Source organism: Fictibacillus iocasae (assembly GCF_042665465.1).
GTDB classification, from domain to species: Bacteria; Bacillota; Bacilli; order Bacillales; family Fictibacillaceae; genus Fictibacillus; species Fictibacillus iocasae.
Map to the genome: position 1 here is coordinate 1 of NZ_JBHTCP010000003.1, position 114,033 is coordinate 114,033.

At 45.2% G+C, this 114,033-nt stretch carries 117 protein-coding genes, 9 tRNA genes, 3 pseudogenes and 1 riboswitch (1 of these 130 only partly in view); of the genes and pseudogenes, 109 read left to right on the top strand and 20 right to left on the bottom strand.

The genetic code is table 11. The annotated features are described in order from the left end of the window. Positions 1–190 precede the first annotated feature (190 nt). The 7 genes from ACFQPF_RS01510 (at position 191) to ACFQPF_RS01540 (ending at position 4,679) form a co-directional block, all read left to right on the top strand. Positions 191–856, top strand: a complete 666-nt coding sequence (locus tag ACFQPF_RS01510) for an HAD family hydrolase (RefSeq protein WP_379745508.1) — start codon at positions 191–193, stop codon at positions 854–856. Continuing rightward, positions 853–1,716 carry a YitT family protein gene (locus ACFQPF_RS01515; RefSeq protein ID WP_379745511.1) on the top strand — a complete coding sequence of 288 codons (864 nt, stop codon included), beginning with the start codon at positions 853–855 and terminating at the stop codon, positions 1,714–1,716. The genes ACFQPF_RS01510 and ACFQPF_RS01515 overlap by 4 nt, the downstream gene beginning before the upstream one ends. A gap of 120 nt (positions 1,717–1,836) precedes the next feature. After that, positions 1,837–2,601, top strand: coding sequence for a metal ABC transporter ATP-binding protein (locus ACFQPF_RS01520; RefSeq protein WP_379745514.1), 765 nt, complete (start codon positions 1,837–1,839; stop codon positions 2,599–2,601). Between the two features lie 18 nt (positions 2,602–2,619). Beyond that, on the top strand, positions 2,620–3,477 hold the full coding sequence (locus tag ACFQPF_RS01525) for a metal ABC transporter permease (protein WP_379745518.1): 858 nt from the start codon (positions 2,620–2,622) through the stop codon (positions 3,475–3,477). Then, positions 3,458–3,892, top strand: coding sequence for a Fur family transcriptional regulator (locus ACFQPF_RS01530; RefSeq protein WP_379745521.1), 435 nt, complete (start codon positions 3,458–3,460; stop codon positions 3,890–3,892). Before ACFQPF_RS01525 ends, ACFQPF_RS01530 begins: the two co-directional genes overlap by 20 nt. A 60-nt stretch (positions 3,893–3,952) precedes the next feature. After that, the gene (locus ACFQPF_RS01535; RefSeq protein WP_379745524.1) at positions 3,953–4,165 is read left to right on the top strand and encodes a DUF1540 domain-containing protein; all 213 of its coding nucleotides are present in this window, start codon (positions 3,953–3,955) and stop codon (positions 4,163–4,165) included. 148 nt (positions 4,166–4,313) lie between these two features. Continuing rightward, a complete protein-coding gene (locus ACFQPF_RS01540) occupies positions 4,314–4,679 on the top strand; it encodes a hypothetical protein (RefSeq protein ID WP_379745527.1) in 366 nt (121 codons plus the stop codon). 140 nt (positions 4,680–4,819) lie between these two features. Here ACFQPF_RS01540 and ispG read toward each other — a convergent pair whose 3' ends face one another. Next, positions 4,820–5,932, bottom strand: a complete 1,113-nt coding sequence (gene ispG / locus ACFQPF_RS01545; protein WP_379745530.1) for a flavodoxin-dependent (E)-4-hydroxy-3-methylbut-2-enyl-diphosphate synthase — start codon at positions 5,930–5,932, stop codon at positions 4,820–4,822. Positions 5,933–6,019: 87 nt separating this feature from the next. Then, a complete protein-coding gene (locus ACFQPF_RS01550) occupies positions 6,020–6,331 on the bottom strand; it encodes a hypothetical protein (RefSeq protein ID WP_379745533.1) in 312 nt (103 codons plus the stop codon). A gap of 159 nt (positions 6,332–6,490) precedes the next feature. Between ACFQPF_RS01550 and ACFQPF_RS01555 the strand changes: the two genes are divergently transcribed. Continuing rightward, the gene (locus ACFQPF_RS01555) at positions 6,491–7,366 is read left to right on the top strand and encodes a DUF1002 domain-containing protein (protein ID WP_379745536.1); all 876 of its coding nucleotides are present in this window, start codon (positions 6,491–6,493) and stop codon (positions 7,364–7,366) included. 29 nt (positions 7,367–7,395) lie between these two features. Here ACFQPF_RS01555 and ACFQPF_RS01560 read toward each other — a convergent pair whose 3' ends face one another. Continuing rightward, positions 7,396–8,154, bottom strand: a complete 759-nt coding sequence (locus ACFQPF_RS01560; RefSeq protein ID WP_379745837.1) for a DUF1189 domain-containing protein — start codon at positions 8,152–8,154, stop codon at positions 7,396–7,398. A 117-nt stretch (positions 8,155–8,271) separates the two neighbouring features. Here ACFQPF_RS01560 and ACFQPF_RS01565 point away from each other — a divergent pair, with 117 nt between their 5' ends. The 11 genes from ACFQPF_RS01565 (at position 8,272) to ACFQPF_RS01615 (ending at position 12,976) form a co-directional block, all read left to right on the top strand. Then, positions 8,272–9,936: a Na/Pi cotransporter family protein gene (locus tag ACFQPF_RS01565; RefSeq protein WP_379745539.1), complete on the top strand. Its 1,665-nt coding sequence runs from the start codon at positions 8,272–8,274 to the stop codon at positions 9,934–9,936. Between the two features lie 135 nt (positions 9,937–10,071). After that, on the top strand, positions 10,072–10,554 hold the full coding sequence (locus ACFQPF_RS01570) for a DUF456 domain-containing protein (protein WP_379745542.1): 483 nt from the start codon (positions 10,072–10,074) through the stop codon (positions 10,552–10,554). Between the two features lie 140 nt (positions 10,555–10,694). Beyond that, positions 10,695–10,769, top strand: a tRNA-Asn gene (locus ACFQPF_RS01575). Positions 10,770–10,773: 4 nt separating this feature from the next. Next, positions 10,774–10,850: transfer RNA gene (locus tag ACFQPF_RS01580), tRNA-Met, on the top strand. 28 nt (positions 10,851–10,878) lie between these two features. Beyond that, positions 10,879–10,954: transfer RNA gene (locus tag ACFQPF_RS01585), tRNA-His, on the top strand. Between the two features lie 36 nt (positions 10,955–10,990). After that, positions 10,991–11,067, top strand: a tRNA-Ile gene (locus ACFQPF_RS01590). Positions 11,068–11,076: 9 nt separating this feature from the next. Next, positions 11,077–11,169: transfer RNA gene (locus ACFQPF_RS01595), tRNA-Ser, on the top strand. A gap of 189 nt (positions 11,170–11,358) precedes the next feature. Then, positions 11,359–11,435: transfer RNA gene (locus tag ACFQPF_RS01600), tRNA-Met, on the top strand. Between the two features lie 76 nt (positions 11,436–11,511). Further along, a tRNA-Phe gene (locus tag ACFQPF_RS01605) sits at positions 11,512–11,587 on the top strand. 544 nt (positions 11,588–12,131) lie between these two features. Beyond that, positions 12,132–12,196 (top strand) — tRNA-Phe (locus tag ACFQPF_RS01610). Between the two features lie 168 nt (positions 12,197–12,364). Beyond that, the gene (locus ACFQPF_RS01615; RefSeq protein WP_379745545.1) at positions 12,365–12,976 is read left to right on the top strand and encodes a superoxide dismutase; all 612 of its coding nucleotides are present in this window, start codon (positions 12,365–12,367) and stop codon (positions 12,974–12,976) included. 138 nt (positions 12,977–13,114) lie between these two features. Here ACFQPF_RS01615 and ACFQPF_RS01620 read toward each other — a convergent pair whose 3' ends face one another. After that, on the bottom strand, positions 13,115–13,375 hold the full coding sequence (locus tag ACFQPF_RS01620) for a hypothetical protein (protein WP_379745548.1): 261 nt from the start codon (positions 13,373–13,375) through the stop codon (positions 13,115–13,117). A gap of 102 nt (positions 13,376–13,477) precedes the next feature. Here ACFQPF_RS01620 and ACFQPF_RS01625 point away from each other — a divergent pair, with 102 nt between their 5' ends. The 7 genes from ACFQPF_RS01625 to phoU all read left to right on the top strand — a co-directional run bounded on the left by ACFQPF_RS01625 (position 13,478) and on the right by phoU (position 21,602). Next, a complete protein-coding gene (locus ACFQPF_RS01625) occupies positions 13,478–14,752 on the top strand; it encodes an MFS transporter (RefSeq protein WP_379745551.1) in 1,275 nt (424 codons plus the stop codon). A 94-nt stretch (positions 14,753–14,846) separates the two neighbouring features. Then, positions 14,847–16,889 (top strand): peptidoglycan D,D-transpeptidase FtsI family protein, encoded by a 2,043-nt coding sequence (locus ACFQPF_RS01630; RefSeq protein ID WP_379745554.1) that lies wholly within the window; start codon positions 14,847–14,849, stop codon positions 16,887–16,889. Between the two features lie 303 nt (positions 16,890–17,192). Beyond that, positions 17,193–18,152, top strand: a complete 960-nt coding sequence (locus ACFQPF_RS01635) for a PstS family phosphate ABC transporter substrate-binding protein (protein WP_379745557.1) — start codon at positions 17,193–17,195, stop codon at positions 18,150–18,152. Positions 18,153–18,254: 102 nt separating this feature from the next. Continuing rightward, entirely contained in the window at positions 18,255–19,205 is a 951-nt protein-coding gene (gene pstC / locus ACFQPF_RS01640; protein WP_379745560.1) for a phosphate ABC transporter permease subunit PstC, read from the top strand. Next, on the top strand, positions 19,205–20,083 hold the full coding sequence (pstA, locus tag ACFQPF_RS01645) for a phosphate ABC transporter permease PstA (RefSeq protein ID WP_379745563.1): 879 nt from the start codon (positions 19,205–19,207) through the stop codon (positions 20,081–20,083). The genes pstC and pstA overlap by 1 nt, the downstream gene beginning before the upstream one ends. Positions 20,084–20,110: 27 nt before the next feature. Then, positions 20,111–20,920 (top strand): phosphate ABC transporter ATP-binding protein PstB, encoded by an 810-nt coding sequence (gene pstB / locus ACFQPF_RS01650; RefSeq protein ID WP_379745566.1) that lies wholly within the window; start codon positions 20,111–20,113, stop codon positions 20,918–20,920. A gap of 22 nt (positions 20,921–20,942) precedes the next feature. After that, positions 20,943–21,602, top strand: coding sequence for a phosphate signaling complex protein PhoU (gene phoU / locus ACFQPF_RS01655; protein ID WP_379745569.1), 660 nt, complete (start codon positions 20,943–20,945; stop codon positions 21,600–21,602). Between the two features lie 225 nt (positions 21,603–21,827). Here the strand turns inward: phoU and ACFQPF_RS01660 are convergent, their stop codons facing one another. Next, a complete protein-coding gene (locus tag ACFQPF_RS01660) occupies positions 21,828–22,295 on the bottom strand; it encodes a hypothetical protein (RefSeq protein ID WP_379745572.1) in 468 nt (155 codons plus the stop codon). Between the two features lie 25 nt (positions 22,296–22,320). Next, positions 22,321–22,512: a hypothetical protein gene (locus ACFQPF_RS01665; protein ID WP_379745575.1), complete on the bottom strand. Its 192-nt coding sequence runs from the start codon at positions 22,510–22,512 to the stop codon at positions 22,321–22,323. 366 nt (positions 22,513–22,878) lie between these two features. Here ACFQPF_RS01665 and ACFQPF_RS01670 point away from each other — a divergent pair, with 366 nt between their 5' ends. The 11 genes from ACFQPF_RS01670 to ACFQPF_RS01720 all read left to right on the top strand — a co-directional run bounded on the left by ACFQPF_RS01670 (position 22,879) and on the right by ACFQPF_RS01720 (position 37,252). Beyond that, the gene (locus ACFQPF_RS01670; RefSeq protein WP_379745578.1) at positions 22,879–23,523 is read left to right on the top strand and encodes a DUF4912 domain-containing protein; all 645 of its coding nucleotides are present in this window, start codon (positions 22,879–22,881) and stop codon (positions 23,521–23,523) included. Between the two features lie 11 nt (positions 23,524–23,534). Further along, entirely contained in the window at positions 23,535–26,327 is a 2,793-nt protein-coding gene (locus ACFQPF_RS01675; RefSeq protein ID WP_379745581.1) for a 1,4-alpha-glucan branching protein domain-containing protein, read from the top strand. After that, positions 26,324–28,735, top strand: coding sequence for a sugar phosphate nucleotidyltransferase (locus ACFQPF_RS01680; RefSeq protein ID WP_379745584.1), 2,412 nt, complete (start codon positions 26,324–26,326; stop codon positions 28,733–28,735). The genes ACFQPF_RS01675 and ACFQPF_RS01680 overlap by 4 nt, the downstream gene beginning before the upstream one ends. Before the next feature lies 1 nt (position 28,736). Continuing rightward, positions 28,737–30,701 carry a glycoside hydrolase family 15 protein gene (locus ACFQPF_RS01685; protein ID WP_379745587.1) on the top strand — a complete coding sequence of 655 codons (1,965 nt, stop codon included), beginning with the start codon at positions 28,737–28,739 and terminating at the stop codon, positions 30,699–30,701. 106 nt (positions 30,702–30,807) lie between these two features. Then, on the top strand, positions 30,808–30,957 hold the full coding sequence (rpmG, locus tag ACFQPF_RS01690; RefSeq protein ID WP_094251936.1) for a 50S ribosomal protein L33: 150 nt from the start codon (positions 30,808–30,810) through the stop codon (positions 30,955–30,957). Between the two features lie 176 nt (positions 30,958–31,133). Continuing rightward, positions 31,134–31,379 (top strand): hypothetical protein, encoded by a 246-nt coding sequence (locus ACFQPF_RS01695; protein ID WP_379745590.1) that lies wholly within the window; start codon positions 31,134–31,136, stop codon positions 31,377–31,379. A gap of 271 nt (positions 31,380–31,650) precedes the next feature. Further along, positions 31,651–32,661 (top strand): LacI family DNA-binding transcriptional regulator, encoded by a 1,011-nt coding sequence (locus tag ACFQPF_RS01700; protein WP_379745593.1) that lies wholly within the window; start codon positions 31,651–31,653, stop codon positions 32,659–32,661. An 86-nt stretch (positions 32,662–32,747) separates the two neighbouring features. After that, positions 32,748–34,091 carry an L-fucose:H+ symporter permease gene (fucP, locus tag ACFQPF_RS01705; protein WP_379745596.1) on the top strand — a complete coding sequence of 448 codons (1,344 nt, stop codon included), beginning with the start codon at positions 32,748–32,750 and terminating at the stop codon, positions 34,089–34,091. Positions 34,092–34,166: 75 nt separating this feature from the next. Beyond that, positions 34,167–35,180, top strand: a complete 1,014-nt coding sequence (locus ACFQPF_RS01710) for an aldose 1-epimerase family protein (protein WP_379745598.1) — start codon at positions 34,167–34,169, stop codon at positions 35,178–35,180. A gap of 9 nt (positions 35,181–35,189) precedes the next feature. Then, entirely contained in the window at positions 35,190–36,113 is a 924-nt protein-coding gene (rbsK, locus tag ACFQPF_RS01715) for a ribokinase (RefSeq protein WP_379745601.1), read from the top strand. Between the two features lie 119 nt (positions 36,114–36,232). After that, positions 36,233–37,252, top strand: a complete 1,020-nt coding sequence (locus ACFQPF_RS01720; protein ID WP_379745604.1) for an ion channel — start codon at positions 36,233–36,235, stop codon at positions 37,250–37,252. Between the two features lie 50 nt (positions 37,253–37,302). Here the strand turns inward: ACFQPF_RS01720 and deoD are convergent, their stop codons facing one another. The 4 genes from deoD to ACFQPF_RS01740 form a co-directional block, all read right to left on the bottom strand. Further along, the gene (deoD, locus tag ACFQPF_RS01725; protein WP_379745606.1) at positions 37,303–38,010 is read right to left on the bottom strand and encodes a purine-nucleoside phosphorylase; all 708 of its coding nucleotides are present in this window, start codon (positions 38,008–38,010) and stop codon (positions 37,303–37,305) included. A 276-nt stretch (positions 38,011–38,286) separates the two neighbouring features. After that, on the bottom strand, positions 38,287–38,451 hold the full coding sequence (locus tag ACFQPF_RS01730; protein WP_379745609.1) for a type II toxin-antitoxin system antitoxin: 165 nt from the start codon (positions 38,449–38,451) through the stop codon (positions 38,287–38,289). Positions 38,452–38,463: 12 nt separating this feature from the next. After that, positions 38,464–39,327: an SPFH domain-containing protein gene (locus ACFQPF_RS01735; RefSeq protein WP_379745840.1), complete on the bottom strand. Its 864-nt coding sequence runs from the start codon at positions 39,325–39,327 to the stop codon at positions 38,464–38,466. 111 nt (positions 39,328–39,438) lie between these two features. Continuing rightward, entirely contained in the window at positions 39,439–40,095 is a 657-nt protein-coding gene (locus ACFQPF_RS01740; protein ID WP_379745612.1) for an alpha/beta hydrolase, read from the bottom strand. A 154-nt stretch (positions 40,096–40,249) separates the two neighbouring features. Between ACFQPF_RS01740 and ACFQPF_RS01745 the strand changes: the two genes are divergently transcribed. From ACFQPF_RS01745 to ACFQPF_RS01795, 11 genes are all read left to right on the top strand, one after another. After that, positions 40,250–41,074 carry an MBL fold metallo-hydrolase gene (locus ACFQPF_RS01745; RefSeq protein WP_379745615.1) on the top strand — a complete coding sequence of 275 codons (825 nt, stop codon included), beginning with the start codon at positions 40,250–40,252 and terminating at the stop codon, positions 41,072–41,074. Between the two features lie 59 nt (positions 41,075–41,133). Beyond that, positions 41,134–41,694 carry a 5-formyltetrahydrofolate cyclo-ligase gene (locus tag ACFQPF_RS01750; protein ID WP_379745618.1) on the top strand — a complete coding sequence of 187 codons (561 nt, stop codon included), beginning with the start codon at positions 41,134–41,136 and terminating at the stop codon, positions 41,692–41,694. Between the two features lie 5 nt (positions 41,695–41,699). Further along, entirely contained in the window at positions 41,700–42,482 is a 783-nt protein-coding gene (locus tag ACFQPF_RS01755; protein ID WP_379745843.1) for a DUF92 domain-containing protein, read from the top strand. Positions 42,483–42,540: 58 nt separating this feature from the next. Next, positions 42,541–42,717, top strand: coding sequence for a hypothetical protein (locus tag ACFQPF_RS01760; protein WP_379745621.1), 177 nt, complete (start codon positions 42,541–42,543; stop codon positions 42,715–42,717). Further along, positions 42,710–43,393, top strand: a complete 684-nt coding sequence (locus ACFQPF_RS01765) for an HAD family hydrolase (protein ID WP_379745624.1) — start codon at positions 42,710–42,712, stop codon at positions 43,391–43,393. Before ACFQPF_RS01760 ends, ACFQPF_RS01765 begins: the two co-directional genes overlap by 8 nt. A 40-nt stretch (positions 43,394–43,433) precedes the next feature. Further along, the gene (locus ACFQPF_RS01770) at positions 43,434–44,486 is read left to right on the top strand and encodes a M42 family metallopeptidase (RefSeq protein ID WP_379745846.1); all 1,053 of its coding nucleotides are present in this window, start codon (positions 43,434–43,436) and stop codon (positions 44,484–44,486) included. Between the two features lie 186 nt (positions 44,487–44,672). Continuing rightward, positions 44,673–46,160, top strand: a complete 1,488-nt coding sequence (locus ACFQPF_RS01775; protein WP_379745849.1) for a spore germination protein — start codon at positions 44,673–44,675, stop codon at positions 46,158–46,160. Between the two features lie 130 nt (positions 46,161–46,290). Then, complete coding sequence (locus ACFQPF_RS01780) at positions 46,291–46,482, top strand: YqgQ family protein (RefSeq protein WP_379745627.1); 192 nt, start codon at positions 46,291–46,293, stop codon at positions 46,480–46,482. Positions 46,483–46,495: 13 nt separating this feature from the next. Continuing rightward, positions 46,496–47,461, top strand: a complete 966-nt coding sequence (locus ACFQPF_RS01785) for an ROK family glucokinase (protein WP_379745629.1) — start codon at positions 46,496–46,498, stop codon at positions 47,459–47,461. Positions 47,462–47,788: 327 nt separating this feature from the next. Then, on the top strand, positions 47,789–49,660 hold the full coding sequence (locus ACFQPF_RS01790) for an LTA synthase family protein (RefSeq protein ID WP_379745632.1): 1,872 nt from the start codon (positions 47,789–47,791) through the stop codon (positions 49,658–49,660). 116 nt (positions 49,661–49,776) lie between these two features. Then, on the top strand, positions 49,777–50,946 hold the full coding sequence (locus ACFQPF_RS01795) for a M14 family metallopeptidase (RefSeq protein ID WP_379745635.1): 1,170 nt from the start codon (positions 49,777–49,779) through the stop codon (positions 50,944–50,946). A gap of 63 nt (positions 50,947–51,009) precedes the next feature. Here the strand turns inward: ACFQPF_RS01795 and ACFQPF_RS01800 are convergent, their stop codons facing one another. Both ACFQPF_RS01800 and ACFQPF_RS01805 read right to left on the bottom strand, forming a co-directional pair. Beyond that, the gene (locus ACFQPF_RS01800; protein WP_379745638.1) at positions 51,010–51,195 is read right to left on the bottom strand and encodes a DUF2759 domain-containing protein; all 186 of its coding nucleotides are present in this window, start codon (positions 51,193–51,195) and stop codon (positions 51,010–51,012) included. A gap of 96 nt (positions 51,196–51,291) precedes the next feature. After that, entirely contained in the window at positions 51,292–51,747 is a 456-nt protein-coding gene (locus tag ACFQPF_RS01805) for a hypothetical protein (RefSeq protein WP_379745641.1), read from the bottom strand. Between the two features lie 65 nt (positions 51,748–51,812). Between ACFQPF_RS01805 and ACFQPF_RS01810 the strand changes: the two genes are divergently transcribed. Together ACFQPF_RS01810 and ACFQPF_RS01815 are read left to right on the top strand one after the other, a co-directional pair. Then, positions 51,813–52,442, top strand: a complete 630-nt coding sequence (locus ACFQPF_RS01810; protein ID WP_379745644.1) for an MBL fold metallo-hydrolase — start codon at positions 51,813–51,815, stop codon at positions 52,440–52,442. Between the two features lie 23 nt (positions 52,443–52,465). After that, a complete protein-coding gene (locus ACFQPF_RS01815; protein WP_379745648.1) occupies positions 52,466–53,524 on the top strand; it encodes a class I SAM-dependent methyltransferase in 1,059 nt (352 codons plus the stop codon). Between the two features lie 163 nt (positions 53,525–53,687). Here ACFQPF_RS01815 and ACFQPF_RS01820 read toward each other — a convergent pair whose 3' ends face one another. Continuing rightward, a complete protein-coding gene (locus ACFQPF_RS01820) occupies positions 53,688–53,933 on the bottom strand; it encodes a DUF2626 domain-containing protein (protein WP_094251862.1) in 246 nt (81 codons plus the stop codon). Between the two features lie 228 nt (positions 53,934–54,161). On the opposite strand from ACFQPF_RS01820, the gene ACFQPF_RS01825 reads away from it, so the two are divergent. Beyond that, complete coding sequence (locus ACFQPF_RS01825; RefSeq protein ID WP_379745651.1) at positions 54,162–54,554, top strand: Spx/MgsR family RNA polymerase-binding regulatory protein; 393 nt, start codon at positions 54,162–54,164, stop codon at positions 54,552–54,554. Between the two features lie 119 nt (positions 54,555–54,673). Here ACFQPF_RS01825 and ACFQPF_RS01830 read toward each other — a convergent pair. Then, a tRNA-Gln gene (locus ACFQPF_RS01830) sits at positions 54,674–54,748 on the bottom strand. 117 nt (positions 54,749–54,865) lie between these two features. Between ACFQPF_RS01830 and comGA the strand changes: the two genes are divergently transcribed. From comGA to ACFQPF_RS01875, 9 genes are read left to right on the top strand one after another with little or no spacing between them, the layout of a single operon-like run. After that, positions 54,866–55,933 carry a competence type IV pilus ATPase ComGA gene (comGA, locus tag ACFQPF_RS01835; protein ID WP_379745654.1) on the top strand — a complete coding sequence of 356 codons (1,068 nt, stop codon included), beginning with the start codon at positions 54,866–54,868 and terminating at the stop codon, positions 55,931–55,933. Next, positions 55,930–56,964, top strand: coding sequence for a competence type IV pilus assembly protein ComGB (comGB, locus tag ACFQPF_RS01840; RefSeq protein WP_379745657.1), 1,035 nt, complete (start codon positions 55,930–55,932; stop codon positions 56,962–56,964). The genes comGA and comGB overlap by 4 nt, the downstream gene beginning before the upstream one ends. A 10-nt stretch (positions 56,965–56,974) precedes the next feature. Next, a complete protein-coding gene (gene comGC / locus ACFQPF_RS01845) occupies positions 56,975–57,271 on the top strand; it encodes a competence type IV pilus major pilin ComGC (protein WP_379745660.1) in 297 nt (98 codons plus the stop codon). Further along, positions 57,268–57,708: a competence type IV pilus minor pilin ComGD gene (comGD, locus tag ACFQPF_RS01850; protein WP_379745663.1), complete on the top strand. Its 441-nt coding sequence runs from the start codon at positions 57,268–57,270 to the stop codon at positions 57,706–57,708. Before comGC ends, comGD begins: the two co-directional genes overlap by 4 nt. After that, on the top strand, positions 57,698–58,030 hold the full coding sequence (locus ACFQPF_RS01855; RefSeq protein WP_379745666.1) for a hypothetical protein: 333 nt from the start codon (positions 57,698–57,700) through the stop codon (positions 58,028–58,030). Before comGD ends, ACFQPF_RS01855 begins: the two co-directional genes overlap by 11 nt. Beyond that, entirely contained in the window at positions 57,994–58,440 is a 447-nt protein-coding gene (comGF, locus tag ACFQPF_RS01860; protein WP_379745669.1) for a competence type IV pilus minor pilin ComGF, read from the top strand. Before ACFQPF_RS01855 ends, comGF begins: the two co-directional genes overlap by 37 nt. Then, positions 58,437–58,829 (top strand): competence type IV pilus minor pilin ComGG, encoded by a 393-nt coding sequence (comGG, locus tag ACFQPF_RS01865; RefSeq protein WP_379745672.1) that lies wholly within the window; start codon positions 58,437–58,439, stop codon positions 58,827–58,829. The genes comGF and comGG overlap by 4 nt, the downstream gene beginning before the upstream one ends. After that, positions 58,826–59,335: a shikimate kinase gene (locus tag ACFQPF_RS01870; RefSeq protein ID WP_379745675.1), complete on the top strand. Its 510-nt coding sequence runs from the start codon at positions 58,826–58,828 to the stop codon at positions 59,333–59,335. The genes comGG and ACFQPF_RS01870 overlap by 4 nt, the downstream gene beginning before the upstream one ends. A gap of 42 nt (positions 59,336–59,377) precedes the next feature. Further along, positions 59,378–59,557, top strand: coding sequence for a YqzE family protein (locus ACFQPF_RS01875; RefSeq protein WP_379745678.1), 180 nt, complete (start codon positions 59,378–59,380; stop codon positions 59,555–59,557). A 256-nt stretch (positions 59,558–59,813) separates the two neighbouring features. On the opposite strand, the gene ACFQPF_RS01880 is transcribed toward ACFQPF_RS01875, so the two are convergent. Both ACFQPF_RS01880 and ACFQPF_RS01885 read right to left on the bottom strand, forming a co-directional pair. Continuing rightward, positions 59,814–60,593 (bottom strand): YqhG family protein, encoded by a 780-nt coding sequence (locus tag ACFQPF_RS01880; protein WP_379745681.1) that lies wholly within the window; start codon positions 60,591–60,593, stop codon positions 59,814–59,816. Further along, a complete protein-coding gene (locus ACFQPF_RS01885) occupies positions 60,562–62,259 on the bottom strand; it encodes a DEAD/DEAH box helicase (RefSeq protein WP_379745684.1) in 1,698 nt (565 codons plus the stop codon). Before ACFQPF_RS01885 ends, ACFQPF_RS01880 begins: the two co-directional genes overlap by 32 nt. Before the next feature lie 165 nt (positions 62,260–62,424). After that, positions 62,425–62,513: riboswitch (glycine riboswitch) on the top strand. Positions 62,514–62,684: 171 nt separating this feature from the next. Between ACFQPF_RS01885 and gcvT the strand changes: the two genes are divergently transcribed. The 4 genes from gcvT to ACFQPF_RS01905 all read left to right on the top strand — a co-directional run bounded on the left by gcvT (position 62,685) and on the right by ACFQPF_RS01905 (position 66,944). Beyond that, positions 62,685–63,782 (top strand): glycine cleavage system aminomethyltransferase GcvT, encoded by a 1,098-nt coding sequence (gene gcvT, locus ACFQPF_RS01890; RefSeq protein ID WP_379745687.1) that lies wholly within the window; start codon positions 62,685–62,687, stop codon positions 63,780–63,782. Between the two features lie 16 nt (positions 63,783–63,798). Continuing rightward, a complete protein-coding gene (gcvPA, locus tag ACFQPF_RS01895) occupies positions 63,799–65,163 on the top strand; it encodes an aminomethyl-transferring glycine dehydrogenase subunit GcvPA (protein ID WP_379745690.1) in 1,365 nt (454 codons plus the stop codon). Continuing rightward, complete coding sequence (gcvPB, locus tag ACFQPF_RS01900) at positions 65,139–66,599, top strand: aminomethyl-transferring glycine dehydrogenase subunit GcvPB (RefSeq protein ID WP_379745693.1); 1,461 nt, start codon at positions 65,139–65,141, stop codon at positions 66,597–66,599. Before gcvPA ends, gcvPB begins: the two co-directional genes overlap by 25 nt. A 96-nt stretch (positions 66,600–66,695) precedes the next feature. After that, positions 66,696–66,944, top strand: a complete 249-nt coding sequence (locus tag ACFQPF_RS01905; protein WP_379745696.1) for a hypothetical protein — start codon at positions 66,696–66,698, stop codon at positions 66,942–66,944. Positions 66,945–66,958: 14 nt separating this feature from the next. Here the strand turns inward: ACFQPF_RS01905 and ACFQPF_RS01910 are convergent, their stop codons facing one another. After that, entirely contained in the window at positions 66,959–67,339 is a 381-nt protein-coding gene (locus ACFQPF_RS01910; protein ID WP_379745699.1) for a rhodanese-like domain-containing protein, read from the bottom strand. Positions 67,340–67,488: 149 nt separating this feature from the next. Here ACFQPF_RS01910 and ACFQPF_RS01915 point away from each other — a divergent pair, with 149 nt between their 5' ends. The 7 genes and pseudogenes from ACFQPF_RS01915 to ACFQPF_RS01945 all read left to right on the top strand — a co-directional run bounded on the left by ACFQPF_RS01915 (position 67,489) and on the right by ACFQPF_RS01945 (position 74,972). Further along, on the top strand, positions 67,489–68,325 hold the full coding sequence (locus ACFQPF_RS01915) for a lipoate--protein ligase family protein (protein WP_379745702.1): 837 nt from the start codon (positions 67,489–67,491) through the stop codon (positions 68,323–68,325). A gap of 323 nt (positions 68,326–68,648) precedes the next feature. After that, positions 68,649–70,088, top strand: a pseudogene (locus ACFQPF_RS01920) (vitamin B12-dependent ribonucleotide reductase); the annotation flags it as partial. A 285-nt stretch (positions 70,089–70,373) separates the two neighbouring features. Next, positions 70,374–70,889, top strand: a pseudogene (locus tag ACFQPF_RS01925) (vitamin B12-dependent ribonucleotide reductase); the annotation flags it as partial. 292 nt (positions 70,890–71,181) lie between these two features. After that, a pseudogene (locus tag ACFQPF_RS01930) lies at positions 71,182–71,787 on the top strand (vitamin B12-dependent ribonucleotide reductase); the annotation flags it as partial. A gap of 590 nt (positions 71,788–72,377) precedes the next feature. After that, complete coding sequence (splB, locus tag ACFQPF_RS01935) at positions 72,378–73,391, top strand: spore photoproduct lyase (protein WP_379745852.1); 1,014 nt, start codon at positions 72,378–72,380, stop codon at positions 73,389–73,391. 102 nt (positions 73,392–73,493) lie between these two features. Further along, entirely contained in the window at positions 73,494–73,907 is a 414-nt protein-coding gene (gene mntR / locus ACFQPF_RS01940) for a transcriptional regulator MntR (protein ID WP_379745855.1), read from the top strand. Positions 73,908–74,036: 129 nt separating this feature from the next. Further along, the gene (locus tag ACFQPF_RS01945; RefSeq protein ID WP_379745705.1) at positions 74,037–74,972 is read left to right on the top strand and encodes a patatin-like phospholipase family protein; all 936 of its coding nucleotides are present in this window, start codon (positions 74,037–74,039) and stop codon (positions 74,970–74,972) included. Here ACFQPF_RS01945 and ACFQPF_RS01950 read toward each other — a convergent pair. Further along, complete coding sequence (locus ACFQPF_RS01950; RefSeq protein ID WP_379745708.1) at positions 74,969–75,343, bottom strand: SA1362 family protein; 375 nt, start codon at positions 75,341–75,343, stop codon at positions 74,969–74,971. The two genes, ACFQPF_RS01945 and ACFQPF_RS01950, sit on opposite strands and share 4 nt — an antisense overlap. An 18-nt stretch (positions 75,344–75,361) precedes the next feature. Continuing rightward, positions 75,362–76,297, bottom strand: coding sequence for a DUF1385 domain-containing protein (locus ACFQPF_RS01955; protein ID WP_379745711.1), 936 nt, complete (start codon positions 76,295–76,297; stop codon positions 75,362–75,364). Between the two features lie 225 nt (positions 76,298–76,522). On the opposite strand from ACFQPF_RS01955, the gene ACFQPF_RS01960 reads away from it, so the two are divergent. The 26 genes from ACFQPF_RS01960 to spo0A all read left to right on the top strand — a co-directional run bounded on the left by ACFQPF_RS01960 (position 76,523) and on the right by spo0A (position 99,476). Continuing rightward, a complete protein-coding gene (locus ACFQPF_RS01960) occupies positions 76,523–77,044 on the top strand; it encodes a YqhR family membrane protein (RefSeq protein ID WP_379745714.1) in 522 nt (173 codons plus the stop codon). A 148-nt stretch (positions 77,045–77,192) separates the two neighbouring features. Next, positions 77,193–77,657, top strand: a complete 465-nt coding sequence (gene aroQ, locus ACFQPF_RS01965; protein ID WP_379745717.1) for a type II 3-dehydroquinate dehydratase — start codon at positions 77,193–77,195, stop codon at positions 77,655–77,657. Continuing rightward, positions 77,644–78,720 (top strand): M24 family metallopeptidase, encoded by a 1,077-nt coding sequence (locus tag ACFQPF_RS01970; RefSeq protein WP_379745720.1) that lies wholly within the window; start codon positions 77,644–77,646, stop codon positions 78,718–78,720. Before aroQ ends, ACFQPF_RS01970 begins: the two co-directional genes overlap by 14 nt. A 22-nt stretch (positions 78,721–78,742) precedes the next feature. Further along, on the top strand, positions 78,743–79,300 hold the full coding sequence (efp, locus tag ACFQPF_RS01975; protein ID WP_379745723.1) for an elongation factor P: 558 nt from the start codon (positions 78,743–78,745) through the stop codon (positions 79,298–79,300). A gap of 218 nt (positions 79,301–79,518) precedes the next feature. Continuing rightward, positions 79,519–80,445, top strand: coding sequence for a stage III sporulation protein AA (gene spoIIIAA / locus ACFQPF_RS01980; RefSeq protein WP_379745727.1), 927 nt, complete (start codon positions 79,519–79,521; stop codon positions 80,443–80,445). After that, positions 80,442–80,954, top strand: a complete 513-nt coding sequence (spoIIIAB, locus tag ACFQPF_RS01985) for a stage III sporulation protein SpoIIIAB (RefSeq protein ID WP_379745730.1) — start codon at positions 80,442–80,444, stop codon at positions 80,952–80,954. The genes spoIIIAA and spoIIIAB overlap by 4 nt, the downstream gene beginning before the upstream one ends. Before the next feature lie 93 nt (positions 80,955–81,047). Continuing rightward, on the top strand, positions 81,048–81,254 hold the full coding sequence (gene spoIIIAC, locus ACFQPF_RS01990) for a stage III sporulation protein AC (protein WP_379745734.1): 207 nt from the start codon (positions 81,048–81,050) through the stop codon (positions 81,252–81,254). A gap of 12 nt (positions 81,255–81,266) precedes the next feature. Then, a complete protein-coding gene (gene spoIIIAD, locus ACFQPF_RS01995) occupies positions 81,267–81,653 on the top strand; it encodes a stage III sporulation protein AD (protein ID WP_379745737.1) in 387 nt (128 codons plus the stop codon). 84 nt (positions 81,654–81,737) lie between these two features. After that, the gene (gene spoIIIAE / locus ACFQPF_RS02000) at positions 81,738–82,892 is read left to right on the top strand and encodes a stage III sporulation protein AE (protein ID WP_379745858.1); all 1,155 of its coding nucleotides are present in this window, start codon (positions 81,738–81,740) and stop codon (positions 82,890–82,892) included. Positions 82,893–82,901: 9 nt separating this feature from the next. Next, complete coding sequence (spoIIIAF, locus tag ACFQPF_RS02005) at positions 82,902–83,525, top strand: stage III sporulation protein AF (protein WP_379745740.1); 624 nt, start codon at positions 82,902–82,904, stop codon at positions 83,523–83,525. 74 nt (positions 83,526–83,599) lie between these two features. After that, positions 83,600–84,163 carry a stage III sporulation protein AG gene (spoIIIAG, locus tag ACFQPF_RS02010; protein WP_379745743.1) on the top strand — a complete coding sequence of 188 codons (564 nt, stop codon included), beginning with the start codon at positions 83,600–83,602 and terminating at the stop codon, positions 84,161–84,163. Positions 84,164–84,166: 3 nt separating this feature from the next. Next, the gene (locus tag ACFQPF_RS02015; RefSeq protein WP_379745746.1) at positions 84,167–84,694 is read left to right on the top strand and encodes a SpoIIIAH-like family protein; all 528 of its coding nucleotides are present in this window, start codon (positions 84,167–84,169) and stop codon (positions 84,692–84,694) included. Between the two features lie 558 nt (positions 84,695–85,252). Next, positions 85,253–85,753: an acetyl-CoA carboxylase biotin carboxyl carrier protein gene (gene accB, locus ACFQPF_RS02020; protein ID WP_379745749.1), complete on the top strand. Its 501-nt coding sequence runs from the start codon at positions 85,253–85,255 to the stop codon at positions 85,751–85,753. Positions 85,754–85,764: 11 nt separating this feature from the next. After that, entirely contained in the window at positions 85,765–87,129 is a 1,365-nt protein-coding gene (gene accC, locus ACFQPF_RS02025) for an acetyl-CoA carboxylase biotin carboxylase subunit (protein WP_379745752.1), read from the top strand. Positions 87,130–87,145: 16 nt separating this feature from the next. After that, positions 87,146–87,550 carry an Asp23/Gls24 family envelope stress response protein gene (locus tag ACFQPF_RS02030; RefSeq protein ID WP_379745755.1) on the top strand — a complete coding sequence of 135 codons (405 nt, stop codon included), beginning with the start codon at positions 87,146–87,148 and terminating at the stop codon, positions 87,548–87,550. A gap of 285 nt (positions 87,551–87,835) precedes the next feature. Continuing rightward, entirely contained in the window at positions 87,836–88,216 is a 381-nt protein-coding gene (nusB, locus tag ACFQPF_RS02035; protein WP_379745758.1) for a transcription antitermination factor NusB, read from the top strand. A gap of 39 nt (positions 88,217–88,255) precedes the next feature. Then, on the top strand, positions 88,256–89,113 hold the full coding sequence (gene folD, locus ACFQPF_RS02040) for a bifunctional methylenetetrahydrofolate dehydrogenase/methenyltetrahydrofolate cyclohydrolase FolD (RefSeq protein WP_379745761.1): 858 nt from the start codon (positions 88,256–88,258) through the stop codon (positions 89,111–89,113). Then, positions 89,114–90,466, top strand: a complete 1,353-nt coding sequence (gene xseA, locus ACFQPF_RS02045; protein WP_379745764.1) for an exodeoxyribonuclease VII large subunit — start codon at positions 89,114–89,116, stop codon at positions 90,464–90,466. Continuing rightward, complete coding sequence (locus tag ACFQPF_RS02050; protein WP_379745767.1) at positions 90,456–90,698, top strand: exodeoxyribonuclease VII small subunit; 243 nt, start codon at positions 90,456–90,458, stop codon at positions 90,696–90,698. The genes xseA and ACFQPF_RS02050 overlap by 11 nt, the downstream gene beginning before the upstream one ends. Then, on the top strand, positions 90,698–91,576 hold the full coding sequence (locus ACFQPF_RS02055; protein WP_379745861.1) for a polyprenyl synthetase family protein: 879 nt from the start codon (positions 90,698–90,700) through the stop codon (positions 91,574–91,576). Before ACFQPF_RS02050 ends, ACFQPF_RS02055 begins: the two co-directional genes overlap by 1 nt. A 346-nt stretch (positions 91,577–91,922) precedes the next feature. Continuing rightward, on the top strand, positions 91,923–93,827 hold the full coding sequence (gene dxs, locus ACFQPF_RS02060) for a 1-deoxy-D-xylulose-5-phosphate synthase (RefSeq protein ID WP_379745771.1): 1,905 nt from the start codon (positions 91,923–91,925) through the stop codon (positions 93,825–93,827). Next, entirely contained in the window at positions 93,824–94,642 is an 819-nt protein-coding gene (locus tag ACFQPF_RS02065; RefSeq protein ID WP_379745774.1) for a TlyA family RNA methyltransferase, read from the top strand. Before dxs ends, ACFQPF_RS02065 begins: the two co-directional genes overlap by 4 nt. A gap of 130 nt (positions 94,643–94,772) precedes the next feature. Further along, the gene (gene ahrC, locus ACFQPF_RS02070) at positions 94,773–95,222 is read left to right on the top strand and encodes a transcriptional regulator AhrC/ArgR (protein ID WP_094250297.1); all 450 of its coding nucleotides are present in this window, start codon (positions 94,773–94,775) and stop codon (positions 95,220–95,222) included. A 28-nt stretch (positions 95,223–95,250) separates the two neighbouring features. Next, the gene (recN, locus tag ACFQPF_RS02075) at positions 95,251–96,951 is read left to right on the top strand and encodes a DNA repair protein RecN (RefSeq protein ID WP_379745777.1); all 1,701 of its coding nucleotides are present in this window, start codon (positions 95,251–95,253) and stop codon (positions 96,949–96,951) included. A 134-nt stretch (positions 96,952–97,085) separates the two neighbouring features. After that, entirely contained in the window at positions 97,086–98,375 is a 1,290-nt protein-coding gene (gene spoIVB, locus ACFQPF_RS02080) for a SpoIVB peptidase (protein WP_379745779.1), read from the top strand. 309 nt (positions 98,376–98,684) lie between these two features. Beyond that, a complete protein-coding gene (spo0A, locus tag ACFQPF_RS02085; RefSeq protein ID WP_379745782.1) occupies positions 98,685–99,476 on the top strand; it encodes a sporulation transcription factor Spo0A in 792 nt (263 codons plus the stop codon). A 58-nt stretch (positions 99,477–99,534) separates the two neighbouring features. On the opposite strand, the gene ACFQPF_RS02090 is transcribed toward spo0A, so the two are convergent. Next, positions 99,535–99,783, bottom strand: coding sequence for a DUF2627 domain-containing protein (locus tag ACFQPF_RS02090; protein WP_379745785.1), 249 nt, complete (start codon positions 99,781–99,783; stop codon positions 99,535–99,537). 107 nt (positions 99,784–99,890) lie between these two features. Here ACFQPF_RS02090 and ACFQPF_RS02095 point away from each other — a divergent pair, with 107 nt between their 5' ends. The 12 genes from ACFQPF_RS02095 to ACFQPF_RS02150 all read left to right on the top strand — a co-directional run. Further along, entirely contained in the window at positions 99,891–101,945 is a 2,055-nt protein-coding gene (locus ACFQPF_RS02095; protein WP_379745788.1) for a sigma-54 interaction domain-containing protein, read from the top strand. 149 nt (positions 101,946–102,094) lie between these two features. Then, entirely contained in the window at positions 102,095–103,000 is a 906-nt protein-coding gene (gene yqiS, locus ACFQPF_RS02100) for a phosphate butyryltransferase (protein WP_379745791.1), read from the top strand. Positions 103,001–103,031: 31 nt separating this feature from the next. Next, positions 103,032–104,132 (top strand): branched-chain amino acid dehydrogenase, encoded by a 1,101-nt coding sequence (gene bcd / locus ACFQPF_RS02105; protein WP_379745794.1) that lies wholly within the window; start codon positions 103,032–103,034, stop codon positions 104,130–104,132. A gap of 24 nt (positions 104,133–104,156) precedes the next feature. Further along, positions 104,157–105,266, top strand: a complete 1,110-nt coding sequence (gene buk, locus ACFQPF_RS02110) for a butyrate kinase (protein ID WP_379745797.1) — start codon at positions 104,157–104,159, stop codon at positions 105,264–105,266. Between the two features lie 19 nt (positions 105,267–105,285). Then, the gene (gene lpdA / locus ACFQPF_RS02115; RefSeq protein ID WP_379745800.1) at positions 105,286–106,707 is read left to right on the top strand and encodes a dihydrolipoyl dehydrogenase; all 1,422 of its coding nucleotides are present in this window, start codon (positions 105,286–105,288) and stop codon (positions 106,705–106,707) included. Positions 106,708–106,725: 18 nt separating this feature from the next. Beyond that, on the top strand, positions 106,726–107,718 hold the full coding sequence (locus tag ACFQPF_RS02120; protein WP_379745802.1) for a thiamine pyrophosphate-dependent dehydrogenase E1 component subunit alpha: 993 nt from the start codon (positions 106,726–106,728) through the stop codon (positions 107,716–107,718). Between the two features lie 12 nt (positions 107,719–107,730). After that, positions 107,731–108,714 carry an alpha-ketoacid dehydrogenase subunit beta gene (locus tag ACFQPF_RS02125; RefSeq protein WP_379745805.1) on the top strand — a complete coding sequence of 328 codons (984 nt, stop codon included), beginning with the start codon at positions 107,731–107,733 and terminating at the stop codon, positions 108,712–108,714. 23 nt (positions 108,715–108,737) lie between these two features. Beyond that, entirely contained in the window at positions 108,738–110,042 is a 1,305-nt protein-coding gene (locus tag ACFQPF_RS02130; protein WP_379745808.1) for a dihydrolipoamide acetyltransferase family protein, read from the top strand. Positions 110,043–110,200: 158 nt separating this feature from the next. Beyond that, a complete protein-coding gene (locus tag ACFQPF_RS02135) occupies positions 110,201–110,638 on the top strand; it encodes a BrxA/BrxB family bacilliredoxin (RefSeq protein WP_379745811.1) in 438 nt (145 codons plus the stop codon). A 342-nt stretch (positions 110,639–110,980) separates the two neighbouring features. Beyond that, positions 110,981–112,447 (top strand): ABC transporter substrate-binding protein/permease, encoded by a 1,467-nt coding sequence (locus ACFQPF_RS02140; RefSeq protein ID WP_379745814.1) that lies wholly within the window; start codon positions 110,981–110,983, stop codon positions 112,445–112,447. Next, on the top strand, positions 112,440–113,162 hold the full coding sequence (locus ACFQPF_RS02145; RefSeq protein ID WP_379745817.1) for an amino acid ABC transporter ATP-binding protein: 723 nt from the start codon (positions 112,440–112,442) through the stop codon (positions 113,160–113,162). The genes ACFQPF_RS02140 and ACFQPF_RS02145 overlap by 8 nt, the downstream gene beginning before the upstream one ends. Positions 113,163–113,250: 88 nt before the next feature. Continuing rightward, positions 113,251–114,033, top strand: partial view of an aromatic acid exporter family protein gene (locus tag ACFQPF_RS02150; protein ID WP_379745820.1) — the 5' portion only. It continues 177 nt past the right edge of the window; 783 of the gene's 960 nt are visible here — the first part of the coding sequence; its start codon is at positions 113,251–113,253; the stop codon falls past the right edge of the window.

Below are 114,033 nucleotides of genomic sequence, written 5' to 3' on the forward strand. Positions count from 1 at the left end.
GTCAACTGAGTTGCCAACATCATGTTATTTAGCCAACAAATCGGAATAGCCACAGTATAAAGGAACCGCACCCTCAACATAAGGTGCGGTTCTTTTGACGCTTACAAATCACTTCGCTCAAATGATCGACCAAAATTCATCTTTCGGGAATTTGGAGCTTCCTTGCTATATAATGAGAAAGGATGGAGTGATGTATAAAATGCGTTTGAAAGCCGTATGTTTTGATATGGATGGTGTGATCGTTGACACGATGCCGCATCATGTGAAAGCTTGGCACCATGCTTTCCTAAGAGAAGGACATGAGATCGAGGAACGTGTTTTCTTTGAAAGAGAAGGCATGCCAGGCATGAAGACCATTAAAGACGTGAACATTTTGCGTGAGCTGAATCTTACACAAAATCAAATGGATCAAATTTATGATGAAAAACGGGCCTTTTTTAAGCAGAATGCGCAATATGACTTTCTAGAAGAGACCGTTAAGACAGCACAATTCTTAAAGAAATCTGGTGTCACGATCGCCCTTGCTACGGGAAGCCGAAGAGAATTTGTAACAGAGATACTGTCGCAGCTTTCTTTTACATTTGATGCCGTGATCACTGGTGACGATGTGAATGTTGGAAAACCGTCACCGGAACCCTATTTAGGCATTGCTGAAAAGTTTCCTTTTCATAAGAAAGAATGGCTTGTTATTGAAAATGCTCCACTTGGCATCACATCGGCAAAAAGAGCAGAAATGGAAGTGTGGGCGCTTGAAACGACACTTTCTGCAGATTTTTTAAAGGAAGCTGACAAAATCTTAAAAAAAGAAGAACTGCACCAGGCAGTCCGTGACAAGCTGGAGGAGGACATTCGTTGAAAAAACAGCATAAAAAAGAAAGTACATCTCATTTTATATACCGTATCGTCTTCATACTGCTGGGAGCAGGGCTTGCAGCAGCAGCAATTGAGCTGTTCTTAATTCCTAATCGAATCATTGATGGCGGCATCATTGGAGTCTCCTTGATTCTAGATTATCTGACTCCTGCAAATTTTGCTGTTCTTGTATTTGTTTTAAACCTTCCGTTTATGTATTCGGGTTATAAACAGATTGGCAAAACGTTCGTGATATCCTCATTGATCGGAATCGCTGGACTCGGCGTGATTGAAACGCTTCTTCACGGTGTTGAACCGTTTACCGACCAGCCAATCCTGGCTACTGTGTTTGGCGGAGCTATCCTTGGTGTCGGAGTGGGTCTTGTCATCAGACATGGCGGCTCTCTTGACGGCACAGAAATACTCGGAATATTGCTCACGAAGAAGCTTCCTTTCTCAATCGGAGAAATCGTCATGTTTCTGAATGTTTTTGTGTTCGCCTGGGCAGGTTTCGTATTTGGATGGGAGCAGGCGATGTACTCCGCCATGACCTACTATATTGCGTTTAAAACGATTGATACAGTTATTCAGGGTCTCGAAGAAACAAAAGCCGTGATTATTGTATCCGATCTTTATGAAGACGTATCAGACGCCATCCTTGACAGGCTTGGTCGCGGAACGACGAAGCTTAAAGGAAAGGGCGGGTATACAGATGAAGAAAAAGATGTGATCTATGCGGTCATTACCCGTCTTGAAGTGACAAAGCTTAAGAATATTGTTTATGAAGTAGACTCGAACGCATTTATTACCATCATGAACACACAAGAAACGAGAGGCGGGAAATTCAAATCGCCAATACATTAAAAGACGGCCAAGAGCTGTCTTTTTTCTTTTGAAACTTAATGGTTTAAATTCCTTTCAGTGGCGTGTATACTAAGTTACAGCGTAAATCGTACTCATTACTATAAATAGGAGGCTCAAGTTATGGAGCAGTCTCGCGAGCCTGTCATCTCAATAAAAAATTTATTTTATCACTATGGCCAGGCAAATGTTCTTGAAAACATCAATTTAAGTGTCAACAAAGGTGATTTCCTTGGTCTAGTCGGACCAAATGGTTCAGGCAAATCAAGCCTTGTAAAATGCATCCTCGGTCTACAGCAGCCTCAAAAAGGGGAAGTCTCCTTATTTGGTGAGCAGGCTTCAAAGTTTCGGCACTGGGAAAAGATCGGCTATGTGTCGCAAAAGGCTAACAGCTTTAACACGTCGTTTCCGGCTACAGTTTTTGAAGTCGTATCCATGGGGCTTTTCGGCAAAGTTGGTCTCTTCCGGTTTCTAAAAAGAGAGCATCGCCAGAAAGTGCAACAAGCTCTTGAAGCAGTAGGAATGGATGCCTATGGCAGCCGCAACATCGGAGAGCTTTCAGGCGGCCAGCAGCAGAGGGTATTTATAGCAAGAGCGCTCGTTAGTGATCCTGAGCTGCTCATTTTAGATGAGCCGACCGTTGGAGTAGACGCACTATCAACAGACGCCTTTTACGAGCTGCTGAAAGAATTGCATCGGGACAGAAACATGACATTGCTTCTTGTGACACATGACGTTGGTGTGATGTCTGATTATGTAACGCGCGTGGCTTGTTTAAACAAACAGCTTCATTTTCATGGTAAGCCTAGTGAATTCAAAAAGGCGTCCAGTGAAAATTTATCTGAGCTGTATGGACATACGGTGCACATTCTTGACCACTCGCATTAAGGGGAAGGAACGGTAAACATGGCTTTTTTTCAATTTGAATTTCTGCAAAATGCATTACTGACGGGCTTAATGATCGGCCTGCTCGCTCCTGTTCTAGGAGTATTCATTGTAGTAAGAAAGCAGGCGCTGATCGCGGATTCGCTTTCACATATCACCTTGGCCGGTATAGCAGCGAACCTGCTTTTAGGAAAAGGGTCCTCTCTGTTTGCGGGATTAAATCCTGTATATATGGGAATGGCCTTTTCCGTAGCCGGCGCTATTCTAATCGAACAGCTTCGAAAGGTGTACAAGCATTATGAGGAGCTTGCGATTCCAATCATCATGTCTGCAGGCATCGGATTGAGCGTCATTTTTATTTCGCTTGCGGACGGATTCAACACTGATTTATTCAATTATTTATTCGGGAGCATTATTTCTGTTTCCCGCAGTGATGTTTGGACGATATTTGCCGTACTTGTTGTGGTTCTTGTGGTATTAGGGGCTCTCTATAAAGAGCTCTTCGTATTATCGTTTGACGAAGAGCAGGCTCGTTTAAGCGGCATAAAGGGTGGATGGATTTTGCTCGTGTTCATGGCACTGACGGCACTTGTCATCGCAGCATCCATGAAGATTGTCGGCATTCTTCTAGTGTCCAGCTTAATGACGCTGCCCGTAGCGGCGAGCATCCGGCTTGCCAGAGGGTTTAAGCAAGCGTTTGTTCTCTCTGTGGTTTTTGGTGAAACAGCCGTCATATCCGGCCTTTTTTTGTCCTATTACCTGGACTTGGCTTCTGGAGGGACCATTGTTATATGTTCTGTCATTATATTGCTGCTCACGATGCTGTATAAAAAATGGAGCGTATCAAAAGGAGGGAAGTATGTTGAGTCAAACTCCTAAATCTGTATCCCAGATGATCGCCATGCTCAAAGAAAAAGGATATAAGCAAACGGACAAAAGGAGAGATCTGCTTGAAGTTTTTGCGGATGAAAAACGCTATCTGTCCGCCAAAGAGGTTCAAGAGAGCCTGAAGGATAAGTACCCTGGACTCTCGTTTGATACCATCTACCGGAACCTTTCTGTATTTGCCGAGCATGGCCTGCTCGAAGAGACCGAGTGGGAAGGGGAAAAGAAGTTTCGTTTTGCCTGTTCAACGGACCATCACCATCACCATATCATTTGTTTAAAGTGCGGTGCGACAAAATCGGTTGATGCTTGTCCGATGGATTCCGTGACAACAAACATGGACGGATTTGACATTACGGGACATAAGTTTGAAATTTACGGATATTGCCAGATGTGCAAAAAGGGCTGAAAAGTTAGTATGAAACTCCTTTAAGTCAGAAAAGATAAGCTTAAAGGAGGTTATATTCTTATGCCAGAAGTAAAATGTAATGTAGCAAACTGTACGTATTGGGCCGAAGGAAACAACTGCGCAGCGGATGCGATTCTTGTGGAAATTGACAAACACGCAGGCCAATCCTTCGACATGAGCGCTGAAGGTGAATTGACAAACAGTTCAGCTCATAAAGATTCTGCTCACAATGCAGAAGAAACCTGCTGTCATACGTTCCGCCCGAAGCATTAATCTTTGCAAGTGCAAGAACCGTGCAGACTTTCTTTAATAGCTGCACGGTTTTTTATTGCTTCCGGACCAATTGTTTACATCGATAATGCCCATCCACCCGCACATACTAATATGGCTCCAACTTCTTTTAAAAAGCGAGGGATGCCATATGAGTGAAAGAAATCACCGTAATGATGTGTCGCTGTATAATGAAGAAATGGCAGCAGAAGCAGTACCACTAAACCGTGATCTGACGCTTCCGGAAAATGAAAGACCATCTAACCACGCTGATGATCGTAATCATGCAAGTAAGCACGGAGAAAGAAATGTAGAAGGAGCAGGAAAAGGTGCTGGCATTACCGCATTAATCCTGGCCGTGCTATCCTTGTTTATCCTGCCTGTCTTTTTTGGAGGAGCCGGTGTCATCCTTGGGTTTGTGGCACGCCGGATGGGAGCAAGATCACTCGGTAATTGGGCAATCGGCCTTGGCGCGGTGTCCATCATTATTTCATTGCTGTTTGCCCCATATTTTTAGATTGCCAAAGAACAGAATGGGGTCCGGTACACCATAACCGTTCCGCCATACTTTAGCGGGTTTCTAGCTCGAAGTACCGGACCCCGCGTTCTTAAAAAGAGAACTCCTGCTTATGTAAGCAGGAGTTCTCTTTTGTTTGTTTAGGCCTTTTGAGCGGCAGCTTCTTCGGCCACTTTTTTATAGTGTGCCTCGGCAAGGATGTCGATTTCTTTCTTAAGTTCATCAAGAAGCTGATCCTCAGGTATCTTCCGGACAATCTCTCCGTGACGGAACAATAAGCCTTCGCCTCGTGCGCCTGCGATGCCGATATCGGCTTCACGTGCTTCGCCAGGACCGTTTACAGCACATCCAAGTACGGCAACTTTAATCGGAGCTTTTACTTTTGAAATATATTCTTCCACTTCATTTGCAATCGAGATCAAATCGATTTCAATGCGGCCGCATGTCGGGCAAGAAATAAGGGTTGCCGCATCAGACAGAAGGCCGAATGATTTTAGGAGTTCTCGGGCCACTTTCACTTCTTCTACCGGATCAGCGCTAAGTGAGACACGAAGCGTGTTGCCGATTCCTTTGCTTAAAATGACCCCAAGACCAGCAGCGCTTTTAACAGTGCCGGCAAACAAAGTTCCTGACTCGGTAATTCCGAGGTGAAGCGGATAGTTAAAGGCCTTTGCCGCTTTTTCATATGCTTCAATGGCCAAATTAATATCGGATGCTTTCATTGATACGATGATATCGTGGAAATCCAGGTCTTCCAATATTTTAATATGGTCAAGCGCACTTTCCACCATGCCGTCAGCTGTCGGGTAGCCGTACTTTTCAAGGTATTTCTTCTCCAATGAACCTGCGTTGACGCCGATGCGGATCGGAATTCCTTTTTCTTTTGCTGCCTTAACGACAGCTTCCACCTTTTCACGGCGTCCGATGTTCCCAGGATTAATTCGGATCTTGTCCGCTCCACCCTCGATGGCCTTGAGTGCGAGCTTATAGTCAAAATGGATGTCTACAACAAGCGGAATGTTGATTTGTTTTTTTATATCAGCGATCGCTTCCGCAGCCCTCATGTCTGGGCAGGCAACTCGGACGACTTGGCACCCTGCTTCTTCAAGGCGTTTAATCTCTGCTACCGTTGCTTCAACGTCATGTGTTTTCGTTGTCGTCATGCTTTGAACAATGACCTGGTCGTTGCCGCCTATCGTGAGGGGGCCGACTTTGACAGGTCTTGTTTTCGAACGATGATTGATTTCACTCATTGGTGAATCGCTCCTTTATGATAAGTTGGCAGAGGTTCATGCCATCTGTTCATTTTAGCAAGTAATAATTTATTTTGGCAAGAAATCTTACTGTTTATCTTTTTCGTAAAGAGGGAACTTATACGTTTTTCCCTGCAGGATCCTATCGGGATCTGCAGCTGGGTTCAATTGCTCGAATTGTTTTAAGACGGCTGCCACATCTAGTTTACGGCCGTTTGAACGTTTTTCTAGAATGGAGAGAACGGTTTCTCCTGGCTTGATGGTAATGAGCGCGTATTCCTGTTTTCGCTCTGTTAAGGAATGCTTGGACGCAGCTGCAGGCAATGTTCCGACCTTTAAATCGTAAACGATGACATAAAAAACGAACACCACAAAAATGATGGAAACAAAGCGTTTCATGCAACCGCCTCCTTTTACTTTAGGCTATGCTTGTCCTGTTTGTTTATGACTAATTTTTGGCTAAACAAGTTCTATGGTGTAAAATGGCATTATACGACGTGCAGGAAATGCAAAAAAGCCGCGTATATTTTAACTTAATCTTTAACTGAGGTGATTCAGATGAAAGCTTTAAAATCATTCAGCCTGCTGCTGTTGCTTGCTGGCGTATTTATGGCATCTCCTTTTAAAGCATCGGCAGACGCAGCCCCTGGAGATGTGATTGTCACGTTAGGGGAGAACCTTACGGAAGAACAGAAAACAACCATTTTAAAAGAAATGGAAGTCGATCCTTCTGTTCAGACAGTGTCTGTGTCAAACGAAGAAGAGCATCAATATTTAGGCGACTATATGTCTAAGGCCCAGATAGGCACTCGGGCCATATCTTCAGCTAAAATTACGATTGCGGAAGAAGGTGCCGGATTAAGTGTGAAAACGAACAACATCAACCATGTGACAGAGGAAATGTACATGAACGCTCTGACGACGGCTGGTGTAAAGGACGCAGACATCTTAGTCACGGCACCATTTGATGTTTCAGGAACGGCTGCGCTGACGGGAATATTAAAAGCGTATGAAACAACGGCACAAATCGAGATCCCAGAAAAACAAAAACAAGTTGCCAATGAAGAAATGGTAAAGACTGCTGAGCTTGGAGATAGAATTGGCGCTGAGAAGGCATCTGAACTGATGACAAAAGTGAAAGAAGAAATCTCTCAAGATCCATCTATTTCAGAAGCGGAACTGAAAACGCTCATCCAAAATACAGCCAAAGATCTTGGCATCGAGCTGACAGAAGAAGAATTGAACGGGTTGACATCCCTTTTTAACCGAATGAAGGATCTGAACATAGATTGGGACCAAGTACAGACCCAATTAAAGGATATTAAAGATAATTTAGGTGAGATATTAAACAGCGAAGAAACCAAATCGTTTCTGCAGAAAGTTCTCGATTTCTTCATCGCAATCATAGAAGCGATCAAAAATCTCTTTAAATAAGCAAAAAGGGTCCCGCTCAGGGACCCTTTTTATTTTTGGGCTGGCACTTCATTTATAGATAAATACAATATGATCAGCGACACGCCTGTGAAAATTAAGAAGGAATAAGGCACACTTGTCTTTAAAAGCGACATGATGGTAAAAAATGCAACCGGAAGCGTGATGGAATAAACGGACATGACCCACAGCTGTTTATACTGCAGCTTACGATTCAGCATGTTCTTAAAGGTAAGTCCGATTAATGCCAGCAAGGAGATGCCTGTAAATGCTGTTCCGGCGATCAGGATGTATGAGATAACATACAATACTGGAATCAAAATGGGCAGAATGCTGTCAAACGACTGAAGAGCAGAGAGCAAATCTTGCTTTGTCATATTATCGGCGCCAAGAGAAGAATAGGTTACACTGTCCTCATTCGCTCCTGACCGGACGATAGCCGATTTGCTGCCAAATGCCATGACTTCATCGTATTCACGAATTTCATTGGTGCTAATGGTATCCTGAGGATCAAAAATAATATAGAATCCGTCATACTCCGTGACGGTTGCCTTCTTCACAGGAGAGGTAAGAATACCGTCCTCTAAAGTGAATTCAGGAAGCTTATCTTCCATTGATTGTTCCAGACTGCTTATCGCGCTGGTAAATGATTGCCCAAGCATGACAGCAGGAGGCAGAGTGGATAGCAGCATTAAAATAAATACAGAAAGAATGGCGCTGCCGATGCCCGTGAACCTCAGCTTCGCGATGGTCTGGGGTGAATAGAGGCTGTAGAATAATCGTTTAAACACATTCAATTTGCAATTCCCCTTTTTAAATGTAGGCTGTGTTTATTGTATCTTAATTAAGAGATAACCGACAATGAGTGTTTTGACGATACCTTTACAAAAATTAAACAAATAGAGATAATGTTGACATCAAACAAGAATTTATGGGGCCGGGGAGCTGTTTTTTTGGGTATACAAGAAATGATATTTCAATTTGCCGGGGGGCTCGGCATTTTTTTGTTCGGAATAAAATACATGGGAGAAGGTCTTCAAAATACAGCTGGAGACCGGCTGAGGGATATACTTGACAGGTTCACAGCAAATCCGTTCATGGGCTTGCTCGCAGGGATTTTTGTTACGATCCTTATCCAATCCAGTTCGGGGACAACTGTCCTTACAGTTGGACTTGTGAATGCTGGTTTCATGACATTACGACAGTCCATTGGCGTGATTATGGGTGCAAATATCGGAACGACAATCACTTCCTTTATCATAGGGGTGGACGTCGGTGAGTATGCACTTCCGATCATGGCTATTGGCTCCGTACTTATTTTTTTCTTTAAGAAAGCGGTTTGGACTCATATCGGTCAAGTGATGTTTGGATTCGGCTGTCTTTTTTTGGGGCTTGAGCTGATGGGAAAAGGCGTTGAGCCTCTCCAGTATTCTCAGGCGTTCAAGGATATGACACTCTCAATGGGGACGAGCCCATTGCTTGGCATTTTTGCCGGTACGATCATTACAATTGTTGTTCAATCCTCTTCGGCCACGATTGGCATTTTACAGGAGCTCTATGCTCAAGATCTGATAAATTTAAATGCAGCGGTCCCTATTTTATTTGGAGACAACATCGGCACAACCGCCACTGCTGTTCTTGCATCAATTGGTGCAAGTGTAGCGGCAAGACGTGCTGCAATGGTGCATGTTCTGTTTAACGTAGCAGGAACGATTATTTTTATGCTTTTATTAAGTCCCTATATCGCTTTTGTAACGTATTTATCTGAGTTATGGGGGCTGATGCCGGCAATGCAGATTGCTGTTGCTCATGGTACGTTTAATGTAACGAACGTTCTGATTCAATTCCCGCTCATAGGTCTTCTTGCTTATACAGTGTCTAAATTGATTCGGGGAGAAGATCATACCATTGAGTTTAAAGCTAAGCATCTTGATATGATGGTGCTTGAAACGGCGCCAGTGCTGGCGCTTCGTCAGGCAAAGCAAGAACTGCTACGAATGGCCGAGTTTTCAAAAGAGGGTTTGAAAGAAACAGCAGAATATGTATTTGGTAAAAAGGTGAAAAATGCAGACAGGGCATTGAAATATGAAGAGGCGATCAACCATTTGGACAAACAGGTGACAGCTTACTTGGTCAAGCTTTCGACACATCCTCTCACTCAATTGGAATCTGGTGAGCACACAATGCTCTTGGAAACAACGCGAGATATTGAACGAATCGGTGATCACATGGAAAACATCGTAGAGCTTGTCGACTACCAGATCCGCAACAACATCTCTTTAACGGATGATGCCATGGGAAATTTAGACGAGATGATTAGTCTGACTTTAGAAACGTTAGATCAAGCTATTCTTTCCATCAAATACAGTGATAAAACGTTAGCAGAAAAAGTTCTTTCATTGGAAGAAAAAATAGACAAGATGGAACGAGATCTTAGGAAAAAGCACATAATTCGTGTAAATGAAGGAAGATGCGAAGTTTCAGCAGGAATCGTATTTGTAGATATTATTAGCAATCTGGAAAGAATTGGCGACCATTCGGTCAGTCTGGCAGAAGCCGTTCTGTCTCAATAATGCAAAAAAGCATCCTGTTCTAAGCAGTGATGCTTTTTTCTTATCAAAATGATAATGGGGGATTTAGAAGTATCGCGGAACTTTCTCTTAGCATGACCGTAATACAAAATAAATACTTGATAGGAGCTGTTGAACTTGGATCTCATGTATTGGAGCCTAATCGGACTATTATTTGTTTTAGCCTTTGCGGCTTTAGTGTTCCCCATTCTTCCGGGTGTGCTGTTTTTAGCAGCCGGTTTTGCTGTTTATGGTTTTGCCTTTTCTTTTGCCCCATTTAATACAGCTTTTTGGGTCATACAGGGAATTTTGTTTGTGTCCCTATTTGCTGCAGATTATGCCGGTAATGCATTGGGTGTCAAAAGGCTTGGCGGGTCCCGGGCGGCTCTTTGGGGAAGTACGATCGGTCTTTTAGCAGGTCCGTTTGTCATTCCATTCGCAGGAATTTTAATCGGTCCTTTTCTCGGAGCGGCACTTGCCGAACTTATCGTCCATAAAAAAGGCATAAAGGAGTCTGCGGCCGTCGGAATTGGTTCATTGCTAGGATTTCTTGGCAGCACACTCATTAAAGGAATCGTCCAGGTTATCATGATCGGATACTTTTTATGGCATGTCCTTTAAAGCAGATTGATATTTAGCAGACTGCATGCTATAGTTATCTTGTTTCCCTCAAGAGTGAAGACATTGGCAGAAAAAAGTGTTTGACACTTAGTGGACAAGCATGTTATAGTAATTCTTGTCCTTAACAGGAAACAAGTTATTCCACAGTAGCTCAGTGGTAGAGCTATCGGCTGTTAACCGATCGGTCGCAGGTTCGAGTCCTGCCTGTGGAGCCATTATGGCGGTGTAGCTCAGCTGGCTAGAGCGTACGGTTCATACCCGTGAGGTCGTGGGTTCGACTCCCTCCGCCGCTACCATAATGTTTAATTTAAAAAAGTTGATATGGCGGTCGTGGCGAAGTGGTTAACGCATCGGATTGTGGTTCCGACATTCGGGGGTTCGATTCCCCTCGATCGCCCCATAACACATACATATTAGCAAATTCATTCTTTTCAATGGACCCTTAGCTCAGTTGGTCAGAGCGGTCGGCTCATAACCGATTGGTCGTAGGTTCGAGTCCTACAGGGTCCACCATTGAATGTTGGAGGTATACCCAAGTCCGGCTGAAGGGATCGGTCTTGAAAACCGACAGGGGCTTAACGGCTCGCGGGGGTTCGAATCCCTCTACCTCCTCCATTTCTATTGTTAGAAAAAAGCTTCGGAGTACTAACTTCGACCGTAAGCATTCATATTATCGCGGGGTGGAGCATGGAGCGTACGCTTCAGTGAAACCACATCGACATGTCTCGACGCACCTACTACTTGGTTATGCTTGTAGAGGAAGAGACAACAAACTCGGACGCATCGTCTGATTCATACTATTATCGCGGGGTGGAGCAGTCTGGTAGCTCGTCGGGCTCATAACCCGAAGGTCGCAGGTTCAAATCCTGTCCCCGCAACCAATTTCATTTCATGAACTGCGTTGAATAATCTTCCTGTCCATGAAATTTCAGAAGTGCCTGTAGGTGCAAACAAAATGGCTCGGTAGCTCAGTCGGTAGAGCAGAGGACTGAAAATCCTCGTGTCGGCGGTTCGATTCCGTCCCGAGCCACCATAGTGTTTTAAGTAAGCCTCTCAGAAAAATGAGAAGGTTTTTTTATTGTTAAAAAAAATCAACCATGCAAGATGAGCATAGAGCATGAAGCGTAAACATCTGTGAAATTACGGCGACATGTTTCGACGCATCCGCATCATGATCAACGTGTAGAGGAAGAAACAGAGGACTGAAAATCCTCGTGTNATGTTTTTAGTAAGCCTCTCAGAAAAATGAGAAGTTTTTTTTATTGTTAAAAAACATCAACCATGTAAGATGAGCATAGAGCATGAAGCGTAAACATCTGTGAAATTACGGCGACATGTTTCGACGCATCCGCATCATGATCAACGTGTAGAGGAAGAAACAGAGGACTGAAAATCCTCGTGTCGGCGGTTCGATTTCGTCCCGAGCCACCATAATGTTTTAAGTAAGCCTCTCAGAAAAATGAGAAGGTATTTTTATTGTTAAAAAAAATCAACCATGCAAGATGAGCATAGAGCATGAAGCGTAAACATCTGTGAAATTACGGCGACATGTTTCGACGCATTCGCATCTTGATCAACGTGTAGAGGAAGAAACAGTGGACTGAAAATCCTCGTGTCGGCGGTTCGATACCGTCCCGAGCCACTATGGTTGGTTTTTATGATGCATTAATGCTACTGCTGCAAGGTTTATTCATTGATAATCTGGGTAATATTTGATACGGTATGATTGTACGTTCTACAACTGTTTTCAGTTTTTGGGAAACCGAAAATGAAAAATAAAAAACCTACATATTAAAAGGAGGAAATGAACATGGCAACATTTGAACTGCCTGCATTACCTTACGCTGCGGACGCGCTTGAGCCGCACATTGACAAAGCGACAATGGAGATCCACCACGGGCGTCACCACAAGACATACGTTGATAACTTGAACGCTGCTCTTGAAGGACAAGCTGAGTTTTCGAACAAAAGTCTTGAAGATCTACTCACGAACCTTGATTCTCTTCCTGAAAGCATCCGCACAGCAGTGCGCAACAATGGCGGAGGGCATGCAAACCACAGCTTATTCTGGGAAATCCTCACACCAGGCGGAGCGAATGCGCCAACAGGTGAGCTTGCTGAAAAAATTAACAGTAAATTCGGTAGCCTGGATGCGTTTAAAGAAGAATTTGCGAACGCAGCAAAAGGCCGTTTCGGATCGGGTTGGGCTTGGCTCGTTGTCAACAATGGCGAGCTTGAAGTGACAAGCACACCTAACCAAGATACTCCTGTGATGGAAGGCAAGACACCTGTACTTGGCCTTGATGTATGGGAGCACGCTTATTACTTGAACTACCAGAACAAGCGTCCAGATTATATCAGCGCATTCTGGAACGTAGTAAACTGGGATGAAGTAGGAAAGCGTTATAACGAAGCAAAATAATATCGAAAGGGTCTGTGTTCAAGGAACACAGACTCTTTTTATTTCACTATAGAAAAGCATAACTTTTTTGCAGGATGATTACTCGACGTGGCACAAAGTTAACATACAACTGACTTAAAGTCTTGTTGTCACGCCAGTTTACCATTTCTCTAAAATCACAAATTCCCTCTGCAAATCCTCCAATAGGCGATCCAATTCTGTGTTTCCGTCTAGATAGGAATCCAGTGTAAACACGATAGTAAGTTCAGCGTTTTCCATAACACTTACGATGGTTCCAGAAAACTGATATAAATTTTGTACGAATGAACCAAATTGGTCCTGTGACTGTAAATGGATGTGATGGGAGTTTGAATCGTTGCACACGTGTTTGTCAGCTTTATAGCACCAATATTCAGGCATACATCATGCTCCTTTACAAAAAAAACCAATTACCAAGTTCTTGAATATCCCTTAATCAGATGAATTAAACTACCTTTGTCAGATTTAAAGGGGCGTTCATAAATGAGGTACAAACAGCTTAAAAAAGAAGGCCATATTACAAGACCATTGATTCTTCTCCTTGTTATCGGCGGTTTGTTTGCGATGAGTACGGCTCTCTCCAATACATTTGTTAACATTTATTTGTGGCGGCAGTCTGGCGAAATCATCGACATCGCTCTCTACAACCTATCCATAGTTGCCGCTCAGCCCATCGCATTTGCTCTTTCAGGGAGGCTGGCGAAGATAGTAGACAGAGTGGTGGTTATCCGTACAGGAATTCTAATTCTTTCATTGTTCTATATAAGTGTTCTTGTACTTGGTGGACAGTCAGCTGAATATCTGCTTCTGCTCGGGTCCTTGCTCGGGACGGGACTTGGTTTTTACTGGCTCGCTTTTAATGTATTGACATTTGAAGTGACAGAGCCAGAGAACAGAGACTTTTTTAATGGATTTCTTGGAATATTAACAAGCTTAAGCGGCATGATTGGTCCATTTTTTGCAGGCTATATTATTACAAGAATGGACAAAAGTTCAGGTTATCAAACCATTTTTACAATTTCTCTCGTATTATTTCTAACAGGTGTTGCCGCAAGCTTTTTTCTTACAAAAAGGAGATCGGAAGGACGCTATGACTTGGCGTCTGTATTTCACAATAGAAAAGATGACGAGTCATGGAAGAAGCTGCTGTTTGCCCACTTTTTTCAGGGGATTCGGGAAGGAACATTTGTTTTTATCATCGTGATTTGGGTATACCTCTCAGGAGATGGGGAGCTAGGTCTAGGATTCTTCGGATTCATTCAATCGGCTGTATCCTTTGCCATGTACTATGCGGTTTCACGATTTATTCGAAGAGAATGGCGCATGAAAGGAATCTTCCTTGGTGGTTTAATACTATTCATTTCGCCATTCATGCTTCTGATGCCGCTGTCTTTTTCTGTCCTGCTAAGTTATGGAGCGTTGGTTTCTGTGGCCTATCCGCTGCTTCTTGTTCCGTATATTTCCGTGACCTACGACATCATTGGACGATGCCGGGATGCATCTGAAAAAAGAGTCGAATATATTGTCGTCCGAGAATTTTTTTTAAATGGAGGAAGAATAACATCCATCCTTATTTTCCTTCTATTTATCATGGCTATGCCGCAGGGAAAGCTTCCATACTTGCTGCCCATTTTAGGTTCTGGGCACTTTTTAATTTATTTTTGTCTGAGAAAGCTATCCTTGAATCCTAATTCTGTATGTGCAGATAAGAATGGACCGTCCTTGGAAATGGATGAAAATAAGGATAATAACAAGTGAGCCTTTTTGACACGTGCAAAGAGAAACGGTAAAATTACTATATGCAAATAATAAATGGAATGCTGTTTCTACGATGAAAAGGTGATTTGACTACATGAAAAATAATGGAAAAAAGAAAAAGAACCATGTTCCATTGCGCCTGAACGCGCTTTTTTTATCTGTTTTCGTTTTGTTTTCAGTTCTAATATTAAGACTCGGATATGTGCAAATCGTTAAAGGAGAAGAATATAAGCGCACTGCATACATGACAGAAAACGTTACAACGAAGCTCGATTCTCCACGCGGGAAAATGTATGACAGCAAATTTCGCGTCGCTGTGGATAACGAGCCTGTTTTCTCCATTACTTATACAAGAACAAGGGGAAGCAGGGCGGAAGATCGACTGCTGGCTGCGAGAAGGCTGGCGATGTATATAGAGAAAGACACAAAAGACATCACGGTCCGCGACCGCAAAGACTTCTACATACTTATGTATCCTAAAGAAGCGTCTGCTAAAGTAACAAAAAAAGAAAAACAAAAGCTAAGCGATGAAGAATACTATAAGCTTCTTCTCAGCCGAATAACAAAAGAAGAGATTTCACAGTTCTCTGATCAAGACTTAGAGGCACTCGCAATTAAGCGGGAGATGGACAGGGGCTATGCCCTTACACCGCAGCGCATCAAAATCGGCGCTACGGCACAAGAGGTTGCGAAAATCAGTGAGCATCTTCCTGAACTGCAAGGTGTGGATATTAAATCAGATGCACAACGATCGTATCCTTTTGGAGAATCCTTTCGTGATATTTTTGGCCAGGTCAAGCAGATTCCAAAATCAAGGATGGATTATTATACAGCAAGAGGCAATGAGCGGAACGACTTAGTGGGGACCAGTTTTCTTGAAGAGCAATATGAATCCTTGCTTCGCGGAGAAAAGACGAAAATCAAGTATGTGACAGACAAATCAGGGAACCCGGTAGGTGAGCCTGTAGAGAAAGACGGAGCGAGAGGAAACGACCTTGTCCTTACGGTTGACATGGAGCTCCAGAAACGCGTTGAGAAGGTTATTGAGGATGAACTGAAAGAATCCATCACAGGTAAAGACGCGTATGATAACAGGCAGCTTAATTCTGCTTATGTTGTGATGATGAATCCAAAAACGGGTGAAATCTTATCTCTTGCAGGTAAAGAATACGATAGGGATAGCCGCAAATTTAAAAATACGCCTTTCGGCAACATTTACAATTCATACGTTATGGGTTCCACTGTTAAAGGAGCGACTGTTCTGACAGGGATGCAGCAGGGCGTGGTGGATCCGAATACCATCATCTTTGATGCCCCACTCACATTTGGAGACGGACGGCAGATGAAGTCACATGAGTATATGGGTGCGATCGGTCCAGTCAAGGCACTCGAACGCTCTTCAAACGTCTATATGTGGCATATTGCCATGAGACTTTCGGGTTACGATTATTCACAAAAACGGTTTACTGATCATAAAGTGAACGAAGCATTTCAGACGTTAAGGAACGCTTACAGCCAGTTCGGCCTCGGAGTACAGACCGGTATCGATCTTCCGTCTGAAGCAACAGGCTATCATACGGGGATGAGTGATGAACTGTCCCAGGCGATGTTCTTCGCGATCGGACAATTTGACACCTATACACCTCTTCAAATGGCACAATACGTTTCTACGATTGCCAATGATGGCTATCGCATGAAACCTCATTTGCTTAAAGAAGTCCGCCAGCCTGCTGAGAATCCTGCTGAGCTTGGCAAGCTTCTGTTCCGAAACGAACCAGAAGTGATGAACCGTCTTGAGATGAAGCAAGAATATTTAGATGTCGTCAAGCAGGGATTCAGGCAAGTGATGGCTGGCAGCAACGGGACAGCAGCCTGGATATTTAAAAACAAAGAGTATAAGCCTGCAGGCAAAACGGGTACTGCGGAGATAGATAAAAAAACAGGGCTATATAACAAAACGCTGGTCGGGTATGCGCCTTATGATAACCCGGAGGTTGCATTTGCTGTTGTGGTGCCGAATATTAGAGAAGATTTTACGAATAACGAGATCGGTGAAGGAATATTAGATGCCTATTTCGAGCTAAAAAAAGAATCTTTGTCTAACAAACCAGAGCCTGTTAAAAACAACATACAGTAAATGGTCGCTGGCACAACTCGTGCCAGTTTTTTTATATGCTTGGCGTCAGCCAAGTTTTCTTTATTTTGGGCGGATATCCCCTGTATTTTTCCTGTTATTTGGCAAAAGATAGGGATAAGGAAGTATTCAGCTTCTGAAGGTTCTTAACAATTTCTTTACATTCCATTAAAACCATATTAATAATCGGGTTTTATGATAAGACATGTAAGATACTTAAGAACGTTAAGGGGTGCCCTTGCAGATTTGCTATAACAAGCAGATGCATAGGCGATACTTAAACAAAAATTAGGGGGACCTAGACAAATGAAGAACATGAAGTCGGTTTATCTTTTGGCAGTAATGGCAATGTTGCTTGTGTTCAGCGCAGCATGCGGAAACAAAAGCGAAAACGGTGCTGAAGGCGGCAAGGAAGTCAGCGGAAGCATCAAGATTGACGGCTCATCCACAGTATTCCCAATCATGGAAGCTGTTTCTGAAGAGTTCCAAGCTCAAAACCCTGATGTTAAAGCTCCTGTAGGTGTTTCTGGTACAGGCGGCGGATTTGAAAAGTTTGTTCGCGGAGAACTGGATCTTGCTAACGCTTCTCGTCCGATTAAAGACGAAGAGAAAGCAGAAGCAGAAAAAGGGAAAATTGATTATACAGAATTCCAGCTTGCTTATGACGGACTTTCTGTTGTAGTAAGCAAAGAAAACGACTTTATCGACCATTTGACAGTTGATGAACTTAAAAAGATCTTCCTTGAAGAAGGAGCTGCAAAGACTTGGGCTGATGTTCGCGAAGGCTGGCCGAAAGAAAAAATTGATGTGTTCGCACCAGGTACTGACTCTGGAACATACGACTACTTTGATGAAGTCATCCTTGAAGAAAAACCTATGCGCCGTGACGCACAGCTCTCTGAAGACGACAACGTTCTAGTTCAGGGTGTTACAGGTTCTGACAAAGCTATCGGCTTCTTCGGCTTTGCATACTACCAAGCAAACAAAGACAAGTTAAAAGCAGTTCCGATCGATGGCGGTAAAGGCCCAGTTGAACCTACCGCTGATACAATTGAATCAGGTGAATACGCTCCTCTGTCACGTCCACTATTCACCTATGCAAGCAACAAAGCGCTTAAAGACAATGAAGCTGTATACGAGTACATGAAGTTCACTCTTGAAAATGCAGGAGAGCTAGCATCATCTGATACGATTGGGTATGTTGCCCTTCCTGAAGAAGAGTACAAAAAACAGCTTGAAAAGCTTGACGAAATTGCTGGCAAGTAAACTGCCAGAAGAGTTATACTATTCTTAAAATAACAGGAGGTGAGGGGCCATCCCCCTCACCTTTAACCTGTTGTTGTGTCGAAATTAGGGAGGTACTGTCAAATGGGTGCGAACAACAGCAACTCAAGTTCAATACGCCAGATGATTAAGGATAATAAATCAAAGAGAAGCCGCAATGCAATCGCGGAAAAAGCAATGCCCAAGTTATTTGTTGCGTGTGCAATCATATCGATTTTAACAACGATCGGCATTGTTTTCACGCTGCTTGCAGAAACGTTCACCTTTTTCGATCGAATTTCGATTGTAGAGTTTGTCACAAATAAAAACTGGTTTCCTTTTACGGGAGAGGCTCATGCCGATTATGGAATTCGTGCACTTATTGCAGGAACGCTTACAGTAACGGCAATTGCTATGCTAGTTGCCATACCAGTCGGCCTTTCTGCGGCCATTTATCTTAGCGAGTATGCTTCTGCCAAAACAAGGAAGATAATCAAGCCCATTCTTGAAGTGCTTGCCGGCGTGCCAACGATCGTTTACGGGTTTTTTGCGTTAACGTTTGTAACACCACTATTAAAAGAGTTCATTCCGACCTTAAAGATATTCAATGCCCTAAGCCCAGGAATTGTTGTGGGCATCATGATCATTCCGATGATCGCCTCTTTATCTGAAGATGCGATGAATGCTGTTCCAAACTCCATGAGAGAAGGTGCACTGGCACTTGGCGCTACGAAGTTTGAAGTGGCGATGAAAGTAGTTTTGCCTGCGGCGCTGTCAGGTGTTATTGCCTCTTTCGTTCTGGGGATTTCACGTGCAATCGGGGAAACGATGATCGTAACCATTGCAGGGGGATCTCGACCGACATCAGATGTCGACCTCACCGAATCCATTCAGACGATGACTGCATATATCGTGCAGGTCAGCCAAGGTGATGCAGGGTTCGGGACGACAATCTATTACAGCATTTATGCGGTAGGAATGACTCTGTTCCTATTCACTTTGATCATGAACCTTCTTGCACAGTTCATTTCTCGTAAGTTTAGGGAGGAATATTAATGGCTTTTATAAAGAAAGAAAGTGTACGAAAAAGGATGGGGCGCCGGATTGCGGTCAACAATGTTGCGAAAGGCCTATTTATTGCAGCAACATTGTTTGCTTTGATTGTCCTTGCCGTTTTGCTTTACCGCATCGGTTCAGAAGGCATGGAATATTTAAGTCTGGAATTTATCACGAATTTCGCATCGCGCATGCCTGAACGAGCAGGAATCTGGGCTGCTCTCATTGGAACACTCTGGGTGATGGCAGTAACGGCTCCTGTGTCATTTATTCTTGGCGTAGGGACTGCGATCTACCTTGAAGAATATGCGAAGAAAAATGCGTTTACACGCTTTGTCCAAATCAATATCTCCAACCTGGCTGGTGTACCATCCATTGTATTCGGCTTGTTGGGACTTACCATTTTTGTCCGCCTACTTGAACTGGAGAGAAGTGTACTTGCTGGCGGATTGACGATGGCGTTGTTGATATTGCCCGTTATCGTTGTCGCATCACAAGAAGCGCTGCGCACCGTTCCTAGAGAACTGCGAGAGGCCTCATACGGAATGGGTGCAACGAAATGGCAGACCATCAGAAGAATCGTGTTTCCGGCTGCGTTACCTGGAATATTGACAGGAACGATACTTGCACTATCCCGTGCAATTGGCGAAACGGCTCCTCTATTAGTAGTCGGAGCGCTGGCTTACGTGGCTTTCGTGCCAGAAAATTTGTTCTCGCAATTTACCGTGCTCCCGATTCAGCTTTACAACTGGACGAGCAGGCCACAGGAAGATTTCCACATGCTCGCAGCATCGGGAATTATCGTCTTGCTTATCATCTTGTTAATCATGAATTCCATTGCTGTATATATTCGAAACAAGTTTCATAAACGTTTCTAATCTGGTGTACTGAAGGAGGAGCTTATTATGGAAATTACAATCAACCATAAGAATGTAAATAAAGAACAAGTTCAGCAGGATGCGGTTCCTGTGTTTAAAGTCAACAACCTGAATCTCTGGTATGGACAAGACCATGCCTTGAAAGACATCAAATTCGATATTCCAGAAAAACAAGTGACAGCTATTATCGGACCATCGGGCTGCGGTAAGTCAACATTTATTAAAACATTGAACCGAATGGTTGAAATGGTTCCGATCGTCCGTATGTCCGGGGAAATCAACTATCGAGGACGCAACATTTTCGACTCGAAATATGGAGTGGAAGAACTTCGCACACAAGTTGGCATGGTGTTCCAAAAGCCAAACCCATTCCCAAAATCCATTTACGAAAACATCGCCTATGGACCTAAAATCCACGGCATAAAAAATAAAAAGGTTTTAGACGAAGTCGTGGAGAAGAGTTTAAGAGGGGCAGCTATTTGGGATGAAGTGAAAGACCGCCTTCATGAAAATGCATTTGGTCTTTCCGGCGGTCAGCAGCAGCGTCTTTGCATCGCTCGCTGCTTGGCGATCGAGCCGGATGTTATCTTGATGGATGAGCCAACATCAGCACTTGATCCGATTTCTACCTTGAAAGTGGAAGAGCTCGTTCAAGAATTAAAGAAAGAATACAGCATCGTGATCGTCACGCATAACATGCAGCAGGCTGCCCGTATTTCGGACCGCACGGCGTTCTTCTTAAACGGTGAAGTGATCGAGTTCACGGATACAAGCACGCTATTCTCTAACCCTTCCGACAAGCGTACGGAAGACTATATTACAGGGCGTTTCGGATAAAAAAAAGAACGGAGTGGGGCTAATGGTTGTTCGCGAAAACTTTCAGCATCAATTAGATGAATTAAAAGATTCAATCGTAAAGCTTGGAAAGATGGCAGAGCAAGCGCTTATGGAGTCTGTTATCGCACTAAAAGACCAAAATCTTGAAAAAGCGCTGGAGATTATTGAGAACGATCAGCGTATAAATGTTCTTGAAGACGAAATCAATGACGCAGCGATTTTGTTAATCGCTAAACAAGCGCCTGTAGCGACAGATCTGCGCAGAATCATCGCTGCCATTAAAATTTCATCAGATGTGGAGCGAATGGCTGATTTTGCCGTCAATATTGCAAAATCAACAATCCGAATCGGTTCTACGCCCTTGATTAAACCGCTTGAAGAGATACCGAAAATGGCTGGTATCGCCATTGAGATGCTTACAAAGTCTATTCAAGCTTATGTAGAGGAAGATGTTGTGCTTGCGAAAGAATTAGCTGACATTGACGATCAAGTGGACGAGCTGTATGGCAAGATCATTCAAGAGCTATTGGGCATGATGTCTCAAAACCCTGACTATCTCGCTCAAATCACTCAGCTGTCATTCGTGTGCCGTTATATTGAGCGTACGGCTGACCATGCTACAAACATTGCAGAGAGTATTATTTTCCTTGTGAAAGGAAAGCGATACGGACTGAACGAATAGTATCAAACAAAAAAAGTGCCATTGGCGCTTTTTTTGTACTTTAAGATAGCTTAACTTTCAATAAATTTTCTATGAATGACTGGATAGCCGGGCGTCAGTCCGGCTTCTTTACCGCGGCTAAATCTTAATAAGAATGTGTGATCATGCAAAAAGCAGCGTTCCCATAAGTGGAAACGCTGCTTTTTTATACTTTGTGACATAAGCTTGGCGTCAGCCAAGCTTTCTTCATGGAGAGGTGATGATTTTTGCTACTTCTTCTGCCGTCATCTTGCTGTTAACTTTATAAGCGCCAAAGCGGACAGCACCTTCGCGGTTAGTTGACCGCAAATACTTTAAAAATTCTTTGCTGCTTTTTATTATTTTTCCTCGTTGAAGTTCGTCACAGACTTCACCGGTGCTCATCCCCTGAGAGACGACCAGCGTCATGTGCTGGACCTCTTGTGCCGGCTCCTTTTTACGAGGTGCCGGCGCTGTTGGTTTAGAAGCAGCAGGCTTTACACTGACAGCTTTAAGGGTTGCATATTCATCGTTAGAAATCGCTGTCTGTTCTTTTTCAGCCAGATAGGAATCAACTTGATCTTGAGTGATTGCATGTTCTGATGAATGGGGTGCTATGTAATAGTAGGAAACGGCAAAAATGCCGGTTGAAAGAATCAACCCCGCTGAAAAGGCACGGAGGGCTTTATTAGACATAATAACTGTACCTCACAAACTTATTTTAATGTTTATCGTTAATCATGATTTCTTCTTCTAAGACTTTCAGCTTCTTCTTGATCTGATAAATTTCCTTCATAAGTTGAATGGAAAAGTTTTCGAGCTGTGTCTCTACATTGGCACCGCGATCCTTTTTAAATGAAATAAGCAAGAGCACCAACCCTGCTGCAAGCATGCCGAAAATGATAAATTCCATAATAACCTCCTGTTTAAATACAGATACACATTACTTTTATAACATAGTATTAAACAATCTCATAGCTTTTTTAGCGCGAATCGCCATGATTCATTATCGTTCGCATACGATCAGCGAGCGGACAGGAAGTAAAAGGTGAAAGATGTCGAAATATATCATAATTTTCATAATAGTTTGTAAAGCAAACGTTTTCAGAAAATTTACAATTGAATCTTTCTCAATGGCGGCGCGGAAACGCAAATTCAGTCAATTTTCGCCGGTTGTTAGAGGTTTATTCCAATGTTACGATTACCTAAATTCTACTTTTTCGGGAGATTTATGGGTGAAACTTTCACAATCAAATAATCCAATTAAAGAGGTGAAATTATGATTGAAGAAATTGTTAAATGGAAAAATGAAGGTCTCACTCTTTATGAGATCGCTGAGAAAATGAACACGTCTGTCGGTAAAGTGCAATATAGATGGAGGCAGTATAGAAAACAGTCAACGGTGCCGGACAATCATCAGAGTATGCAAGAATTTGACGGTAAAGAGGTGGAGTGGGTAATGCCTGCAGAGTATAAAGAGGATGTGCTGTATATGATGCCTCAGGGACCGGCAACCATCTTTGTTTATTGGAGCCTTTCTGAATCGACTGTAAAGGTGGCTGAGCACCATTTTCGTACATCTTGGAGCGATTTGCCAAAGGTCATCAAATTATATGATGTGACAGATGTTCAATTTCATGGACACAACGCACACAAAGCATTCGAGATCGAAGTCCCTGAGATGACGAACAATTGGTTTTTGCATAATCTTGAGCCAGGAGGCACTTACATTGCGGATGTTGGGACAAGAACGTTTGATGGAAGCTTCTTTACACTTCTCCGAAGCAACGCAGTCGAAACCAGCCGTTTAGAAGAAGAAGGAAGCACAGCAGACAAAGTGCGGCGCTGGCAGTCAGAAAGCCAAGCTGAACCAGAATGGCTGGAAAACTATTCGGTCTACTCTTACTACCATAAAATACGATAGGGGACACAAGTATGGCACATGGATATCTATCATTTGTTCTGCACGCCCACCTTCCTTATGTCAGGCATAGAGAAGCGAACAGGCTGGAGGAGAGGTGGCTTTTTGAAGCCTTAACTGAAACGTACATTCCGCTGATCTGGTTATTAGAAGAAAGACCAGCAGGGAAATTAAGCATATCGTTCTCTCCGCCACTCATGGAAATGCTTGCTGATCCCGTTCTGCAGCGCCGATATGCTGAGCACCTTGATTCGTTAAAGAAATTAGTGAAAAAAGAGCAAAACAGGACAACACCAGAAGAAGAATCATTAATCTCTCATTACGACGAACGATTGGAACGGGTGTACGAAACGTATTCCCGTTATGACTCGAATATATTAAAAGCGTTCAGCACATTCCATAATGAAGGGATCATCGAATGCTTCACCTCTGCTGCCACACATGCATTCTTGCCTTACCTGCAAACTGAGCAAGCGCTCAGATGCCAAATTTCTACCGGAATCTTAGCATTTGAAAAGCATTTCGGCAAAAAGCCTGCTGGATTTTGGCTTCCTGAATGTGCGTTTACGCCTGGTGTGGACAAAATTCTTGCAGAGCAAGGAATCCGTTATACGTTTGTTGATGAACATGCCATTAGAATGGCAAGTCCCAGCCCGCGCAATCAAATAGGAGCTCCTTGTTATTCACCGCATGGAGTGGCTCTTTTCCCAAGAAATCAAGAAATATCTTCGCAAATTTGGAGTTCATCCACAGGTTATCCTGGAGACTATGAATATCGTGAGTTCTACCGCGATATTGCTTATGAACGGGAATGGGAGTACATTAAGCCTCACATGCATCCGGAGGGATTTAGAATCGATTCTGGATTCAAGCATAAAAAAATTACAGGACCGACTGAAGAGAAAGAAGCATACGAACCGGCACGTGCTGTGGAAAAAGCAGCGCAGCATGCCGAGCATTTCGCTGCTATGGCAGACGAAATAAGCAGACGGAACAGTTCTCAAAGCTATCCGCCGCATCTTATCACCGCTCCATTTGATGCTGAGCTGTTTGGCCATTGGTGGTATGAGGGCCCTGATTTCCTTAAGAAGCTGTTGAAGCAAAATTTGAAAGAAACAATATGGACAACTCCTCAAGAATATCTTCATAACCATTATAGAGACTTAGAAACTGTACACGCATCATTCTCCACTTGGGGAAGAGATGGGTATGGCGATGTGTGGCTTAATCCTGGCAACGCCTGGATGTATCGCCATCTTCATAAATGTGAACGAGAATTGATCAGATGCGCCTCTCTTCTTCTAGAATCGCAGCACCGCGATGAGTGGAAAGAGCGCTGTTATAACCAGATGGTCAGAGAATGGATGCTTGCCGTGTCATCTGACTGGGCGTTCATCATCGATGGAGGAACGGCCGATCAGTACGCAGCCGAACGGTTTAACCAGCATGTTACTCGTTTTAATGAACTCTTGATCCACTTCAACTCAGAAAACGTATCCAGCCCTATTATTCAAGCCTATGAAAATGACTTTCCATTTCTTTCGTACATGACGTTTAACCATTTTAATAATGAACATGACCAATACGTTTCTAAGCGTTATAGCAGCAGTCAAACAACAGGCAAAACCATCCTTATGCTTTCCTGGGAGTTCCCGCCTATGGTCGTTGGAGGATTGTCACGCCATGTTTATGACCTTTCTAGGAAACTAGTGGAGCAAGGGCATTCTGTCTATGTCATCACATCGGCGGTGGAAGGGTATCCCGATCATGAATTAAATGAAGGGGTCAATGTCTACCGTGTCAAAGGAGATCAGCCGCTGTTCAATGATTTTTATCATTGGACGGGTAGTTTGAACGCAAGCATGGCTAGACAAGGGGCCGAGCTCGGCAAAAAAGTGAAGTTCGACTGCATCCATGCTCATGACTGGCTTGTTAGTGTGGCGGCGGCGCGCTTGAAAGAAGGATTGGCCATCCCCCTTATCGCGACGATACATGCAACAGAAAGCGGCCGAAACAATGGCATCCACTCCCCGGTGCAATACGAGATTCACCAAAAGGAAGGTGATCTTGTCTATCATGCAGACAGAGTGATCGTATGCAGTGATTATATGCACAAAGAAGTGCAACAGCTATTCCAAGTACATGTTGAAAAGCTGGCGATCCTTCCGAACGGGATTGATCCAAAATTAGTCAGCAAACCTCATACGCTATCCATGCCAGTTGAAAGCAGCCATGAAGCGACGATCTTCTCGGTTGGAAGAGTAGTGAGGGAGAAAGGCTTTCAAACCATTATTGAAGCCTCTGCCATATTAAGGTCTCAAGGTAAAAGAATACGTTTTGTTATTGCAGGTAAAGGGCCGATGCTCGATGAACTAAGGCGGACGGCAACTGAATATGGTGTTGCAGAGGATGTTTGGTTTACAGGGTTCATTTCAGATGAGGAGAGGAACCAGTGGCTGTTTACAAGCGATGCCGCATTGTTCCCGAGCCACTATGAACCATTTGGAATCGTAGCACTCGAAGGAATGGCTGCTGGCAAGCTGACCATCGTATCAGACACTGGCGGTCTAAGTGAAATTGTCGACCATGGGAAGACTGGCCTTAAAATTATTCCGCAGGATGCAGCATCGATTGTCTGGGCAGTCGACTATATGCTCAGAGATCGAGATCGGGCAAAGCGCATTGCAGAAGCGGGTTACGAGGCAGCGCTTACGGTATTTAATTGGGAGAAAATCGCAGCAGGCACAGTGGACGTTTATGAAGACAGTATACCTAAATTGAAGTTAACAGGAGGTTTTGCGAAATGAAAGGCGTCATCATGGCTGGAGGAAAAGGAACAAGATTAAGGCCTTTAACATGTAATTTGCCAAAACCGATGGTACCGATGCTTCACAAGCCAGTAATGGAATACGGGATTGAATTGCTGAAGAAACACGGCATAACGGATATTGCCGTAACAGTTCATTATCTTCCTGATGCGATCCGCAACTATTTTGGAGATGGCAGTGCGTTTGGTGTCAACCTTCAATATTTTGAGGAAACGGTGCCACTCGGTACAGCTGGAGCCATAAAAGCGGCTGAAGACTTTCTTAACGAACCGTTTGTTGTCGTCAGCGGAGATGCTCTTACAGATTTTGATTTGGAAAAGGGCATTGCGTTTCATGAAGAGAAAGGAGCATCGGTCACCATCTTTATGAAGCAGGTCGAATCCCCGCTTGAATACGGAGTTATTATGACAAATGAAGATGGGAAGATTATCCGTTTTCTGGAGAAGCCAAGCTGGAACGAGGTATTCAGTGATACGGTGAACACGGGAATCTACGTTGTTGATCCTATTATTTTTTCATACATGGAGAAAGACGTACCGTTTGATTTCAGTAAGGACCTTTTTCCGCTATTGATGAAAGAAGAGCGCCACTTGTACGGGTACAGTGCAGAAGGATATTGGTCAGATATCGGCAATCTTCAGCAATACAGGCAGTCACATTATGATATGCTGAGCGGTCTAGTGGATCTGCCTATTTATGGGACAGAGATTCAGCCTGGCGTCTGGGTAGGGGAGAATTGCTATATTGAAGACGGAGCGTTCGTAGAAGGCCCTGCGAGCATCGGTGAAGGTACAGTCATTCGAAAAGGTGCCAAGGTGGAACGCCTCAGTGTCATCGGAAAGAACAGCGTGCTGTCAGCAAAGAGTTCGGTAAAGAAGAGTGTGCTTTGGAATGATGTGTACATCGGGACAGAGTCTGAGCTGAGAGGGGCGACTGTCGCCAACGGAACAAAGGTGGAAAACGGGGCATCCATATATGAGCATGCGGTTGTTGGAAACCATTGTGTCATCGGAAGAAAAGCAACATTAAAGCCGGAGGTGAAGATCTGGCCAGAAAAAGAGATTTACGAAGAAGCACTCGTTCATACCTCACTTATCTGGGGAAGGAAAGCGAGCAAATCGCTTTTCGGCTCAAGAGGAATCAGCGGGATCGCAAACGTTGAAATAACACCGGATTATGTGGCGCGTCTTGCTGCAGCGTACGGCGCTGTGCTGCCGCATGGTTCTAAAATCGGTGTCGCTTCGGATTCTGATCAATTTTCAATCATGATCAAGCAAGCATTCATGCAGGGTCTTCACTCTTCGGGCGTGAACACGTATGACATCAGCCCGACTGTATCACCCGTCGTGCGCTTTACGATCAAGAATGAAAAGCTTCAGGGCGGCATCTACTTCCGCTTTTCGAACCGCAACGATGAAAAGCAGCTGACGATCGAGTTCTATGATGAAAAAGGTCTGCCGATTCATCCAGATGCTGAGCGCAAGATTGAGAACGCCTACTGGCAGGAAGATTATCGCAGAGCCGCATTTGACCGGATTGGCCGAGGAACAGCAAATGCCGTAAAGAGTGAGGATTATATCGAAGCTCTGCTGAAGACTGTAGATGAGCGTGCCATTCAAACGGTGAAGTTCAGAGTGGTCGTCAACTATCGCCACCAGCCGTACTTAAGCTTTATTCCCGCTCTTTATAACCGCCTGAACTGTGAAATATTAACGGTCCCTTATCAGACGAGTGCAGAGGAACTCACCTCTTTCGTGCGTGCGACAAATGCTCATGTTGGAATACTTGTCGGAGAAGAAGGCGAAACGATGCGTCTTGTCACCGAGACAGGCCAAGTTCTAGATGATGAGACGATGTTAGCACTGTATGTGTTTACAGCATTTTATGATAAAAAAATGAAAGAGATGGCCATTCCCGTCTACGGATCTACTGGACTTGAAGCCATTGCTGCAGCTTTAGACGGAAAACTGATTCGAACAAAAGCCAACCCTCGCTCCTTGCTCGAAGTAGGAGAAGGAGGCATGAACTTTTTGTTTGATGCACAGTATGCGTTCATTCAAATACTGGAGCTTGTAGCCAAGAAGAACACGACGATAAGCGGACTGCTGGAAATGCTTCCTGATGTTCAGCTTCTTCGCGAACTCGTTCCTTGTCCGAAAGATAAAAAAGGCCAGGTTATGAGAAAGCTTATGGAAGATATTAAAGGAAACAATGTCGAGCTTCTAGACGGAATCAAAGTGTTTCATCCGGATGGCGGCTGGACGCTAATCCTGCCTGATTCAGAACATCCTGTTTTCACCGTATATTCGCAGGGACTTGACGAAAAGAAGGCGAAGGAATTCGCTGCGGATTATATTGATAAAATCCGTCAATATCAGCAGGTATAAGATGCCAAGACATTTGGCAGTCGGGAACGGGAATCTGCTCGTAAACATTGATAAACACATGCAGATTCGGGATATCTACTATCCATATGTTGGGCAGCAAAACCATGTGCAGGGCCACGCAAACAAAGTAGGCGTATGGATAAATGGCTCTTTTTCATGGCTATCATCACATGATTGGGAGATCATGCCGGCTTACCATAAGGATTCACTTGTCACGAGAAGTGAAGTGAAAAAAAAGGACGGCACGATCAGTCTTATCTTTGAAGATGGCGTGCATCAGCGGGAAAACATGTTTGTAAGACGTATCACCATAAAGAACCACAATGAAGAACAAGCGGAAGTCCGCTTGTTCTTTCATCAGGATTTAAACATTTATGAAACGGAAGTCGGTGATACCGCCTATTATGAACCAGATTCTAAAACTGTCATCCATTACAAGAAAAACCGATATTTCCTGTTTAACGGGCTGATGGACGGCAGCGGCATCCATCAATTCACGACTGGCATCAAGCGTTTCCAAAGTGCAGAGGGTACGTGGAGGGACGCGGAAGATGGTATCCTTAACATCAATCCGATTGCCCAAGGTTCGGTCGACAGTACCTTTTCATTAAAGGGGCTGGTTCCTGCTAATGGAGAAGTGCAGGCATTTTATTGGATGACAGCTGGACGGAACCGGAATGATGTGCTCGGCTTGAATGATTACATGATAGAAATCGGCCCCTCATTAACGGTGGATAAAATTGATGTCTATTGGCGTCGTTGGGTCAATAAGGCACCAATCGGACATGGCGGACTTGAACAGGAACTCATAGATCTTTATAAACGGAGCCTGTTGATCATTCGCACTCAAACAAATGAAAACGGCTATATCATGGCGGCAAACGATTCAGATATCCAGCAATATAACCGTGATCATTACAGCTACATGTGGCCTCGTGACGGTGCCCTTGTGGCAGCAGCTGTGACCAAAGCTGGGTTTCATGGAATGGTCAAAAATTTTTACCGCCGGTGTTCGGACCTCCTCACAAAGGAAGGATTTTTGCATCACAAATATAATCCAGACGGATCAATCGGTTCAAGCTGGCATCCGTTTGTTGATAGCCAAGGAGTTCGGCAGCTGGCGATCCAGGAAGATGAAACGGCATTGGTGCTCTGGGCGTTTTGGCAGCATTATGAGGAGACTGGAGACATTGAATTCGCCCAATCGCTATATCGGTCACTCGTGCGGCCAAGTGCCCGCTTTTTGCTGTCATTCATGAATGATCATCTGGATCTGCCACAGCCTTCCTATGATCTTTGGGAAGAGCGCAGGGGTATTTTCTCGTTTACGTCAGCCGCTGTATACGGCGGATTGATGGCAGCTTGCTCATTCGCCTCTCTCTTTGGAGAGGATGATCGCGCACTCCGCTATAAGAGGGGTGCTGAACGCGTGAAAAAAGGCATCGAACAGCATTTATTTGATCCCGCTCAGAACCGTTTTATCAGAGGCATCTATCCTAATTCGGATGGTTCGTACATCAAAGACATCACGATGGAATCAAGCATGTACGCACTGTTTGCGTTTGGAGTGTTCGACCCAAGTGATGAGCGCGTCCGAAGCACGATGGAAGCGATCGAGAGCGAACTGACCGTCAAAACCGAAGTTGGCGGGCTGGCTCGTTATTTTAACGATTATTATTTTCAGCAGACACACGATCTAAGGCGTGTGCCGGGAAATCCATGGATTATCTGCACCCTTTGGCTTGCCAAGTGGAAGATTGCCGCCGCGAAAACACCAGAAGACTTGCATGAAGCGAAGAAATGGCTGAACTGGACGCATTCCCATAGCTTCTCCACAGGTGTCCTGCCAGAGCAGATGAACCCTTTGAACGGTTCTCCGCTAAGTGTCGCACCTCTTACATGGTCGCATGCAACATTTGTTGATGTTGTGCAGGATTACCTTGTGAAGGAACGCAAACTTTTTTAAAACCGCTTGATAGAACTTTTTTGTTCTGTTATTATGTTAAAGTATGGTTTTATAACTATCCGAAACGTTAGTTAACGATTTTTGTATGGTTTGGAGGGAAACAACAATGCGTGTAAACATTACTCTAGCTTGCACTGAAACTGGTGACCGTAACTACATCACAACTAAGAACAAGCGTACGAACCCTGAGCGTCTTGAGCTTAAAAAGTACAGCCCGCGTCTTAAGAAATACACAGTTCACCGTGAAACAAAGTAATTCAAACGAACCGCCTGTGCTCCTGCAATGGAGTACAGGCGGTTTTTTGTTTTAGGCTACTATCAACAGAATTCCCACATGGCTGTATGGTCAAGGTCATTCGGAATAACAGGAAAGAACGTCTATTTTCGTTACCTTTTCATATATTTTTTATAAGTAAGAGGAGGCGATGTAGAATGGTGTCCTTTGCAGCTTATGCTGTGCTATCTGCTCTTATTGCGGCGATCAGAGAAACGGAGAGGATTCCGAATAAGTACATTCCGTTAACGGCCATTTTATTGGGTGTCCTTTATGCATGGTTTGATGAGAAGTTGCTGACAAGTGAGACGCTACTTCATGGGGTGCAGTATGCTTTATATGCAACGGGATCTGTTGCAGGCTATAAATATTTTACACAAAAACCAATGCCCCCTGTTAAATAAGTCGTTGACCCGCATGTCGGGTGATGCCTTTTTTCTCATCTAGAGAAAGAATACCTTTTTAACAGAGGGGAAATTGGACGCAGTCTAAAAGTTTAGGATGAAGTAGAAGGGCAACTCAGGCTGACTTTAAGGCTCCGCGTCAGCCGACTTTTCTTTAGCGAATGTCACAAAGTTATGAAAGCGCATTCAAAACTTCTTGCCAACCAGAGAAAGTAGTGTTAAGTTAAATGCATGAAATAAAATCTAAACGTTTACATTTAGGGGTTAAAGGATGGAGCACAAACCGAATATTCATGATGTCGCTAAGCTTGCGAACGTTTCAATCGCAACGGTTTCTCGAGTGATTAACGGGCAAGGCGGTGTACGCCCCAAAACGGAGGAAAGAATTCTGCTGGCTATTAATGAACTCGGATATATCCGAAGTGCAGCTGCAAGAACGATGAAAAAAAAGGAAACGAAAACCGTCGGGGTGATCGTCCCAGATATAAAAAATCCTTTTTTCCCTATCGTGATGGCTGGCATTGAGCAGAAAGCACGTGAGAAAGGCTACTTTACGATCTTGAGCAGTACGGATGAATCAATGGCTGTCGAAGAAAACATCATGAGAAATTTTATTGAACGCGGTGTGGATGGCGTGATCGTGACTACGGCGAATGAGAACAGTGACCATCTCAAGCTGCTAGAAACCCAGGGAATACCGATTGTAGCGGTTGACAGGGTCCTTAACAAGCTAAGCGTGGACACCGTGCTCGTTGATAATGAACAGGGTGCTTTCGATGCTGTCTCACACCTAATCAAGTTAGGGCACGAGCGAATCGCGATTATTTGCGGCCCGCTTGACACTACACCGGCTAGCAGAAGACTTATGGGATTTAAGAGAGCCATGAATGAAAATGGCTTGGCTGTCAATAGCCGCTTCATTGTACAAGGCAATTTTCAGGAAGATGGCGGTTATCAAGCTGCAAGAAAGCTGTTTTCACAAAAAGAAAGACCGACTGCGATTTTTTCATCCAACAACTTGATGAGCTTAGGATGCTTGAAGGCAATGCAGGATTTAAACTGGAAGCTAGGGCAAGAAGTGGCGTTTGTCGGATTTGATGATATAGACATTGCGACATTGATCGAGCCTAGGCTGACGGTTGTATCCAGACCAATGGATCATCTAGGTGAGCTGGCATTTCAAATGCTGCATGAACGTATGCTGGCTAAAGAGCACCTGCCGAAGAGAGAGTTTATTTTATCTCCTGAATTGATCATCAGGGATTCTTGTTCAAGAATGTAGTGCTTCAGCACTGCATTCAAAAATCTAAACGTTTACATTTTTTAATCCACAATTGAAAGCGCTTTAATTAAAAGGAGATGATCAGCATGAAAAATATCATTCAGCTGCCCGATGGGTATTTAAACAAGACACCAATCTTTCAATTTATTCTTTTATCTTTGCTGTTTCCACTTTGGGCTGCAGCAGCGAGCTTAAATGATATTTTGATCACACAGTTTAAGCATGTGTTCGAACTAAGTGATTTTGCGAGTGCACTCGTTCAAAGCGCGTTTTATGGAGGCTATTTTTTAATCGCCATCCCAGCTTCCATCGTGATCAGGAAAACAACATATAAGTTTGGCATCATTCTCGGTTTGCTCTTTTATATCGCAGGATGTTCCTTGTTCTTCCCAGCCTCCCAAATCGCTACATACACAATGTTTTTGTTTGCGCTTTTTTCTATCGCAATCGGGCTTGGCTTTTTGGAGACAGCAGCCAATACGTATAGTTCTATGATCGGTCCGCGTAAATATTCAATCCTTAGGCTGAATATCAGTCAGACGTTCCATCCGATCGGTGCTATTTCTGGTATATTGCTTGGAAAGTATCTGGTGTTTCAAGAAGGGATCAATATTGAAGAAAAGATGAAGGGGATGAGCCATTCAGAGGCGGCAGCATTCGGCCGTGAGATGCTGCAGCATACTCTCCAGCCCTATAAATATATGATATTCGTTCTTGTTGCGATTCTTATCTTATTCATCATCACGAAGTTTCCATCTTGTAAACCACTTGAAAGCAATGGCGAACAAGGGAAAGTTCCAAGTGTAAAAGAAACATTAAGTCATTTGGCTGCTAACAAACGTTATCGTAAAGGAATTGCTGCCCAGTTTTTATATGTGGGCATGCAGGTAGCCATTTGGTCATTCACGATTCGTCTGGCACTTAACCTGGACAGTTCATTAGATGAAAGAACAGCCTCTAACTTTATGGTGTACAGCTTTATCGCCTATTTTATAGGAAAGTTCATTGCTAATTTCTTGATGACACGCTATTCAGCATCAAAAGTACTCTTTTATTATTCCCTTATAGGCACGGCAGTCCTGCTTTATGTGGCCTTTGTACCAAACATTACAGCCGTTTATGGGGCAATCTTAATCAGTGTATTGCTCGGACCTTGCTGGCCGACGATCTATGCAGAGACGCTTGAAACGGTAAAAGAGAAGAAATATACAGAGATGGCCGGAGCTATTCTCGTTATGTCCATCATTGGCGGTGCTGTGGTCCCTGCAGTGCATGGTGTGATATCTGATAGCGTTGGGTCGCTTCAGACTGCCTTCATTGTGCCAGCTGCCTGTTTCTTGTATATTGCCTACTATTTTTATAATGAGATGAAAATACAAGATCAACAGATGATGAATGAAACCGAGTGGCAAGAACAAAAAGCACTTTAAATTTCAAACATCTTTCATTGGTACAGGCTGCTTTTTGCAGCCTGTCAATCTAGCAGCATAGAAAAGGAGAAAAATATGAACGGAACCATTCAACTAGAACGCCGTTTTTTTCAAGAGAAGGCCTTTATTTTTTTCAAAAATGATGAATTCACGGTTACTCTATTCTCGTATTCTTCTGGAATCGAAGCCGTTGAAATAAAAAACTCAAGAGGCAGAATGGTCGTCCTGCCTTATTTCGGCCAGATGATCTGGGATCTGGAGTTTGACGGCATTGATTTAAAAATGAAAAATATGTTCAGTGAACCGAAGAAATCGCAGGATATTATCGGGACCTACGGATGCTTTGCCTTTCATTCAGGGCTTGTCCGCAATGGCTGCCCAGCACCAGAAGATGACCACCCTCTTCATGGCGAGATGCCATGTGCGGCCATGGATCATGCATGGCTCGAATTAACAGAAAACAGCGTGAAGGTTTGCGGCTCATATGAGTATGTTATGGGATTTGGCCATCATTATTGCGCCAGCCCTTCTGTTGAACTGCATGCATCCAAAACGTACGTTACAATAAACATGAACGTAGAAAACCTATCACGCAGCAGGATGCCGCTGCAATATATGTGTCATACAAATTTTGCGTATTTAGAGCAGGCATCATTTAAGCAAAGCATCCCAAGCAGCCTTTTTTCGCTTAGGGAATCGATTCCAGCACATGTTAAAACCACTGAAAATTGGCTGGAATACAATGCTGCAATCCGTTCTGGAGAGCAAGTTCTTGAAACGTTGAGCACCCCGGAACTATATGATCCTGAGATCGTGTTTTTTGCAGACCGGTTAGATGAATACGAAAAGGATGCTGAATTTCAAATGATTTCCCCAGAAGGAACCACTTTCTTCACAAAGTTCTCTACTAAAGAATTGAACTATGCAACTCGATGGATACTGAACAATCCAGATCAGAAAGTAGCAGCATTCGTGCTTCCTGCCACATGCCGGCCAGAAGGCTACCTAGCTGCAGAAAAAGCCGGTACGCTTATTTCTCTTGCGGGCGGAGAAAAAAAGTCGTTCACTGTCATTACCGGAAAAAAATAAGGAGGAAGAATGATGGATATCGCCGTTATTGGTTCAAACATGGTTGATCTGGTGTCATATATCGAAAGGATGCCTAAAGAAGGGGAAACCCTTGAGGCGCCAGATTTTGAAATAGGCTGCGGAGGAAAAGGTGCAAATCAGGCGGTTGCCGCAGCGAAAATGGGTTCTGATGTCATGATGGTCACGAAAGTGGGGGATGACCTTTTCGCTGATAACACCATTGCCAACTTTAAGAAACATGGCATTGATACAGAATATGTGGTTAAAGTTCCTGGAACATCCAGCGGAGTGGCTCCCATATTTGTCGATAAAGAATCAAAGAATAGTATTTTGATCATTAAAGGGGCGAATAAGCAGTTAGCTCCTGAAGACGTGGACGCTGCTGCTGAAAAAATAAAAAAATGCTCCGTGATCGTGCTTCAGCTTGAGGTTCCTTTAGAGACGGTATACAGGGCGATTGATTTTGGAAATGAGTGGAACATACCCGTCATTTTAAATCCCGCCCCCGCTTCAAAAGAACTGGACTTTCAATATGTTTGCAAAAGTGACTACTTTATACCTAACGAGAGTGAACTTGAGATTTTAACAGATATGCCTGTCACGACTGAATCTGAAATCGCTGCCGCGGCTTCCTCGCTCGTTCAAAAAGGACTGAAGAATGTCATCGTTACAATGGGTAGCCGAGGTGCGATGTGGGTTACGAATGAAGCCGTTCATGTGGTTCCTTCATACCCGGTAAAGGCAATAGACACCACTGGAGCGGGCGATGCGTTTATTGGGTGCTTCTCACACGGCCTCGTTAAGCACGGTGATGTGCTAGAAGCCATGAGGAAGGCATCAGCTTTTGCTGCTTTGAGTGTCACGAAACGAGGTAGTCAAGCTTCCTATCCGAATGAAGATGAACTGCAGCCGTTTTTATTGTCTAACGTATAACCGCAAAAAGGATTTCCTTTGATAAAAAGGATCTCCTTTTTTTGTTTTACTAAAAATTTCCCATTTGCTGTATTTTCTCTGCTAATATGAAGAAAAGACGTAGGAGGGAATTGAGAGGTATGTGGTTTATATTCAGGTTCTGGGCAAAGGTTTCGCGCTTGAACTTTGGGGCGATCATCTTTTCTGCTGTTTCTGTCATCGTGTTCAGTTCTATTTCTATTTATTGGATTGAACCCGGCACGTTTGAAAAGCCGTCAGATGCTTTGTGGCTTGTGATGACGACGGTCTATACTGTCGGCTACGGAGATCTTTCGCCTAAAACAACAGAAGGGCGTCTCTTTTTTATGCTTTTCGTCTACCCGATTGGGTACGGAACCGTCGCGCTTTTTGTCGCTAAGCTTTTTGATGTGATCACGTCATTCAGACGATTAAGGGAGGAAGGCAAATTGAGTTTTAAAGGCACAGCTCATTACATTTTGATCGGCTGGTCCAAAAAGACCGAAACAGCGGTATATGAGATTTTCGATGCAGAACCGGACGCACACATCGTGCTGATTGATGAAAAAGAGACAACACCGATGTTTCACCATAATCTGCATTACATAAGAGGAGACGCTTCTGAGGAGGAGACGCTGCTCAAAGCGAACGTTCTTCAGTCCAAATCAGTCTCTATTTTTTCTGATGATACAATGGATGCTCTTTCTGCAGACGGCAAATCGCTGCTAGTGGCTTCTGCCGTGGAAAGCTTATCGGCTATGTACAGTACATCCATTTATACGGTTGTTGAGATTATGAAAGAAACACACCTTGCTAAGTTCAAACATGCAAAAGTGAACGAGCCGGTGCTCTCAACGGACAGTGTTTCGCGGCTGATGGCCCAAGCGATGCTGCATAATGGTTCGAGCGAATTTTTTTATGAGCTTTTGAGTAAGAAGGAAGGTGAGAACCTTTACGAGATCACGAGCAGGGCGGAGTGGGGGACATACCGCGAAGCATTTCTCGCTTTGATGGAGCAGGGGGCCATCCTCGTTTGGGACACGCAAAAAAAGGCGGTCAACAATAAAATGAACGAAACCATACCCGAAGGATCCAGGCTCTTCGTCATCTGTGATGAACATGCTTACAAAAGGATATCTTAACCATAAATAAGAAACCGCCCTCATTCAAAATGAGGGCGGTTTCTCTGTGATTACGATTGGATAGCTGCTTCTAATGCCATCACGATCATGTCGTTAAACGTCGTCTGGCGCTCTTCTGAGGTCGTTTCTTCACCTGTAAAGATATGGTCGCTGACTGTCAGGATAGACAGAGCGTTTCTGCCATATTTGGCAGCAAGAGTGTAAAGAGCTGTCGTTTCCATCTCTACAGCAAGAACGCCGTAATCGCCAAGCTTTTTCACCATGTCCATGCTCTCACGGTAGAACGTGTCAGCAGTAAGCACGTTCCCGACACGGACGCTCAATCCCTTTTCGAGACCCGCATCGTATGCTTTTTTCAGCAGATCAAAATCGGCGCAAGGAGCAAAGTCGAAACCAGGGAAGATGAGGTGGTTCATTCTTGAATCTGTACACGTTGTCATTGCAATGATCACGTCGCGCACTTTCACATCTTTCTGAATCGCACCGCATGTACCGACACGGATCAAGTTCTTCACGCCATACTCATTCATCAGCTCATTCACGTAAATGGAAATCGATGGCACGCCCATTCCTGTTCCTTGAACAGAAACACGCTTTCCTTTGTACGTTCCTGTAAAACCGAGCATTCCTCGTACTTCGTTGTAGCATGTTACATCTTCAAGAAATGTTTCTGCAATGTATTTAGCGCGCAGCGGGTCGCCGGGTAATAGAATGCTTTCTGCTATATCGCCTTGTTTCGCATTAATATGTATGCTCATGTTCGTGCCTCTGCTGTTACTTCTTCAGCAGCAGGCTTTCACCTCCAATAAAGTAATGGGTTATACTGCCCCTTTATACAATACAACTTATCCATCAGTATGTAAAAGACTGTCCAATAAAATTCATAAAGAAAACTAGGCTGATTCTAAGCCTTATATTCAGCCTTAGTAGCCCTCACACTATGTACGTTAACTTTTTTGCCACATCGAGTAATCATCTTGCGAAAAAGTTATACTTTTGTAAAAAAGACAAGCACCTCTATGAGGCGCCTGTTTTTACTCTTTTTTCTCTTCCTTTAGCCGTCCAGTTCTCTTGGCGGCTTCCTTCAATATGACTTCTATTTGAGCGTTCACACTCCGCAGTTCATCGTCCGCCCATTTTTCAAGAACGTCATAAAGCTTTGGATTGATACGGAGGGGAAACGCTTTGCGCTTTACCATGGCTGCACATCCTTAATGAATCGTACCGGCGTTGATGATCGGCTGGCTGCCTTTTTCTGAAACGAGTGCGACGAGCAGATTGTTCACCATCTGCGCCTTTTTCTCTTCATCCAGATCCACGACACCTTCTTCAGAAAGCTGTTCGATCGCTGACTTAACGAGGCCTACTGCTCCGTCCACGATTACTTTTCTTGCGGAGAGGACGGCTTGTGCCTGCTGGCGCTGCAGCATCGCAGAGGCAATCTCTGATGAATAGGCGAGATGCATGATTCGCGCTTCGAGCACTTGTACTCCTGCTAGATCAAGGCGCTTTTGCAGGTCGATCGCCAGCTGTTCGGCGATCTCGTCACTATGCTGCCGGAGACTCATCGTGTTTTCTTCGCCGTGAACATCGTACGGGTATTGGCTGGCGATGTGCCGGATGCCGGTCTCGCTTTGAATATGAACGAAGCGTCCGTAGTCTTCCACATCAAACACGGCCTTCGCTGAATCTGATACTTTATATACCACAACAGCCGCGATTTGAATCGGATTACCTTGCAGATCATTCACTTTAAGCTTCTCACTCGTAAAGTTGGATACTCTAAGGGAAACGTTTCGCTTTAATGTAAGAGGTACGGTCAGCCAGAAGCCTTGCTCGCGGATCACGCCGACGTACGTGCCAAAAAAAGTGAGGACTTTTGCTGAATTCGGCGCGACCACGGTTAAACTGGATAGAACAACCAGTGCAGCCAGACCGCAAAGTGCAGCTGCGAATAGATATAGCGGTCCGGATTCAGGAACGTTCAACACAAAAAAAACGGCTGCAGCGCCGAACAGCAGAGAAGCTAACGTCCCTAAAAAACCATTCATCTTCCAAACATTTTTCTCCATAATTTTGTCCCCCTTATTGAATATCAAAGTGATATCACATCTATATCATATCATGGAATAATTGGTAAATATATACTTTTTTGTGTGCGTGCTCAAATAAAAAAAGCGGTATGGTCACCGCTTAAACATTCCTTCTATTTTGGATATGGTTTGCTTTAATAAATCAATAGTCCGCATCGTGTCGCCGCTGTATTCGTAGCTGTGATTGGCCCCTTCCGCTATCGTGCATTCCAAGCGGCCTCTATTCATAATTTTTTCCACAGCGTCAGCTGAGTAATGGCGGTCATCGCTTCCAATAAAGACAAGTCCATCTTGAATGGTGCTGAGCATGGATTCTAAAACCATGTTCTCATGCAGCAGCGGTGTCAGCCAGACTGTTTCAGCAGACGAAAAGGGTTCATTTTTCAGCAATGCGGCCATCGCAATAGTGCCGATAGATTTTCCGATCAAAAAATAGCTGTTATACTTTCGGCTGCATAGAACGTCTGCCAGAACATCAAGCGAATCCTGCTGCAGTGCCTCATCGATCTCCTGAATGCTGAAACAACGGTAATCATCGCTTGAATAACGATAGTTCACATGAAGCACATCGCAATTGTGATGAAGGGCAACCCCTGTGGCATAGTGCAGCAAAGGCCCTTCCGCACTGTAGCCAAGCCCCGGCAGTATGACGGCCAGTGAAGACGCGTCTTCTGATACTGAAAGCAGCGTGTACGGTACATCCAGCCCTTTATATCCCGTTATGCTTCCTCTCGATCCATTCAGGTTCATTGATTTCCTCCAATAATCTTTTCTGTTTTTCAAGTTCTCCTAAACTGCTGCAATCTCCTTCTAAAGTCGTACCTTTTGTTCCATGCTTTGCCCGAGGTGAGTTTCAGCAGAAATAAATACAATGAATATATGATAAAGGAAAGGTTTTGAAAGAATGAACCATTATATTTGTAAAACATGCGGCGTAGAGTATGCAAAAACCGCTGAGCCGCCGATGAACTGTATCATATGTGATGATGAAAGACAGTACATCCCGCAAAATGGACAAAGATGGACGAGTATGCAGGAGATGATCAGAAGCCGCATTTACAGCAATGAAATCATTCAGCAAGAAGACAACCTTTGGAGCATCACGACAAAGCCTGAATTTGCTATCGGCCAGTCCGCCTATCTTTTGAAAACAGAATCACTAAACGTGCTGTGGGACTGTGTCACGTATCTGGATGATGATACTGAGCGGCGAATTCGCAACCTTGGCGGCTTGGACGCCATCGCCCTTTCGCATCCCCATTATTATTCTGCTCAAGCGGAGTGGGCAGAGCGGTTCAATGTTCCGCTGTATATACATGAAGACGACAGATCATGGGTCATGAGAAACACCCCTCATATTGTGTTTTGGAGCGGAGAAGTGCTTCCGCTGACCAGCGAGATCACGCTGATCCGACTCGGCGGCCATTTTAAAGGCGGAGCGGTGCTTCATTATCGCGGCGGCGAGCGGGAGGGGGGCTTGCTTTTGAGCGGGGACATACTCACTGTAACAGCCGACCGGAGGCATGTAAGTTTTATGTACAGCTATCCTAACTACATTCCTCTCCCAGCTTCTACGGTCAAACGCATGGCAGATGTATTAAAGAGATATTCATTTAGTGCGCTTTATCAAGCGTTTTTAAGAAAGGTTGAGAGTGAGGCAGATTTTAGGGTGCAAAAATCGGCAGAGCGTTATATCGCTGCGCTCGAAGGCACTTATTTCAGCACATGATGTACCGGTTTCCTTTTTTCGTTATACTGTCACTATAGTGATTTGAGGAGGTCATCATCTTGGATAAAAAAGAATGGCGCCGATTGATGAAACAAAAGCTGCACCAGCTGCAGGATGAAGAACGACGAAAAATATACGAGGAAATTCATAAGAAACTGTTCTCCTCAACGTTATGGCGTGACGCCGAAACAATAGGCATTACCGTTTCTCGTGATTTTGAGCTTCCTACAAAACCGGTTATCGAAAAAGCGTGGCAGGAAGGAAAAACGGTTGCAGTGCCAAGATGCCAGAAGGATTCAAAGACCATGGAGTTCAGGGTGATCACGTCTTTCAGCGATCTGGAAAATGAGTATATGGATCTTTTTGAACCGATCGTGAAAAAAACAGACGTGCTGATCGGAGACCAAATTCATTTGATGTTCGTTCCTGGGCTCGTTTTCAGTCTGAAAGGCTTTCGAATCGGTTACGGAGGAGGGTATTATGATCGTTACCTGGCGAATTATCAAAACCCAACACTCTCTCTTGCTTTCTCGTTCCAGATAACAGCTGACGTCCCTAGTGAGCCGTTTGATATCCCCGTCGACTTTTTGCTCAGCGAAGACGGTCTGGTGAAAGTGTGAACAGCATGTATGCGGCGATAATCGGCATCAGTCTTTTTTGTGTGATCATACTATGGCAGCGTCTTCTCACAAAGGGAGGCGCTCTGGCTGCCTTTTTTCTAGGAGTTACGTCTTTCGCGGCGTTTGGCGGCCGCAGCCTCATGATAATAGGTGCGTTTTTTGTGAGTTCAATGTTGTGGACGAAAGTGGGAAAAAGCAAAAAGGATGAGTCGCAAATATTGCGTCATGAATCAGGCGGAAGATCAGCGGGGCAAGTGCTCGCCAACGGCGGTGCTGGACTATTGGCAGCACTGCTGTCACTATTGTTTCCTTCACCTATATGGATCGCAGCCTTCGCTGCTTCGTTTGCAGAAGCGGCGGCGGACACATGGGCTTCTGAGCTTGGTTTTCTTTCAAAATCCAAGCCGTATCACATTAAGCTTCGCAAACGGGTGGAAGCGGGGCTTTCAGGAGCCGTTTCCACTTTCGGTACAGCCGCTGCGATAGCAGGAGGAGCCTTTATTTCGGTGATTTCCTTAGTGCTGTATGATGAAATAACGCCTGCCACTCTTGTTTTTATTCTCATAGGTGCAATTGCCGGCTGTTTCGCAGACACCTTATTTGGGGCATATGTGGAACCGTCCTATACATGCCGTGTTTGTGGTATCCAGACTGAGGCGGACGAACATTGTGGATGGAAGCCTGTGAAAATCTGGGGCAGCAGACTGATGACAAACAACGCTGTCAACTTCCTTTCTTCTTTGACTGCTGGCGGCCTGGCGCTTGCCGCTTCTGCTTTACTAGCGTGAGTGAATAATTTAAGACGCATTAGTGGAAAGTAAGGGAAGAAAGGGGCGAAACCAAGATATGCGATTTCTGTTAAAAACCATTCTGCTTATAGGCGCTGGTATGATGGGGTACAAATACCGTTATCGACTTTTAAACATGGCACTCGGAGTACCTGCGATCAGACGCTTTGCAGTAGGCAGCGCCATGTCATTTCCAGGCGTGCGTTCTAAAGTAATGGATGACATTTTTGAATAACCAGACTGCTATTTTCTTTGACCTCGATGACACTCTTATCGATTACGAAGCCGCTTTTGAGCAGGCTTCTTTATTTTCGATCAAAGCTTTGCACCCACATCGTGATGAGAGAGAGTTTTTTCAGTTCTTTAAATATTATTGTGACGCATATTGGAGCAGCTATGAAAAGGGCTCTTTGTTAAAACAGGAATATCAAGCGTTGCGTTACAACAAAGCAGTGGAAGCCATGGGCTATCACGCTGAAGAAAGGGAGGCTTGTTCATTTCAAGAGCAGTTAATACAAAAAATTCCGGAAGTCTGTTCTCCCTTTCCATGGAGTGTCCATGTTCTTACCTGCCTGAAGTCTCAGGGGATTCCCTGGGGAATCATCAGCAATGGATATTCCAGCCTGCAAAGGGCAAAAATGGGGTGCCTGCCAACTTTGCCAGAGGAAAGACATATTTTTATTTCTGAAGAGAATGGCTTTGAAAAGCCCAACCCCGATTATTTCCGGTTTGTTCAGAAAAAAACAGGATGGATGCGGCCAGTTTATGTAGGAAATTCATATGAACTGGATATAGTGCCAGCAAAAGAAGCCGGCTGGAGAACCCTTTGGTTAAGCCCTGAAAATGGAAAAACTCCGATCATTACGCCTAGCCTGCTTGCCTCCTTCCTTACTTCGCAATATTTAGTATAATAAGGACAGACATATCGAACAGGGGGAAGCTAGTATGAAAATGACTGACAGCCAAAATATCGTGAACCTTCTAAAAGAACTCGTACATATCCCTAGTCCGTCAGGCTTTGCACATAAAGCGGTAGCGCACGTAGGACAATTTCTTGAAAAGAATGGCGTCGATTATACCATAACGAACAAAGGAGCGATCATTGGCACGATTAAAGGGATCGATGATTCCAAGCATAGGATGCTGACAGCTCACGTAGATACGCTAGGCGCGATGGTGAAAGAAGTGAAAAGCAGCGGGCGGCTGAGCCTTTCCATGATCGGCGGGTACTATTGGAACACGGTCGAAGGCGAATATTGCACCATCCATACTTCATCAGGAAAAGAAATCACCGGCACGGTGCTTATGCATGAAACAGCTGGCCACGTCTATAAAGGTATGAATGAGCTTAAACGAGATGAAAAGCATATGGAAGTAAGGGTGGATGGGGTATTCACGAGCAAGGAAGATGCGCTCAAAGCAGGGATTTCTGTTGGGGATTTTGTTTCGTTTTCTCCGCGATTTGAGGAAACCGAGTCAGGGTTCATCAAATCAAGACACCTTGATGATAAAGCTAGTGTTGCCATCTTGATGCAAATCATAGAAACGATCAAGCAGCAGAAAATCAATCTGCCGTACACGACGCATTTCCTGATCAGCAACAATGAAGAAATCGGCTATGGCGGGAACTCCAGTATTCCGGCAGAGACGGTAGAGTATTTGGCGGTCGATATGGGAGCGATCGGAGACGGCCAGGCGACAGATGAATTTACGGTTTCCATCTGCGCTAAAGATTCTAGCGGCCCTTATCATCTTGGTTTACGAAACCAGCTTGTGCGATTGGCTGAAGAAAACGGCATCGAATATAAAGTGGATATCTATCCGTATTATTCTTCTGACGCTTCAGCAGCGATTAAGGCAGGATACGATATCGTCCACGGTTTAATCGGTCCAGGAATCGATGCCTCTCATGCTTTTGAACGGACACACATTCAATCACTTCTTCACACCGCTAATTTAATATTGGCGTATCTACAGTCGTCTATGAACAGAGAACATGCATAGATGGTGATGTGAGACGGCTGTATTCTGCTAAGTAAGAGACCGTACCCTTTCAACAGGAAGGTGTACGGTCTTTTGTATGAAGACACATAACGTTGCATCACGATTTCACCAAAAATAAATAACATAATGTTATTATGGTTAACAGCTTGGTGCAGCCATGTATTAATTTTGATTTTCACGTTAAGGATGGTAACAGGAGGGATTAGTACCTTGAGTTATTATCCAAAAAAACATCCTATCACCACTTCGTTTGATGAAAACGTTGCTTATTTGAAAAAGCAGCTGGGCATTGATATCAGCTTTGACTGCTTATACTTGGATTTGGAATATGCGGGGAGGAGAATGGCTTTCTTTATGATCGACGGTTTTATCAAGGATGATATCCTGCATTATTTGATGAAGCTGCTATCTCAGCTGGAGCCTGGAGATCTCGATCCTAACCCGCTTATGAAGCTGTTGAAAACGCACATTCCTTACATTGAAGTTGGCAAGACAGATGATTTAAATCAAGGGGTAGACTGGGTGCTCAGCGGACCGGCCATTTTACTGTGTGAAGGTGTGGATGCAGTCATCTCCATCGATGCCAGAACGTATCCTGTCAGAGGTCCAGAAGAGCCAGATGTGGAAAAAGTGGTGCGCGGAGCACGCGACGGTTTTGTTGAGACGATTATTTTTAACACGGCGCTGACGAGAAGAAGGGTACGCGACCGTTCGCTCCGTATGGAGTATTTAAGCATCGGCAGGCGCTCTAAAACGGATGTGTGTGTCTCGTATATCGAGGATATCGCTGATCCTCACATCGTAAAAGAAATTAAAGAATCGCTTAAGAAAATTGACACAGACGGTTTGCCGATGGGTGAAAAAACGGTGGAAGAGTTCGTTTGCGGGAGGCATTGGAACCCGTATCCGCTAGTGCGCTATACTGAGCGGCCAGACACAGCAGCGGTGCATCTGCTTGAAGGCCATGTTTTGGTTTACGTGGACGGCTCTCCAGCGGTCTTGATTACTCCGACAACATTCTGGCACCATCTGCAGCATGCCGAAGAATATCGGCAGAAGCCTGTAGTGGGGGCTTATTTGCGGCTCGTTCGATTTCTTGCGGTATGGGTCTCCATTTTTCTTCTTCCGCTCTGGTATTTGCTGGCGGTCGAACAAGGGCTGCTCCCGGCAGAGCTTACGTTTATCGGGCCTGAAAAAGATGCAGCGATTCCGCTACTTATCCAATTTATATTAATCGAGCTGGGAATGGACATGCTTCGAATGGCAACCATCCATACACCTTCTGCCGTTTCCACCTCACTCGGTCTCGTCGCAGCGATTTTAATCGGTTCTGTGGCTGTAGAAGTAGGCATGTTCATCAACGAGGTCATTTTATATCTCGCGATTGCAGCGATCGGCACATTTGCGACACCTACCTACGAGCTAAGCTTGGCGAACCGGATCGTCCGGCTGCTATTGCTGCTTGTCACCGCGTTATTTGGAGTTCCTGGTTATGTGGGGGGATCTGCACTGCTCATACTCTTTTTTACAACGTTCAAGTCCTTTCATATCCCTTATTTATGGCCATTCATCCCATTTAACTATCGAGCACTTCGCGATGTGGTCTTCCGTTCCCCTATCCCGCTAAAAAACAGAAGACCGGCTGTTCTTCATCCAAAGGATCCGGATAGATAACGTGTGAAGCCAGGAGATAATCTCTTCTGGCTTTTTTTATATGGAAGAGAAAGAGATCAGCGAATAAAAACGGTTTATAAATTTGTGCAAAGGCTTGCATTGATTTGATATAATATGATCGGTGATGAAAATGAAAACGTTTTATGATGTTCAGCAGCTGCTGAAAAGATTTGGGTCGTTTATTTATACGGGACACCGGCTAGGTGACATTGAGCTCATGATGGATGAGGTGCGTCAGCTTTATACAGACAACCTGATACAAGCAGATGAGTTTCAAAAAGCCGTGCTCATTCTCCGAGCCGAACAAAATAAATTTCAATAAAGGGGACATTAAGATGGCAGAACAATGGCTTGCAGGAATAGATGTTGGCGGTACAACGATAAAGATGGCCTTCGTTTCGATGGAGGGGGAGATCATTCAAAAGTGGGAGATTCCGACAGATGTATCCGAAGGCGGAAAACATATCACAACACATATTAGCAGCTCTTTAAAACATACATTAAAGACACTCGGTAAAGAGGAAGGCGTCTTAAAAGGAATCGGATTAGGTGCACCTGGATTTATCGAGATGAAAACAGGGTTTATTCATCAGGCAGTCAACATCGGGTGGAAGGATTACCCGCTGAAAGACGAACTTGAAAAAGAGACAGGCCTTACTGTGACAGTGGAGAACGATGCAAACATGGCAGCGATTGGAGAAATGTGGAAAGGTGCAGGTAATGGAGAAAGCGACCTATTGTGCGTAACACTCGGAACAGGGGTGGGTGGAGGAATCATTTCCAACGGTCAAATCGTGCATGGGGTGAACGGAATGGCAGGAGAAATCGGCCATATCACGAGCATTACAGAAGGCGGAGCGGCATGTAACTGCGGAAAAACTGGCTGCATTGAAACCATCGCATCGGCTACGGGTATTGCGAGAATTGCAGCGGTTGGTATGGAGAATCATCGAGATTCTTCGCTGTATGACATTTGGAAAGAATCGAAGACGTTAACAGCAAAGGACGTAGCGGTAGAGGCTGAAAAAGGAGATGCGTATGCCGCTCAAGTACTTGATGAAATCACGTTCCACCTCGGTCTAGTTGTCGCGAACTTGTCAAATGCCATCAATCCAGGAATGATCGTCATCGGTGGCGGGGTCTCCAGCGCAGGTGAGACGCTGTTAAGGCCGCTTCGCACACATTTTGAGAAGTTCGCTCTTCCACGCGTAGCACAAGGCGCTCAATTCGCCATTGCCACACTAGGCAATGACGCCGGTGTAATCGGTGGAGCATGGCTCGCAAAACAAAGCATCAAATAAAAATAACAGCAGCCTCCTGAACATTCAGGAGGCTTATTTTTGATAGGAAAAGGGAATCGAGCTTATTGAACGCTCTGCTTTTGAAACTTTTTTTATGGTGTTCCGTCTAATGATTTGGCTGTATAAAAAGCACCTTGTCGTATAATCTCTTTATTTGTCAGAATCTTGAATTAGTCCTTTAGGGTATTGTAATCCCCATTGAAACACTATATTATAACCTTTATGTAAAGGGATATTAAAAAATTATTAAGTGTTCGTAAAGGATGGTAGCCGGCTGAAAGCAGGACCCTTTAGGTTATCAGGGAAGCTAGGAGGTAGACGGAACTCATGAAGCAAAAGATGAAGCAGACTTTTTCCGATTATCAGTTCTTTTTTATTGCGATAATGTTTTTATGGATTAAAACATATGTCATTTACAAAACAGCTTTTGACATTCCCATGGAGAACACCATGCAGCAGGTGATATTATTTATCAACCCACTCAGCTCCACCGTGCTGTTTTTCTTGTTCAGTTTATATTTTCAAGGGAAAGCTCATAGGCACATGATCGTTTTGATCAGTGCAGCAGCTTCTTTCGTCATGTATGCTAATATGGTGTTTTATCGATTTTTTAATGATTTTATTACCATACCGGTACTTTTTCAGACGAGCAACATGGGGGACCTGGGTAACAGTGTTTTCACACTGATAGAGCCTTTGGATATGCTCGTGTTTGCTGACATTATTCTGCTCGCTGTCTGGATGAACCGCAAAGGCTATGCACCAAAACGTGCAACAAGAAAACAAATCGGACTTACCTTTACTGCGGCTGTCGTGTTGTTCATCGTGAATGTGGGCATCGCAGAAACGGAAAGGCCACAGCTTTTGACACGTTCGTTTGACAGGGAGATGCTGATCAAGAACATCGGTACTTATAACTACCATGTATACGATGCCATTATTCAATCCAAAGCAAAAGCGCAGCGTGCGTTCGCAGATGGAAGTGAAATTACCGACGTCGAAAACTATGTCAGCGCCAACTATAAAAATCCAGATCCCAAAATGTTTGGCAAGGCAAAAGGGAAAAATGTCTTTCTGATTTCGGTGGAATCTACACAAAATTTTGTAATAAATGAAACGGTAAACGGCAAAGAAATCACACCATTTTTAAATGATCTGATCCAGGAAAGCTACTATTTTCCTAACTTTTATCACCAAACAGGGCAAGGGAAAACCTCAGATTCGGAATTTTTGCTCGATAATTCACTCTACCCGCTGCCAAGCGGTGCTGTATTCTTCACTCATGCGCAAAATCAATACAACGCAACACCGGAGCTGATCAAAAAGCACGGTTATGAGTCTGCTGTATTGCATGCCAATAATAAAAGCTTTTGGAATCGTGATATTATGTACGATTCGCTTGGCTATGACAAGTTTTTCTCGTTAAAAGAATATGATGTGACGCCAGAGAATTCAATCGGCTGGGGACTGAAGGACCGCGAGTTTCTTCAGCAGTCACTGCCACATATTCAGTCGATGAAAAAGCCATTTTATGCGAAGTTCATCACACTAACCAATCATTTTCCGTTCACATTAGATGAAGAAGATGAGTACATTCCTGAATGGACTTCAGCGGATGGAACGGTAAACCGATACTTCACGACGGTCCGTTATACGGATGAAGCGTTAAAAGAATTCTTCGCGTCAGTAAAGAAGGCCGGGCTTTATGAGGATTCGATCTTCATTCTTTACGGAGACCACTACGGGATCTCTGAAAACCATAATCCTGCAATGGCCCAGTTCCTAGGCAAAGAGATCACGCCATTTGAGTCGGTGCAGCTGCAAAAGGTTCCGCTGATAATCCACATGCCTGGTGAAAAAGGAAAAGTTTTGCCAACAGTCGGAGGTCAAATTGACCTGAAACCGACCATCATGCATCTATTAGGAATAGAAACCAAGAACGATATTCAGTTTGGAACGGATTTGTTTGCGAAAGACCGCCAGGATTTCGCGGTATTGCGAGATAACTCGTATATCACAAAAGATGCGCTATTTACTGGAAACATCTGCTACGATAAGCGTACTGGAGAAAAAACGGACAGCAAGCTTTGTGAGCCTCTTGGTGCACGAGCAAAAACGGAGCTGCAATATTCCGATAAGATTATCTACGGTGACCTTCTTCGTTTTCTTAACAAAAACAGCAGCCAAGTGACCAAGTGAAAAGGACGAAAGATAAGAAAAGCGGGAACCCAGAAATAGCGGGTTTCCGCTTTCTTTTTGGCATAAACAGCAAAGTGTTTCATACACTTTTACGAGCAGAAAGGGAGGTGTTTTCTGTGAAAGTGAAAGTAAGGAACGGTGATACGATCACCTATTATAGCCGCTTGTTCTCTCTTCCGCCTTCGCTGATTTTATCAGAGGACGGAAAAGAAACGATGATACAGGGTGACACCATCATCATACCCGGGTATAAAATAAGTCCCTACCAAGTCAAGCAGGGAGATACACTCATTGGTTTAAGTGAAGCGTTATCAGTGCCAGTTGATATGCTGCATTTACTTAATCAAGAAAAACTGAGCGAGAATGGGGCTTATTGGAACATACCGCAAAGGATGGAGGATGCTTTATATTCCGGGAAAAAGGAGTATACATCTGAAACGCTTCAAAAAGACGCCGAATCACTCACTAACGCCTATCCGTTCATCCGAAAAGAAGTGATTGGACATTCTGTGCTAGAGAAGCCTATTATTATGCTGATCATAGGGAACGGCCCCAAAAAGGTTCATATAAACGCTTCATTTCATGCGAACGAATGGATCACCACAGGGGTATTAATGGAATTCTTGCAGCGCCTGGCACAATCAGCTGTATCTAATGGAAATTTGGCAGAGATCAAAGCAAGAAAGCTGATAGAAGACATCACAATTTTTGCTGTGCCTATGGTGGACCCTGATGGAGTGGACCTTGTTCTGAAAGGCCCGCCTGCTCATCCTGAGTTTGGCCCTCTTGCAATGAGTCTCAATAAGAACAGCAGTGATTTCACAGGATGGAAAGCGAATATAAGAGGAGTGGACTTAAACAATCAGTTTCCTGCTCTTTGGGAGATAGAAAAAGAAAGAAAACCACAGCAGCCATCGCCACGTGACTATCCTGGAGATGAACCGCTCAGTGAACCTGAAGCAAAGGCTATGGCGCTCATTGCTGAAACATATCGATTTGATGCGGTAATTGCCCTGCACACACAAGGACAGGAGATCTATTGGGGATTTGAAGGCAGAGAGCCGACGGTATCAGAAGAGGTTGTGAAAAAGATGGAGCAGCGAACCGGTTACCGAGCCCTTCAATATCTAGACAGCTACGCAGGATATAAAGATTGGTTTATCTATCATTTTCAAAAACCAGGATTCACTATTGAGCTTGGCCTTGGTGTGAATCCCATTGATTTGGAACAGTTTGAAGAAATCTACCAGCAGGCGGTTCAGATCTTTCTGGCTGCCATGGAATGATGCAGACAAAAACCGTCAGTTCCAGGTAAAGGAACTGACGGTTTTTGGCGAGAACATGTTCAATTAGTGTCCTGATGTGCCTCCGCTGCCGAAGAAAGTGTCAAGAACCGTCATGACAGTAAACCAGCCGAACACGGCAAACGTTAAAAAAGCGAAGCCGGCGGCAAACAAGTTTTTAATTTTGAGTGTGCGCAACAAACCAAAAGCAGCCAGGATGGCCACTAAGCCTGTAATGATCGCTAATCCCATTTTAAAGCCCCCTTGCTGTGTAATAATCCGTTACTATGTAGATAAAATGACTAACACTGTATTATTTTACTTGTTTTAAAAGTATTTGTACAGTAGTCAATTGTAAGAAATGAATGCGATTACAAGACGGTAGGCCTCTGCCGTGCGGCGTATCAGCTCTTCATCATTACGGCTGCAGACATATTGGACAGGCGGCAGATTTACGGCTGCCACCTTGTGCTCGTCAAACTGCTGCAAGAACATCTCCACATCATCAGTATGGCCAGATTTCATGTGGAAAATAGAGACTTCTTCCGTGTACAAGGCATAATTTCCGCACTTTGTCATAAATCCATAGTCTGTAAAGTGTTCACCTAAAGAAAGGCTTTGAAATAGAAGCACTAGATGGATGAGACTCTCATCACGCTTCATGCTGTTTTGCTGTAAAAAATGAGAGAGTCTTGATTCACTAGAGAAGAGGAACAAGTGTCCTGCAGAGGTATAGCATTCAGATGAATTTAACTTTTCAGGCTCGTCTATTTCGTAAAGGTCCAAACAAATACAAGACAGCATACGTGTGCCTCCGTTTTTATTTAGTGTAAAATAAGAGAAGAAGAAACACAATGAGGAGGAAAATCATGAAATACAGCATGATGACAGTCGGACCTGTTCAAGAAAATACATATATCCTAGTGAATGAAAAAAAGGAAGCGTTAATCATCGACCCTGGTGCGGAAGGGAAAAGAATCAACAAAAAAATAGAGTCACTCGAGATCAAACCTCTTGCCATACTTTTAACTCACGCTCATTTCGACCACATCGGAGCAGTGGATGACGTGAAAGCGAGATGGGGGATACCGGTCTATATCCATGAGCGTGAAGCGGAATGGCTATCGGATGTGAAAAAGAATGGTTCTGCTTTTTTTGGGCAGCATGTTACGGCACAGCAAGCTGACCATTTGATCAAAGAAGAAGGAAAACTCACATTGGGTTCGTTCGAAATGGATGTGTTGGAAACACCTGGACATTCTCCTGGCAGTGTCTCGTATTATTTTGCAAATGCAAAAGCAGTCTTTAGCGGAGATGCCCTTTTTGCTGGGAGCATTGGGCGCACAGATTTACAGGGCGGCAGCCAGCGGGTGCTGCTCGAGAGCATCCATAGCCGCCTTCTCGTGCTTCCTGAAGAAACGGTTGTCGCGCCTGGTCATGGACCAACCACGACAATTGGCAATGAAATGGATTCTAACCCGTTTCTAAGCGGGTTCTAAACCTCACTATGAAGGCTGTCCTAATGGAGATCCACAAGTCAACAGGCCTGTGCATCCCGTTTGACCAGTATATGGCTCTTTCCCTTTATCATCCGGAAGAGGGCTATTATACGAGTGAAAGGGAGAAGATCGGCAAAAATGGAGACTTTTATACGAGCAGCTCTGTTTCTTCCGTGTTTGGCTGGATTTGGTCAGATGTGTTCCGCCGTTTGATGCATGACAAAAATTTGCCTCCCGCAATTCTTGAATTTGGAGCAGGTAACGGAAGCTTTGCGAAGCATGTACTCGACCGCTGGAAACAGGAGGATCGATCGAGTTATAAGAAGCTTATTTATCATATCGTGGAACATAGCCCTTCACATCGTACGAGAATTGCTGAAACGCTGGAATCTCATTCAAATGTGCACCTATATGAATCGTTCTCTGCAATAAAACAGCAGGTGGAACGCTTTCATGGAATCGTGTACGCCAACGAACTACTTGATGCCATGCCGGTTAAAGTAGTCCGAAAGAGGAATGGGCACTTAGAGGAAATGCATGTCAGCGTCACACCCAATCAAACGCTGTACGAGCTATGGAAGCCAGCTGCACTGCAAACCACAGCTGCCAAACGGCTGTCTAAAAGCCGAAATGGAACAAGAGGCGAAGTCCCTGTCTTCATGACGAAGTGGCTTCATAACCTGTATGACTGGCTGGATAGGAAATCCGTTGTTTATTTCGTAGACTACGGATACAAAGAAGAGGAATGGAAGCTGCCGCATTTAAGAAGCGGGAGTATTAGGGGTTACCGAAAGCACCAGCTAATCTCTGACATTCTCACCTTTACAGGAGAGATGGATCTGACGTCTCATGTGGACTGGGAGACCGTTAGAGCAGAAGGCAGATTGGGAGGTATGGTGAACAGCGAGTTGATGAGCCAAGCCAATTTTTTGCTAGAAAACGGGATATTGAATTACTTGAAAAATCATGACGGTTCCGATCCGTTTTCGGAAGAAGCAAAAACAAGCCGGGCGATTCGTTCGTTTCTCTTAAACAGCGAACTAGGAGAGGGATTTCAGGTCTTAAGGCAAGTCAAAGCATAGAGCAGGAAAAAAGACCTCTTTCGCCGAAAATGAGCTGTGCCCAATCAGCCAACCGCGAGTAAATTCTTTAGGTCGGGGCCAACGAACCCTGAAAACAGGCAAAGAAAAAGAGCCGCCATGACTGGCGGCTCTAAATTCTATGTATAGATCAGGTGAGCGGGGATCAGTGTCCGCCTGCTCCAGGCGTCATCATAAACGTCGTCCAGTATGTAAAGCCGACGAAAAACACCGTTAAGTATGCTCCGAAAATATAAATATACATACGTTCAGATAAATTAAGATAGCTCAGTGAAACGAACATGATGGTCTGGCCGAGGAAAAGAAGCGCCATCTCTTCCATATGTCCGAGATAAGCCATTACGGCGATAATCCCTGTCCAGAATCCAAGCACTTTGTACATTCTTGGCATATGTATCCCTCCTTTGCGTCCAAAAAAGCTGTTTCCTTTTGTATTATATAGTAGTCTTCACAAATTTGTAAATGCCATTGTTAGAAGAGCACTTGGAAAAAATGTGTCAAATGAAAGGGTTTTCCTTCATTCTCCTGCATTATTTACATTGTACTAGGTAAAAATGTTTAGATTTCCTGTTTTTCGGAAATTAAACAAGTAGCAGTAGCATGAAAGGAGAGGCCGGAAGTGGACGATTTAAAACTGACTTTTTTCACTTATCCAAGCTGTACATCATGCCGGAAAGCCAAGTCATGGCTGAAAAAAAATGATGTGCCTTTTGAGGAAAGACATCTGTTCAGGGATACTCCAAGTATCGATGAGCTTCGGGACATGATGAAGATGACCAAGAACGGAACGGAAGAGATTCTCGCGAAACGAAGCCGCAGTTATCAAGCACTAAACGTGGATATAAATGACATGACCGTTAACGAATTACTCGAACTGCTCCATGAGAACCCAAGGCTCTTAAAGCGTCCGCTCCTGACTGACGGTAGAAGGCTCGTAGCAGGCTACAGCCCTGGTGAATTATCCAAGCTTGCAAAAGGAATTGAAAAAGAACACATTTTCCATGTGTCCTGACGGCGATAGCACTCTTACCCAAGAGTGTTATTTTTTTTCTCGTTTGAAAGCATAACTTTTTATCAATGGTGATCATCGACGATGCAGCGAACCGTTTAAAAATAGAACATGGACCAAATTGGCTGGGCTAGCTGGATTCGAACCAACGCATGACGGAGTCAAAGTCCGTTGCCTTACCGCTTGGCTATAGCCCATCAATAATAACTAGTATGGATAATCACAAAAAATATATACGCAAATTTAGACAATTTCTTGCAGGAACGGGCAATATCCGCGTCTAATGTACTTTCAAAAGAAAGGAGGAATACTCATTGTCTATTGAAACGATATGCCGGGAGCTCGTCGACTCTGCCATGGCGGTGAAAGCATCGGATATTCACTTTATTCCTAAGAAATTGGAGGGAATCGTACAATTTCGAGTGGATGACCGGCTCATCGAAATGAAAAAGTACCCTTATCCCATATTTCGGCGGATGCTTTCCCATTATAAGTTCATGGCGCGCATGGATGTCGGAGAGCTGAGGCGTCCCCAAAGCGGTGCCATGGATATTACGAGCCGATCGCAAACCACACATCTTCGCCTTTCTTCCATCCCCTCTGCGTATCACGAATCACTTGTTATTAGAATTTTGCCGCATGGCCAATTTCTCTCCATGGATGAACTCTCTCTGTTTACCAGCCAGATGCACACTCTAAGCAGGCTTATCAAGCGGGCAAGCGGCCTGATATTGTTTACGGGACCGACTGGCTCAGGCAAGACCACCCTGCTGTACTCTATGCTGCACCATTTGCAGCATGTGATGAACCGGCAGATTGTCACGCTTGAAGACCCTGTTGAAAGGAAAGTGGATACCTTCCTTCAAATGGAAATCAACGAAAAAGCGGGTGTAACATATGGAGAAGGGTTTAAGTCCATCCTCCGGCACGACCCAGACGTTATTATGATCGGCGAGATACGTGACAGCCACACTGCTGAGCTCGTTGTCAACGCAAGTTTGTCCGGTCATCTTGTGTTATCAACGCTGCATGCCTCTGATTGCTGCGGAGCGCTTCTAAGGCTGAAGGAATTCGGTATCGGAAAGTCAGAGCTTCGGCAGACACTGCTTGGTATTGCATCACAAAGGCTTGTTTCACTCGTTTGCCCGTTTTGCGAGGGAAATTGTTCAGGATTCTGCTTTACAAGAAGAAAACACCGGCGATCAGGTGTCTACGAGATTTTGTCAGGATTTGAGCTCGATCAATGCTGGCGGGCGATCTTGAATAACGAAAAAATGACCGCAACCAGCTATCGGAGACTCTCCTATTACATGAAGCACGGACATGCGATGGGCTTTATTCAAGATGACAGCTATATCCGCTGGGGCGGTTTGTCAACATGATTCGAAAGAAAAAATGGTCCACTCAAGAACAAGGCGAGTTTCTGCAGAAGCTCGGGCAGCTGACATCAAAAGGCTATCCTCTAGTAAGAGCGATTGAATTGATGCTGCATCGGTATAAACATGACCGCAAAGCCACCATCCAGAAGATGATGGATCAGCTGAAAGACGGATACGAAGTGCACACCGTCCTATCCAACAGCCGCTTTCCAAAGGATGTCCTCGCCATCATTGAATTTTCCCGATCCTACGGCAGTCTTTCCTCCGCATTTTTGAACAGCGGAAGACTTCTCTTGAAGAAGTCACATTTTCAGAAACGTTTTGCAGCAGTCATGCGTTATCCTTTGCTTCTGCTTTTTCTCACTTTTTGGATAGGCTTTGTTTTTGTCCGCTTCATCTTCCCTCAATTTCAGACACTGTACAGTTCCTTGCAGCTTCAAATGCCTCTCATGACAAGAATTACTTTAACCCTGCTTCTTCATCTTCCCTATTTTTTATTCGCTTTACTCGTATTAGCCGCATCATTGGCTGGTTATGCCGCTTATTGGAGAAAAAAGGGGACAGCAACAGAAATGCTTTCGTTATGGCTGAAGTTTCCTGTGTTCAAAAACCTCATTCCGCTCTATGTTACTCACTATTTTTGCCTTCAGACAGGTGAACTGCTGAAGAACGGATTTTCTTTAACAGATGCCCTGAGTAAGCTAGAAGAGAATGGCTATACAGCGTTCTTTTCAGAGGAAGCCGGCCGGCTCCGCTATACGCTAACAGAGGGTGTGGCGTTCTACAATGCCGTTGAAGATCTACCGTATTATACAGAAGAACTTTCGACCCTCATCAAGCATTCCCAGGATTGCGGAACGCTTGGTGAGGACATGTCAGCCTATGGTGAATGGCTTTTTGAAGTACTCGAAGAGAAAAGCACCGCCATCATTCAGAAAATACAGCCCGCCTTGTTCACAATCATCGGCATCACGGTGTTATTTCTTTTCACCGCTATGTTTTATCCTGTGCTGAAAATTATGGAAGCCATATAAGGAGGCTAATATGAAAAATGAAAAAGGATTTACGTTGATCGAGATGATGATCGTCCTGCTCATTATTTCAGTCCTCATGCTGATCGCCATTCCGAGCATCACAAAAAATAACGAAGTATCACGGAAGCTCGGATGTGAAGCGACGATCAATCTCGTGCAAGGACAGGTCGGTGCCTATGAAGCAGAGCTGAACAAGACGCCAACAATAGAAGATTTATTTAAAGACAAGTATGTAGACACGGTTACTTGCCCAGATGGATCGGCTCTCGTGATCACAAACGGTGTCGTGAGCAAGCAATCTCAATGAATGGCTGGAAAGATAACCGGAACGGCTATACATTTATCGAGATGATGATTGTTCTTCTTGTGGTTTCCATTTTTCTTGGAGCGGGAGTCTTTTCATTACGGACATTTTATGAAACGGTTCAGACGCGTTCTTTTTTAAAATCACTGAAAAAAGATTTGTACTTCACCCAACAAACCGCAGTTTCCACAGAATCCTTCGTTTCACTTGTTTTTCACCAAGGCCACACGTACATCATTAGAGATGGTGTGAAATCGCTCAAAAAAGTAACCTATCCCGACCATGTCTCAGTTGAACCATACTCCATGCCCCTGACTATTACTTACAATGGAAGAGGAAACATTAGCCAAGGCGGGACTCTCGTGATACGAGCTAACCAAAAAAGGTTTCACCTTGTCTTTCAGCTGGGAAAGGGGCGCTTTTACATTGATGAACGATAGAGGATACTTGATGATGGAAGCTGTTTCATCCCTTTTGCTAGTGTCATGTCTGGGGGTGGTTGGACTTCCTGTTCTCTGTAGCCTTCATCAGGAGGCAGCTGCAACCCGCCAGATGTTAAAGGGGGGAGAGCTGCTTGAAAATAGGCTCGCGATGGGAGAATCATCTTTTGTTGAGACAGTCTTGGTGGATAAGACGACGTATGCTTTGAAAGGACACGCACTCCGTGATGGATTTTCTGAGGTGTGTGTCTCGTTTAGAGCAGCAAACGGCAGGGAGTATGAGCGATGCGGAATAATAAATGCGGGAATGAACTCGGAATGAGTCTGATAGAACTATTGATAGCGTTGGCTATGATCGTTACGGTTGCGGCTTGTATACCTCTGTTAATGAACGTTATTACGACCGCAGGCAAAGAGGGTAAAGGAACAGCGATCGAAGAAACCGAGATGTTCTATCACGATATCGGTACAGAAATAAGAGCAGCAAAGGAAGTAAGCGTGCTTCAGGGAAAGCTTGTAGTAAAAGTGAAAACTGATGATACCGCTGTTTTTTCTTTGTATCAAGATAAAATCAGAAAGCAGGTAAACGGTACAGGACATGAGATTTGGCTTCAAAATGTATCATCCTTTAAACCGGTTATGACAGCAGGAGTATTGAGTCTGCAGATAACAGACAAGAACGGAATGAAAAAGGAGCGTTCATACAGAATGCTTCCATCGGCTGCGCCATGAAACAGAATGAGAAGGGTTTCGTTTATCCCATCATCCTCATCATCTGCTTTGCTCTGTTCTACACTGTCATGGCAGCATCAGATATGATGGCTGCAGAAAGAAAATTTGTCCGCCAGAAAGAGAGGCTTTCAGAAGAAAATCAGCTGCTGCAGGCAGGAGCGCAATTCGCCATATTGAGGATAAACGGGACAGAAACGCTGACTTATCCGGCAGAACTCCTCTTTTCTCACAAAAACATGTCAATCGTATGCTATATTGAAACGAGGGACAGCCTGATGTTTTCCGTCTTGATCACATCGGAGAGCAGTGCAGGAAGGAAAAGGAAAGCACGCTTTACTTATGAAAAATCAAGCCATAAACTAACAGATTGGACAGAAGAAAAACGATGAAAACCATATACTTGACTGGATTTATGGGCAGCGGAAAGTCAGCTGCTGGGTGGATTGCCGCAAACCTGCTAAACGTGCCTTGCTTTGATCTGGATGCAGTGATAGAAAAGAACGCAGGAAAAACGATTAAAGAGCTGTTTGAACAAGAGGGAGAAGCGTCATTTCGCCTGAGAGAAAGCGTCCTACTGCAAAAGATGCCAAAAGAAAATTGCGTGGTGATAACAGGCGGAGGGCTGCCGGCTGATCAGAATAACAGAGAGTATATGATGGGTGTCGGTCATGTCGTGTACTTGAAAACGTCTTTTAAAGAAATCATGAAAAGGCTGACAGCGCCAGGGGAAATAGACAAAAGGCCGGTGCTAAAAGAAAAAACAGCGGAAGAGATCGAGCTGCTTTATAACAAAAGAAAGTCATTTTATGAAGAATGCAGCATGGTCATTGCAACCGACGGAAAAACACCGCAGCAGGTGGCGGAAGAAATGGTAAAAGCGTTCTGTTTAAACTAACAGAGTACTGGCTATCATAGTGGTAAATCGAGGTGATGATAGTTGGCTTCTGGTGATGAGCTCGTTAAAGTAGTTACAAAAAAGATCGTTCAGTACATGGATGAACCAGCCATAACGAGGAAAGAGCGGAGGATGCAGCGAAAACAGGCAAAACCGCCTGTTTCCGTCGCGCTTTTTGGCATCTTGCCGATGATAATCAAATACTTCTTCAAACGCAAATAAAGAAAACTTGGCTGACGTAAAGCCTTTAAGTAAGCCCTAGTTGCCCTTATACTTTTTCCTAAACTTTTTGACTGCGTCGAATTTCTCCTCAGTTAAAAAAGTTATATCTTTGAAGTGTAAAGAAAACTTGGCTAACGTAAAGCCTTTAAGTCAGCCCTAGTTGCCCTTATCCTTTATTCCTGAACCTTTGATTGCGTCGAATTTTATACTTACTTAAAAGAGTACAATAAAAACCCGGCACCTCACCGGGTTTTTATTATTGAAGGTAGAACAGGCCGCCATTAATGATATCGACCGATACAACAGGGTCATACTGTGTTTTTAACGCTTCTTTTTCCACGTAATAAGATTCAGGTTTATCTAATTCTCCTTCATAAAAGCTTTCTAGCAAATCTTCATCTTCTTTCCACCGCATTCTTGCATCGATCGCCCAGCTATGATCGTCCTGCTCGATGTAATCCGTTATGATGTTTTCGATCCGCTTAATGCCGGAAATCGGTTTGATCAGCGGGCTGAGCGTATAACAAAAATCGGGTATCCGCTTTGTGAGCAGCTTTTGAGAAAGGGTTTCGTGAAAATGGCTCTGGATTTCTCCGTTGATCAGATGCAAGCCGTAAGAGAGAATGCTGTCTTTTTTTCGGTCGCATTGATAGGAGACCTTCACGTTTAAACAAAGCCAAGGATTGAGAGGAATGTGGTTCGTACCTTGGCGAGCGGCATTCTCGTACATTCGTATAAAGGATGCTAGTTTTTTTGCCGATGAGAAAATCTGATGCAGCCGGGGCGAGCCGAAGTGGATGAACTCTCCCTTTCCGTCTGAAGGCTGCTGTTGCCCTGTGACGAGTGTGAGCGCCATCGGATTTGGGGGTGCTCCTGTCTTTTCTTGATAATGCCAGTAAAAGGGCCTGTTCATCAGCACTTTATCGAGGTCGATCGTTAATTGGACCTTCATGTAGCTGAAATTCCTCTCGACCATCTCGCATTCGTTAGCTGTGAAATACCGTTCAAGAAAGCGGTGTATCTCGTGCTGCTGCATGCTCTTCCCATCCCTTCTGCTGTATTCCGCCCTCGAGGTTGATGAGGGAGGCAAGGTTATCCATCTTTAGTTTGATCTCTCCTTCGCTTTCTGAGCTATTCAAGATGTCAGTGATATACGTTTCAATATTTTTAATCTCGAACTTTGTCAGAATTTCATCAAGCTCGCCGATCACACTCTCGAAAAGATTGATTTTATTATACAGAAGGTTCAAGATGTGTTCTTCAATAGTGTTTTCAGTCGCGAAATTGTAGATGTGGACATCTCCCTGCTGTCCGATCCTGTGCACGCGTCCGATCCTTTGTTCAATGCGCATCGGGTTCCAAGGAAGGTCGTAGTTGATAATATTTTGGCAGAACTGCAGGTTGATCCCTTCACCGCCGGCTTCTGTTGCGATCAATACTTGTGCATGGTTTTTAAACAAGTGAGTCATCCAGTCTTTTTTGCTCCTCTTAAACCCCCCGCGGAATGGGACAGAGGAGATGCCGTTATTCTGAAGAAACCATTGCAGATACAGCTGAGTAGCCCGGTATTCTGTAAAGATGATCACCTTAGAATCAATAGATTGAATCAATTCAAGTGCCTTCATCGCCTTTGAGTTTTGAGTGACAAGCTCGACCTTTTGCATCTGTGCAGCGATAAGCTGCTGAGCATATTGATTTTCACCGAGTTTTTGCATCATGTTGCGCAGCGTGATAAAAGCGGCTTCTCGTGAGCTGCACACTTCTCTTAGCAGCGTCAGCACGGCAAATTTGCTGCGCTGAAAATAAGGCTCCTTTTTAAGCTCGCTGATGCTGTCATATAACTGGCGTTCACTTTCTGACAGCTGAATCGGAATCGTTTTCACGATGCGTTTAGGCCATTTCAAGCCGGTTTCCTCCCGCCGGTTGCGGACCATTACTTTGTTGACGAGCTGTTTCAGCTTATCCTCGTTCTTCAAGGAATGCCGGTCATTCCGGAAGTCTTTGTCGAAATTTTCCTGGTTTCCGAGATGGCCAGGTTTTAAAAGGGTGACGAGGTTAAAAATTTCTTCCACTCGATTTTGTACAGGAGTTGCTGTAAGCAGCAGACAAAACTTCTTTTTTAGCAGCTGAACGAACTCGTAATTCTTCGTTCTTTTATTTTTTAATTTATGCGCTTCATCAATGACCACGATGTCGTAGTCCTGATTCAAAACGATATCACGGTGCGGACTGCGTTTGGCTGTGTCTATACTGGATACGACAACCTCGCATTGTTCCCAGACATACGATTTTCTCTGGGCGACCGCCGGAATGAAGAACTTTTGGTTCAGTTCCTGCTCCCATTGAATGACGAGAGAGGCCGGAACAAGTATGAGCACCTTTTTCGCGAGTCCCCGAATCATATATTCTTTTAAAATTAGGCCAGCTTCAATCGTTTTTCCTAGTCCGACCTCGTCTGCCAGTATGGCTTTTCCGTTCATCTCCTCGATGACCGTTTTGGCAACACTCAGCTGATGGGGCAGAAATGTCATATGCGGCAAATGGTTGGGAGACTGCAGCCCTAAGAAGTCAGGAGAACAGGTATGACTCTCTGCTTCAAGTGCCAGGTTGTAAAGTTCCCAGTTCGCCCACGGGCCATCATCGTCTATTCGTTTTAAAAATTCATCGTGCCAGTCTCTTTGAAACTGTATGGGTGTGTTCATAGGGAGCAGCCGTTCCTTTCCTAATGTCAGCGATAATATTTGCTTCTTGCCAAAAACAGCGGTGCTAAAAGGCATTGCCTTTTAAAAGATAAAAATGATAGGATAATAATGTACCAGCCAAATTAATTCTAGTATGGACGTTCGAGGATAATTACATACCCGCGAATGAAAGCAAGAGGAGAGATCGCCTTATCAGCGACGCCGAAGGAGCAAGCGGAAGTGAAACTCTCAGGCAAAAAGACTCTTGTTTGACGCATCTCTGGAGAGTGCTCATCTTTTTGAGCCACCAACGAAGAAACTCGGAAGTTTTCGAGAAACTTACAGGTTGCAGGACAGAGGTTTCCCTGAAATACGGGATTCCTCTGTCCTTTTTACGTCCAGAATGTACAGAAAATTTGCGCTAGATTGAAAGGGAGGAACATTCAATGACGGTTTTGCAGCGTACTTCATTATTTGAACTTTATAAGTCATATGGCGGTAAAGTGATTGATTTCGGCGGATGGGAGCTGCCTGTCCAATTCTTGAGCATTAAAGAAGAGCATGAAGCAGTACGGACACGCGCCGGTCTGTTCGATGTATCTCACATGGGTGAATTCGAAGTGAAAGGTGAACAGTCACTGCCTTATCTGCAGCGCATGATGACAAACGATGTGTCGAAGCTTAGCGACGGACAAGCGCAGTACACGGCCATGTGCTATGAGGATGGCGGCACGGTGGACGACCTGCTCGTTTACCGCAGACGTGAGAACGATTACTTGCTGGTTGTGAATGCTTCCAACATTGATAAAGATTTTGACTGGATGACTTCGCATGTGACAGACGGTGTTCAGCTGACCAACATATCGAACGCTGTCGGGCAGCTCGCTTTGCAAGGGCCGTTGTCTGAAAAGGTGCTGCAAAAGCTGACGGATACCGACCTTTCTAAGATCGGATTCTTCCGTTTTGAAGAAAATGTGGACTTAGACGGGATGAAGGCGCTCGTGTCACGCACCGGCTATACTGGCGAAGACGGGTTTGAAATCTACCTTGACGAAAAAGACGCACCGAAGCTTTGGGAAAAGATCCTTGAAGCTGGCGAACCTGAAGGCATCCTTCCGTGCGGTCTCGGAGCGCGTGACACATTGCGTTTCGAGGCGCGCCTCGCGCTGTACGGCCAAGAATTGACAAAAGACATTACCCCGATCGAAGCGGGAATCGGATTTGTTGTCAAAACGGACAAAGACATTCCGTTCATCGGCCAAGATGTACTAGCGCGTCAAAAGGCTGAAGGAGCGCCGCGCAAGCTTGTCGGCATCGAGATGATCGATAAAGGCATTCCGCGTACGCACTATGAGGTGCTGAAGAATGGCGAAAAAATCGGAGAAGTGACAACAGGAACACAGTCACCGACGCTCAAAAAAAATCTAGGGCTCGCCTTGATCAAGGCCGACTTTGCCGAGCTAGGCACCGAGGTGGACGTGCAGATACGCCAGAAAACATTAAAGGCGGTCGTTGTGAAAGCGCCGTTTTATAAAAAAGGCTAACGGAGGGGACAACAACATGACATTTCGTTATCTACCTATGACAGATCAAGATAAAAAAGAGATGCTTGAGGCAATCGGCATTGAAACGACAGAAGAACTTTTCAGTGATATTCCCGAAAAAGTGAGATTCAGAGGAAGGCTTCAGATTGAAGAAGCTCTTTCTGAACCTGAACTGCTAAAAGAAATGGGCCGTCTAGCCGCTAAAAACACGAACACGAAAGAATATGCTTCTTTCCTCGGAGCAGGTGTGTATGACCATTACACATCTTCTGTCGTCAATCATATGCTTCTTCGTTCAGAGTTTTATACCGCCTATACGCCATATCAGCCTGAAATTTCACAAGGAGAGCTGCAGGCGATTTTCGAGTTTCAGAGCATGATCTGTGAACTGACGGGAATGGATGTCGCGAACTCTTCCATGTATGACGGAGGCACGGCATTTGCTGAAGCAGCTCTTCTGTCTGCCGCACAGACAAAAAGAAAAAAGATCGTTGTCTCTAAAACGGTTCATCCTGAATCTCGAGATGTGCTGAAAACATATGCGTACGGACAAAATTTTGAAGTGGTCGAAGTGGAGATGGAGAACGGCCTCACGTCACTCTCAGCGTTAAAAGAAGCGGTTGACGAAGAAACGGCGTGCGTACTCGTTCAATATCCGAACTTTTTCGGGCAGATCGAACCGCTGAAAGAAATCGAAGAAATCACTCACAGCACGAAAGCGATGTTTGTTGTTTCATCCAACCCGCTTGCGCTCGGCGCGCTCACACCTCCTGGGAAATTCGGAGCTGACATCGTTGTCGGTGACGCACAGCCGTTTGGCATTGCGCAAGGGTTCGGCGGACCTCACTGCGGATTCTTCGCGGTAACTTCCAAGCTTATGCGCAAAGTCCCTGGAAGGCTTGTCGGCCAGACAGTAGACGAGAACGGAAAACGCGGATTCGTGCTTACCCTTCAGGCTCGAGAGCAGCATATCCGCCGCGACAAAGCAACAAGCAACATCTGTTCAAACCAGGCTTTGAACGCCCTGGCGGCTTCCATCGCGATGACCGCTCTTGGGAAACAAGGTGTCCGTGAAGTGGCACACCAAAACATCCAAAAAGCGCATTATGCGAAAAAAGTTTTGCAGGAAAAAGGGATGAAGTCCGTATTTGACGGACCATTCTTTAACGAGTTTGTGGTCGAGCTGCCTGTTCCTGTAAAAGACGCAAAACAAAAGCTTCTGCAAGAAGGGATCATCGGCGGACTGGATCTCGGACAAATGTATCCGGAACTTTCGGGGCATATGCTTATTGCTGTGACCGAAATGAGAACAAAACGAGAAATCGATCAACTAGCTACAGTATTGGAGGGACTTTCATGCGCACAGAACATCAGCCGTTAATTTTTGAACTTTCAAAGACAGGCCGTGTCGGCTATAGCATCCCATCTCTTGATGTACCGGAAGTTCCTGTCGAATCCTTGCTTCCGTCAGATTATCTCCGCACAGAAGCAGCAGAGCTGCCGGAGGTTTCAGAGCTTCAGATCGTGCGCCACTATACGGCTCTGTCTAACCGCAACCATGGTGTGGACTCAGGGTTCTATCCGCTAGGTTCATGTACAATGAAATATAATCCGAAAATTAATGAAGACGTTGCCCGTTTCCCAGGCTTCTCAAGCATTCACCCTCTGCAGGACGAAGAGACTGTGCAGGGTGCGATGGAGATGATGTACCGCCTTCAAACATCTCTCGCAGAAATCACGGGAATGGATGAAGTGACGCTGCAGCCGGCGGCAGGCGCTCACGGTGAGTGGACAGGTTTGATGATGATCCGTGCCTTTCACGAAGCGAACGGCGATTTTAACCGCACGAAAGTGATCGTTCCCGATTCTGCACACGGAACGAACCCGGCGTCTGCGACCGTTGCTGGATTCGATTCGATCACGGTTAAATCCGATGAGCGCGGCCTCGTCGATCTCGAAGATTTGAAGCGAGTGGTCGGGCCGGACACGGCGGCACTTATGCTGACGAACCCGAACACACTCGGGTTGTTTGAAGAAAACATTTTAGAGATGGCAGCCATCATCCATGAAGCGGGCGGCAAGCTTTACTATGACGGAGCGAACGCCAACGCGATTTTAGGCTTTGCTAGACCAGGAGACATGGGCTTTGACGTCGTCCATTTAAATCTGCATAAAACGTTCACAGGACCGCACGGCGGCGGGGGACCAGGTTCTGGTCCTGTCGGAGTGAAGAAGGATCTGATTCCGTTCCTTCCTAAACCCGTGCTTGTTAAAGAAGATGATGTATACCGTTTTGATTATAATCGTCCTCAGTCCATCGGGCGCGTGAAACCTTATTACGGAAACTTCGGCATCAACGTCCGCGCGTTCACGTACATCATGACGATGGGACCTGACGGGCTGCGTCAAGTATCGGAAAATGCGGTATTGAACGCGAACTATATGATGCGCAAGCTAGAGCCGTACTTTGAGCTTCCTTATAAGCAGCACTGCAAACATGAATTCGTCCTATCTGGCACGAGACAGAAGAAGCTAGGCGTCCGCACGCTCGACATCGCGAAGCGGCTGCTCGATTTCGGCTATCACCCGCCAACGATCTATTTCCCTTTGAGCGTAGAAGAGGCGATCATGATCGAGCCGACCGAAACCGAGTCGAAAGAAACGCTGGACGAGTTTATCGAAAAGATGATCCAGATCGCAAAAGAAGCAGAAGAAACACCAGAAATCGTGCAAGAAGCTCCTCACACGACTGTCGTGAAGCGTCTTGACGAAGCTACAGCAGCGCGAAAGCCAATCCTACGTTATCAAAAAGCATAGTGAATCACCCGGCAGCTCCTTTTTTGAGGAGCTGTTTTTTTTTTCATAAAACCCGTTAAGAACGAATAGCTATTAACAAAAAGGAGCGGGATGTTTGTGCTGTTAGAATATATGGATGGTACTGAAAAAGACCATTATCAACGGATTATGGCCCTTCTGGAGAGCGAGAGTGCTATGAGTCCTGAACTAGTATTAATAAGGGACGAGCTGCTGCAGAATGTTAAGAATAGGATTGTCTATAACTTGACAGTAGAGGAACTTGCGATCGAATTGCAGTTGTCGGCAGAACGAGAGAGGAGAATACAGGTTATGGAGAAAAACGTTAAAGGGCATCCTCGCTGTTGAGGATGCCCTGATTTTTACGATTGTTTTTTAACTTTTCCTGTCCACTTTTTAAAACCGCCTTGAAGCTGATGCAGGCCGCTGTATTTTTTCTTGCGAAGAAATTGCGCCGCACGCGCACTGCGGAATCCGCTCTCGCAGTACAAATAAACAGGCTGGTCGTTTCTCACTTCACTGATGCGCTGGCGCATTTGAGAAAGAGGAATGTTTCTTGCTCCAAGAATGTGGCCGTTCTTATACTCGTCTGGCTCACGGACGTCAATGAGCTGCGCTTTTCGATATCCCGCTTTAAACTCTTCTTCACTCAGCGTTTTCACGTGTTTGTTCTGCATGATTCCCATGATCACGACATACGCTACAACTGCGGCGGCTACACCCGCCAAAATGATCCATACCATTCTTATTCTGCTCCTTTAAAACAATCTACCTATCATTATAGACCGTGATGCATGGTTTTTCAAAAGAAAACTTTACATGGTGTTTCCTTTTAAAAAAGCAGCTGACTTTGATACACTAAGGACGATTGCATAGCAAGGAGAGAAAAGACATGGAAAAAGAAAAATGGCTGTTTGTAGATTCCGGGAACTGCGATCCCGCATTTAACATGGCACTGGATGAAGCGCTCTTAAACTGGCACAGCGAAGGGAAGATACCACCGGTCATCCGCTTTTACGGCTGGAACCCCGCCACGCTCTCAATCGGCTATTTTCAGCGGGTAGAGAAAGAAATCGACATGGATGCGGTTAAAAAGCATAACCTCGGATTCGTCCGCAGGCCTACTGGCGGACGCGGTGTCCTTCACGATCAGGAACTCACGTATAGTGTAATCGTATCTGAAGAACATCCAGAGATGCCTGCTTCAGTAACAGAGGCATACCGTGTTATCTCAGAAGGTATCAAGGACGGTTTTAATTTACTTGGACTTGAAACGTATTTCGCGATTCCGCGGACAGACGAAGAAAAGGAAGGCTTGAAGAATCCTCGCTCCGCCGTTTGTTTTGATGCCCCTTCATGGTATGAGCTCGTAGTTGAAGGACGAAAGGTAGCCGGAAGCGCTCAGACAAGACAGAAAGGGGTCATCTTGCAGCACGGATCGATTTTGCTCGAGATTGATGAGGATAAACTGTTCGATGTGTTTAAGTACCCGAGCGAGCGGGTGAGAGAGCGGCTTCAGCAAAATTTCAGAAAAAAAGCAGTCGCGGTGAACGCACTGAGGAGTGAGCCCGTTACCATAAATGAAGCGAAAGCCGCTTTTAAAGCTGGCTTTGAAAAAGGATTGAACATTGAACTTGTGCCGTTCGAATTGTCAGAAGATCAGCTGAAAGAAGTATATGAACTCGCACAGAACCGATACCGCAGTGAAGAATGGACATACAAACGTTAAGACCTGGACCTTTTGGTTCCGGTTTTTCTTTTTACGTTTTTAAGAAAAAAGAGTCAAGGTAAAAATATTTTTTCAGGAAAAAGAAGGAGATTGCTAGAAGTGTGATAGACTGCGGTTTTTTAAAACATCCAATTTTTACAAACTTTAAATAAAGCTAAATGATTAAATAAATATATCTTTTAATCGTGTTTTCTCTCATTTTCAATCGTTTTGTACGGTTTTCATGTTTGACAATATTTTTTCTTTGACATGTAGTTTACCTATATATAGTATAAGGGTATTAAAACTACATACTAGATATAGAAGAATTGAGGAGGAAACGTATGGATCTATTAATACGGGAAAAGAAGGGGATTTTCGTGGAATCGCTGAACGAGGACATTAAAATGTTTCCACAGGTGCATCCAATCACGCCAGATATGAAGACAACACATAAAGGTGTATCGAAGCTCGTGATGCTCGACCGGTACAGCTTCAAGGACACCGAGAAAAAGACACTAAAAGAAGGCGACTTTGTCGTACTGACAGTAAAAGAAGATCCAAAGTTTCCAGCAAGAGGGCTCGGCTACATCCAAAGCATCAACTGGGACGACAAAAGTGCGGTTGTGCTTGTAGAAGATGAGTTCAAAGGTGTTCTCGACAAGCCGGAAGAAGCAGAATCCGGCTTGATCACGCGCTCGCTTGATGTGATGGACAAGCCGCTCGAAGTGTTTTATGAGCAAATCGCGAAACGAAACGCGACAGGCCTCGCCTCGGTCGAAACGACGCCGGAAAAAAGGCAGGAGTCATTCGAGAGATTTTATAAAGAACTTTCTGAGATGAACTTTGTGCCGGCAGGGCGCGTGCTGTACGGTGCCGGTGCCCAAACAGACGTGACATACTTTAACTGCTATGTGATGCCGTATGTAAAAGATTCGCGAGAGGGCATATCCGATCACCGCAAGCAAGTGATGGAGATCATGAGCCGCGGCGGCGGAGTCGGTACGAACGGATCAACGCTCCGGCCGAAAAACGCGCTCGCTCGAGGGGTGAACGGAAAATCATCCGGTTCGGTATCGTGGCTCGATGATATTGCAAAGCTGACGCACCTTGTCGAGCAGGGCGGAAGCCGCAGGGGGGCCCAAATGATCATGCTCGCGGACTGGCACCCTGACATCATTGATTTCATTATCTCTAAAATGCAGAACCCTAGAATTCTCCGTTATTTGATCGAAAATACGGAAGATGAAAAGATCAAGCAAGTGGCCAAAGACAAACTGAAATTCACGCCTCTCACACCGACAGAGCGAGCGCTGTATGAAGGCATATTGCGCTACAAAGATTTCCCGGGCATGGGCGGATTTGATCATGATGTGGTGAAAGAAGCAGAAAAAATGCTGAGAGACGGCGGCACTTACACCGTTCATAACTCTGAGTTCCTCACAGGAGCAAACATCTCGGTGACGATCACGAAAGAGTTTATGGAAGCGGTCGAGAACGATGGAGACTACCACCTACGCTTTCCGAGTGTAGAATCGTACTCTCCAGAAGAGATGCAAGCGTACAACCGCGAGTGGCATGAAGTCGGCGATGTGCGCGAGTGGGAAGAACGGGGATACGGCATCCGTGTCTATAAACGGATTAAAGCGCGCGAACTGTGGAATTTAATCAATATCTGTGCGACATATTCAGCCGAGCCTGGAATCTTCTTTATCGACAACGCGAACGACATGACGAACGCGAAAGCTTACGGTCAGAAAGTTGTGGCGACAAACCCGTGTGGTAAGGCAGCTTGATTTGCCTCACGTTAAAAACTGCGGAATAAAGCGGGAAAGGTGAGAATCCTAATCCGAACCGAAGGCTAAACGTAAAAATTTAGTCAGGGGCAACGCATAGGGGATGAACCTGAGAAATCAGAATATAATTCCCCCACGAGGCCGCAGCGTTAATGATTTAACGAAAAGTTATGCTGAGCTGGACCAGAAATGACTGGTCGTACCTTTTAAAGGGATGAGGGAAATGAACCTCCAGAAGCAAAGGATAAAAAGCCTTTGTGTTAACAAAAACTGGAACAGCCTCTCGCACCTTACAGTGTGTGCAACCTTGCCGCTGTTAACCTTGGCAACATGGCGGACAAGGAGAACAAAACAGTTGATTTTGAAAAGCTGAAGCAGACGGTCGCAACAGGGGTGCGCATGCAGGACAACGTTATCGATGCGACGCCTTACTTCCTCGAGCCGAACCGGATCCAGGCACTTGGCGAACGCCGCGTCGGACTAGGTGTGATGGGGCTGCACGATCTTTTGATCTATTGCGAGACCGTGTATGGATCAGAGCAAGGCAATAAGCTTGTTGATGAAATTTTTGAAACAATCGCTGTGACGGCATATCAGACATCCATCGAACTCGCGAAGGAAAAGGGAAGCTTCCCGTTCCTCGTCGGTGCTGATGAAAATGAAACAGTAGAATTGAGAAATCGTTTTACAGAGACAGGTTATATGAAGAAGATGCCAATCGAAGTGCTCGAAGGCATCAAGCAATACGGCATTCGAAATTCCCACCTTCTAACGGTGGCTCCTACGGGTAAACATATTGCCCCCGGCGTTTGTAAAAACGCTGCGTAAACTTGGCTATATGCGGGAAACTCTGAGTATCCTTTTGTACCAGTACTTTGCCAGTACAAATAATGGTAAAAATCAAAAGGTGCAGACAATCCGCAGGGAAGTCGTGGCTGACCCCTCAACGACTACACGCCGAGCACCAGTAAGTAAATAACGATACTGGTTGATGATATAGTCTGATCCTTATGGCGACATAAGGAGCGGGTGCTAATAATCCCGCCCTCTGAGAGATTACTTTCAGAGAGTAACAAAAATGAGTACAGGAACCATGGTTGGAGTCTCCACAGGGTTAGAGCCTTATTTCTCTTTCTCTTATTTCCGATCAGGGCGTCTCGGGAAGTTTATCGAGGTGAAGGCGGATATCGTGAGAGAATATTTAGATCGCAATCCTGAAGCAAAAGAAGATGAGCTGCCTGAATGGTTCGTCGCGGCGATGGAACTTTCTCCTGAGGCGCATGCGGATACACAATGTGTGATTCAGCGCTGGGTGGACAGCTCGATCTCCAAGACCGTGAACGCGCCGAAAGGTTACAGTGTGGACCAAGTGCAGAAGGTGTACGAGCGACTTTATAAAGGTGGAGCGAAGGGCGGAACGGTCTATGTCGACGGCAGCCGTGACTCTCAGGTGCTCACACTGAAAGCTGAAGAAACGTTTGAACAGACGGAAATCGATCTTGGATTAGAAGAAACGAAGCAGAAAGTGGTGCTCGTAGACACGATCTCAGACCTCCGTTCAACCGACGTGACAGTCGGCAACGAAGTGGGCAACACATGCCCGGTCTGCCGAAAAGGGAAGATTAAGGAAATCGGCGGGTGCAACACGTGCACGAACTGCAACACGCAGCTAAAATGCGGCCTGTAAAATAAAAACTTTAAGAAGCAGGAAAGGTAAATCCAAGCCTTTCCTGTTTCTTTTTGGATCTTTTCGCAGTGATTGTTGCTCAAGAATGGATTGCAAATAAACACACAATGGTTTGTGCGTTCTTTTCCTTCTAGATCAACTTTAAATGACTCATTAAAAGTGTCTAGCAGTGATATTTCTCATTTGCTTGCCTAGGCGGATCTGCATGGATAAATAGGGCTGAGTATCCTGCTTCAAAACTCTGTTGAGAATAGGTTGCGGATAAATTTTAATGGCGCGTAGCGACAAAAGGGCTCACCTTGTCCAGCAAAAATGGCTAGCCCCTCGAGGTCAAATGAGCCAGTGCCCAATAAATCAAAGAGCGATTTACCGGTCCCTTTCTCATTTGCTTGTCGGGGCTGAACGAGCCCTTTCTGCCTTTCGCCATCACCCCGCGGAAAGCGTGCACCTGTAACGGAGATCAACCGCTTCTTAGAATTCTAAAAGCGACAATGTTTACGAAAACAGCTTTCTTTTTCTATTAATGCGCATACTAACACCATCATCCATAACGATAGGGGTTGTATGTGTTGAAAGAGAACAAGCCGTTCATGCCGCAGCTCGTCTATTTTGAGCCGCGCGCTTTAGACTATCCGCTCGGAAAAGAGCTCTTTGACAAGTTCAGCAAGATGGAGGTCGAGATCAGGGAGACGACATCCCATAACCAGATCCGTGACCTTCCAGGCGACAACGATTTTCAAAAATACCGGACAGCAAAATCGACGCTTGTTGTGGGAATACGTAAGACATTGAAGTTTGACTCGTCCAAGCCGTCCGCAGAATACGCGATTCCGCTTGCGACAGGATGCATGGGGCATTGTCATTACTGCTATCTGCAGACAACGCTCGGCAGCAAGCCTTATTTGCGCACCTATGTGAACTTGGAGGACATTTTCGGGCAGGCCGAAAAATATATGCAAGAACGAGCCCCCGAAATCACCCGCTTTGAAGCATCGTGTACGTCGGACATCGTGGGCATCGATCATCTCACACACTCGCTCAAAAAAGCGGTAGAGTTCTTCGGCCGTTCGGAACACGGACTGTTACGGTTCACGACGAAATATCATCATGTGGACCACCTTCTGGACGCCGAGCATAATGGACGGACGCGTTTCCGCTTTAGCGTGAACTCTCAGTATGTGATCAAAAACTTCGAGCTCGGCACGAGTCCGCTGCAAAAAAGGATCGAAGCGGCGATCAAGGTCGCAGAAGCCGGATATCCGCTCGGCTTTATCGTTGCTCCGCTTTATCTTCATAAAGACTGGGAAGAAGGCTACCGTGAGCTGTTCGAGACGCTTGAATCCAGCATACCGAAGCATCTGACCGACAATATTACGTTTGAGCTGATTCAGCACCGCTTCACGAAACCGGCCAAAAAAGTGATCGAGAAAAACTATCCGAAATCCAAGCTTGAGATGAACGAAGAAGAACGAAAATACAAATGGGGCCGCTACGGCATCGGTAAGTATGTGTATCAAGACGAACAGGCGAAGAAGCTTCGAGAAACGGTCGAAAACTATATCTCATCAATGCTTCCCGCAGCAAAAATCGAATACTTCACGTGATCGTTCCCGAGGGCTTTCTTGTCACCCACCACTTTCTATAGTAAAATTCTAAAAGAAAAGTAAGCCCGATTGGGAGGGAACATTTTGCCGCCAACGCCGAGCATGGAAGACTATATAGAACGAATTTATGCGCTGATTGAAGAAAAGGGATACGCGAGAGTGTCCGATCTTGCGGAAAACCTGGAAGTTCATCCCTCCTCTGTGACGAAAATGATTCAGAAGCTGGATAAAGGTAAATATGTGGTTTATGAGAAATACCGCGGCTTCGTCTTGACGCCAAACGGAAAAAAACTAGGAAAACGGCTCGTTTACCGCCATGATTTGCTGGAAGGATTTCTAAAAGTAATCGGAGTGGATTCCGAGAACATTTATCAGGATGTAGAAGGAATCGAGCATCATCTCAGCTGGAACGCGATCGACCGCATCGGAGACCTTCTGCAATTTTTCGATGAAAACCCGGAAGCAGTAAAAGAACTGCGAAGCATTCAGCAAAAAAACGAACAAGAACAATCATAGTCATTGGCTATGGTTGTTTTTTTTGGTTCATGAGAAAGTTTTCCTCCATTGTTCTTACCTTCCTGTTCACTCTGTTTGTCATAAGGACATCCCTTGCTTGATTAGGATAGTAGGGGAGGAGATCGGACTATGAAAATTGACGGAGTGTTTTCGGGCGGCGGCATCAAGGCGCTAGCACTGATCGGGGCGTTTGAGGCAGCCGAAAAGAGAGGTCTCTGCTTTGAACGGGTTGCGGGGACAAGTGCTGGCGCCCTTCTCGCAGCCCTTGTCAAAGCAGGCTACACGTCGCTTGAGATGAAATCGATCATCGACAACGCGGACTTCAAAAAGTTTCTTGACAGCAAAAAGACGTGGGTGCCAGTTCCTTTCATGAACTGGATCAAGCTATATTGGAAGCTCGGGCTTTACAAAGGAGACTATTTGGAACGGTGGGTGGCAGCACTGCTTGCTGCAAAAGGGATCGTAACGTTCGGTGATCTTCCGCCAGGAACGTTAAAAATCGTAGCATCGGATATTACACGCGGAAAGCTCGTAGTACTTCCAGATGATTTGGAGGAATATGGCATTTTACCAGAGCGGTTTTCAGTAGCGAGGGCAGTGAGAATGAGCTGCAGCCTGCCCTACTTTTTTTATCCGATTTCGCTCTATAACCGACTTGGACAAAAAAGCTACATCGTTGATGGCGGGGTGCTCAGCAATTTTCCAATCTGGCTCTTTCAGCGCAAGGACAGGACGTCCATCCGGCCGGTTCTCGGTTTTCAGCTGAGCTCACGGTATGACGATTATATGCCGCAGCATAAAATCACGAACGCAGCTGTATTGTTTAAAGCACTTTTTGAAACGATGATGCAAGCGCATGATAACCGTCATATTGACAAACAAGACGCGCAGAACATTATCTTTATGCCGGTGAAACAAGTGTCTGTCGTTGATTTTCAGCTTCCTCATGAAGCGAAGCAGGAACTTTATGCGTATGGCGAAACAAGGGCCGAAGAATTTTTGAGCCGCTGGATTGCCGGTGGCAGACCTCCTCATTATAGCTGGGCACAGAAAAACCGGGCTTAAAAACTGGCCCGGTTTTTCTTTTTATTCTTTTTTCCTTCAATCACGGTCAAGTTGTGTTCGCGTTTGCGTTTCTTGCTGCTTGATGATTTTTGTTTAGAACTGAGCAGTGATGGCTTCTTCACGGGTGTAGGCTGGCTTCCGTAACGTTTTTTGGACTGACGCACTGCTTTTTGGTACTTGCCGCTGTCTGGAGCGGAGCTTCCTGGTGAAAAGCGTTTGATTAAAAAGTATAGTACAGCAATGATACCAGCTGTTATAGCCAAGGTGGTGAATAATTCTTGAGGTGAAGAAACGAGCTGGTACAAGAACCCTATAACGGCCAGTATAATAATTCCCCAAAGGACGGGATGGATTTTTCGTCTCTGCTGCAACAGGTTCACCTCCTATTTTTAAACGATCTGGCTTTCCATACCTTTCTCGTAATCTGCATCCCGTTTGAGCAGTTCTTGAAAAGAGGCGATGGCGACTTCAATCTGTCTGTCCTCAGGCTCTTTTGTCGTGAGCAGCTGCAGCCATAGCCCCGGGTATCCAAGAAATTTGAGAACCGGCAGATCTCTTACTTTGTTTGTCAGCTGCAGGACTTCAAAAGATACGCCGAGTACAACCGGTATTAAGGCGAGGCGGTAAACCACGCGCTGCCATAGCGGATCAGACGGGACGAGCAAGTAGATGAACATCCCAACAATGACGGTAAATAAGATGAAGCTGCTGCCGCACCGATAGTGAAGGCGGGTCTGCTTTCTTACATTATCTACGGTCAGTTCCTCATTGGCTTCATACGTACTGATTACTTTATGCTCAGCACCATGATATTGGAAGACCTGTCTGATCGAAGGCGTTAATGAGACGAAATAAATATAGGATAGAAGAAATATTAATTTGAAAAAGCCTTCCAGTAGGTTGGTGCCTAAATGGCTGTCTACTGCGAATCGGAACAAATGAGCCAGAAAAACGGGCACGAGTGTAAAAATAAACTTACCGAACAAGAATGACAAAACCCCGATAATCGCCAGGCTAATATAGAACGTGCCCTTTGACGGTTTTTCTTCTTCCTTTAACTCTTCGCCAGGATCCACGCCATACCGTTCAGCCGAAAAGTTTAGATGCTTCGTACCGTTGGCGCTCGCTTCAACAATTGCTGCGGCACCTCTGACAAAGGGAATTTTCTTTAAAAAAGCTAGCACTCTGTTTGATTGTTTTTTTACTTCAAAGAATTCAAGGCTGCCATCGTTTCTCCTGACAGCTGTCACGCATGTATGCTTTCCGGCGAACATGACACCTTCAAGGACCGCCTGCCCCCCGTAAACTTGCTGTTTGTTTCCCATAGCTACCCCCAAGGTGAGTGATAAATGAACAGCCGATCTTTTGGCGAATGTCCATTCTCTTTCGTTATATATATATTGTACAGGAAACATCAACAATCCTCTAGAAAGCAGTATATAAATGTATTTTTCCCATTTTATACAGAAATTACACAGAATATTAGTAGATGGTAAACAAAATGAAAGAAACGGTGAAAAGATGGATATGCTTTAAATGGAGGTGTGAAGATGGAAAAAGAAAAGCTTGAACAAAATAAAAGAGAAGAGCCGGTGTCGTTTGCCGGTAGAGTGGCAGGAGTCGGTTTCTTCGGCGGATTGTTTTGGCCGCTGTTAGGGTATATGGCTTATTATTTAAACTTTACCAAGGTCGGACCGGCACTCATACTTGCTCCATGGGCGTTTGGAGAATGGAAGAACGGCTGGCTCGGTCAGGTGATCGGAATTCTAGCGATCAGCATCGTTTCGATAGGAGTCGCCTTTGCTTACCGATTTACCCTTGCAAGGCTAAAGGGGATGGTGCCGGCAATTCTTTTCGGTGCCGCTTTATGGGCTCTTGTCTTTTACCTGCTGCGGCCGATGTTTCCAGATCTTGAGCCTGTCAGTCAGCTTGGCATCAACACCATATCCACCACGCTGTGCTTATACATCCTTTATGGCTTGTTTATTGGCTATTCCATATCCTTTGAATACGAGGAGCGCCATAGCCAGCAAAAGGGGAACATGGCAGGTGAGAACGGTAAAAGTACCTAACTATTCAAAAAATAGGGGCTATGATAGAATGTTTCTTGAAACATTCTATTTTTTTATGAAGTAAAAAAGTAACCCTCAGATGGGTTTGGCTGAATGAAAAAAGCAGTGCGGGCAATTTTACTATTCTTAAAGGGGATGCAAAAGACAGATGCAGACGACAATCGCCGTGATCAACGGGCCTAACCTGAACCGGCTTGGCTTAAGAGAGCCGCACATCTATGGAAAAAAGACATTGTCAGGATTGGAAGCCAGCCTAAAAAAAATGGAGAGTGAGATGGATGTCAGACTCTATTTCGGACAATCCAACCATGAGGGTGATCTCATTGACTGGATCCATGAAGCCGCTTCCAAGGCGGATGGCATCGTGCTGAACGCTGGGGCTTTCACTCATTATAGCTATGCTATCCGGGATGCTATCGCAAGCATTGATATTCCTGTCATTGAAGTACATATATCCAATGTTTTTGCGAGAGAGCCGTTTCGGGAAAACTCAGTAATCGCGCCTGTAGTGAAAGGGCATATAAGCGGACTGGGAGTCGAAGGGTATGAGCTCGCCGTTCGTGCATTGTACTCACTGAAAAACACGGGAGGAAATGAAGATGAACAGAGTTGAGCGGGCTAGAGCCCTTTTTCGTGAATACGGCATAGACGGTCTTCTTGTCACATCAAAAACAAACCGCTATTATATGAGCGGATTTACAGGTAGTTCTGGTAACCTAGTGATTTCGGACAGAGACATGATTCTGCTGACAGATTTCCGCTACACAAGCCAGGCAAGCGAACAGGCAAAAGGATTCAAAATCATAGAACACTCCGCCCCGCTAATGGAAGAAGCGGCCAAAGCAGCGCATAACGCCCAAATTAAGAAGCTCGGCTTTGAGCAGGATTCGCTTTCTTACGCCATGCATAAATCCTACGAAAAAGCTCTTGAAGGTACAGGCGTTGAACTCGTTCCCGTTTCTGGGCTCGTGGAAAAATTACGCTTGATTAAGGATACGTCAGAGATTAAGATAATAAAGGACGCCGCAGAGATAGCTGATGCGGCATTTGCTCATATACTCTCTTACATAAAGCCAGGCATACGCGAGTGTGATGTGTCAAACGAACTCGAATTCTTTATGCGAAAAAGTGGTGCAGCATCTTCAGCTTTTGACATTATTGTGGCATCCGGATGGCGTTCTGCATTGCCTCACGGTGTTGCGTCTCAAAAGGTAATTGAAACAGGTGAGCTGGTGACGCTGGATTTTGGGGCATATTATAACGGGTATGTTTCCGATCTGACAAGAACGGTCGCAGTCGGTGATGTGTCTGATGAATTGAAAAACATTTATCAGGTCGTATACGAGGCACAATTAAAAGGGATGGCTGGCATTAAACCAGGACTGACGGGACGAGAAGCTGATGCTTTAACTCGTGATCATATCGCTGATAAAGGATATGGTTCCTATTTTGGTCATTCGACAGGACATGGGATCGGGCTTGACGTGCATGAGGCACCTGCATTATCAGTGAAAAGTGATACCATCCTCAAACCAGGGATGATAGTAACGGTCGAACCAGGCATCTACGTTTCCGGTCTCGGAGGGGTGCGCATTGAAGACGATGCCCTGATCACGGAAAACGGAAACGAGTGTCTTACTCACGCGGACAAGTCTTTCATTGTATTAGATCAGTAGAATAGAATTTAGGAGGAAAACAATGATTTCAGTAAACGATTTTAAAACAGGGTTAACGATTGAAGTGGATAACGGCATTTGGCAGGTACTAGAGTTTCAGCATGTTAAGCCAGGTAAAGGTGCGGCATTCGTCCGTTCCAAGCTTCGCAACCTGCGTACGGGCGGCATTCAGGAAAAAACGTTCCGTGGTGGAGAAAAAGTGCAAAAGGCTCACATTGAGAACCGCAGAATGCAATACCTTTACAATTCAGGCGAAACGTACACATTCATGGACACAGAGTCCTACGAGCAAATCGAACTGTCTGCTGCACAGATCGAATATGAACTAAAGTTCTTGCTTGAGAACATGAATGTTCAGATCATGACATACCAAGGTGAAACGATCGGTGTTGAACTGCCTAACACAGTAGAGCTTGAAGTAACGGAAACGGAGCCAGGCATTAAAGGTGACACATCTTCTGGCGGATCGAAAACAGCTGTCCTGGAAACAGGATTATCCGTGCAAGTTCCTTTCTTTATCAACCAGGGAGACAAGCTTGTCATCGACACAAGAAACGGAGATTACGTTTCACGCGCATAATCATCTTCAGCCCATTCAGCATTTTGCTGGATGGGCTTTTTTGCGCTTTGTCACAGAACGCGCAAACATTGACCGATTCCTCCTTTTTCTCCGCATGTAGACATTTCTATTAAAACACTGCGATGAATCGCGCCCCACCATATATCCCCCATGCTTGTCATATTCCGCATATCCCCGCCATATCTTAGATTACAAATCTCTTTTTAGGAGAAGACATTATGAAAGAAATCACAGCCGTGCTTCCGGAAACCGTATTGCGGTTATTGCAGAAAATTCCTGCGCCCGTTCAAGAAACGATTGAAGAAATCCGCTTGCGGACAGGCCAGCCTGTAGAATTTATCATTTCCGGCAAGCCGCATTATCCTGACCTTACCCATTCGTTTTGTCCGCAGGAAGCGGCTGGCCTGCTTTCTAGAATCAGCCATCATTCTCTCTACGCGCTTGAAGAAGAATTGAAACGGGGCTACATCACGATAAGCGGAGGTCATCGTATCGGTATTGCAGGCAGAGTCATCACGGAAAAAGGCTCGGTAAAGGCAGTGAGAGACATCAGCTCGTATAACATCCGGGTCGCCAGGCAGAAGATAGGCATCGCCCATGATCTTGGCAAACATCTATATAGTGGCCGCTGGATGAACACGCTCATCATCGGACCTCCTCAAACCGGGAAAACCACTATTTTACGAGACTTAGCGCGTGTAATGAGCACTGGTGATGAAAAGGAAAATATGCTGCCGTCAAAGATCGGCATCGTGGACGAGCGTTCTGAGATTGCGGGCTGTGTGAAAGGTGTGCCGCAGCATGAGTTCGGCAAAAGAGTGGACGTGCTCGATGCCTGTCCGAAAGCAGAAGGCATCATGATGCTCATCCGGTCGATGAGTCCGGAGATCATTGTTGCCGATGAAATCGGAAGAAAAGAAGACGCCGAGGCCATTTATGAAGCTGTCAATGCAGGAGTGCAGATGCTGTTCACGGCGCACGGCACGTCTATTGAAGATGTGATGCGGCGTCCGGCTATGCTGCAGCTGTCAAAGGAACCCGTATTTGAACGATTTGTCATCCTTTCAAGGAGACGGGGTCCAGGTACGATCGAACACATTTTGAAAAGCGATGGAAGCACCGTGAAAAAGGAGCTGAAACGGTGAGCTGGGCGGGAGCTTGTTTCGTTATCATGGCATGCACGCTGTTTGGGTTCGAAAGAGCGGCAAGGACAAGAAACAGGCTGCAGCAGCTGAGAAACTTGAAGGTGTCGCTTATGTCGCTCGAAGCGGAAATCGTGTATGCCCTTATGCCGCTCGATGAGGCTTTTTACCACTTATCGGGACAGGTGGAAGGGGCGTTATCGCGATTTTTTTTATCGGTTTCAGAAAAGATGAAGCAAGGCCAAAGAACTGTGGACTCGATATGGATCGAAGAAGTAGAAGTGCTCGCTAGAGAAGCCGATTTTGAAAAAAAAGAAACCGAGATTTTAAAGCAGTTTGGGCTGACGCTCGGCAGGCATGATCGTGACAATCAGCAGAGGCAGATCCAACTGGCACTTACCCACCTGAGCAGAGAAGAGCAAGAGGCACGGGACATGGCGGAACGTTATGAAAAAATGTACAAAAGCGTGGGCTTTCTGGCGGGTTTGCTCATTGTGATCCTCCTTTTATAAAGGCCCCCTGGCTAGGTATGAGTTCAGAGTTTCAGGGTTTGTGACCGCATCCATATAAGAAATCCATATTGCTTGAAAAAGGTGGTGGCTGTAATGGGGTTTGATGTGAATATTGTGTTTCAAATAGCGGGACTCGGCATTATCGTGGCCATGCTTCATACCGTTTTGAAGATGATAGGCAAAGAGGATTATGCTCATTGGGTAACACTGCTTGGATTTATTTTTGCACTCCTGCTTGTCGTGTCTATGCTTGATGATTTGTTTCAAAAGGTGAAGGGAGTCTTCTGGTTCCAGAGTTAGGAGGGGTGCCGAATGGAGATCATCCAGATTGTCGGTTTTGGTTTCATCGCAACGTTTCTTGCCATTGTCTTAAAAGAACAAAAAGCGAATTTTGCTTTTTTGATCACTCTTGCAGCAGGAGCCATCCTCTTTATTTTTCTTTCTGAGAAAATCGGAGAGATCTTGTCCATGCTGCAGAAGCTAGCTGATAATGCGGGTCTTAACATGATCTATGTCGGGACCATTTTAAAGATTATCGGCATCGCCTATATCGCTGAGTTCGGCAGTCATATCATACGTGATGCTGGCCAAAGTGCCATCGCCCAGAAAGTGGAACTGGCAGGGAAAGTACTCATTCTGGTACTGGCTATACCGATCATGACGGTTATTATTGAAACCGTAATCGCTATGATCCCTTAAACTCCTCATCGTTTTATTGAGACTTTTGAAAGGAGGCTGATTGTCACGGTCCGTTCCGCTTTTCGGTATATGTTTACTTTGTTGATGGTTTATTATGTGTTCTCTCTTTTTGCTTATGACGCTGTTTCGGCACAAGAGCAAAGCCAGCCCCTTCAAAAGATCGCAGACAGCCAAATTGAGAGTCTCGGAATCGATGAAATAAAAGAGTATTGGGAAAAGGTTGCAAGCGAATACGGTGGATTCTTGCCGGAAAGTCAAAAAGGCAGTTTGATGGAATTTATAAAAGGAGAGAAAACGTTTGATTTTAAAGATTGGGGTGCTGGATTTCTGCGCTATTTGTTTCATGAACTGTTCGTGCATACGAAACTGCTCGGAACTCTTATTCTTTTAACCGTGTTCAGCATGCTCCTGCAATCTATACAGAATGCCTTCAGCCATCCCGCAGTCTCTAAGGCGGCATATGGGGTCGTTTATCTCGTGCTTGTTATATTAGCCCTGAATTCCTTTCACGTTGCCATGAACTATGCACAGGAAACAATCGACGAAATGATGAGCTTCATGATCGCGCTTCTTCCATTATTGCTTGCGTTAATGGCAAGTGTAGGCAGTATCGCATCAGCTGCTTTCTTCCACCCGGTTATCGTTTTCCTTGTCAGCACGTGCGGTCTGCTCGTGAAGAGCTTTGTACTCCCACTCCTGTTTTTATCTGCGCTGCTCAGCATCGTTTCTACGATGAATGAACATCATAAAGTGTCGCAGCTCGCCTCGCTGCTTAGGAAAGTGGCCGCAGGTGCTCTGGCGTTATTCTTCACCGTGTTCTTAACAGTCATGAGTGTACAAGGTGCAGCGACTGCTGTGGCCGATGGTGTGACGATAAAAGCGGCAAAGTTCGTAACGGGCAACTTTATTCCTGTTGTAGGCAGGATGTTTACGGATGCAGCTGACACCGTCATGAGTGCTTCTATACTCTTAAAGAATACAGTGGGCATAGTCGGGATGGGGATGCTGCTCATCATGGCGGCGTTTCCAGCGATTAAACTGCTCGTGCTCGCTTTTATATATAGTGTAGCATCGGCTGTCCTTCAGCCATTAGGAGGCGGCCCGATCATTGAATGTCTAAGCATTATCGGAAAAAGCATGATGTATATCTTTGCTTCACTTGGCGCGGTATGCATCATGTTCTTTCTCGCGGTAACGCTTATTGTTGCAGCGGGGAACATTACGCTGATGGTGAGATAGGGGGAGAGGATGATGCAGCTTTTGACTGCATGGGTTTCCAATATCATCATGCTGTTGCTGCTCGCCGGGATCATTGAGATGCTCCTGCCTGACAGCTCATTTCAAAAATACATCCGGCTCGTGATCGGAATGCTGCTCATTCTAGCTATGCTCTCACCCCTTCTGCAGCTGATGAAACTTGATATAAACACGGTGATGGCAGGAATGAATCTATCAAGTCAAGCGAATGAGGAAAAAATAAAAAATATAGTACAAGACAAGAAAACAGAAATACAAGCTTCTCAAGCTGCATATATATTAGAGCAAATGGCTGTCCCATTAAAAAATAAAGTGAAAGAGGAGTTGAATTCGTCTTATGGTCTAGAGATAACCAGCCTTTCGCTGCAAGCGAGCAAAGAGAGCTCTGGGCAGGAATTTGATTATAAAGACATTACAGCGGCCAGGGTCGTCCTCAAGCGAGCAGAAGGACAGGCAGCGATAACAGGAGTAAAAGAAGTATCGGTTACGGTGGATGGCAATCATCGTGCAACTCCTGAAGACCAGGAGTTGCCAGAAGGGCTTGCGCAGTGGCTTGCGGATGAATGGCAATTCGAGCGTGAGCAGATCATCCTGGTGAAGGAAGGAGGGGAATAGCGATCAAATTTTTAAACGGCCGATTTTCATCACTGTTCAAAAAGGATCATTCAAAAGGCAGCAAGCAAAAATATATGCTGATTCTTTTCGTGCTTGGTATCGCACTGCTCGCTGGCAATAAAATGCTGTCCCCTCCAGACAACACTCAGCCAGTCATGATGGCGAACGAAGGAAACGGGGAAGCGCAGCCGGTATTTAAGCAGGCCAAAAATCTGACGCCTAAAAACATTCAAGAGTTTGAAGCAAGGTACAGAGCTGAGCTAAAGGAAATTCTCGAACAAATTCAAGGAGTAGGCAAGGTGAGCGTCATGGTCGAGCTGGATACTTCTGAGACGAGGCGTTTCATCCAAGATGATGGCGTACAAGAACAAACGACCGTTGAAAAAGATCCAAAAGGCGGCGAACGGACGATCTCGGACAAGAAAACAGACAGCAAGACCGTTATTATACGAAATGGCAGCAATGAGGAACCCATTATCGTGACCACGGAAAAGCCAAGAGTAAGAGGCGTAATCGTCGTCGCGGAAGGAGCCGGCAGCCTGAAAACAAAAGCCGTCATTATAGATGCTGTCACAAAAGTATTCGACATCGGCAGCAACCGTGTCTCGGTCCTGCCAAAAAATGCTGAGGGGGAATAAAGAATGTTATTGAAAAAGCAAACGGTATGGCTGTTAACGATGCTTAGCTTGATCATTGTTCTATCTGTCTATTATATTACTGCGCCAGGCGGTACAGACAGCACGGCATTCTTGGAAAGCGGCAAGAAAGAGAGCAAGAAAAACGCGGCGGTTTCCAAACAAGAGGATGGCGACATGTTCACCATGCTCCGCCTTCAGCGCGATGAGCACCGTGATGAGATGGAAGAAGATTATACGGCCGTCGTCGCATCTCCTAGCGCGAGTGCTGAAGTTCAGGCAGAGGCTTGGGCGAAAATCTCAGAGTTGCAGGCACTCGGCATGAAAGAAGCAACGTTAGAGACACTGATCAAGGCGATGGGCTTTCATGATGCTCTTGTAAACACGATGGAATCGGAAGTGCGTGTTATCGTCAAATCAGAAAAGAACCTTTCCAAGAAGCAAGTTGTATCCATTATGGGCAAAGCGAGAGAGCACCTAGGAAAAGACAAGACCGTCGCGGTTGAATACCAGTCCGCTACAGCCAAGAAATAAAGCCGGGATTTTTCCGGCTTTATTTTTTTCTTTGGCGACAGCCAAGTTTTCTTTACACTTTAAGAAAAGCATAACTTTTTAACAGTGGAAGGAATTCGGCGCAGTCAAAAAGTTTAGGAAAAAAGTATAAGGGCAACTATGGCTGACTTAAAGGCTGAGTGTCAGCCAAGTTTTCTTTACACTTTAAGAAAAGCATAACTTTTTAACAGTGGAAGGAATTCGGCGCAGTCAAAAAGTTTAGGAAAAAGTATAAGGGCAACTAAGGCTGACTTAAGGCGTCAGCCAAGTTTTCTTTAGGACACATGACAGCAAAAGATGCCGAATGTTGTTATAGGCTTACCCTCATGTTTTTAAATCTGATAGTATAGGATCATTACAATATGAAGCGCTGCATTTTGAAACGCTTACAATTAGAACGGTTTTCCTGTACTATTAAAGTGAAAGCACATATTGTGGCGGCTATTCTTTTACATAGATTTATGGTATATTTACATTGATTAAGACCTAGTCACAATAGAAGGTGCTAATAAAACCGGCTAGATAAAGGAGAAGAAACGCATGCTGAAAATACAAGAAATAAGAGAATTGATTAAACTCATCGACAAATCTTCTATTAATGAATTCAAGTATGAAAATGATGGTGCTAAAATTGTATTGAAGAAAAACGGCAGCGGAGAAAGCCAGTTGGCAGAAAGCCATGCGCAGCCTGCAGCGGTCCAGTCTGTTCCAGCTCTACAGCCTCAAGCCTCTGTTCCTGTCGTGCAGCAGCAAGATGCCATGCCGGCAGCTGAACAAAAGGAAAAGGTTCAGGATGAAACCTTGCATAAAATCGTTTCACCGATGGTTGGGACGTTCTATTCCGCTTCAGCTCCTGATCAGCCAGCTTATGTAAAAGCAGGGGACAAGGTATCTAAAGATTCTATCGTCTGCATTATTGAAGCGATGAAGCTATTTAACGAGATTGAATCGGAAGTGAATGGGGAAATCGTAGAAGTGCTTGCTGAAAACGGCCAGCTGGTCGAATACGGGCAGCCTTTGTTCCTCGTCAAGTCGGAATAGGCGGTGGTCTTATGATAAAGAAACTGCTTGTTGCCAATCGTGGAGAAATCGCGGTCCGCATCATCCGTGCCTGCCGCGAGCTGAACATTGAAACCGTCGCTGTGTATTCAGAAGCAGACAAAGACGCCCTTCATGTCAGGCTTGCTGATGAAGCGTATTGCATTGGACCTGTATTATCGAAAGAAAGCTACCTAAATTTTACGAACATCATGAGTGTGGCCACTTTAACAGGATCAGACGCCATTCATCCAGGGTACGGTTTCTTGGCTGAGAACGCTGACTTCGCTGAGATATGCCGCGAGTGCAACGTGATTTTTGTAGGACCTAGCGCAGAGGCGATCAATAAAATGGGAATCAAAGACGTGGCTCGCAAAACGATGGAAGAAGCGAACGTGCCGATAGTTCCAGGATCAAAAGGCATCATTCCGAATCCTCAAGCAGGTGCCGAGCTCGCAAACGAAATAGGGTATCCTGTTATTATTAAAGCGACAGCTGGCGGCGGAGGAAAAGGAATCCGCGTTGCCCGTACTGAAGCTGAACTGCTTAAAGGCATCTCCATCACACAGCAGGAAGCGGCAACCGCGTTTGGCAATCCAGGCGTTTATATTGAAAAATACATTGAAGACTTCCGTCACGTGGAGATTCAAGTTCTCGCCGATAATTACGGTAACGTCATCCATCTCGGTGAGCGTGATTGCAGTATTCAGAGAAGGCTGCAGAAACTATTAGAAGAAACGCCTTCACCTGCCATTTCACCAGAAAAACGTGCGGAGATGGGAGAAGCAGCTGTTAGAGCGGCTAAGGCGGTCAACTATTCAGGTGCGGGGACTGTTGAGTTTATCTTTGATCATAACACTGGTGACTTCTACTTCATGGAGATGAACACGCGAATCCAGGTCGAACACCCGGTTACGGAAATGGTTACTGGGGTAGATTTAATTAAGGAACAGATTAAAGTGGCTTCAGGAGAAAAACTGAAATTTGCCCAAGAAGACATTACCTTTAGTGGCTGGTCGATCGAATGCCGAATCAACGCCGAAAATCCAGACAAAAATTTCATGCCTTCACCAGGGAAGATTGAGATGTACCTCCCGCCAGGAGGGTTTGGCGTCCGAGTCGATTCTGCAGCGTACCCTGGCTATGTGATCCCTCCTTATTATGATTCGATGATCGCTAAAGTCATCACTTACGGTCATACGCGTCAGGAAGCAGTAAGCAGAATGAAACGCGCGTTAATGGAGTTTGTGATCGAAGGCGTTCATACGACAATCCCTTTCCATTTAAAGCTGATGGACAACGAAACATTTATAAGCGGAGACTTTAATACAAAGTTTTTGGAACTGCATGATTTAACTGAAAAGAAGATATCGAAGTAATAGGAGGCAAGGCAATATGAATGAAATGACGTTTGAAATGGAAGAACATGCATCGGGTCTTGGTAAGGTAGAAATTTCACCAGAAGTAATCGAAGTGATTGCGGGTATCGCTGCGTCAGACGTAGAGGGTGTAGCTTCAATGAGAGGAAACTTTGCCACAGGTGTTGTCGAAAAATTCGGCCGCAAATCACACGGCAAAGGGGTTAAAGTAGAACTAACAGAAGAGGGCATCTCCATTGACGTTTATGTGTTAATGAAATACGGCATCTCGATCCCTGATGTTGCTCAATCCATCCAAGACAGCATCCGTCAGGCACTGTTAAACATGACCGCACTTGAAGCGAACGACATCAATGTGTTTGTTGTCGGAGTCCAGTTTGAAAACAAAGAGAAACAGCCAGAAATTCCTTTTGCAGAATAATCGATATGCAGACGCATTGACGAGAAAGAGTGTCAATGCGTTTTTTTGTGTTCTTTTCTGTTCGTGGCCTGAGTCAAAAATAGGAAAGATCAAAGCACTAATGATCATTCTTTCTAATTATCCGTAAAATTGTGGAGGCTGTCGTCTTAAATTTAGGAAGATGTCGGAAAAATGTGAATGATTATTCTGTATAGAAGGATAAATGTTCGGATTGTTTAGCCAATATCACCTATGGTATGATGCTAAATATAAAATGTTCGAGTCAAGAAAGGAAGTTAACGGTATATGAAACGTAGAATTGCCAGAGAAAAGGCTTTCCAGACACTATTTCAGGTAGAGGTGAGCGGCACAGATCCGAACGAAGCGATGGAACATGTCCTAGAAGGTGAACAGGGAGATCCATTTCTTTCAGAGCTTGTCACAGGAACGATTGAAAAGAAAGAAGAACTGGATGCCTTTCTATCCGGCTATCTTGAAAACTGGAGCCTTGCACGCGTCGCGAATGTGGAACGAGTCGTGCTCAGGATGGCGGCTTATGAGATAAGAGAGATGGATGAAATTCCTGCAAACGTCACGTTAAATGAAGCCATTGAGATTGCCAAAGTGTTCGGCGGAGAAGCAGCAGGCAAGTTCGTAAATGGTGTTCTTGGAAAAATTAAAGCATAGCGATTCTATGATTACAGCATCTTAAAGGGGGATACGAGGATGGAACTGTTAAACGGTAAAGAAATTTCAGGTCAAAAGCGTGAAGAACTTTTTGAAGAGATTACGAGGCTGAAAAATAACGGCATCACGCCGGGATTGGCGGTTATCCTAGTCGGGGATCATCCTGCCTCCCGTTCCTATGTCCTTTCGAAGCAGCGAACGTGCAAGGAGCTGGGTATGCATTCCGTTTTAACAGAATTGCCGGAGAGCACGACTGAAGCCGAACTGCTTGCGAGGATCGGTGCATTTAATCAAGATCCATCTGTAGACGGCATTCTGGTCCAGCTTCCCCTGCCTCCGCATATCTCGGAACGTAAAGTGATAGAAGCGATTATTCCAGAAAAGGATGTCGATGGTTTTCACCCATTGAACGCAGGCAAGCTTTTCACCGGAGATCCCGCTTTTGTTCCTTGCACCCCTTTAGGCATACTGGAAATGCTAAAATACAAAAACGTCGATATTAAAGGCAAACGAGTCGTGGTTGTCGGACGCAGCAACATCGTAGGCAAGCCGGTCGGCCAGCTGCTGCTCGCAGAAGATGCCACGGTCAGCTTTTGTCATTCCAAAACGAATAACCTTGCCGAACATACCATTCAGGCTGATATACTTATCGCTGCTGCTGGGAGTGCGAAGCTAGTCACAAAAGATATGGTCAAACAAGGAGCTGTAGTGATTGATGTTGGCATGAACAAAGTGGACGGCAAGCTTTGCGGCGATGTCGATTTTGAAAAGGTGAAAGATGTCGCAGGGATGATCACGCCAGTACCAGGCGGAGTCGGACCGATGACCATCACGATGCTGATGAACAATACAGTTCTTTCGGCAAAGAGGAGAAAAGCGGTAAAAGGAGCGGTTTAGATGCAGCAAGACCGTTATGTGCCAATCAGCTCAGTTACAAGATACATAAAACGCCTTTTTGAAGGGGATGAAAACCTTCAGGATGTCTGGGTAAAGGGGGAGCTCTCGAACGTGAAAAAGCATTCGAGAGGCCACCTTTATTTTACGTTGAAGGACGAGAACAGCAAGGTGAACGCCGTAATGTTCGCAGGCAACAACCGGTACTTGCCGTTCAAGCCAGCTGACGGGATGAAGGTGCTGATTCAGGGAGAGATGACCGTGTACGAGCCGATGGGGACTTATCAGCTGTATGCTCGCTCCATGCAGCAAGATGGGATCGGCAACTTGTTTCTCGCCTATGAGGAGCTGAAGAACAAGCTGGAGGAAGAAGGGCTTTTCAGTCCAAACATTAAAAAGGACATTCCTAGGTTTCCATCAGAGATCGGGGTGATCACGTCCCCTACCGGTGCAGCTGTCCGGGACATTATGATTACGATTAAGAGAAGGTTCCCGCAAGCCCGCATCACACTCTTTCCGGTTCTGGTGCAAGGTCCCGGAGCAGCCCCAAGCATCGCCAGAGCGATAACGCAAGCGAACAACATCGGCAGGCATCAAGTGCTGATCGTCGGCAGGGGCGGCGGCTCGATCGAAGAGCTTTGGGCTTTTAATGAAGAAACAGTTGCCAGAGCTATTCACCAATCTTCCATACCCATCATTTCAGCCGTCGGGCACGAAACAGATTTTACGATCTCAGATTTTGTTGCCGATTTAAGAGCGCCAACTCCTACCGCTGCAGCTGAGATGGCTGTCCCCCATAATGACGAGTTAAGAGACCGTCTTTCTGTGAGGGATTACCGATTAAAAAGATTAATGCATGAACACATACAAACAGCCGGCCAAAGGCTAGCAAGGCTGAAGAAATCCTATGCGTTCCGTTACCCGGAACAGCTGATCCGGCAAAAAGAGCAGCAGCTTGACCGCTTGATGGAAACATTAAAAAAGAGGACGCTCCAGTCAAAAGAGCGAAAGGTCTCCGTGTTAACTGCAGCCAGCCGGCAGCTACAGTCCTTTTCACCAGCCGGTCAGCTCGATCGGGCAAAAAAGAAAAGCGAAGAGCTGACGAGGCAGCTCGCCAAAGAATTTGGGCGCAGCCTTACTTTTAAGAAGCAAGGCTTTGGCCAGACTGTTTCACGATTGAACGCGTTAAGCCCATTGAACGTCATGGAAAGAGGATACAGTCTTGTTTATGATGAAAACAATCTTGTGAAATCAGTAAAACAAATCAATACAGGCGATCTTGTGACGATTCGACTGAAAGACGGTCAGTTAAAGGCATCTGTAACGGAAATGGAGGAAATAGACAATGAAGGATAAAGAAAGACACCTCACATTTGAAGAAGCAATGGAAAAACTAGAAGAGATCGTGGAGAAGCTTGAACAAGGTGATGTACCGCTAGAAGAAAGCATCGAACTCTATCAGCAAGGGATGCAATATTCCAAGCTTTGTCATACAAAGCTTGCGAACGTTGAGAAAAAAATGGATCTGATCTTGAACGAAGAAGGTGAGGCTAAGCCATTCGCTTTGGAGGAGGAAGACATCACGTGATGCTGCTGGATGCCTTTATTGCTGATAAAAAAAAGCTCGTTGAACAAAGGCTTAAACAGCTGGCGAGTTCTTCATCTATTCCCGAAACACTCGGAAAAGCGATCATGTATTCCATTGATGCCGGCGGGAAACGGCTTCGGCCCGTTCTCTTGCTCGCTGTGATGGAAACGTTCGGCTGCAAGAGTGAAAAAGGACTTGATACAGCGTGCGCGATCGAAGCACTGCATACATATTCCCTTATTCACGACGATCTTCCAAGCATGGACAACGATGATTATCGGCGCGGAAAACTGACGAACCATAAGGTGTTTGGCGAGGCGTTCGCGATACTTGCAGGAGATGCGCTACTAACCATGAGCTTCTCCTTTATAATGGATGATAGCAGCTTGACATCTGACGAAAAAGTTAAAGTGGCAGCATTGCTTTCTAAGAGTGCAGGTCCATTAGGCATGGTAGCAGGACAAGCGGAAGACATGGAAGCTGAAGGTGCGGAATTGACGGCAGATCAGCTGCAAAGCATTCATGAGAAGAAAACCGGCCAGCTGCTGCAGTGCTCCGTCCTCGCAGGAGGCATCCTTTCTGGTGCGAGTGACCAGGAACTCAAGCATTTAAAAGCCTATGCACATGCTATTGGAATCGCCTTTCAAATAAAGGACGATATCCTGGATGTAACAGGAGACGAAGCGACGATCGGAAAGCCCGTCGGCAGTGATGAAGCGAATAACAAGACAACGTATCCTAAATTGTTTGGACTAGAGGGAGCGAAGAAGGAGCTAACCCGCTATATTGGACTGGCAAAGAAAGAACTGTCAGAGATCGGCCATGATACAAGGGTGCTTGAGCAGCTGGCAGATTATATCATCGCTCGTAATCATTAGAATATTGCCGGTTGTTTTTGTTTTATGATAAGATATAAGTTGCTTTGGTGGGTACTGCTCGCCATACATACGTTTTCTCAACACAGAAATGATGACGTATCCCTTTAAACTCTTTGTGCGTGAAACAGGTCCGCTGAAAACGGGAGATCATTCATTGCCGTTAACACTCTTGTGCTAGCGGCTATTTTTTCAAGCACTTTCCCTTCAACGGCTGATGATGGTCATATGCCGTGTTTCCGTGATATTTATCATGCGGCGTTTATTATACTTATAAAAGGCAAAATTAAACATAAGACGTTCTACTATTAAAAGAGATAAGCAGTTAGCTCGGAAAGAGAGGCATTCCATGAACTTGGAAGAAATTCAAGATCCTCAATTTTTAAAAACACTTGGGCCAGCAGAGCTTAATCAGCTTGCGTCAGAAATCCGGTCGTTTTTAATTAATAAACTAAGTGTCATGGGCGGCCATTTAGGCCCGAACCTAGGCGTTGTAGAATTAACATTAGTTCTTCACAAGCTGTTTAACAGCCCGAAAGACAAGTTCATCTGGGACGTCGGACATCAAGCGTATGTTCACAAAATCCTTACTGGACGGGCGAGCCAGTTCGATACATTGCGCCAATACAAAGGCCTTTGCGGATTCCCTAAACGCTGCGAAAGTGAGCATGATGTATGGGAGACCGGCCACAGTTCTACTTCGCTTTCTGCTGCGATGGGCATGGCGATCGCCAGGGATCTTAAAGGCACGGATGAGAAAGTGATCGCTGTGATCGGAGATGGAGCGTTGACTGGCGGGATGGCACTTGAAGCACTCAATCATATTGGTCATGAGAAGAAAGACTTGATCGTCATCTTAAACGATAATGAAATGTCGATCGCTCCAAATGTAGGGGCACTGCACAATGTCCTCGGCCGTATGCGCACGGCAAGAAAATACAATAAGGCCAAGGATGAGCTCGAGTCGCTCATCCGCAAAATACCGGCCTTTGGCGGCAAGCTCGCAGCCACAGCAGAACGGCTGAAAGACAGCTTGAAATACCTGCTGGTTTCCGGCATGTTCTTTGAAGAGCTCGGTTATACGTATCTTGGACCTGTGGATGGCCATGACGTAGAGGACCTGCTTGAAAACCTGGCCTATGCCAAGAAGACAAAGGGTCCCGTCATTGTTCATGTCATCACGAAAAAAGGAAAAGGCTACAGCCCTGCAGAGCTTGATACGAATGATAACTGGCACGGAGTAGGACCGTATAAGATGGAATCCGGAGAGCTTATTCCTCAAGAAAAAAGCGGACCTTCTTATTCGGGAATCGTTAGTGACACCCTTGCACACCTATCTGAAAAAGATGACCGCATTGCCGTGATCACTCCTGCCATGACAGTGGGGTCTAAGCTGGTACCGTATGGCAAGAAATTTCCTGACAGATTATTTGATGTAGGGATAGCAGAACAGCATGCAGCCACGATGGCAGCAGGTATGGCGACTCAGGGCATGAAGCCTGTCCTCTCGATCTATTCCACCTTCTTGCAGCGTGGATATGACCAGGTTGTTCACGACGTCGCCCGCCAGAATTTGAACGTTCTTTTTACTATCGATCGTTCAGGACTAGTCGGCGCAGACGGAGAGACCCATCAAGGTGTGTTTGATATTGCCTTTTTGAGGCATATACCAAACATGGTCATTATGATGGGGAAAGACGAGAATGAACTGAGAAATATGGTCTATACAGCCATTCAATATGATGAAGGACCCATAGCTGTTCGATTTGCACGAGGGAATGGATTTGGAGTGGAACTTGATGAGGCATATGAGCAGATTCCTATCGGCTCGTGGGAAGTGCTGAAAGAGGGCACCGATGCGGCGATCTTAACGTTTGGCACAACGATTCCAATGGCTATCAAGGCATGGGAAGTCTTGGCGAAGCAAGGAATATCGGTTAAGGTCATTAATGCGCGATTCATCAAGCCGCTCGATACAGAGATGCTGAACAGTCTAATACAAGAGAATATTCCGCTTCTTACAGTAGAGGAAGCGGTGCTTCAGGGGGGCTTTGGCAGCGCGGTGCTCGAACACTTAGCTGACGAGCAGGCGTTTCATATTCCGGTGGACCGCATGGGAATTCCCGACAAATTTATCGAACATGGCAGTGTCACCAAGCTTCTTGAAGAAATCGGCTTAACAGAAGAAAATCTTGTTAAACGCACAAAAGCATTAGTGGAGAGAAGAAACAGCAAAAAAGGAATGCTTACATGAAAAAAGAAAGAATCGATGTGCTTCTTGTTGAACGGGGACTCATCGAAACGCGTGAAAAAGCGAAAAGGTCTATAATGGCAGGCCTTGTTTATTCAGGAACAGAAAGATTGGACAAGCCTGGCATGAAGATTGATAATGAGGCGCCATTAACCGTTAAAGGCTCTGTGCTTCCGTATGTAGGAAGAGGCGGATTGAAGCTTGAAAAAGCGATCAAAGAGTTCGGTCTTGACCTGAACGGCAAAATTGTTCTGGATATTGGGGCATCGACTGGAGGCTTTACCGACTGTGCTTTGCAAAATGGAGCACATTATGTTTACGCGCTTGATGTCGGCTATAACCAGCTTGCCTGGAAGCTAAGGAACGATGAAAGGGTCGGCGTGATGGAACGGACCAATTTCCGCCATGTCACACCTGACATGCTGCAAGAGGGCATGCCTGACTTTGCGACAATCGATGTATCCTTCATTTCTGTCCGGCTGATTCTGCCCGTTTTAAAGACCATTCTCAAGCAGGATGGACAAGCTGTCGTCCTTATCAAACCGCAATTTGAGGCTGGGCGCGACGAGGTCGGAAAAAAAGGGATCGTGAGGGACCCGGATGTCCATGAGAGAGTGATCAAGGAGATGCTGGAATTCTCCGAAAAAGAAGGCTATAAGCCGCTTGCTCTGTCTTATTCTCCCATAACAGGGGGAGACGGCAACATTGAGTTCCTGCTGCATCTTGAAAACCATTCCGATCCATCAGACTTTCCGTACACTCGAGCATCAGAGGTCGTGAAGGAAGCCCATCTTCATTTGAAAAAAGAGCGGACATAACGTTCGCTCTTTTTTCACACTATTGGCCATCCTCCATTGTCAACCATTACGGTTTCTTTAAATAAATGTACAAGAACTCTGCAATATTATAAGATAAAGTCAAAAGCTGATGGATGTAAGAGGTGCACGTATGAATAAAGGACATCGACATATTAAGATTCGCGAAATTATTGCCAGCCATAATATTGAAACGCAGGACGACCTCGTCGATTCGCTCAGGAACGCCGGATTTAACGTGACACAAGCTACTGTTTCCCGAGATATTAAAGAGCTGCATCTTGTAAAAGTTCCCATGAACGACGGACGCTACAAATACAGCTTGCCTGCAGATCAGCGGTTTAATCCGCTTCAAAAACTCAGAAGGACACTGATCGACAGCTTTATTACGATTGATCAAGCCGACCATCTTATTGTGATGAAAACGCTGCCGGGAAACGCCAATGCAATCGGTGCACTCATTGATAAGCTGGACTGGGAAGAAATTATGGGGACCATCTGTGGTGACGATACCATTTTGATCATCTGTCGATCAAAAGATGTCAGTCCGGAAGTATCGCAGCGTTTTCTTGATATGCTCTAAACTTTTGAATTAAAAGGTGTGATGAAATGTGCTGGCGGAATTAACTATCCGTAATTTTGCGATTATTGATTCTTTAGGCGTCTCCTTCAATAAAGGTTTGACTGTCCTGACGGGTGAGACAGGTGCTGGGAAATCCATTATTATCGATGCCATCGGTCTTCTCATAGGAGGTCGGGGCTCTTCGGAGTTTGTCAGATACGGTACAGCGAAAGCGGAGATAGAAGGCCTTTTTCATTTTGATGAAAATCATGCTCTCATGCAAAAGTGTGAAGAATTCGGAATCTCAGCTTCAGATGGCATGGCCGTTTTGAGGCGTGAGATCAACGAAAACGGAAAGAGCGTGTGCCGGGTGAACGGCAAGCTTGTGACACTTGCCATTTTGAAGGAAATCGGCCAGACGCTCATTGACATCCATGGCCAGCATGAAACACAGTTTCTGCTTCAGCCAGAAAAGCATTTATTCCTGCTCGATTCTTTTGCAGGGAAAGAATTCGCTCTATTGCTGACAAAGTATCAGGAAACCTATGCACACTATGTGGATATTCAAAAACAGTTGAAGAATCTGACGGAAAACGAGCAGCAAATGGCACAACGGATGGACTTGCTTCAATATCAGCTCGAAGAAATCGATGCTGCCGGCCTGAAAGAGAATGAAGATGACGAGCTTCAAGAAGAGAAGAACAAGTTATCCAACTTCGAAAAGCTGTACAAGCATCTTCACGATTCATATGAAAACTTATACGGAGATGGACGCGGACTAGACCTTGTGTCTAACGCGCTGGCAGAACTTTCTGCAGTGTCTATGATTGACGATGATTTACGCAAAAAGGAAGAAAGCCTGGCAACCTGCTACTACGCACTTGAGGATCTGGCTTTTCAGATCCGTGATTCATTCGAGTCTCTTGAATACGATGCAGGAAGGCTGAACGAGATCGAAGACAGGCTGAATGAAATAAGTAAATTGAAGCGCAAATACGGGCATACTGTCAAAGAAATCTTGAACTATGCTGAATCGATCAGAAAAGAGCTTTTCGTCATACAAAATAAAGATGAAAACATTGACGCGCTTAAGAAGAAACATGAAAAAATAAAAGAAAAGCTGTCTGCTGAAGCAGCTAAGCTTTCAAACAAAAGAACGAAGCATGCCGCAGTCCTTAAAGAGGCGATTCAAAAAGAACTTAAAGAGCTGTACATGGAAAAAACGCAGTTCGATGTGATGGTTGAAAAGGGATCATTCTCTGGAGAACGTGAATTTGGCCCTTATGGAATGGATGACGTGGAGTTCTATATTGCGCCAAATCCGGGCGAACCATTGAAGCCGCTGGCAAAAACGGCATCAGGCGGGGAACTCTCACGTGTCATACTTGCATTAAAAAGTATCTTTACAAAGCACGAAGGCGTTACGTCCATTATTTTTGATGAAGTGGATACAGGTGTTTCAGGTCGTGTCGCTCAGGCGATCGCAGAAAAAATATACCGAGTATCGTCAGATTCCCAAGTGCTTTGCATCACACATCTTCCTCAAGTTGCAGCAATGGCTGATACCCATCTGCATATCGCGAAAGATACGGAAGGCAGCAGGACTGTAACAAAAGTGACCGCGTTAGGCTCGCCTGAAAAAATTCAAGAAATCGGGCGGATGATTTCGGGTGTTGAAGTGACGCACATCACGAAAGAACATGCTAAGGAACTGCTCGATCTTGCCCTTCATTTTAAACAGACTTCCTAAATTATACTTTGTTAAAGCTATCCAAAACAGGATAGCTTTTTGTGTAAAGTGAAGTTATAATCTCGCTCACTGAAGGCAAGATTAAAGGTACAGCCATGGTGGAGGTGTGGGACCAGGAGCGAGGAGAGTGAAATATGTATGCAGAAATAGCAAGGCGCTTCCTTGGCGTTGTGCTGCTAGGAAGTTTGATCGGTGCCAGCTTCCTGCCTCCGGTCCGTGATTATGCGAGCATGCCGGAAAGCGTGATGGCATTTGCCGGGCAAGAACGGCAGGCGGGTGAAGTTCCTGCTGGAGCCAGTCTCCATTCTTCAGACGAGACGGTGTTCACGGTTGGAAATGCAGCAGATGGCAAAATATTAATAGATCCCGTTAACGAAGGTGATTCTGTGGCTACACTAGAGGCAGCAGGTTTTCCTTTGAAGAAGATGCATGTCAGTGTTAGTAAAGACATCAAAGTGGTACCGGGGGGACAGTCTATCGGTGTCAAACTGAATACGCTCGGCGTTTTAGTTGTCGGACACCACCTAGTGGAGACCTCAAACGGCAAAAAGTCGCCTGCAGAACTGGCAGGCATACAGGTCGGGGATATCATCACAAAAATTAACGGTGAACCAATCGAAAAGATGGCAGATGTGACGCCGTTCGTCAAAAGCTACAGCGAAAACAAGACACCGCTGAATGTAACGGTCATTCGTAATAAAAAAACTCATCAAAAAAAGCTTGTGCCACTTGAAGACAAGCATGACAAGTCTTTCCGCATCGGCCTTTATATCAGGGATTCCGCAGCCGGAGTAGGAACTCTTACATTTTTTGAACCGAAATCATTCAAGTACGGTGCTTTGGGCCATGTTATTTCAGACATGGACACGAAAAAACCGATCATTGTCAACAATGGTGAAATATTGCGTTCGACGGTAACATCGATCGAAAAGGGCTCAAATGGCCATCCTGGCGAAAAGCTTGCCAGGTTCTCGAACGATCAGCATACGCTTGGCAGCATCACAAGAAACAGCCCCTTTGGCATTTTTGGGAAGCTGAACGAAAGAATGGATAATGGCGGCTGGGATAAGCCCCTTCCAGTAGCATTCTCAGATCAGGTAAAAGAAGGACCTGCCAAAATCCTGACAGTAGTAAACGGAAGCAAAGTTCAAGAATTTGATGTGAAAATTATCAGTTCAGTTCCACAGAAATTTCCTGCGACAAAGGGAATGGTGATAAAGATCACCGATCCGAAGCTTTTGAAGCTGACTGGCGGAATCGTGCAAGGTATGAGCGGCAGTCCGATCATACAGGACGGAAGGCTGATAGGTGCCGTCACACACGTTTTTGTAAACGATTCTACATCAGGATATGGCGTTCATATCGAATGGATGCTCGATGAAGCGGGAATTGATATATACAACGATAAAAAACAAGCAAGCTGACGAGACGTATTAAAAACCGGTGTATGCCGGTTTTTTTGTTTTCTTACAGCTTATTAAGAATGTACATAGTATATCGTGACTTTTGTTTGAAAATTATGTACAATAAGTGAGAAATAAAGAAAATTCGACATATCCAAGTAACGGTATTAACATATTGTCGAAATTCAAAGTAAATTGAAGATAAATAAAGCAAATAGATGAAAATGTAAAATAAAATAAAAAATATAATGTTTTTTAGAGGGATTTACGGTTAATTGTTGAAAATGTTATAAGGGCAAACAAGAAATTGTTGGATGGGGAGGAATAAAAATGAAAAAAATTAAAGTGTGTCTTGCGGATGATAACCGAGAATTAGTGGGTCTATTGAAAGAGTACTTATCAAGCCAGGATGACATGGAGGTAATTGGTGTAGCCTACAACGGACAAGAGTGCTTGTCTGTTCTAGAAGGCCGCAATCCTGATGTGCTGGTGCTTGACATCATCATGCCTCACCTTGATGGACTTGCAGTGCTGGATAAAATACGAAGCAGTGATGATCTGCCGCAGCCTAACGTGATTATGCTTACAGCGTTCGGGCAGGAAGATGTAACGAAAAAGGCGGTTGAACTTGGTGCTTCCTATTTTATTCTAAAACCGTTCGATATGGAAAATTTAGCCAGTCAGATCCGCCAAATTTGCGGAAGCGAGACATCTCATAATCGTTCCTCCTCACAAACAAGGTCTAGCTTTTCATCCATCAAACAGCCGAGAAACCTTGATGCCAGTATTACGAGCATCATTCATGAAATCGGAGTTCCTGCTCATATCAAAGGATATATGTACTTAAGAGAAGCCATTTCTATGGTATACAACGACATTGAATTGCTTGGTTCGATTACGAAGGTATTGTACCCGGATATCGCGAAAAAGTTTAATACAACAAGCAGCCGTGTGGAGCGTGCCATCCGCCACGCCATAGAAGTGGCATGGAGCCGAGGAAACATTGACAGCATCTCTTCTCTGTTCGGATACACGGTTTCCATGTCTAAAGCCAAACCTACGAATTCAGAGTTCATCGCTATGGTCGCGGATAAGCTTCGCATCGAGCATAAAGCGGGCTGATAGCAGCCGATTATATTGAAAAGCCAGCAGGATTATTTTCCTGCTGGCTTTTTACGTTCTATCTTTGTTTATTTTTGTTTTGAAACCTCGGCTGTACCTTGCTTCGTTTCTTGTCACGGTAGAAAATGAAGCCGCCGACAAACGCTAGTCCGATCAGTAAACTAAAGAATCCGGCAATAAATTGAAGGGGAAGGTTTGAAAACGGGGTCTGTAAAACGCCGAACAAAGTGTCCCTCATCCACTTGATCCCAAATACCGCAAGCAAGCCTGGTATGACCATGATAAGTAAAGCCAATAATCGCTGCACGTTCATCTCTCCTTACAATGGTAAGTGTACCGTTTTCACGGCACCTTGTCATTAAGATTAATGTTGCAAATGCTTTCACACTGCTATATCATTTTATTTAGAGAATCATGAAAAAAATTGCAATGAGCGGAGAGAAGACCATGCAAAATGCTGTTTTGCTTGGGGATTTACGTGATATTCACACACTTATTCTTTTGTTTCAGCGCTCGGAAATCATTTTTCCTCTCGCTGTCATGTCCAAGGATATAAGTGGAGATCATTATTATGGAATTCCGGTTATGAAAGGCCAGGAAAGCAACATTAATGGTTATGAATACATCGTTTATTCTCCTGATTACCAAATTCAAGCGTTTCAGCTTGCTAAAGACAATGATGCAGGGCTGCTGCCTGCCGGTCATGTCCGGCTGCTTTTTGAAGAAATGTTTCAAAACGAAAGCCGGATGCCCGCACTGAAAAACCAACTCGTCACCAGGGATATCATTTTAGACAGCACTCATGACGGCATGATTGCGATCGATGAAAATGGAAGCATCACGCTTTTTAATAAAAGTGCAGAAAAAATGACTGGTATCACAAAAGACGAAGCGATCGGGCTGCCTATACTTGAAGTGATGCCCAATAGCCAGCTTCCGCGCATTCTGCGGACTAAGACCGAAGAGATCAACCGTGAACAGATGCTGCCGAACGGAACGAAGATTTATACAACTCGATTGCCCATCGTAGACAATGAGGGCAACACGCTCGGAGCCTTTGCTGTATTCAAGGATATTACAGAAATCGTTGATATGGCTGAGGAAGTAACGAACTTAAAAAGTATTCAAAGCATGCTGCATTCTATCATACAGTCCTCTGAGGAAGCTATTTCGGTTGTGGATGAAAAAGGAAATGGATTGATGATCAATCCTGCTTATACGAGGCTGACTGGCTATGCAGCGGACGAAGTCATCGGGAAACCAGCTACGATTGACATAACAGAAGGGGACAGCATGCACATGCAAGTTCTGAAGACGCGAAAACCGGTCAGAGGAGCTCGCCTTAAAGTTGGTCCGAAGAAACGGGATGTAGTCGTCAACGTGGCTCCCATTCTGGTGGATGGGCAGCTAAAAGGAAGTGTCGGGATCATCCACGATGTGTCTGAAATAAAGTCGCTTACCGAAGAATTAACGAGAGCGAGGCAGATTATCCGCACGCTTGAGGCAAAATATTCGTTTGAGGATATTGTGTGGTCTTCTTTAGAAATGGAGTTTGCCATCGAACAGGCTAAGCTGGCTGCTTCTACTCCAGCTACTGTGCTGCTAAGAGGCGAATCAGGTACAGGGAAAGAATTGTTTGCTCATGCTATACATAACGCCAGTGACCGTAAATACAGCAAATTTATTCGTGTGAACTGTGCAGCCATATCAGAATCACTCCTTGAAAGTGAGCTGTTCGGCTATGTAGAAGGAGCATTCTCTGGCGCCGTTCGCGGTGGTAAAAGAGGATTATTTGAAGAAGCGAACGGCGGTAGCATCTTTTTGGATGAAATAGGAGAACTCGCCCTCACGACTCAGGCGAAATTATTGCGAGTGCTGCAAGAAAAGGAAATCCGCCGTGTGGGGGATACTAAGTCTATTCCCATCAATGTTCGTGTGATAGGCGCGACAAACGTTAATTTAGAGGCAAAGATTGCGGAAGGATCATTCCGCCAGGATCTTTATTACAGGCTGAATCGAATGCCGATCTTTATCCCGGCGCTGCGCGAGAGAAAAGGGGATATACCTTTGTTGGCCGCTCACCTTCTTCAAAAGCTTAATCAGGATTATGGAAGGAATGTAGAAGCTCTGACGGATGATGCGGTGCTTGCATTAAAAGAATATGACTGGCCGGGGAATGTGCGGGAGCTTGAGAATGTGCTTGGCAGGGCGATTATTCATATGGAGCATCATGAACATTTGATCGACCGCGTTAAATTAAATGTTTTAAAAGCTTCAGTAGCATTGGATGTAGATCATAACTCCGTGACCATCCAACCCCTTAACTCGCAAATTGAAGAATTTGAGAAGAAAGTCATTATTGAGACATTGGAACAGTGCGGGCATAATAAAACGAAAGCAGCCAAGACATTGAACGTCTCACTTCGAAACTTTTATTATAAAATTGAAAAATATGGCATTAATTCATAATCCATCCACGAAAGTTTTTGCGTGCTTATTTCTGCATGGTGTGCAAATTATTGCGTTATAGAAAAGCCTTTGTTGTAGGTCATACATGATTCGAAAGTTGGCATGAAACTTGCAATAGATATTGCGGGGAGAAGGAGGCGGAAATTGACGTGCTGTTAAATACAATCGTAGAGGAAATTCGGAATTCTAACATACAGCCAATTATTGCTGTCGCAGCGGCTGCAGATGAAGAAGTCATCGAAGGCGTAGCTCTTGCTGTAAGAGCGAGTATTGCATCCTTCCTTCTTTATGGACAGGAAGAAAAGATTTCGTTCTTCTTAGAAAAAGAAGGGCTGTCAGGGTCTGAGAGCTTAACCATCGTCCCATGTGATGATAAAGAAGCGGCATTGGAAGCCGTAAAAGCTGTCCGCCAAAACCATGCTCATATTGTCATGAAAGGGATGGTTTCTACTTCTACACTGTTGAAAGCTGTGCTGCACAAGGAACATGGATTAAGGACAGGAAAGGTTTTATCCCATGTGGCGGCTTTTGAGGTGAATGGGTTCGAGCGCCTCATTTATGTGACCGATGCGGCGATGAATATTGCCCCGGATTTGATGCAAAAAGCGGAAATCATCCAAAATGCCATTACGTTCGCTGCCTCCATCGGCACTCCACATCCTAAAGTGGCCGTGCTTGCTGCTGTTGAAAATGTGAACCCAGCAATGACTCCAACTTTAGACGCTGCGGCGCTGACGATGATGAACAAGAGAGGGCAGATAGTTGACGGGATCGTAGAAGGTCCGTTGGCTCTCGATAATGCGATATCTCCGGAGGCTGCAGAGCATAAGGGAGTTCATGGAGAAGTCGCAGGACACGCCGATATCCTTGCCGTTCCAAATATCGAGACTGGCAACATCCTGTATAAATCACTGATGTATTTTGCCAAAGCAAAGGTGGGTGCGGTCATCTTGGGGGCAAAAGCGCCTGTTGTCCTCACATCTAGGGCAGACAGCGCAGAGAGCAAGTTTTATTCGATCGCGCTTGCGGTTAAATCGTTGAACAGAAAACAGTAACCTACACTACTCAACTTAGGAGGAATAACAAATGGAAATTTTTAAATATATGGAAACGTACGATTATGAGCAAATGGTGATCTGTCAGGATAAGCAATCTGGTCTTAAGGCAATCATCTGCATTCACGACACCACATTAGGCCCGGCACTCGGGGGTACAAGAATGTGGACGTATGATTCTGAAGATGCGGCGATCGAGGATGCGCTCCGTCTCGCTCGCGGCATGACGTATAAAAACGCAGCTGCTGGCTTAAATCTTGGCGGCGGAAAAACCGTTATCATCGGAGACCCGAAGAAAGATAAGAACGAAGAAATGTTTCGAGCGTTCGGCCGTTACATTCAGGGCTTAAACGGCCGCTACATCACGGCAGAAGATGTTGGTACGACGGTTGAAGATATGGATCTCATTTACCAGGAAACACCATTTGTTACAGGCGTATCACCAGCGTTTGGCTCTTCAGGCAACCCGTCACCGGTTACCGCATATGGGGTATACCGCGGAATGAAGGCAGCTGCGAAAGAAGCATTTGGAACGGATTCTCTTGAAGGGAAGACGATCGCAGTACAAGGTGTGGGTCACGTTGCGTTTACATTGTGCAAGCATCTTCATGAAGAAGGCGCGTCTCTTATCGTGACAGATATTAATAAAGAAGCGGTACAGCGTGCGGTTGATGCGTTCGGTGCTAAAGCAGTAGAGCCTTCTGAAATTTACAGCGTGGACTGTGACATTTTTGCTCCTTGTGCTCTTGGTGCGATCATCAACGATGAGACGATTCCACAATTAAAAGCAAAGGTCATCGCAGGTGCAGCAAACAATCAGCTCCGCGAAACCACACATGGCGATCTTATCCATGAAATGGGAATCGTGTATGCACCAGACTATGTAATCAACGCTGGTGGCGTGATCAACGTGGCCGATGAGTTAAACGGGTACAACCGCGACCGTGCGATGAGAAAAGTAGAAACGATTTATGACAACATTGAAAAGGTAATCGAAATTTCAAAACGCGATAAAATCCCAACATATCTTGCGGCTGACCGTCTGGCAGAAGAAAGAATCGAGCGTATGAGAAAATCAAGAAGCCAATTCCTTCTGAATGAGCGCCATATTCTTTCGCAGCGTGTCAGATAAAGGCAAGGAAGGAGGAAAAGAATCGTGCAGCAAAAAGATTTTCGGCTATTAGTCATAAACCCGGGTTCAACCTCTACGAAAATTGGCATTTTTGATAATGAACGCTCAGTATTTGAAACGACAATCCGCCATGATATCGAGACAATCTCTGAGTTTGAGCATGTTATCGATCAATATGCTTTCCGGAAGAATACGATTCTTGAAGCTCTGGATAAAGAAGGCATCAACATCTCGAAATTGAGTGCCGTAGTCGGCCGCGGGGGACTTTTGCGTCCGATCGAGGGCGGCACATATGAAGTGAACGAGCAGATGCTCGAAGACCTGCGTATCGGATATTCCGGTGAACATGCTTCCAATCTCGGAGGCATCATCGCCCATGAGATCGCAGGAAACTTAAATATTCCTTCCTTTATCGTCGACCCTGTCGTCGTCGATGAGATGGAGCCTGTCGCCCGCATCTCTGGTGTACCTGAAATGGAACGAAAGAGCATTTTTCATGCTCTTAATCAAAAAGCAGTGGCAAGGCGTGTAGCGAAATCTCTTGATACCCCTTACCATAAGCTGAACTTAATTGTTGTTCATATGGGCGGAGGCATCACCGTGGGTGTTCACCGCGGCGGACGTGTCATAGATGTGAACAACGGACTGCATGGAGAAGGGCCGTTCTCTCCAGAGCGGGCCGGAACGGTGCCTGCAGGCGACCTCGTTTCTATGTGCTTTTCAGGCGAGTACTATGCCGAGGAAGTCATGAAGAAACTGGTCGGACAAGGCGGGCTTGTCGGGTATTTGGGAACGAACGATGCCCGTGAAGTGGAGAGCATGATTGAACGTGGAAACAAAAAAGCCGCGCTTTTGTATGAAGCGATGGCGTATCAGGTTGCCAAAGAGATTGGAGCGGCGAGCACCGTTCTTTCAGGCAAAGTGGATGCGATCATCCTAACTGGCGGCCTTGCGTATGGAAAGGAATTTGTAAAAAAGATCACGGATCGCATTGAATGGATCTCAGACTGCATCATCCAGCCTGGTGAGAACGAATTGCAGGCTCTCGCAGAAGGTGGACTGCGGGTGCTCATGGGCGAGGAAGAAGCGAAGAGTTATCCGAATACAGCAGTAAAAGAGCAAGTCAAGCGATAGTGCAGAGGAGAATGTTCTTATGGCAACAGACTTTGACGTAGTCATCCTCGGCGGGGGCACTGGCGGCTATGTAGCCGCCATACGTGCTGCCCAGCTGGGTAAGAAAGTAGCAGTTGTAGAAAAAGGTAAGCTTGGCGGAACATGCCTGCATAAGGGCTGCATCCCTTCAAAAGCATTGCTTAGAAGCGCAGAAGTGTATGCGACAGCGAAAAAGGCAGAAGAATTCGGCGTAGAAGTGAAAGCGGTTACTTTAAACTTTGCGAAGATGCAAGAGCGAAAACAAGGCATCGTCAACCAGCTGCACATGGGCGTACAATCGCTGATGAAAAAAGGAAAGATACAACTATTTGAAGGGACAGGCAGGATCCTAGGGCCATCTATTTTTTCACCGATGCCGGGCACTGTTTCAGTTGAGTTTAACGATGGAACAGAAAATGAAATCCTCATTCCGCAAAATGTTGTCATCGCTACTGGCTCTCGACCTCGCACATTGCCAGGCCTAGAAGTTGACGGTGTGCAAGTGATTACGAGTGATGAAGCATTAGAAATGGAGAGCTTGCCAGATTCTATTATTATTGTTGGCGGCGGTGTGATTGGAATCGAATGGGCTTCCATGCTGCATGACCTTGGGGTAGAGGTAACCGTCGTGGAGTACGCCGACCGAATTGTCCCTACAGAGGATGAGGATATTTCTAAGGAAGCCGAACGAGTGCTGAAGAAGAAAGGCATCACGGTCGTCACTAGTGCGAAGGTACTGCCCGAAACACTGCAAAAAGGCGAGAAAGTCATCATTTCTGCAGAGGTAAAAGGCACGCAAAAATCATTTAGCGCCGACCGCATTCTTGTATCAGTGGGAAGACAAGCAAATGTGGAAGGAATCGGCTTAGAGAACACGTCGATTAAGATTGATGCAGGCTATATTCAGACGAACGAATATTATCAAACGGAAGAAAGCCATATTTATGCAATCGGCGATGTGATTGGTGGACTTCAGCTCGCACATGTTGCTTCACATGAAGGGATCACAGCAGTCGAACATCTAGCCGGGGAAAAACCTCATCGTATCAATTACGATAATGTGTCAAAATGCATCTATTCATCACCAGAGATGGCAAGTGTCGGTTTGACGGAAGCACAAGCGAAAGAAAAAGGATTTACCGTGAAAATTGGTAAGTTTCCGTTCAAAGCAATTGGAAAGGCTTTAGTATACGGACAGAGTGATGGCTTCGTGAAAATCGTAGCTGATCAAAAAACGGATGACATACTTGGCGTTCATATGATCGGACCTCACGTGACGGACATGATCTCAGAGGCGGGCCTTGCCCGTGTATTGAACGCGACCCCGTGGGAGCTGTCTCAGACCATTCATCCGCACCCCTCCCTTTCGGAGATTTTTGGTGAAGCGGCTCTGTCAGTTGAAGGAAAAGCAATTCATTTTTAATCATAGGAGGTTGATACCATGACTGAAAACCGTCATGAACGATTAGGGTTATCCGATCAGGATGTCCTTCAGATGTACAAAACGATTTTGCTCGCACGAAAAATAGATGAAAGAATGTGGCTTTTAAATCGCGCCGGAAAAATACCTTTCGTTATCTCATGTCAAGGCCAGGAAGCAGCTCAAGTCGGTGCAGCCATGGCGCTTGATAACACGAAAGATTATGTTCTGCCCTACTACAGAGATATGGGTGTGGTCCTTCATTTCGGCATGACGGCGCGCGACTTAATGCTTTCTGCTTTTGCAAAAGCAGAGGACCCTAACTCGGGCGGCCGCCAGATGCCAGGTCATTTCGGCTCCAAGAAGCTGCGCATCGTCACAGGATCATCTCCTGTAACGACGCAAGTGCCGCACGCTGTAGGTGTAGCGCTTGGCGGAAGGATGGAAGGCAGCGACCTTGTGACATTTACAACGTTTGGGGAAGGATCTTCCAACCAGGGAGATTTTCATGAAGGCGTAAACTTTGCGTCTGTTCATAAACTGCCTGTTATTTTCATGTGTGAGAACAACAAATATGCGATATCCGTTCCTATCTCGAAGCAGCTCGCATGCAAGAATGTCTCTGACCGCGCAATCGGCTATGGCATACCTGGAGTGACCGTGGATGGAAACGATCCGCTTGCGGTTTATGAAGCGGTGAAGGAAGCCGCCGACCGGGGGCGCCGCGGAGAAGGCCCTACGCTAGTGGAAACGGTCTCATACCGACTCACGCCGCATTCATCGGACGATGATGACAGAGCGTACCGCACTCGTGAAGAGGTGGAACAAGCAAAAGCGAAGGATCCCGTCCATACGTTCAGCGCGTATTTAAGAGACCTTGGAATCCTGACAGAAGAAGTAGAAAACCAGATCAACGATGAAATCAAAAAAGAAGTAGACGAAGCGACGGAATATGCGGAAAACGCATCCTATGCCGATCCAGAATCAGCAATGCGCTTTGTATACGCGGAGTAAGGGGGAGCAACCATGGCGATCATTTCATATATCGATGCCGTCACGCAGGCTATACGCGAAGAGATGCAGCGTGATAAAAAGGTTTTTGTAGTAGGTGAAGATGTTGGGGTACGGGGCGGAGTGTTCAGAGCGACTGCCGGACTTATCGAAGAATTTGGTGAAGAGCGCGTGATTGACTCTCCGCTTACCGAATCGGCGATTGCCGGAGTTGGAATAGGTGCTGCCATGTATGGCATGCGCCCTATTGCTGAGATGCAGTTTGCCGATTTTATCATGCCGGCCGTTAACCAGATCGTTTCCGAAGCGGCCAAAATCCGCTACCGCTCCAATAATGACTGGACTTGTCCGATCACGATCCGTGCTCCATATGGCGGCGGCGTGCATGGTGCCTTGTACCACTCCCAGTCTGTAGAAGCCCTTTTTGCAAGCACACCGGGCCTTAAGATCGTAATGCCTTCAACCCCTTATGATGTAAAAGGATTGTTAAAAGCGGCTATTCGTGATGAAGACCCTGTCTTGTTTTTTGAACATAAACGCGCATACCGCCTCATTAAAGGGGAAGTGCCAGACGAGGAATATGTGCTGCCGATCGGCAAAGCCGACGTGAAGCGCGAGGGTGAAGACATTACCGTCATTACATATGGACTTTGCGTCCATTTTGCCCTGCAGGCAGCAGAGCGCCTTGAAAAAGACGGTGTCAGCGCGCATGTGCTGGATTTGCGTACCGTCTATCCGCTGGATAAAGAAGCGATCATAGAAGCGGCTACAAAAACCGGAAAAGTTCTCCTTGTTACCGAAGACAACAAAGAAGGAAGCATCATGAGTGAGGTAGCAGCGATTATCGCTGAGAATTGCTTGTTTGATCTTGATGCTCCGGTTAAACGTGTGGCAGGACCTGATGTACCGGCTATGCCTTATGCACCAACAATGGAGAAACATTTCATGGTAAACCCAGATAAAATTGAAAAGGCGATGCGTGAACTGGCAGAATTTTAATGACAAGGGAAAGGAGATATACTATGGCTGTTGAAAAAATAACGATGCCCCAGCTTGGGGAGAGTGTGACAGAGGGAACGATCAGCAAATGGCTGGTAAGTCCGGGTGATCGTGTCAATAAATATGATCCTTTAGCAGAAGTAATGACAGATAAAGTGAACGCTGAAATCCCTTCTTCTTTTAGCGGAGTGATTAAAGAGCTGATTGCTCAAGAAGGTGACACACTAGCTGTTGGTGAACTCATCTGTTCCATAGAATCGGAAGGCTCTGAGGCTGCTGAGGCTGCTGAAGCTGCTGAAGCTGCTGCGGATGAAAAGCCTGATAATGTAACCGCCTTACAAGCCAAAGACAAGCCAGCTGCAGAAGCAAAGGGACGATATTCACCTGCTGTTGTACGTCTTGCTGGAGAACATAACATTGACCTTCAAGCGGTTAATGGAACAGGGTTAGGCGGTCGCATCACTCGAAAAGACATTCAAAAGCTGATTGATTCAGGTGAAAGGCCATCAGTCCCACAAACGCCAGAAGCCGTGAAGAAGGACGTACCTTCTTCATCACCACAGCCTGCTCAATCTATGAGATCAGCTGCTGAGCGCCCTGCGCAGACTGTCAGCGCACAAGCCGCACCTGGGGATATTGAGATTCCAGTATCAGGTGTACGGAAAGCGATCGCTGCCAACATGGTAAGGTCCAAACATGAAGCACCACACGCGTGGACGATGGTAGAAGTGGATGTCACGAACCTTGTGAACTTCCGCAATTCGGTAAAAGGTGAGTTTAAATCAAAAGAGGGCTACAACCTGACGTTCCTTCCGTTTTTTATTAAAGCGGTAACAGAATCGTTAAAAGAATTTCCGCAAATCAACTCCATGTGGGCGGGCGACAAGATCATTCAGAAGAAGGATATTAACATATCCATCGCGGTCGCAACCGATGACGCCCTTTATGTGCCGGTTATCAAACATGCGGATGAAAAGAGCATTAAAGGTATTGCCCGTGAGGTGAACGATTTGGCAGGCAAAGTGAGGGCTAACAAGCTTTCAGGAGATGACATGAAAGGCGGAACGTTCACGGTAAACAATACCGGTTCATTCGGATCGATCATGTCCACGCCGATTATCAATTATCCTCAAGCAGCGATACTTTCCGTTGAATCTATCGTCAAACGCCCTGTCATTATTGACGGCATGATCGCGGTAAGAGATATGGTCAACCTGTGCTTGTCACTCGATCACCGAGTTCTAGACGGATTAGTCTGCGGAAGATTCCTTGCCTCAATCAAGCAGCGTTTGGAGACAGTTTCAAAGGATACAACATCTCTTTATTAATTTTTTTAAAAAAGAGGTTTACTAGAAAGATGAGCGGGTATATTCAGACTATAGAATACCCCATACCCCCTAAGGAAAAGTGCCGGAAATAGATCCGGCGCTTTTTCTTTTGTATTTGCGCCGCATTGAGTAGAATAGAGATGAAGGGAAGTGAAATCGTGAATTTTCAGTTCAATCAATTTAACTTATTTAACGATGTAGTAGAGACGGCAAGAAAGGAAATGATAGAAGCAGGCTACCAGCAGCTCCAAACACCAGAGGAAGTGACAGCAGCTTTGGATAAAAAAGGGACTACTCTTGTTATGGTCAACTCGGTGTGCGGCTGCGCAGGCGGCATCGCACGCCCGGCTGCCGCGTTCGCTCCTAAAGGAGAAAGGGCACCCGACCAGCTAGTCACGGTGTTTGCTGGACAGGATAAAGACGCGACCGAAAAAGCTCGCAGCTATTTTACCGGCTATCCGCCCTCTTCACCATCATTCGCACTGATGAAAGACGGAGAGATTCAGATGATGGTAGAACGCCACGAGATCGAAGGATCGGATCCGATGGAAGTGGTAAACAAACTTCGCGAGGCATTTCAAAAATATTGCTCATAATAGGAAATCAAGGCAGCCGGAAAAGATCTGGCTGTCTTTTTTTTGACCTTTAAGCGAAGTAGAAGTTTTTAACAGAGGAGAAATCCGACGCAGTCAAAACGTTAGGAGCGTAGTGTACGTTCAACTAAGGCTGACTTAAAGTCTTGTCGTCAGCCGAGGTTTCTTTATGCATGATTATTCAGAATAATAAATAAACATCCAGTACAGCTAAACGTGTGTTAAAATCCATTTTAGTGAATAAATATGAATTTTTGTCATAGGTGTTGCCAAGCAGAGATTTATTAATCATACTATTTTTAATTGTCGCACATTTTACTATTACACAGAGATGGGGTTGGATTTATGGCTAGAAAAAAACTGGCGGTTCTCCTTTTCGCCGCTATCATGCTGATCGGCCTTGCCGGACAAAGTTTTGTTCAAGGTGTACCGTCAGCAGAGGCAAAAGAAAAGCATGCTAAAACTTTGGTGATGGGTACTTCTGCTGATTATCCTCCGTATGAGTATATTGATACAGCCAAGAGCAATGAGATCATTGGCTTTGACATTGATATAGCCAAGCATATTGCGGATGAACTCGGCTACAATCTTGTGGTGAAAGACATGGACTTTAACGGACTTGTTCCTGCCGTCGATTCTGGACGCGTCGATTTTGTCATGGCAGGCATGACACCGAACGAGGAAAGAAAACAGAAAGTTGACTTTTCGAAAATTTATTACAGTGCACAGCAGCTGATCGTTACAAACGATAAAAACATAAAAGAAATTGAAGACTTAAAAGGCAAGGCCCTTGGTGTTCAGCTAGGTTCGATTCAAGAGAAAGAAGCCAAAAAAATCACGGACAAGGTTGATGAAGTTAAACTCGAAAAAAGAAATAAGATTCCTGACCTCGTACAAGAGCTTCAAACCGGCAGGATCGATGCGGCGATCATTGAAGACGGGGTAGCCGTAGAATATCTGAACAAAAACAGCAAATTAAAAGCGTTCGTCATTCCGAATACAGGGTCTGCTGGATCAGCGGCCGCCTTCCCAAAAGGCAGCAAGCTGACTGAGCAGTTTAACCAAGAAATCGATAAGATGAAAGAGAGCGGTGAACTGGACAAGCTCGTACAAAAATGGTTCAAGATTGAAAAGAAAGACAGCGAAAAAGAGGATACTTCAGGCATTGATTTTTCGGCGATCTCTATTCCGTTCATCTTAAAAGGCATCATCACGACCTTGAAATTTGTATCGGTATCGATCGTACTAGGATTTTTCCTTGGATCGCTGCTCGCACTCATGAAAATTGCCAAATTTGCTCCACTCCGCTGGTTCGCTGACGCATATACGTCCATCTTCCGCGGAACACCGCTTATTTTGCAGCTGTTATTCTTTTACTTTGCAACGCCTCAGCTTACAGGGTACGAGATATCTCCATTCTTGGCGGGTGTGCTCACATTCGGCCTTAACTCTGCCGCTTATATTTCAGAAATCATCCGTGCCGGAATCAACGCCGTCGACAAAGGGCAGCGTGAAGCATCTCTAGCACTTGGCGTGCCGTACAGCAAGATGATGCGTCAGATCATCCTTCCGCAGGCCTTAAAAAACATTCTGCCTGCTTTAATGAACGAATTTATTACGCTAACAAAAGAATCCGCGATCATCGCCGTGATCGGGGTTATGGATATCATGCGCCGCTCGCAGATCGTCGGTGCCGATACGTACCGTTATTTTGAGCCGCTGATCGTTGCGGGACTTATCTATTATGTGATGGTAATGGCACTTACTGTATTAGGACGCATGGTTGAAAGGAGAATGAGCCGCGGTGATTAAGATCAAGAATCTATCCAAGCAATTCGGAAAAAATGAAGTATTGAAAGATATTTCTCTCGACATCAAAACAGGTGAGGTGGTCGCGATTATCGGGCCTTCTGGCTCAGGGAAGTCTACGCTTCTCCGCTGCATCAACAACCTGGAAACCGCAACAAAAGGCGAAGTATGGTTCAAGGATCAAGAGGTGACAGGAAAAAAGACGGACATTCAGAAGATCCGTACAAAGATCGGTATGGTGTTTCAGCATTTTCATTTGTTTCCTCACATGACAGTCCTTGAAAATGTCATGTATGCCCCTAAAACCGTGAATGGCTTATCTAGTGCCGATGCAGCAGCACAGGCGAAGGAACTGCTAAGCAAGGTTGGGCTGCTGGAAAAGGCTGATGAATATCCAGCCCGCCTTTCCGGAGGACAAAAGCAGCGTGTGGCGATCGCACGTGCATTGGCGATGAAGCCGGAAGTGATGCTGTTTGACGAGCCGACAAGCGCTCTTGATCCTGAAATGGTCAAAGAAGTGCTTGACGTTATGAAGTCTTTGGCCGGCAGCGGCATGACGATGGCAATCGTCACACATGAAATGGGATTTGCGCGAGAAGTGGCAGACCGAGTGCTCTTTCTAGATGAGGGGAAACTGGTAGAAGACGCTTCTCCTCAGGAGTTTTTCTCATCACCAAAATCAGAAAGAGCAAGAGCGTTTCTTGAAAAAGTGTTATAGTGGAAGAGGCCCCAGTAATGGGGTCTTTTGTTTGTTCTCGTGATTTAGGGAAACCTAATTGAAAGAAAGAAGAGGGGCTTATTTAGAAATGGAACCGTTTAAAATCGGGTATCGCACGTTAAAAACCGCACTCGGTGCAGCTGCTGCGATTTGGATCGCTCAAATGCTGGAGCTGGAATTTTACAGCTCAGCCGGCATCCTGACGATCCTCTGCATAAAAATTACGAAGAAGCGTTCCCTGATCTCTTCATGGGAACGAATTTTGGCTTGCTTGATCGGGATCGTGATCGCCTCGGTTATCTTTTCGATAATCGGTTATCATCCCGCCGCGCTGGCACTATTGTTTTTGCTGTTTATTCCGGTTGCCGTATCGTTTAAAGCGAAGGAAGGCATTATTACGAGTTCGGTAATCATCCTTCATCTGTACAGCGTGAAAAAACTGTCCTGGGATATCATTAGCAACGAACTCGCGCTGATCGCCATAGGTGTCGGAACGGCTCTTGCAGCGAACCTTTATATGCCGAGCATGGAGCGAGAGCTGAAAAAACTGCAGCAGGAGATAGAGGTTAAATTCAAGCTCATCTTTCACGAATTTTATTTATATCTTCATCTGGACAGCCATGATTGGGACGGCAAAGAAATTACCGAGTGTGCAGCGCTGATTAAAAAGGCAAAAAGCCTTGCATTTCGAGATGTAGAGAATCATTTTGCGCGTTATGAAAATGAATATTACCATTATTTTAAAATGCGGGAAAAGCAGTTCGAAATCATCGAACAGATGCTGCCAATCATCTCGTCGATCGATAAATCGTACATACAAGGAGAGAAGCTTGGGTTGTTCTGTGAGAGCTTAAGCGAAGGCGTTCATCCT

Bases quoted from the DNA above. Each gene is read 5' to 3' on its own strand.
- ACFQPF_RS01510 (WP_379745508.1), top strand. From the start codon at position 191: ATGTATAAAATGCGTTTGAAAGCCGTATGTTTTGATATGGATGGTGTG.
- ACFQPF_RS01520 (WP_379745514.1), top strand. From the start codon at position 1,837: ATGGAGCAGTCTCGCGAGCCTGTCATCTCAATAAAAAATTTATTTTAT.
- ACFQPF_RS01525 (WP_379745518.1), top strand. From the start codon at position 2,620: ATGGCTTTTTTTCAATTTGAATTTCTGCAAAATGCATTACTGACGGGC.
- ACFQPF_RS01530 (WP_379745521.1), top strand. From the start codon at position 3,458: ATGTTGAGTCAAACTCCTAAATCTGTATCCCAGATGATCGCCATGCTC.
- ACFQPF_RS01535 (WP_379745524.1), top strand. From the start codon at position 3,953: ATGCCAGAAGTAAAATGTAATGTAGCAAACTGTACGTATTGGGCCGAA.
- ACFQPF_RS01540 (WP_379745527.1), top strand. From the start codon at position 4,314: ATGAGTGAAAGAAATCACCGTAATGATGTGTCGCTGTATAATGAAGAA.
- ispG (WP_379745530.1), bottom strand. From the start codon at position 5,932: ATGAGTGAAATCAATCATCGTTCGAAAACAAGACCTGTCAAAGTCGGC.
- ACFQPF_RS01550 (WP_379745533.1), bottom strand. From the start codon at position 6,331: ATGAAACGCTTTGTTTCCATCATTTTTGTGGTGTTCGTTTTTTATGTC.
- ACFQPF_RS01555 (WP_379745536.1), top strand. From the start codon at position 6,491: ATGAAAGCTTTAAAATCATTCAGCCTGCTGCTGTTGCTTGCTGGCGTA.
- ACFQPF_RS01565 (WP_379745539.1), top strand. From the start codon at position 8,272: ATGTTGACATCAAACAAGAATTTATGGGGCCGGGGAGCTGTTTTTTTG.
- ACFQPF_RS01615 (WP_379745545.1), top strand. From the start codon at position 12,365: ATGGCAACATTTGAACTGCCTGCATTACCTTACGCTGCGGACGCGCTT.
- ACFQPF_RS01620 (WP_379745548.1), bottom strand. From the start codon at position 13,375: ATGCCTGAATATTGGTGCTATAAAGCTGACAAACACGTGTGCAACGAT.
- ACFQPF_RS01625 (WP_379745551.1), top strand. From the start codon at position 13,478: ATGAGGTACAAACAGCTTAAAAAAGAAGGCCATATTACAAGACCATTG.
- ACFQPF_RS01630 (WP_379745554.1), top strand. From the start codon at position 14,847: ATGAAAAATAATGGAAAAAAGAAAAAGAACCATGTTCCATTGCGCCTG.
- ACFQPF_RS01635 (WP_379745557.1), top strand. From the start codon at position 17,193: ATGAAGAACATGAAGTCGGTTTATCTTTTGGCAGTAATGGCAATGTTG.
- pstC (WP_379745560.1), top strand. From the start codon at position 18,255: ATGGGTGCGAACAACAGCAACTCAAGTTCAATACGCCAGATGATTAAG.
- pstA (WP_379745563.1), top strand. From the start codon at position 19,205: ATGGCTTTTATAAAGAAAGAAAGTGTACGAAAAAGGATGGGGCGCCGG.
- pstB (WP_379745566.1), top strand. From the start codon at position 20,111: ATGGAAATTACAATCAACCATAAGAATGTAAATAAAGAACAAGTTCAG.
- phoU (WP_379745569.1), top strand. From the start codon at position 20,943: ATGGTTGTTCGCGAAAACTTTCAGCATCAATTAGATGAATTAAAAGAT.
- ACFQPF_RS01660 (WP_379745572.1), bottom strand. From the start codon at position 22,295: ATGTCTAATAAAGCCCTCCGTGCCTTTTCAGCGGGGTTGATTCTTTCA.
- ACFQPF_RS01665 (WP_379745575.1), bottom strand. From the start codon at position 22,512: ATGGAATTTATCATTTTCGGCATGCTTGCAGCAGGGTTGGTGCTCTTG.
- ACFQPF_RS01670 (WP_379745578.1), top strand. From the start codon at position 22,879: ATGATTGAAGAAATTGTTAAATGGAAAAATGAAGGTCTCACTCTTTAT.
- ACFQPF_RS01675 (WP_379745581.1), top strand. From the start codon at position 23,535: ATGGCACATGGATATCTATCATTTGTTCTGCACGCCCACCTTCCTTAT.
- ACFQPF_RS01680 (WP_379745584.1), top strand. From the start codon at position 26,324: ATGAAAGGCGTCATCATGGCTGGAGGAAAAGGAACAAGATTAAGGCCT.
- ACFQPF_RS01685 (WP_379745587.1), top strand. From the start codon at position 28,737: ATGCCAAGACATTTGGCAGTCGGGAACGGGAATCTGCTCGTAAACATT.
- rpmG (WP_094251936.1), top strand. From the start codon at position 30,808: ATGCGTGTAAACATTACTCTAGCTTGCACTGAAACTGGTGACCGTAAC.
- ACFQPF_RS01695 (WP_379745590.1), top strand. From the start codon at position 31,134: ATGGTGTCCTTTGCAGCTTATGCTGTGCTATCTGCTCTTATTGCGGCG.
- ACFQPF_RS01700 (WP_379745593.1), top strand. From the start codon at position 31,651: ATGGAGCACAAACCGAATATTCATGATGTCGCTAAGCTTGCGAACGTT.
- fucP (WP_379745596.1), top strand. From the start codon at position 32,748: ATGAAAAATATCATTCAGCTGCCCGATGGGTATTTAAACAAGACACCA.
- ACFQPF_RS01710 (WP_379745598.1), top strand. From the start codon at position 34,167: ATGAACGGAACCATTCAACTAGAACGCCGTTTTTTTCAAGAGAAGGCC.
- rbsK (WP_379745601.1), top strand. From the start codon at position 35,190: ATGATGGATATCGCCGTTATTGGTTCAAACATGGTTGATCTGGTGTCA.
- ACFQPF_RS01720 (WP_379745604.1), top strand. From the start codon at position 36,233: ATGTGGTTTATATTCAGGTTCTGGGCAAAGGTTTCGCGCTTGAACTTT.
- deoD (WP_379745606.1), bottom strand. From the start codon at position 38,010: ATGAGCATACATATTAATGCGAAACAAGGCGATATAGCAGAAAGCATT.
- ACFQPF_RS01730 (WP_379745609.1), bottom strand. From the start codon at position 38,451: ATGGTAAAGCGCAAAGCGTTTCCCCTCCGTATCAATCCAAAGCTTTAT.
- ACFQPF_RS01740 (WP_379745612.1), bottom strand. From the start codon at position 40,095: ATGAACCTGAATGGATCGAGAGGAAGCATAACGGGATATAAAGGGCTG.
- ACFQPF_RS01745 (WP_379745615.1), top strand. From the start codon at position 40,250: ATGAACCATTATATTTGTAAAACATGCGGCGTAGAGTATGCAAAAACC.
- ACFQPF_RS01755 (WP_379745843.1), top strand. From the start codon at position 41,700: ATGTATGCGGCGATAATCGGCATCAGTCTTTTTTGTGTGATCATACTA.
- ACFQPF_RS01760 (WP_379745621.1), top strand. From the start codon at position 42,541: ATGCGATTTCTGTTAAAAACCATTCTGCTTATAGGCGCTGGTATGATG.
- ACFQPF_RS01770 (WP_379745846.1), top strand. From the start codon at position 43,434: ATGACTGACAGCCAAAATATCGTGAACCTTCTAAAAGAACTCGTACAT.
- ACFQPF_RS01775 (WP_379745849.1), top strand. From the start codon at position 44,673: ATGGTAACAGGAGGGATTAGTACCTTGAGTTATTATCCAAAAAAACAT.
- ACFQPF_RS01780 (WP_379745627.1), top strand. From the start codon at position 46,291: ATGAAAACGTTTTATGATGTTCAGCAGCTGCTGAAAAGATTTGGGTCG.
- ACFQPF_RS01785 (WP_379745629.1), top strand. From the start codon at position 46,496: ATGGCAGAACAATGGCTTGCAGGAATAGATGTTGGCGGTACAACGATA.
- ACFQPF_RS01790 (WP_379745632.1), top strand. From the start codon at position 47,789: ATGAAGCAAAAGATGAAGCAGACTTTTTCCGATTATCAGTTCTTTTTT.
- ACFQPF_RS01800 (WP_379745638.1), bottom strand. From the start codon at position 51,195: ATGGGATTAGCGATCATTACAGGCTTAGTGGCCATCCTGGCTGCTTTT.
- ACFQPF_RS01805 (WP_379745641.1), bottom strand. From the start codon at position 51,747: ATGCTGTCTTGTATTTGTTTGGACCTTTACGAAATAGACGAGCCTGAA.
- ACFQPF_RS01810 (WP_379745644.1), top strand. From the start codon at position 51,813: ATGAAATACAGCATGATGACAGTCGGACCTGTTCAAGAAAATACATAT.
- ACFQPF_RS01815 (WP_379745648.1), top strand. From the start codon at position 52,466: ATGGAGATCCACAAGTCAACAGGCCTGTGCATCCCGTTTGACCAGTAT.
- ACFQPF_RS01820 (WP_094251862.1), bottom strand. From the start codon at position 53,933: ATGCCAAGAATGTACAAAGTGCTTGGATTCTGGACAGGGATTATCGCC.
- comGB (WP_379745657.1), top strand. From the start codon at position 55,930: ATGATTCGAAAGAAAAAATGGTCCACTCAAGAACAAGGCGAGTTTCTG.
- comGC (WP_379745660.1), top strand. From the start codon at position 56,975: ATGAAAAATGAAAAAGGATTTACGTTGATCGAGATGATGATCGTCCTG.
- comGD (WP_379745663.1), top strand. From the start codon at position 57,268: ATGAATGGCTGGAAAGATAACCGGAACGGCTATACATTTATCGAGATG.
- ACFQPF_RS01855 (WP_379745666.1), top strand. From the start codon at position 57,698: ATGAACGATAGAGGATACTTGATGATGGAAGCTGTTTCATCCCTTTTG.
- comGF (WP_379745669.1), top strand. From the start codon at position 57,994: ATGCGGAATAATAAATGCGGGAATGAACTCGGAATGAGTCTGATAGAA.
- comGG (WP_379745672.1), top strand. From the start codon at position 58,437: ATGAAACAGAATGAGAAGGGTTTCGTTTATCCCATCATCCTCATCATC.
- ACFQPF_RS01870 (WP_379745675.1), top strand. From the start codon at position 58,826: ATGAAAACCATATACTTGACTGGATTTATGGGCAGCGGAAAGTCAGCT.
- ACFQPF_RS01880 (WP_379745681.1), bottom strand. From the start codon at position 60,593: ATGCAGCAGCACGAGATACACCGCTTTCTTGAACGGTATTTCACAGCT.
- ACFQPF_RS01885 (WP_379745684.1), bottom strand. From the start codon at position 62,259: ATGAACACACCCATACAGTTTCAAAGAGACTGGCACGATGAATTTTTA.
- gcvT (WP_379745687.1), top strand. From the start codon at position 62,685: ATGACGGTTTTGCAGCGTACTTCATTATTTGAACTTTATAAGTCATAT.
- gcvPA (WP_379745690.1), top strand. From the start codon at position 63,799: ATGACATTTCGTTATCTACCTATGACAGATCAAGATAAAAAAGAGATG.
- gcvPB (WP_379745693.1), top strand. From the start codon at position 65,139: ATGCGCACAGAACATCAGCCGTTAATTTTTGAACTTTCAAAGACAGGC.
- ACFQPF_RS01910 (WP_379745699.1), bottom strand. From the start codon at position 67,339: ATGGTATGGATCATTTTGGCGGGTGTAGCCGCCGCAGTTGTAGCGTAT.
- ACFQPF_RS01915 (WP_379745702.1), top strand. From the start codon at position 67,489: ATGGAAAAAGAAAAATGGCTGTTTGTAGATTCCGGGAACTGCGATCCC.
- splB (WP_379745852.1), top strand. From the start codon at position 72,378: ATGCCGCAGCTCGTCTATTTTGAGCCGCGCGCTTTAGACTATCCGCTC.
- mntR (WP_379745855.1), top strand. From the start codon at position 73,494: ATGGAAGACTATATAGAACGAATTTATGCGCTGATTGAAGAAAAGGGA.
- ACFQPF_RS01945 (WP_379745705.1), top strand. From the start codon at position 74,037: ATGAAAATTGACGGAGTGTTTTCGGGCGGCGGCATCAAGGCGCTAGCA.
- ACFQPF_RS01955 (WP_379745711.1), bottom strand. From the start codon at position 76,297: ATGGGAAACAAACAGCAAGTTTACGGGGGGCAGGCGGTCCTTGAAGGT.
- ACFQPF_RS01960 (WP_379745714.1), top strand. From the start codon at position 76,523: ATGGAAAAAGAAAAGCTTGAACAAAATAAAAGAGAAGAGCCGGTGTCG.
- aroQ (WP_379745717.1), top strand. From the start codon at position 77,193: ATGCAGACGACAATCGCCGTGATCAACGGGCCTAACCTGAACCGGCTT.
- ACFQPF_RS01970 (WP_379745720.1), top strand. From the start codon at position 77,644: ATGAACAGAGTTGAGCGGGCTAGAGCCCTTTTTCGTGAATACGGCATA.
- efp (WP_379745723.1), top strand. From the start codon at position 78,743: ATGATTTCAGTAAACGATTTTAAAACAGGGTTAACGATTGAAGTGGAT.
- spoIIIAA (WP_379745727.1), top strand. From the start codon at position 79,519: ATGAAAGAAATCACAGCCGTGCTTCCGGAAACCGTATTGCGGTTATTG.
- spoIIIAC (WP_379745734.1), top strand. From the start codon at position 81,048: ATGGGGTTTGATGTGAATATTGTGTTTCAAATAGCGGGACTCGGCATT.
- spoIIIAD (WP_379745737.1), top strand. From the start codon at position 81,267: ATGGAGATCATCCAGATTGTCGGTTTTGGTTTCATCGCAACGTTTCTT.
- spoIIIAE (WP_379745858.1), top strand. From the start codon at position 81,738: ATGGTTTATTATGTGTTCTCTCTTTTTGCTTATGACGCTGTTTCGGCA.
- spoIIIAF (WP_379745740.1), top strand. From the start codon at position 82,902: ATGATGCAGCTTTTGACTGCATGGGTTTCCAATATCATCATGCTGTTG.
- spoIIIAG (WP_379745743.1), top strand. From the start codon at position 83,600: ATGCTGATTCTTTTCGTGCTTGGTATCGCACTGCTCGCTGGCAATAAA.
- ACFQPF_RS02015 (WP_379745746.1), top strand. From the start codon at position 84,167: ATGTTATTGAAAAAGCAAACGGTATGGCTGTTAACGATGCTTAGCTTG.
- accB (WP_379745749.1), top strand. From the start codon at position 85,253: ATGCTGAAAATACAAGAAATAAGAGAATTGATTAAACTCATCGACAAA.
- accC (WP_379745752.1), top strand. From the start codon at position 85,765: ATGATAAAGAAACTGCTTGTTGCCAATCGTGGAGAAATCGCGGTCCGC.
- ACFQPF_RS02030 (WP_379745755.1), top strand. From the start codon at position 87,146: ATGAATGAAATGACGTTTGAAATGGAAGAACATGCATCGGGTCTTGGT.
- nusB (WP_379745758.1), top strand. From the start codon at position 87,836: ATGAAACGTAGAATTGCCAGAGAAAAGGCTTTCCAGACACTATTTCAG.
- folD (WP_379745761.1), top strand. From the start codon at position 88,256: ATGGAACTGTTAAACGGTAAAGAAATTTCAGGTCAAAAGCGTGAAGAA.
- xseA (WP_379745764.1), top strand. From the start codon at position 89,114: ATGCAGCAAGACCGTTATGTGCCAATCAGCTCAGTTACAAGATACATA.
- ACFQPF_RS02050 (WP_379745767.1), top strand. From the start codon at position 90,456: ATGAAGGATAAAGAAAGACACCTCACATTTGAAGAAGCAATGGAAAAA.
- ACFQPF_RS02055 (WP_379745861.1), top strand. From the start codon at position 90,698: ATGCTGCTGGATGCCTTTATTGCTGATAAAAAAAAGCTCGTTGAACAA.
- dxs (WP_379745771.1), top strand. From the start codon at position 91,923: ATGAACTTGGAAGAAATTCAAGATCCTCAATTTTTAAAAACACTTGGG.
- ACFQPF_RS02065 (WP_379745774.1), top strand. From the start codon at position 93,824: ATGAAAAAAGAAAGAATCGATGTGCTTCTTGTTGAACGGGGACTCATC.
- ahrC (WP_094250297.1), top strand. From the start codon at position 94,773: ATGAATAAAGGACATCGACATATTAAGATTCGCGAAATTATTGCCAGC.
- spoIVB (WP_379745779.1), top strand. From the start codon at position 97,086: ATGTATGCAGAAATAGCAAGGCGCTTCCTTGGCGTTGTGCTGCTAGGA.
- spo0A (WP_379745782.1), top strand. From the start codon at position 98,685: ATGAAAAAAATTAAAGTGTGTCTTGCGGATGATAACCGAGAATTAGTG.
- ACFQPF_RS02095 (WP_379745788.1), top strand. From the start codon at position 99,891: ATGAAAAAAATTGCAATGAGCGGAGAGAAGACCATGCAAAATGCTGTT.
- bcd (WP_379745794.1), top strand. From the start codon at position 103,032: ATGGAAATTTTTAAATATATGGAAACGTACGATTATGAGCAAATGGTG.
- lpdA (WP_379745800.1), top strand. From the start codon at position 105,286: ATGGCAACAGACTTTGACGTAGTCATCCTCGGCGGGGGCACTGGCGGC.
- ACFQPF_RS02120 (WP_379745802.1), top strand. From the start codon at position 106,726: ATGACTGAAAACCGTCATGAACGATTAGGGTTATCCGATCAGGATGTC.
- ACFQPF_RS02125 (WP_379745805.1), top strand. From the start codon at position 107,731: ATGGCGATCATTTCATATATCGATGCCGTCACGCAGGCTATACGCGAA.
- ACFQPF_RS02130 (WP_379745808.1), top strand. From the start codon at position 108,738: ATGGCTGTTGAAAAAATAACGATGCCCCAGCTTGGGGAGAGTGTGACA.
- ACFQPF_RS02140 (WP_379745814.1), top strand. From the start codon at position 110,981: ATGGCTAGAAAAAAACTGGCGGTTCTCCTTTTCGCCGCTATCATGCTG.